This window comes from Pseudomonas sp. B414 (assembly GCF_055408445.1).
In genome coordinates this window covers 1-111,496 of sequence record NZ_JBUZTQ010000011.1, presented here as the reverse complement: position 1 = coordinate 111,496, position 111,496 = coordinate 1, and the positions used below count along the sequence as shown (strand labels likewise).

General features: G+C 58.7%; 108 protein-coding genes, 1 tRNA gene and 3 pseudogenes (1 of these 112 cut by a window edge). 42 read left to right on the top strand and 70 right to left on the bottom strand.

Annotated features, from left to right (window positions below):
• A protein-coding gene (locus ACZRMH_RS12125) for a Rieske 2Fe-2S domain-containing protein (RefSeq protein WP_464013587.1) crosses the window boundary here: on the bottom strand, positions 1–922 show its 5' portion. Its footprint begins 137 nt before the window's first position; the window shows 922 of its 1,059 coding nt (coding positions 1–922); its start codon is at positions 920–922; the stop codon falls past the left edge of the window.
• A gap of 254 nt (positions 923–1,176) precedes the next feature.
• On the opposite strand from ACZRMH_RS12125, the gene ACZRMH_RS12120 reads away from it, so the two are divergent.
• Positions 1,177–2,361, top strand: a complete 1,185-nt coding sequence (locus tag ACZRMH_RS12120) for a sugar transporter (RefSeq protein ID WP_464013586.1) — start codon at positions 1,177–1,179, stop codon at positions 2,359–2,361.
• A 158-nt stretch (positions 2,362–2,519) separates the two neighbouring features.
• Here the strand turns inward: ACZRMH_RS12120 and ACZRMH_RS12115 are convergent, their stop codons facing one another.
• On the bottom strand, positions 2,520–2,954 hold the full coding sequence (locus ACZRMH_RS12115) for a hypothetical protein (protein ID WP_464013585.1): 435 nt from the start codon (positions 2,952–2,954) through the stop codon (positions 2,520–2,522).
• Between the two features lie 273 nt (positions 2,955–3,227).
• Between ACZRMH_RS12115 and ACZRMH_RS12110 the strand changes: the two genes are divergently transcribed.
• Positions 3,228–4,115: a TauD/TfdA dioxygenase family protein gene (locus tag ACZRMH_RS12110; RefSeq protein ID WP_464013616.1), complete on the top strand. Its 888-nt coding sequence runs from the start codon at positions 3,228–3,230 to the stop codon at positions 4,113–4,115.
• A 47-nt stretch (positions 4,116–4,162) separates the two neighbouring features.
• Here the strand turns inward: ACZRMH_RS12110 and ACZRMH_RS12105 are convergent, their stop codons facing one another.
• From ACZRMH_RS12105 to ACZRMH_RS12065, 9 genes are all read right to left on the bottom strand, one after another.
• Entirely contained in the window at positions 4,163–4,783 is a 621-nt protein-coding gene (locus ACZRMH_RS12105; protein WP_464013584.1) for a TetR family transcriptional regulator C-terminal domain-containing protein, read from the bottom strand.
• A 51-nt stretch (positions 4,784–4,834) separates the two neighbouring features.
• The gene (locus ACZRMH_RS12100; protein WP_464013583.1) at positions 4,835–5,923 is read right to left on the bottom strand and encodes an endonuclease/exonuclease/phosphatase family protein; all 1,089 of its coding nucleotides are present in this window, start codon (positions 5,921–5,923) and stop codon (positions 4,835–4,837) included.
• A 160-nt stretch (positions 5,924–6,083) separates the two neighbouring features.
• Positions 6,084–7,343 carry a NupC/NupG family nucleoside CNT transporter gene (locus tag ACZRMH_RS12095; protein ID WP_464013582.1) on the bottom strand — a complete coding sequence of 420 codons (1,260 nt, stop codon included), beginning with the start codon at positions 7,341–7,343 and terminating at the stop codon, positions 6,084–6,086.
• 29 nt (positions 7,344–7,372) lie between these two features.
• Complete coding sequence (gene cdd, locus ACZRMH_RS12090) at positions 7,373–7,789, bottom strand: cytidine deaminase (protein WP_464013581.1); 417 nt, start codon at positions 7,787–7,789, stop codon at positions 7,373–7,375.
• The gene (locus ACZRMH_RS12085) at positions 7,786–9,513 is read right to left on the bottom strand and encodes a bifunctional metallophosphatase/5'-nucleotidase (protein ID WP_464013580.1); all 1,728 of its coding nucleotides are present in this window, start codon (positions 9,511–9,513) and stop codon (positions 7,786–7,788) included. Before ACZRMH_RS12085 ends, cdd begins: the two co-directional genes overlap by 4 nt.
• Before the next feature lie 19 nt (positions 9,514–9,532).
• A complete protein-coding gene (locus ACZRMH_RS12080) occupies positions 9,533–10,180 on the bottom strand; it encodes a MotA/TolQ/ExbB proton channel family protein (RefSeq protein WP_464013579.1) in 648 nt (215 codons plus the stop codon).
• A 65-nt stretch (positions 10,181–10,245) separates the two neighbouring features.
• Entirely contained in the window at positions 10,246–12,486 is a 2,241-nt protein-coding gene (locus ACZRMH_RS12075; protein WP_464013578.1) for a TonB-dependent receptor family protein, read from the bottom strand.
• A 45-nt stretch (positions 12,487–12,531) separates the two neighbouring features.
• On the bottom strand, positions 12,532–13,296 hold the full coding sequence (locus ACZRMH_RS12070; RefSeq protein ID WP_464013577.1) for an energy transducer TonB family protein: 765 nt from the start codon (positions 13,294–13,296) through the stop codon (positions 12,532–12,534).
• A 3-nt stretch (positions 13,297–13,299) separates the two neighbouring features.
• Entirely contained in the window at positions 13,300–13,707 is a 408-nt protein-coding gene (locus ACZRMH_RS12065; protein WP_464013576.1) for an ExbD/TolR family protein, read from the bottom strand.
• A 587-nt stretch (positions 13,708–14,294) separates the two neighbouring features.
• On the opposite strand from ACZRMH_RS12065, the gene ACZRMH_RS12060 reads away from it, so the two are divergent.
• Positions 14,295–15,281, top strand: coding sequence for a hypothetical protein (locus ACZRMH_RS12060; RefSeq protein WP_464013575.1), 987 nt, complete (start codon positions 14,295–14,297; stop codon positions 15,279–15,281).
• Positions 15,282–15,300: 19 nt separating this feature from the next.
• Here the strand turns inward: ACZRMH_RS12060 and ACZRMH_RS12055 are convergent, their stop codons facing one another.
• Positions 15,301–15,738 carry a YqaA family protein gene (locus ACZRMH_RS12055; RefSeq protein WP_464013574.1) on the bottom strand — a complete coding sequence of 146 codons (438 nt, stop codon included), beginning with the start codon at positions 15,736–15,738 and terminating at the stop codon, positions 15,301–15,303.
• Positions 15,739–15,921: 183 nt separating this feature from the next.
• Between ACZRMH_RS12055 and ACZRMH_RS12050 the strand changes: the two genes are divergently transcribed.
• Positions 15,922–17,133: a M24 family metallopeptidase gene (locus ACZRMH_RS12050; protein WP_464013573.1), complete on the top strand. Its 1,212-nt coding sequence runs from the start codon at positions 15,922–15,924 to the stop codon at positions 17,131–17,133.
• A 408-nt stretch (positions 17,134–17,541) separates the two neighbouring features.
• A complete protein-coding gene (locus ACZRMH_RS12045) occupies positions 17,542–18,783 on the top strand; it encodes an MFS transporter (RefSeq protein WP_464013615.1) in 1,242 nt (413 codons plus the stop codon).
• Positions 18,784–18,846: 63 nt separating this feature from the next.
• Here ACZRMH_RS12045 and alr read toward each other — a convergent pair whose 3' ends face one another.
• Entirely contained in the window at positions 18,847–20,076 is a 1,230-nt protein-coding gene (gene alr / locus ACZRMH_RS12040; RefSeq protein WP_464013572.1) for an alanine racemase, read from the bottom strand.
• A gap of 260 nt (positions 20,077–20,336) precedes the next feature.
• On the opposite strand from alr, the gene ACZRMH_RS12035 reads away from it, so the two are divergent.
• A complete protein-coding gene (locus ACZRMH_RS12035) occupies positions 20,337–20,819 on the top strand; it encodes a cupin domain-containing protein (protein ID WP_464013571.1) in 483 nt (160 codons plus the stop codon).
• Positions 20,820–20,976: 157 nt separating this feature from the next.
• Here ACZRMH_RS12035 and ACZRMH_RS12030 read toward each other — a convergent pair whose 3' ends face one another.
• Positions 20,977–21,771 (bottom strand): hypothetical protein, encoded by a 795-nt coding sequence (locus ACZRMH_RS12030; protein ID WP_464013570.1) that lies wholly within the window; start codon positions 21,769–21,771, stop codon positions 20,977–20,979.
• 287 nt (positions 21,772–22,058) lie between these two features.
• Between ACZRMH_RS12030 and ACZRMH_RS12025 the strand changes: the two genes are divergently transcribed.
• A complete protein-coding gene (locus tag ACZRMH_RS12025) occupies positions 22,059–22,589 on the top strand; it encodes a glyoxalase superfamily protein (protein WP_464013569.1) in 531 nt (176 codons plus the stop codon).
• 7 nt (positions 22,590–22,596) lie between these two features.
• On the opposite strand, the gene ACZRMH_RS12020 is transcribed toward ACZRMH_RS12025, so the two are convergent.
• Positions 22,597–23,403: a helix-turn-helix domain-containing protein gene (locus tag ACZRMH_RS12020; RefSeq protein WP_464013568.1), complete on the bottom strand. Its 807-nt coding sequence runs from the start codon at positions 23,401–23,403 to the stop codon at positions 22,597–22,599.
• Positions 23,404–23,523: 120 nt separating this feature from the next.
• Here ACZRMH_RS12020 and ACZRMH_RS12015 point away from each other — a divergent pair, with 120 nt between their 5' ends.
• Positions 23,524–23,859 carry a DUF2834 domain-containing protein gene (locus tag ACZRMH_RS12015; protein ID WP_464013567.1) on the top strand — a complete coding sequence of 112 codons (336 nt, stop codon included), beginning with the start codon at positions 23,524–23,526 and terminating at the stop codon, positions 23,857–23,859.
• Here ACZRMH_RS12015 and chrA read toward each other — a convergent pair.
• Positions 23,816–25,009, bottom strand: coding sequence for a chromate efflux transporter (gene chrA / locus ACZRMH_RS12010; RefSeq protein WP_464013566.1), 1,194 nt, complete (start codon positions 25,007–25,009; stop codon positions 23,816–23,818). The two genes, ACZRMH_RS12015 and chrA, sit on opposite strands and share 44 nt — an antisense overlap.
• Positions 25,010–25,124: 115 nt before the next feature.
• On the opposite strand from chrA, the gene ACZRMH_RS12005 reads away from it, so the two are divergent.
• On the top strand, positions 25,125–25,835 hold the full coding sequence (locus ACZRMH_RS12005) for an AzlC family ABC transporter permease (RefSeq protein WP_464013565.1): 711 nt from the start codon (positions 25,125–25,127) through the stop codon (positions 25,833–25,835).
• Positions 25,832–26,140, top strand: a complete 309-nt coding sequence (locus tag ACZRMH_RS12000; RefSeq protein ID WP_464013564.1) for an AzlD family protein — start codon at positions 25,832–25,834, stop codon at positions 26,138–26,140. Before ACZRMH_RS12005 ends, ACZRMH_RS12000 begins: the two co-directional genes overlap by 4 nt.
• A 245-nt stretch (positions 26,141–26,385) precedes the next feature.
• On the opposite strand, the gene ACZRMH_RS11995 is transcribed toward ACZRMH_RS12000, so the two are convergent.
• The 3 genes from ACZRMH_RS11995 to ACZRMH_RS11985 form a co-directional block, all read right to left on the bottom strand.
• Positions 26,386–26,658, bottom strand: coding sequence for a DUF3077 domain-containing protein (locus ACZRMH_RS11995; protein WP_464013563.1), 273 nt, complete (start codon positions 26,656–26,658; stop codon positions 26,386–26,388).
• 368 nt (positions 26,659–27,026) lie between these two features.
• On the bottom strand, positions 27,027–28,310 hold the full coding sequence (locus ACZRMH_RS11990; RefSeq protein WP_464013562.1) for an arsenic transporter: 1,284 nt from the start codon (positions 28,308–28,310) through the stop codon (positions 27,027–27,029).
• A 23-nt stretch (positions 28,311–28,333) separates the two neighbouring features.
• Positions 28,334–28,681, bottom strand: a complete 348-nt coding sequence (locus ACZRMH_RS11985) for a metalloregulator ArsR/SmtB family transcription factor (protein ID WP_464013561.1) — start codon at positions 28,679–28,681, stop codon at positions 28,334–28,336.
• A 176-nt stretch (positions 28,682–28,857) separates the two neighbouring features.
• Here ACZRMH_RS11985 and ACZRMH_RS11980 point away from each other — a divergent pair, with 176 nt between their 5' ends.
• A complete protein-coding gene (locus ACZRMH_RS11980; protein WP_464013560.1) occupies positions 28,858–29,553 on the top strand; it encodes a tRNA (adenine(22)-N(1))-methyltransferase in 696 nt (231 codons plus the stop codon).
• 44 nt (positions 29,554–29,597) lie between these two features.
• Here ACZRMH_RS11980 and ACZRMH_RS11975 read toward each other — a convergent pair whose 3' ends face one another.
• A complete protein-coding gene (locus ACZRMH_RS11975) occupies positions 29,598–30,509 on the bottom strand; it encodes a LysR family transcriptional regulator (RefSeq protein WP_464013559.1) in 912 nt (303 codons plus the stop codon).
• Between the two features lie 176 nt (positions 30,510–30,685).
• Between ACZRMH_RS11975 and ACZRMH_RS11970 the strand changes: the two genes are divergently transcribed.
• Both ACZRMH_RS11970 and ACZRMH_RS11965 read left to right on the top strand, forming a co-directional pair.
• Positions 30,686–31,531 carry an SDR family NAD(P)-dependent oxidoreductase gene (locus tag ACZRMH_RS11970; RefSeq protein ID WP_464013558.1) on the top strand — a complete coding sequence of 282 codons (846 nt, stop codon included), beginning with the start codon at positions 30,686–30,688 and terminating at the stop codon, positions 31,529–31,531.
• A 104-nt stretch (positions 31,532–31,635) separates the two neighbouring features.
• The gene (locus ACZRMH_RS11965) at positions 31,636–32,439 is read left to right on the top strand and encodes an alpha/beta fold hydrolase (RefSeq protein ID WP_464013557.1); all 804 of its coding nucleotides are present in this window, start codon (positions 31,636–31,638) and stop codon (positions 32,437–32,439) included.
• Between the two features lie 200 nt (positions 32,440–32,639).
• Here the strand turns inward: ACZRMH_RS11965 and ACZRMH_RS11960 are convergent, their stop codons facing one another.
• Positions 32,640–33,530 (bottom strand): LysR substrate-binding domain-containing protein, encoded by an 891-nt coding sequence (locus ACZRMH_RS11960; protein WP_464013556.1) that lies wholly within the window; start codon positions 33,528–33,530, stop codon positions 32,640–32,642.
• A 129-nt stretch (positions 33,531–33,659) separates the two neighbouring features.
• Between ACZRMH_RS11960 and ACZRMH_RS11955 the strand changes: the two genes are divergently transcribed.
• The gene (locus tag ACZRMH_RS11955; protein WP_464013555.1) at positions 33,660–34,283 is read left to right on the top strand and encodes a glutathione S-transferase family protein; all 624 of its coding nucleotides are present in this window, start codon (positions 33,660–33,662) and stop codon (positions 34,281–34,283) included.
• A 99-nt stretch (positions 34,284–34,382) separates the two neighbouring features.
• On the opposite strand, the gene ACZRMH_RS11950 is transcribed toward ACZRMH_RS11955, so the two are convergent.
• The 4 genes from ACZRMH_RS11950 to ACZRMH_RS11935 form a co-directional block, all read right to left on the bottom strand.
• Positions 34,383–36,992, bottom strand: a complete 2,610-nt coding sequence (locus tag ACZRMH_RS11950) for an autotransporter family protein (RefSeq protein WP_464013554.1) — start codon at positions 36,990–36,992, stop codon at positions 34,383–34,385.
• A gap of 325 nt (positions 36,993–37,317) precedes the next feature.
• Complete coding sequence (locus tag ACZRMH_RS11945; RefSeq protein WP_464013553.1) at positions 37,318–38,646, bottom strand: MFS transporter; 1,329 nt, start codon at positions 38,644–38,646, stop codon at positions 37,318–37,320.
• Between the two features lie 39 nt (positions 38,647–38,685).
• Positions 38,686–39,624, bottom strand: coding sequence for a LysR family transcriptional regulator (locus tag ACZRMH_RS11940; protein WP_464013552.1), 939 nt, complete (start codon positions 39,622–39,624; stop codon positions 38,686–38,688).
• 53 nt (positions 39,625–39,677) lie between these two features.
• Positions 39,678–41,096, bottom strand: coding sequence for an FAD-binding oxidoreductase (locus tag ACZRMH_RS11935; RefSeq protein ID WP_464013551.1), 1,419 nt, complete (start codon positions 41,094–41,096; stop codon positions 39,678–39,680).
• 337 nt (positions 41,097–41,433) lie between these two features.
• On the opposite strand from ACZRMH_RS11935, the gene ACZRMH_RS11930 reads away from it, so the two are divergent.
• From ACZRMH_RS11930 to umuC, 8 genes are all read left to right on the top strand, one after another.
• Positions 41,434–42,711 carry a hypothetical protein gene (locus ACZRMH_RS11930; protein ID WP_464013550.1) on the top strand — a complete coding sequence of 426 codons (1,278 nt, stop codon included), beginning with the start codon at positions 41,434–41,436 and terminating at the stop codon, positions 42,709–42,711.
• Positions 42,712–42,772: 61 nt separating this feature from the next.
• Positions 42,773–43,168, top strand: coding sequence for a GFA family protein (locus ACZRMH_RS11925; protein WP_464013549.1), 396 nt, complete (start codon positions 42,773–42,775; stop codon positions 43,166–43,168).
• Positions 43,169–43,213: 45 nt separating this feature from the next.
• Entirely contained in the window at positions 43,214–43,699 is a 486-nt protein-coding gene (locus ACZRMH_RS11920; protein ID WP_464013548.1) for a DUF2867 domain-containing protein, read from the top strand.
• A gap of 4 nt (positions 43,700–43,703) precedes the next feature.
• On the top strand, positions 43,704–44,141 hold the full coding sequence (locus tag ACZRMH_RS11915) for an N-acetyltransferase family protein (protein WP_464013547.1): 438 nt from the start codon (positions 43,704–43,706) through the stop codon (positions 44,139–44,141).
• Between the two features lie 11 nt (positions 44,142–44,152).
• Positions 44,153–44,638, top strand: coding sequence for a GNAT family N-acetyltransferase (locus tag ACZRMH_RS11910; RefSeq protein ID WP_464013546.1), 486 nt, complete (start codon positions 44,153–44,155; stop codon positions 44,636–44,638).
• A 133-nt stretch (positions 44,639–44,771) separates the two neighbouring features.
• A complete protein-coding gene (locus ACZRMH_RS11905) occupies positions 44,772–47,675 on the top strand; it encodes an RHS repeat domain-containing protein (protein WP_464013545.1) in 2,904 nt (967 codons plus the stop codon).
• A gap of 104 nt (positions 47,676–47,779) precedes the next feature.
• Complete coding sequence (locus tag ACZRMH_RS11900; protein WP_464013544.1) at positions 47,780–48,208, top strand: LexA family protein; 429 nt, start codon at positions 47,780–47,782, stop codon at positions 48,206–48,208.
• The gene (gene umuC, locus ACZRMH_RS11895; protein ID WP_464013543.1) at positions 48,198–49,478 is read left to right on the top strand and encodes a translesion error-prone DNA polymerase V subunit UmuC; all 1,281 of its coding nucleotides are present in this window, start codon (positions 48,198–48,200) and stop codon (positions 49,476–49,478) included. Before ACZRMH_RS11900 ends, umuC begins: the two co-directional genes overlap by 11 nt.
• Positions 49,479–49,608: 130 nt before the next feature.
• Here the strand turns inward: umuC and ACZRMH_RS11890 are convergent, their stop codons facing one another.
• The 4 genes from ACZRMH_RS11890 to ACZRMH_RS11875 are packed head-to-tail and all read right to left on the bottom strand — an operon-like array spanning position 49,609 to position 52,773.
• The gene (locus ACZRMH_RS11890; RefSeq protein ID WP_464013542.1) at positions 49,609–50,823 is read right to left on the bottom strand and encodes a pyridoxal phosphate-dependent aminotransferase; all 1,215 of its coding nucleotides are present in this window, start codon (positions 50,821–50,823) and stop codon (positions 49,609–49,611) included.
• On the bottom strand, positions 50,820–51,440 hold the full coding sequence (locus ACZRMH_RS11885) for an RraA family protein (protein WP_464013541.1): 621 nt from the start codon (positions 51,438–51,440) through the stop codon (positions 50,820–50,822). The genes ACZRMH_RS11890 and ACZRMH_RS11885 overlap by 4 nt, the downstream gene beginning before the upstream one ends.
• Positions 51,440–52,102, bottom strand: coding sequence for an RraA family protein (locus tag ACZRMH_RS11880; protein WP_464013540.1), 663 nt, complete (start codon positions 52,100–52,102; stop codon positions 51,440–51,442). Before ACZRMH_RS11880 ends, ACZRMH_RS11885 begins: the two co-directional genes overlap by 1 nt.
• Positions 52,102–52,773: an RraA family protein gene (locus ACZRMH_RS11875; RefSeq protein WP_464013539.1), complete on the bottom strand. Its 672-nt coding sequence runs from the start codon at positions 52,771–52,773 to the stop codon at positions 52,102–52,104. The genes ACZRMH_RS11880 and ACZRMH_RS11875 overlap by 1 nt, the downstream gene beginning before the upstream one ends.
• 105 nt (positions 52,774–52,878) lie before the next feature.
• On the opposite strand from ACZRMH_RS11875, the gene ACZRMH_RS11870 reads away from it, so the two are divergent.
• The 3 genes and pseudogenes from ACZRMH_RS11870 to ACZRMH_RS11860 form a co-directional block, all read left to right on the top strand.
• Positions 52,879–53,772 carry a LysR family transcriptional regulator gene (locus ACZRMH_RS11870; RefSeq protein ID WP_464013538.1) on the top strand — a complete coding sequence of 298 codons (894 nt, stop codon included), beginning with the start codon at positions 52,879–52,881 and terminating at the stop codon, positions 53,770–53,772.
• 120 nt (positions 53,773–53,892) lie between these two features.
• Entirely contained in the window at positions 53,893–54,063 is a 171-nt protein-coding gene (locus ACZRMH_RS11865; protein ID WP_464013537.1) for a YhfG family protein, read from the top strand.
• Positions 54,063–54,259: pseudogene (locus tag ACZRMH_RS11860) on the top strand (cell filamentation protein Fic); the annotation flags it as partial. The gene ACZRMH_RS11865 and the pseudogene ACZRMH_RS11860, both read left to right, overlap by 1 nt.
• A 69-nt stretch (positions 54,260–54,328) precedes the next feature.
• Here ACZRMH_RS11860 and glcF read toward each other — a convergent pair.
• The 10 genes from glcF to ACZRMH_RS11810 form a co-directional block, all read right to left on the bottom strand.
• Positions 54,329–55,570, bottom strand: coding sequence for a glycolate oxidase subunit GlcF (glcF, locus tag ACZRMH_RS11855; protein WP_464013536.1), 1,242 nt, complete (start codon positions 55,568–55,570; stop codon positions 54,329–54,331).
• 3 nt (positions 55,571–55,573) lie between these two features.
• Entirely contained in the window at positions 55,574–56,629 is a 1,056-nt protein-coding gene (gene glcE, locus ACZRMH_RS11850) for a glycolate oxidase subunit GlcE (RefSeq protein ID WP_464013535.1), read from the bottom strand.
• Positions 56,629–58,128 (bottom strand): glycolate oxidase subunit GlcD, encoded by a 1,500-nt coding sequence (gene glcD / locus ACZRMH_RS11845; protein ID WP_464013534.1) that lies wholly within the window; start codon positions 58,126–58,128, stop codon positions 56,629–56,631. Before glcD ends, glcE begins: the two co-directional genes overlap by 1 nt.
• 79 nt (positions 58,129–58,207) lie before the next feature.
• Positions 58,208–58,729: an N-acetyltransferase family protein gene (locus tag ACZRMH_RS11840; RefSeq protein WP_464013533.1), complete on the bottom strand. Its 522-nt coding sequence runs from the start codon at positions 58,727–58,729 to the stop codon at positions 58,208–58,210.
• Positions 58,730–58,771: 42 nt separating this feature from the next.
• A complete protein-coding gene (locus ACZRMH_RS11835) occupies positions 58,772–59,317 on the bottom strand; it encodes a hypothetical protein (protein ID WP_464013532.1) in 546 nt (181 codons plus the stop codon).
• A gap of 105 nt (positions 59,318–59,422) precedes the next feature.
• Entirely contained in the window at positions 59,423–59,632 is a 210-nt protein-coding gene (locus ACZRMH_RS11830) for a hypothetical protein (RefSeq protein ID WP_464013531.1), read from the bottom strand.
• Positions 59,633–59,795: 163 nt separating this feature from the next.
• The gene (locus ACZRMH_RS11825) at positions 59,796–60,068 is read right to left on the bottom strand and encodes a hypothetical protein (protein ID WP_464013530.1); all 273 of its coding nucleotides are present in this window, start codon (positions 60,066–60,068) and stop codon (positions 59,796–59,798) included.
• A 305-nt stretch (positions 60,069–60,373) separates the two neighbouring features.
• Entirely contained in the window at positions 60,374–60,790 is a 417-nt protein-coding gene (locus ACZRMH_RS11820; RefSeq protein ID WP_464013529.1) for a glycine zipper domain-containing protein, read from the bottom strand.
• A 99-nt stretch (positions 60,791–60,889) separates the two neighbouring features.
• Entirely contained in the window at positions 60,890–61,057 is a 168-nt protein-coding gene (locus ACZRMH_RS11815; RefSeq protein ID WP_464013528.1) for a hypothetical protein, read from the bottom strand.
• Positions 61,058–61,156: 99 nt separating this feature from the next.
• Entirely contained in the window at positions 61,157–61,801 is a 645-nt protein-coding gene (locus tag ACZRMH_RS11810; protein ID WP_464013527.1) for a TetR/AcrR family transcriptional regulator, read from the bottom strand.
• A 177-nt stretch (positions 61,802–61,978) separates the two neighbouring features.
• On the opposite strand from ACZRMH_RS11810, the pseudogene ACZRMH_RS11805 reads away from it, so the two are divergent.
• From ACZRMH_RS11805 to ACZRMH_RS11790, 4 genes and pseudogenes are all read left to right on the top strand, one after another.
• Positions 61,979–63,148 (top strand): annotated as a pseudogene (locus ACZRMH_RS11805) (ABC transporter transmembrane domain-containing protein); the annotation flags it as partial.
• Between the two features lie 2 nt (positions 63,149–63,150).
• Complete coding sequence (locus ACZRMH_RS11800; protein WP_464013526.1) at positions 63,151–63,294, top strand: hypothetical protein; 144 nt, start codon at positions 63,151–63,153, stop codon at positions 63,292–63,294.
• A 127-nt stretch (positions 63,295–63,421) separates the two neighbouring features.
• Entirely contained in the window at positions 63,422–63,739 is a 318-nt protein-coding gene (locus ACZRMH_RS11795) for a helix-turn-helix domain-containing protein (protein WP_464013525.1), read from the top strand.
• A complete protein-coding gene (locus ACZRMH_RS11790) occupies positions 63,732–65,009 on the top strand; it encodes a type II toxin-antitoxin system HipA family toxin (protein ID WP_464013524.1) in 1,278 nt (425 codons plus the stop codon). Before ACZRMH_RS11795 ends, ACZRMH_RS11790 begins: the two co-directional genes overlap by 8 nt.
• Positions 65,010–65,042: 33 nt before the next feature.
• Here the strand turns inward: ACZRMH_RS11790 and paaZ are convergent, their stop codons facing one another.
• The 14 genes from paaZ to paaF form a co-directional block, all read right to left on the bottom strand.
• Positions 65,043–67,097, bottom strand: a complete 2,055-nt coding sequence (gene paaZ / locus ACZRMH_RS11785; RefSeq protein ID WP_464013523.1) for a phenylacetic acid degradation bifunctional protein PaaZ — start codon at positions 67,095–67,097, stop codon at positions 65,043–65,045.
• Positions 67,098–67,121: 24 nt separating this feature from the next.
• The gene (locus ACZRMH_RS11780; RefSeq protein ID WP_464013614.1) at positions 67,122–68,786 is read right to left on the bottom strand and encodes a cation acetate symporter; all 1,665 of its coding nucleotides are present in this window, start codon (positions 68,784–68,786) and stop codon (positions 67,122–67,124) included.
• Entirely contained in the window at positions 68,681–68,989 is a 309-nt protein-coding gene (locus ACZRMH_RS11775) for a DUF485 domain-containing protein (protein ID WP_464013522.1), read from the bottom strand. Before ACZRMH_RS11775 ends, ACZRMH_RS11780 begins: the two co-directional genes overlap by 106 nt.
• A gap of 84 nt (positions 68,990–69,073) precedes the next feature.
• Positions 69,074–70,150, bottom strand: a complete 1,077-nt coding sequence (paaE, locus tag ACZRMH_RS11770) for a 1,2-phenylacetyl-CoA epoxidase subunit PaaE (RefSeq protein WP_464013521.1) — start codon at positions 70,148–70,150, stop codon at positions 69,074–69,076.
• A gap of 33 nt (positions 70,151–70,183) precedes the next feature.
• On the bottom strand, positions 70,184–70,717 hold the full coding sequence (paaD, locus tag ACZRMH_RS11765) for a 1,2-phenylacetyl-CoA epoxidase subunit PaaD (protein ID WP_464013520.1): 534 nt from the start codon (positions 70,715–70,717) through the stop codon (positions 70,184–70,186).
• Entirely contained in the window at positions 70,704–71,471 is a 768-nt protein-coding gene (gene paaC, locus ACZRMH_RS11760) for a 1,2-phenylacetyl-CoA epoxidase subunit PaaC (protein WP_464013519.1), read from the bottom strand. The genes paaD and paaC overlap by 14 nt, the downstream gene beginning before the upstream one ends.
• Positions 71,472–71,479: 8 nt before the next feature.
• Positions 71,480–71,761: a 1,2-phenylacetyl-CoA epoxidase subunit PaaB gene (gene paaB / locus ACZRMH_RS11755; protein ID WP_464013518.1), complete on the bottom strand. Its 282-nt coding sequence runs from the start codon at positions 71,759–71,761 to the stop codon at positions 71,480–71,482.
• Positions 71,762–71,788: 27 nt separating this feature from the next.
• Positions 71,789–72,778: a 1,2-phenylacetyl-CoA epoxidase subunit PaaA gene (gene paaA / locus ACZRMH_RS11750; protein ID WP_464013517.1), complete on the bottom strand. Its 990-nt coding sequence runs from the start codon at positions 72,776–72,778 to the stop codon at positions 71,789–71,791.
• A 270-nt stretch (positions 72,779–73,048) separates the two neighbouring features.
• Positions 73,049–74,374, bottom strand: coding sequence for a phenylacetate--CoA ligase PaaK (paaK, locus tag ACZRMH_RS11745; protein WP_464013516.1), 1,326 nt, complete (start codon positions 74,372–74,374; stop codon positions 73,049–73,051).
• Positions 74,375–74,473: 99 nt separating this feature from the next.
• Positions 74,474–75,685, bottom strand: a complete 1,212-nt coding sequence (gene pcaF, locus ACZRMH_RS11740) for a 3-oxoadipyl-CoA thiolase (protein WP_464013515.1) — start codon at positions 75,683–75,685, stop codon at positions 74,474–74,476.
• Complete coding sequence (paaI, locus tag ACZRMH_RS11735; RefSeq protein ID WP_464013514.1) at positions 75,678–76,127, bottom strand: hydroxyphenylacetyl-CoA thioesterase PaaI; 450 nt, start codon at positions 76,125–76,127, stop codon at positions 75,678–75,680. Before paaI ends, pcaF begins: the two co-directional genes overlap by 8 nt.
• Complete coding sequence (gene paaH / locus ACZRMH_RS11730; protein ID WP_464013513.1) at positions 76,120–77,637, bottom strand: 3-hydroxyacyl-CoA dehydrogenase PaaH; 1,518 nt, start codon at positions 77,635–77,637, stop codon at positions 76,120–76,122. The genes paaI and paaH overlap by 8 nt, the downstream gene beginning before the upstream one ends.
• Before the next feature lie 3 nt (positions 77,638–77,640).
• Complete coding sequence (paaG, locus tag ACZRMH_RS11725) at positions 77,641–78,432, bottom strand: 2-(1,2-epoxy-1,2-dihydrophenyl)acetyl-CoA isomerase PaaG (protein WP_464013512.1); 792 nt, start codon at positions 78,430–78,432, stop codon at positions 77,641–77,643.
• A gap of 51 nt (positions 78,433–78,483) precedes the next feature.
• Positions 78,484–79,257 carry a 2,3-dehydroadipyl-CoA hydratase PaaF gene (paaF, locus tag ACZRMH_RS11720; RefSeq protein ID WP_464013511.1) on the bottom strand — a complete coding sequence of 258 codons (774 nt, stop codon included), beginning with the start codon at positions 79,255–79,257 and terminating at the stop codon, positions 78,484–78,486.
• A 360-nt stretch (positions 79,258–79,617) separates the two neighbouring features.
• Between paaF and paaY the strand changes: the two genes are divergently transcribed.
• Together paaY and paaX are read left to right on the top strand one after the other, a co-directional pair.
• Positions 79,618–80,214: a phenylacetic acid degradation protein PaaY gene (gene paaY, locus ACZRMH_RS11715; protein ID WP_464013510.1), complete on the top strand. Its 597-nt coding sequence runs from the start codon at positions 79,618–79,620 to the stop codon at positions 80,212–80,214.
• Between the two features lie 67 nt (positions 80,215–80,281).
• Complete coding sequence (gene paaX, locus ACZRMH_RS11710; RefSeq protein WP_464013509.1) at positions 80,282–81,205, top strand: phenylacetic acid degradation operon negative regulatory protein PaaX; 924 nt, start codon at positions 80,282–80,284, stop codon at positions 81,203–81,205.
• A gap of 59 nt (positions 81,206–81,264) precedes the next feature.
• On the opposite strand, the gene ACZRMH_RS11705 is transcribed toward paaX, so the two are convergent.
• The 5 genes and pseudogenes from ACZRMH_RS11705 to ACZRMH_RS11685 form a co-directional block, all read right to left on the bottom strand.
• Positions 81,265–82,605, bottom strand: a complete 1,341-nt coding sequence (locus ACZRMH_RS11705; protein ID WP_464013508.1) for an OprD family outer membrane porin — start codon at positions 82,603–82,605, stop codon at positions 81,265–81,267.
• Positions 82,606–82,773: 168 nt separating this feature from the next.
• The gene (locus ACZRMH_RS11700; RefSeq protein WP_464013507.1) at positions 82,774–85,218 is read right to left on the bottom strand and encodes a penicillin acylase family protein; all 2,445 of its coding nucleotides are present in this window, start codon (positions 85,216–85,218) and stop codon (positions 82,774–82,776) included.
• A gap of 736 nt (positions 85,219–85,954) precedes the next feature.
• On the bottom strand, positions 85,955–86,335 hold the full coding sequence (locus ACZRMH_RS11695; RefSeq protein ID WP_464013506.1) for a type 1 fimbrial protein: 381 nt from the start codon (positions 86,333–86,335) through the stop codon (positions 85,955–85,957).
• A 379-nt stretch (positions 86,336–86,714) separates the two neighbouring features.
• Positions 86,715–86,846, bottom strand: a pseudogene (locus tag ACZRMH_RS11690) (nitroreductase family protein); the annotation flags it as partial.
• Positions 86,847–87,020: 174 nt separating this feature from the next.
• A tRNA-Leu gene (locus ACZRMH_RS11685) sits at positions 87,021–87,107 on the bottom strand.
• 292 nt (positions 87,108–87,399) lie between these two features.
• On the opposite strand from ACZRMH_RS11685, the gene ACZRMH_RS11680 reads away from it, so the two are divergent.
• Together ACZRMH_RS11680 and ACZRMH_RS11675 are read left to right on the top strand one after the other, a co-directional pair.
• A complete protein-coding gene (locus ACZRMH_RS11680; RefSeq protein ID WP_464013505.1) occupies positions 87,400–88,446 on the top strand; it encodes a DMT family transporter in 1,047 nt (348 codons plus the stop codon).
• A gap of 46 nt (positions 88,447–88,492) precedes the next feature.
• A complete protein-coding gene (locus ACZRMH_RS11675) occupies positions 88,493–89,077 on the top strand; it encodes a DedA family protein (RefSeq protein WP_464013504.1) in 585 nt (194 codons plus the stop codon).
• On the opposite strand, the gene ACZRMH_RS11670 is transcribed toward ACZRMH_RS11675, so the two are convergent.
• The 3 genes from ACZRMH_RS11670 to ACZRMH_RS11660 are packed head-to-tail and all read right to left on the bottom strand — an operon-like array spanning position 89,064 to position 90,966.
• Positions 89,064–89,786, bottom strand: coding sequence for an anti-sigma factor (locus ACZRMH_RS11670; RefSeq protein ID WP_464013503.1), 723 nt, complete (start codon positions 89,784–89,786; stop codon positions 89,064–89,066). The two genes, ACZRMH_RS11675 and ACZRMH_RS11670, sit on opposite strands and share 14 nt — an antisense overlap.
• Positions 89,783–90,376, bottom strand: coding sequence for a sigma-70 family RNA polymerase sigma factor (locus ACZRMH_RS11665; protein ID WP_464013502.1), 594 nt, complete (start codon positions 90,374–90,376; stop codon positions 89,783–89,785). Before ACZRMH_RS11665 ends, ACZRMH_RS11670 begins: the two co-directional genes overlap by 4 nt.
• 50 nt (positions 90,377–90,426) lie before the next feature.
• Positions 90,427–90,966 (bottom strand): DUF3455 domain-containing protein, encoded by a 540-nt coding sequence (locus ACZRMH_RS11660; RefSeq protein ID WP_464013501.1) that lies wholly within the window; start codon positions 90,964–90,966, stop codon positions 90,427–90,429.
• A 226-nt stretch (positions 90,967–91,192) separates the two neighbouring features.
• Here ACZRMH_RS11660 and ACZRMH_RS11655 point away from each other — a divergent pair, with 226 nt between their 5' ends.
• The gene (locus ACZRMH_RS11655) at positions 91,193–91,729 is read left to right on the top strand and encodes a DUF4174 domain-containing protein (protein WP_464013500.1); all 537 of its coding nucleotides are present in this window, start codon (positions 91,193–91,195) and stop codon (positions 91,727–91,729) included.
• Positions 91,730–91,955: 226 nt separating this feature from the next.
• Positions 91,956–92,567, top strand: coding sequence for a LysE family translocator (locus ACZRMH_RS11650; protein WP_464013499.1), 612 nt, complete (start codon positions 91,956–91,958; stop codon positions 92,565–92,567).
• On the opposite strand, the gene punR is transcribed toward ACZRMH_RS11650, so the two are convergent.
• Positions 92,503–93,462, bottom strand: coding sequence for a DNA-binding transcriptional activator PunR (punR, locus tag ACZRMH_RS11645; protein ID WP_464013498.1), 960 nt, complete (start codon positions 93,460–93,462; stop codon positions 92,503–92,505). The genes ACZRMH_RS11650 and punR overlap by 65 nt on opposite strands.
• 119 nt (positions 93,463–93,581) lie before the next feature.
• On the opposite strand from punR, the gene punC reads away from it, so the two are divergent.
• A complete protein-coding gene (gene punC, locus ACZRMH_RS11640) occupies positions 93,582–94,763 on the top strand; it encodes a purine nucleoside transporter PunC (protein ID WP_464013497.1) in 1,182 nt (393 codons plus the stop codon).
• Between the two features lie 50 nt (positions 94,764–94,813).
• Here the strand turns inward: punC and ACZRMH_RS11635 are convergent, their stop codons facing one another.
• Complete coding sequence (locus tag ACZRMH_RS11635; protein WP_464013496.1) at positions 94,814–95,161, bottom strand: DUF6124 family protein; 348 nt, start codon at positions 95,159–95,161, stop codon at positions 94,814–94,816.
• A gap of 816 nt (positions 95,162–95,977) precedes the next feature.
• Positions 95,978–96,673, bottom strand: a complete 696-nt coding sequence (locus ACZRMH_RS11630) for a pirin family protein (protein ID WP_464013495.1) — start codon at positions 96,671–96,673, stop codon at positions 95,978–95,980.
• 257 nt (positions 96,674–96,930) lie between these two features.
• Between ACZRMH_RS11630 and ACZRMH_RS11625 the strand changes: the two genes are divergently transcribed.
• Complete coding sequence (locus tag ACZRMH_RS11625) at positions 96,931–99,402, top strand: UvrD-helicase domain-containing protein (RefSeq protein WP_464013494.1); 2,472 nt, start codon at positions 96,931–96,933, stop codon at positions 99,400–99,402.
• Between the two features lie 72 nt (positions 99,403–99,474).
• Entirely contained in the window at positions 99,475–101,250 is a 1,776-nt protein-coding gene (ggt, locus tag ACZRMH_RS11620; protein WP_464013613.1) for a gamma-glutamyltransferase, read from the top strand.
• Positions 101,251–101,651: 401 nt separating this feature from the next.
• Here the strand turns inward: ggt and ACZRMH_RS11615 are convergent, their stop codons facing one another.
• Complete coding sequence (locus ACZRMH_RS11615; protein ID WP_464013493.1) at positions 101,652–101,930, bottom strand: DUF1652 domain-containing protein; 279 nt, start codon at positions 101,928–101,930, stop codon at positions 101,652–101,654.
• A 240-nt stretch (positions 101,931–102,170) separates the two neighbouring features.
• Here ACZRMH_RS11615 and ACZRMH_RS11610 point away from each other — a divergent pair, with 240 nt between their 5' ends.
• The 4 genes from ACZRMH_RS11610 to ACZRMH_RS11595 are packed head-to-tail and all read left to right on the top strand — an operon-like array spanning position 102,171 to position 105,951.
• The gene (locus ACZRMH_RS11610; RefSeq protein ID WP_464013492.1) at positions 102,171–102,989 is read left to right on the top strand and encodes a helix-turn-helix domain-containing protein; all 819 of its coding nucleotides are present in this window, start codon (positions 102,171–102,173) and stop codon (positions 102,987–102,989) included.
• A 48-nt stretch (positions 102,990–103,037) separates the two neighbouring features.
• Complete coding sequence (locus ACZRMH_RS11605; protein ID WP_464013491.1) at positions 103,038–104,444, top strand: NAD(P)/FAD-dependent oxidoreductase; 1,407 nt, start codon at positions 103,038–103,040, stop codon at positions 104,442–104,444.
• Between the two features lie 31 nt (positions 104,445–104,475).
• Positions 104,476–104,817, top strand: coding sequence for a cupin domain-containing protein (locus ACZRMH_RS11600; protein ID WP_464013490.1), 342 nt, complete (start codon positions 104,476–104,478; stop codon positions 104,815–104,817).
• Positions 104,818–104,871: 54 nt separating this feature from the next.
• Complete coding sequence (locus ACZRMH_RS11595; protein ID WP_464013489.1) at positions 104,872–105,951, top strand: polyamine ABC transporter substrate-binding protein; 1,080 nt, start codon at positions 104,872–104,874, stop codon at positions 105,949–105,951.
• Between the two features lie 3 nt (positions 105,952–105,954).
• Here the strand turns inward: ACZRMH_RS11595 and ACZRMH_RS11590 are convergent, their stop codons facing one another.
• From ACZRMH_RS11590 to ACZRMH_RS11570, 5 genes are all read right to left on the bottom strand, one after another.
• The gene (locus tag ACZRMH_RS11590; protein ID WP_464013488.1) at positions 105,955–106,929 is read right to left on the bottom strand and encodes a 2-hydroxyacid dehydrogenase; all 975 of its coding nucleotides are present in this window, start codon (positions 106,927–106,929) and stop codon (positions 105,955–105,957) included.
• A gap of 20 nt (positions 106,930–106,949) precedes the next feature.
• Positions 106,950–108,245, bottom strand: a complete 1,296-nt coding sequence (locus ACZRMH_RS11585; RefSeq protein ID WP_464013487.1) for an MFS transporter — start codon at positions 108,243–108,245, stop codon at positions 106,950–106,952.
• A 48-nt stretch (positions 108,246–108,293) separates the two neighbouring features.
• Positions 108,294–109,265 carry a sugar kinase gene (locus ACZRMH_RS11580; protein WP_464013486.1) on the bottom strand — a complete coding sequence of 324 codons (972 nt, stop codon included), beginning with the start codon at positions 109,263–109,265 and terminating at the stop codon, positions 108,294–108,296.
• Entirely contained in the window at positions 109,258–110,040 is a 783-nt protein-coding gene (locus tag ACZRMH_RS11575) for a sugar phosphate isomerase/epimerase family protein (protein WP_464013485.1), read from the bottom strand. The genes ACZRMH_RS11580 and ACZRMH_RS11575 overlap by 8 nt, the downstream gene beginning before the upstream one ends.
• An 83-nt stretch (positions 110,041–110,123) precedes the next feature.
• On the bottom strand, positions 110,124–111,152 hold the full coding sequence (locus ACZRMH_RS11570) for a LacI family DNA-binding transcriptional regulator (protein ID WP_464013484.1): 1,029 nt from the start codon (positions 111,150–111,152) through the stop codon (positions 110,124–110,126).
• Between the last annotated feature and the right edge of the window lie 344 nt (positions 111,153–111,496).

Here is a 111,496-nt window from a genome sequence, read left to right as displayed (position 1 = left end):
TTTGCTGCTGGCACTCAAGCATTTCCAGGTCTTCGCTGAAAATCTTGCCCTGGCCCTCACGAATGGTGGCCGTCAGCTCCTGATCCTGGGGGTTGAAGTTGCGCGCCATGCCCCAGAAATACCAGATCGAGGTGTCGGTTTCGGGGGTGATAAAGTCGACCACGATACTCGCTGCCTTGAACTCCGGTGCCGCGTGATAGCCGCCTTTGCCCGCGTGGGCCACGCCGACTTCGATCAATACATGGCTGGGCGGGGTGAAGCGGCAAATCTGCCAGCGATCCACCGGCACATCATCGGCCAGGTTGTTGCCGCGCAACGCCATGCGCCAGAACGGCGGGGCCATGATGTTTTCCATATGCCGGGCAGTCACTACTTCGTTGCCTTCAACGGTAGTGGTGGGGGCTACTTCGTCGATTTCTTTCTGGCCAATGCTGGACGCGTGAACGTAGGTCTCGTGGGTCAGGTCCATCAGGTTGTCGATCATCAGACGATAATCGCAGCCGATATGAAACAGGCCGCCGCCGTACGCCCATTCATCGCTGACAGCCCACTCCAGGTGGGGGATCAATGCCGGGTCGGCCTTGTCCTGCTCGCCGGGCCATACCCAAATAAAGCCGTAGCGCTCAACCACGGCCCAAGTTTTGTTGCAGGGAAAACCGCGTACCCGCTGCCCTGGCATGTCGACGGTTTTGCCGTCGCAACCCATGACCAGCCCGTGGTAGCCACACACCAGATTACCGTTTTCGACATAGCCCAGCGACAGTGGCGCGCCACGGTGCGGGCAGAAATTCTCGACAGCGGCGACTTTGTTTTCATGGCCACGGTAGAAAACCATTTTTTCGCCGCAAATCTGCCGGCCCAGAGGCTTGTTGGTGAGTTCATCGGGGGTGCACGCGACATACCAGGTGTTTTTTGGGTACATGACCAATCTCCAAATCAGGTGTTATTGCTTTTATGGATCCATTAGGCGGTATGTGGAAGGCTGTAGTCAATTTCGTATGGCGATAATCGAACGCTTAATTGTATTAGTGGATCCATTAAATAATTTCTAACGTATGCCTGATGTTCATCAACAGCCCCGCGAGAAGGCTATAAACTACAAGCCCATGTGGTTCTGGCTCGCAAGCCCCGGTCATGAACCTGTCAGATTACCGACGTGAGTAGTGCATCCCTTAAATGACCAACCCCACTTCTACCTCCCAAACCAACTGGCAGCCGGTTATCGCGCTGGCGCTGGCCGCGTTTGTGTTCAACACCACAGAGTTCGTCCCTGTGGGGCTGTTGAGCGCGATTGGTGCCAGCTTTGACATGACCACGGCCAATGTCGGGCTGATGCTCACCATCTATGCGTGGGTGGTTTCGCTGGCTTCGCTGCCGATCATGCTGGTGACGCGCAACGTCGAACGGCGCAAGTTGCTGTTGGTGTTGTTCGGGCTGTTTATCGTCAGCCATGTGTTATCAAGCCTGGCGAACAGCTTCGCCATCCTGTTATTGAGCCGGATCGGGGTAGCGTTGTCCCATGCCCTGTTCTGGTCGATTACCGCCTCGCTGGCCGTGCGGCTGGCGCCGGAGGGCAAACAGGTGCAGGCGCTTGGTCTGCTGGCCACTGGTACGTCACTGGCGATGGTGATGGGGGTGCCCCTGGGGCGTTTGCTCGGGGAGGCGATGGGCTGGCGTACCACCTTTCTGGTGATTGGCGGGCTTGCGGTGCTGCTGGTGCTTTGGCTGGTGCGCACTTTGCCATTACTGCCGAGCCAGAACTCCGGTTCTCTTAGAAGCCTGCCGGTGCTGTTCAAGCGTCCGGCGCTGGTGGCGGTTTATGTACTGACCGCGCTGGTGATCACCGCGCAATTCACCGCTTACAGCTATATCGAACCCTTTGTGCAAAACGTGGCGGGGATGAGCGGCAGTACCGTTACCCTGATTCTGCTGTTGTTCGGTGGTGCAGGGATTATCGGTTCATTGTGCTTTAGCTGGTTCCACAAGTACGGTCCGCTGGGTTTCCTGCTGACAGCGGTAGGGCTGCTTGCTCTGTGCCTGTTGCTGTTGCTGCCGGCCAGTAGCTGGATCGCAACCCTGGGGGCGCTGAGCATTGTCTGGGGGATTGCGATCATGGCGTTCGGGCTGGCAATGCAGTCCCGGGTGCTGACGTTGGCGCCGGATGCAACTGATGTGGCGATGGCGATGTTTTCCGGTATTTACAATATCGGCATCGGCGGTGGTGCGCTGCTGGGCAGTACCGTTGGCAGCCACCTGGGCTTTGCCTGGATCGGCCTGGTGGGTGGTTCGCTGGCGGGGCTGGCCCTGGCCGGATTTGCCTGGACCATGTACCGGCTCAACCGCAGCGGCTCGCCGGCTTGAAAAAACAGGGGGTTCTGGCGCAAGGCCGGAACCCCCGGCAGTGTCATGCTGCGCTCAGGTGTCCCTCACTCCGGCCTCCCACAGAGCGAGTAAATCAAAAGCTCTCCGGTATGCAGTGATTTTTACCCTTACGCCAACATACCAGCAGCTGGGTGTTATCAGGCCGAGGTGCTGACCATCGACCCCGAACCGCTGCTGCCCTGAGCCGTCAGGGCCTGCAGCAGTGCTGCCGTGGCTTCCTGCAGAGCCCCGACGGTCGCGGCAATCTGAGCCTGGGCGCCGGCTACGGCGGCCATCTTGGCCTCGGCGCTCATAGTGCTGGCCTGGATCTTTTGCAATTCCTGCATCTGTTGTTGCAGCTGTTTCTGCAGTTCGGCGATGTGCTTTTTCAACTGCTTCACCATGTCCGAGCTGTCATCGCTCTCGGCCGCAGGCGGTGCTGCAGCCCCTCTGGCTGCCCGCGGTTTGACCTCTGCGTTGGCCGTTGCGCTGGCGTCATGCACCGCCGTGCTGTCCGTGGCGGTAGTGGCTGTGGTGCTGGCGGTGCTCTGAATATTCAGGCTGGATGCCAGAGGGTTGATGCTGCCGAGCATGTCGATTCGTCCTGTTGACCTGATGTCATTCAAGGGCATCGGCAGGTCGCGCCAGTGCTTTAGCCGAAAAGGCGAAAACCCCGAAAATCACTCATATGCATATGCTTTAAAAATATTTAAATTTAATTTCTTATATCTATAAAGTCATGCCTCTGCGTACAGGTCGACCAATCGACGCGCCGCACGAAATGAGCCGGCACGGGACTTCCGTGGGTTTCTGATCGATTGGCGCGTCATTGGGCGCGCCCTGCGTGGGAGTAATTTATGTCTGTACTGTCTGCCTCTGCGATTGCCCGCAACATCGCCCCTCAAGCTTTTGACATTCGCCCCTTGAGCGGCACCGTGGGGGCCGAGATCATTGGTCTGGACCTGGCGTTGCCGGTCAATGACCAGGATTTCGCCCGTATACACCGCGCCCATCTGCAGCATCACGTCGTGGTGTTTCGTGAGCAGCGCATTACCCCGCAGCAGCAGATTGATTTCAGTCGTCGCTTCGGTGTGTTGCAGATCCATGTGCTCAAGCAGTTTCTGCTTGCCGGCCACCCGGAAATCCTGATTGTTTCCAATATCATCGACAACGGCCAATCCATCGGCCTTGGCGATGCAGGCAAGTTCTGGCATTCGGACCTGTCTTATAAGGAGCTACCAAGCCTGGGGTCGATGCTGCATGCCCAGGAGCTGCCAGGCGAAGGCGGCGATACCCTGTTCGCCGACATGCACCAGGCCTGGGACGGCCTGCCGCACGCCTTGCGTAATGCGGTTCAAGGGCGCTCTGCTGCGCACTCCTATACGGCGCGCTATAGCGAAAGCAAATTCGAAGGCAACTGGCGCCCGACCCTGACCCCGGAGCAATTGGCCCAAGTCAGCGAAGTGGTGCATCCAGTGGTGCGTACCCATCCGGAAAACGGGCGCGAGGCGCTATTTGTCAGCGAAGGCTTTACCACCCGCATTATCGGTTTGCCTGAAGACGAAAGCCGTCAACTGCTGGCTGAGTTGTACGCCCACAGTGTGCTAGCGCAGAACATCTATCGCCATCAATGGCAGCCCCACGATCTGGTGTTCTGGGACAACCGCTCGCTGATCCACTTGGCGGCTGGCTGCCCGAGCCATCTGCGCCGCAAGCTTTATCGCACCACCATCCAGGGCAGTGCGCCGTACTGATGGACCCCAGGGGCTTGGGAGCAGAGCTTGTTTGACTGAGTGCAGCCCTACGGCTCCAGCCCGACCCCGCGCAAAATTACGGCGGTGATGGTCTGGATTGCCTGATGGAATTGCGCGTCACTCAGCGGCTGGTGGCCGTTGAGTGCGCAGACCTGATAGTCGAAGTCGGCATAGTGCTGGGTCGAGGCCCAGATCATGTAGAGCAGCGCCGAGGGTTCGACGGCGGTGATACGTTTCTCTTCCACCCACTGGCGTATTTTCTGTTCCTTGAATCTGGCCCCCCTGGCCATATGCTCGTCGAGCATGTCCTGAAACAGCGGCGCCCCGCGCATGATTTCGTTGGCCCACAGCTTGGAGCCGTGGGGGCGGGTGCGCGAGTGGTTCATTTTTTCCATGATGTAGCTGGTGAGTACCACTCGCGGGTCGTCGAAGTGCTCGAAACAGGCGCCTTCCAGTTCCCAGGTTTCCAGCAGGTTGATCAGCACCTCGCGGTACAGCTCGTCCTTGGTGGAAAAGTAGTAGTGCAGGTTGGAGCGCGGCAGTTCGGCGTGCAGGGCGATATCGGCCATCTTGGTTCCGGCATAGCCCTGTTCGGCGAAAACCTTCTCTGCCGCGAACAGGATCTTTTCTACGTTCTTGCGGCGGATCTTTACTTTGGGGTTGGTCATCGAGTTCCAGGCTTATGACGATAAAGGTACGGGGCAGTCAGTGAGCATAGATCAATTGCCGCTGCGAAAGATCTCGGCGTAGACGGGCCAGTGATCGGATACGCCTTGGGCATGGCGGGCACCATCGAAGCGGGCCGGAGTGCCCCAGCGGTTGAGCTGATAGGGGCTCTGGTGCACCAGGCGTATGCTTTTCGGATCGACCTGCCAGCTATTGAAACCGTGAGCAGTGGTCATTTGCGGCGGGAACAGGAGCATGTCGAAGAACGACCACTCGCGCTTGGCGTGGTAGTAGTAACTGCCTTTGCAGCCGCCGCAGCCAATCAGTTGCGAGACCGCCCAGGTGCTGGCCAGGTCGTTGGCGATATAGCCGTGCCGCTGTTCTTCACCAGCGTTGATATTGAAATCGCCGCCGACAATCGGCAGCACGTCGGCGGGCAGTTCGCGCTTGAGTTGGGCCAGGTAGCTCACCGCCTGCTGGCGCAGATAACCCGGCGCGCCACCGGATGGCAGGTGCAGGGCGAAAATGGCGGCCTTTTGGCCGCCGGGCAGCAGCAAACGCACTTCGAGAATGCCGCGAGTGTTGCTGACCCGGGCCGGATCGTCATTGCCCAGCGCTTTGTAGGGCACGGCGTGCAGGCGCGGGGTGTCCCATTGCGGCAGGCGGCTGAGCACGGCGGTGTCGATGCCGCGTGCGTCCCAACCTTCGAGCAGCACACGGGTCTGGTAGGCGGACTTGTCCAGGCGGGCGTTGAGCTGTTCGATCACCTGGCTGTTCTCGACTTCTTCGAGCAGCAGGATGTCCGGACCTCGGCCCTTATCAATCTGCTGGATCACGGCGCTCAGGCGCTTGAGCTTTTCGTCGAGCAGGGCTGGGGTCCAGTCGTTTTCTGCGCATTCCCTGCGCCATGCCGCTACCTCGATTGTTGCGCAGTTGGCCAGGTATTCCGGGTGTGCACGCTTGACGCTCAGGGGCAGGTAGGCGAAGTCTTCCTTGCCTGGGTCGTGTTCGGTGTCGAAGAGGTTTTCGACGTTCCAGGTCATCACTGAGACCCGGGTTGATTCAGGTTCGCCATGGCTGGAGCAGGCGACCAGCAGCAGGGCACTGACAACAAACAGTAAATGGTTGCGCAGAGGTTTCATTGGCAGTCGATCCAGGCATAAATGTTTGTATGGGGCATGCATGCTCTTATTGGTGGGAGCGGGCTTGCTCGCGATGCAGGCGGCACGATTTGTCTGGCGCACCGCAACGATGCAATCGCGAGCAAGCCCGCTCCCACAGAAAGCAGAGTTCATTGTTGCTTCACAGGGCAATAAACACTCCGGCCAGCGCTGCGCTCATCAGGTTGGACAGGGTTCCGGCGAGCACTGCGCGCAGGCCCAGGCGGGCGATATCCTGACGCCGCGAGGGCGCCATGACGCCCAGGCTGCCGAGCAAAATGCCGATCGATGACAGGTTGGCAAAGCCGCACAGGGCAAAGGTGACGATTACCTGGGTGTGCCCCGAGAGCACTTCAATGCCTTTGGCGGCGGCTTGTGCCGGGTCCAGGTAGGCAGCGAAATGCACATAGGCAACAAATTCGTTAAGCACCAGTTTTTCGCCGATAAAACTGCCTGCTGTCATGGCCTCGTTCCACGGCACGCCGAGGATAAAGGCCAGTGGCGCAAATACATGGCCCAGGATCAGTTGCAGGCTCAAGTGGGCAAAGCCGAACCAGTTGCCCACCCAGCCAAGGATGCCATTGAGCATCGCAATCAGGGCGATAAAGGCCAGCAGCATGGCGCCGACATTGAGGGCCAGTTGCAGGCCGTTACTGACCCCCAGTGCGGCGGCGTCGATAACATTGGCCGGTTTGTCGTCGGGGTAAACCTCGATATCGCTGAAGCTGTCGCGGGGTTCACGGGTTTGCGGCTCCATCAGCTTGGCCATCAGCAATCCGCCGGGGGCGGCCATAAAGCTGGCGGCAATCAGGTATTTGAGTTCCACACCCAGGCTGGCGTAACCGATCAGCACCGAGCCTGCCACCGAAGCCATGCCGCCGACCATCACTGCGAACAGTTCGGAGCGGGTCATGCCGGCCAGAAACGGTCGCACCACAATCGGCGCTTCGGACTGGCTGACAAAGATATTGGCGGTGGCCGACATCGACTCGGTGCGGCTGGTGCCCAGCACCCGCTGCAAGCCGCCGCCGATCACGCGGATAATGACGCTCATGATGCCCAGGTAGTAGAGGATGGCGATAAAACTGCTGAAAAACACAATCAGCGGCAACACCTTGATCGCAAACACAAAGCCCTGATTGCCAAACACTTCGGACATCTTGCTGCCGGCCAGGGGGCCGAACACAAAGCTGATGCCTTCGTTACCATAGTCTTGCAGCATGGCGACTGAATTGCTGATTGCGGCAAGGGTTGCCTGCCCCCACGGTACATAGAGGGCAAAGGCCCCCAACCCCGCCTGCAAGACAAAAGCGCCAACCACGGTTTGTAATTTGATTGCCCGACGGTTGCTGGAGAGCAGCACCGCCAGAAGAATCAAAACCGCTACTCCAATGAAACTCATTGACTACATTCCCCTATTCGCGCTGTGCGTCAAAAACCAAAGGCGCCGGGCAGCAGTTGCTCGATGGTCCAGTCGCGGCTGGCTGACTCGTCGTGCCCGACGCAATACACCGGGCAGTCAGCACTCATCAGTTCATGCATGACCTGGCGACAGGCGCCGCACGGGGAGATCAGTGCCACTTTCGGCGCATACACCAGCATCGCCTTGAAGCTGGCAGGTGCATGGCCCTGGGCAATGGCACTGAACAGGGCGCTGCGCTCGGCACAGTTGGTCAGGCCGTAGGAGGCATTTTCGACGTTACAGCCGCGGATGACCCGGTCATTGGCGGTGAGCAACGCCGCGCCGACCGGGAAGTCCGAGTGCGGGCACCATGCTGCTGCGCAAGCAGCGATAGCTTCAGGCAGCAAAAGGTCGAACTGGGCCTGCGCTGCGCAGTGGCGGCTCATGGCTGCGTGCTCGTGTCGGCCAGGGTTTCACCCACTTTTTGAATGCGCTGTTGGGGCAGGTTTGCTCCCGCAGGTTGACCGGCGCGGTCCTGGGCTTGCAGATAGTTGATCAGCGCTTCGAGATCGTTCAGGCCAGTATCCACCCGCTTGCCGGCCTGATTGAGCACGCTGAAATTATCACCGCCGCCCGCCATAAATGAACTCACGGTAACCTTGTAGGTTTGCTCGGGCAGCACCGGTTTGCCGTCGATTTGCAGGCTGTCGGTGATGATCCTCTGGCCCAGGGGCTGGCTGGCATCCCAGCGGTAAGTCAGCGAAGCCGAAGGCTGCAAGGGATAGAAACCGAAGCCTTTGGGTTGCCATTGCTGCTCTAGCAGCTGTTTAAGCTGGGCGCCGGTGAGGCTGAGGATTTTCAGCGTGTTATTGAACGGCTGCGCTGAAGCCACCTGGCCGTAGGTCAGTTGCTGCTGGCCTGGCTCCAGGATCAGATCGGTGCGGATGCCGCCCAGATTGGTAAAAGCCACGTCGGCGCCGAGGGCGCGGGTGGCGTGCAATTGCGCATCGGCAATCAGATCGCCCATGGCCGACTCGCCAGCGTCGTTGAGGGTGCGTTTGATTTCGTGGGTGGCGATACGGGCAATGGGCTTGTTCAGATGCTCGTTGCTGCGCGCTTCGATATCGGCCTGCAATGCGGCAATTTCCGGCAGCGGCGGGTAGCGGGCCGGGTCGACTACGATGTTCTGTGCTTTGGCATCGAGTAGTTGGTGTTTGACCGGGTCCACGGTGAGGGTGATATGGGTCAGCAGGCGGCCGAACGAGCTGCCCTGGGTGATCAGTTTGTCGCCCAGGCGACACAGGTAACCCTGATGGGTATGGGCGGTGACCACCACTTTGATCTGCGGGTCCAGACGCTTGGCCACATCGACGATATCGCCCTTCAACTGGCTACAGTCGGCCTGGTCGAACCGTTCTGCGGTTTCACCGCCCTGATGGATCACCGCGACCACGGCATCCACCCCTTGCTTGCGCAGTTCCGGCAGTTGCGCATTGATCGCTTCGGCTTCATCGATGGTGTAGAGACCGTCCATGCTTTGCTGGCTGACATAGGCCGAGACATCACGCAGCACCGCGCCGACAAAGGCGATTTTGGCGCCGTTGGCCTGCTCGATGCGGTAGGCGGGCAGCAGCGGCTTGCCGGTTTGTGCGTCCATCAGGTTGGCCGCCACATAGGGGAAGCGGGTGCCGCTGTAGTTGTTGTCGAACTGGCAGGCCTTGTCCGGCCGGGACGAGACGCAGCCGCCATTGATCTGGCGTTGCAACTCCAGCTTGCCCTGGTCCAGTTCATGGTTGCCCACGGCGCTGAGTTTCAGCCCCAGTTCGCCGAGCGCTTGCAGAGTGGGTTCATCGGCCCACATTGAAGACATCGGCGGGCTGCCGCCGATCATGTCGCCAGCGCCAATCAGCAGCAGTTGCGGGTCGCTTTTGCGCAGCTCGCCGACCAGCCCGCTGAGGGCATTGATACCACCGGCCTTGAGCGACACCTTGGCGCCCGGTGCCGTTGCATCGGTGTAAGTGAAAGGGGTGGCAGCCAGATTGCCATGAAAATCGTTGATCGCGGCAATATTGATATCTACCGGCTTGGCCTGCTGCTGGCAGGCGCCCAGCAGCAGTGCCAGCGAGATGACCAGGCTGGTACAGCGCAGGCGCGAGAATGCATTCGACATGGGGGCTCCTTGGCGCGCGTCAGGCGGTACGTGGCTGGCCAACAGTTGCGGCGACGGGCACCGTAGCGGCAACGTATTGAGTGCCCAGGCCAGCACGCAACAGCAGCATCTTGAGGTTGTCGTTGATCAGTTCAAGGCGGTCTTGCAGATGGCTGTTGAAAACCATGCCAACCAGGGCAATGGCGATACCCAGGGCGGTGGCGTACAGCGCCGTGCCGATACCGCGGGACACTTCACCCGGGTCGGACACCCCGGCTTCGGCGAGTGCCTTGAAGGTGTCGATAATGCCCATGATGGTACCGAGCAAACCCAGCAGCGGCGCACCGGCCACCACGGCTTCGAGGATCCACAGGCTGTGGGACAGGCGCCCGCGCATGGAGATGTAGATGGCCTGCGCGAGGTCTTCGAGTTCCTGGTGCGAGTGCAGGTGGCGGCGCCCTTCGTAGATCTGCGAGACCAGTTGTAGGGGCAGGCTGTCGCGCCCGGTCAATTCCGTTGGCAAGTCATCGACACTGCGCACCTTGGCGTTGATGGCTGGCAGCAATTGACGGGCCTTGCGTAGCGAATAACTGAAAAAGATGCAGCGTTCCACCACCACAAAAGCAGCCAGGGCCGCAGCGCCGTACATAACGTAGAAGGTGATGTCGTGGAGCAGATTCATGTTCATCCGGGTAGTCCTCTTGATGCGGTCACAGCCCGGGCCTGCCGTGCTGGCAGGCTCGGGAACAGGGGTTAGAAGTTAGCTTCGAAAGAAACCATGGCGGTGCGTTCTTCGCCGACGTTGTAATACGGCGTGGCGGCGTTCACGCCGTTCACCGGCGCGGCGTTAAGCACCACGGTGCGGGCTGACGACAGGTATTGCTTGTCGAAGACGTTAAGCATCGAGACGCGAATGGCCGCCGACTTGAGGATCTTCTTGTCCACCGGCAAGCGCACCCCGGCATTGATATCGAAAGTGGTACGCCCGGAGATTTCCTGGTCGTTGGTCAGGTCGCCGTAGTAGCTACCTACATATTTGGCGGCCACGTTGCCGTAATAACGCTTGTTGTCGTAGCCAAGGCTGGCGTTGATCATGTTTTTCGGTACGTTGGCCAGTTGCTTGCCGGAGGTGGGCAGTGCCTTGTTGCGTGAGATTACGTCGTCCTGCTGCTCGGCACTGGTATAGGTATAGGAGGTGTAGTAGTTGAAGTTGTAGGGCAGCAGGCCGCTCCATTCCAACTCCAGGCCTTTGTTGACGACGCTGCCGACGTTGAGCATTTCGTAGTCACCGTCAGCATTGGTGGTCGATAGCTGACGATCCTTGTACGAGATATGGAACAGGGTGGCGCTGAGCAGCATGTCGTCCTGGGAGAAGCGCCAGCCCAGTTCCTGGTTCCAGCTCAGCTCCGGGGCCAGGCTGATGGAGTCGCCAGCGTTGTACAGCACATAGTTGGGCGGGGTACGCATATTACGGGTGACGTTGTAGAACGCCTGGTGCTGGTCATTGACCTGATAGCGCGCACTGAAGCTCGGCAGAAACTCGTGGTACCTGGCGTCACGCTTTTCGGGGGCGCTGTACAGGCTGCCGAGGTTGTTGCCGTCACGCTCGACGTACTGGTAGGCCAGGCCGCCGGTGAGGGTCAGGTCGGGGGTGACCGTCCACATGTCCTGAACCCAGATTTTTTGCGCCGGGGTCACGGTGTACTGATGGCGGCCCTGTACGGTGGCGCCATTGTTGTCCTTGAGCTGGTTGCCGCTGTTGTAGTCGCCCCAGATATCTTCCGGTGTACCGTTTTCCGTGATGCTGATAAAAGGTTGGGTCTGGCGCTGGCGGGCGCGTTCGTACCAGTAGCCGACGTCGATGCTGTGGGCTTCATTAAAGTCCCATTTCAGTTTGGTGGTCACGCCAGGCCGCCAGCTCTCGGTCCATGAAGGGCGGTAGTAGGTGTCGTAGGCCAGCCCGCTGAGGTCGAAGTTGCCGGCCTTGTCGCTGGTCGAGGACAGGCCGGTGGCCGACTGGCCGCTGAAACTGCCGCCATTGGACCAGAAGTAGTAGGGTGCGATGGTCAGTGCCAGGTCGTCACGCAACTGAAAGCGCTGGGTCAGCGAGGCTGATGCGTTCTCAAACGGGTTGCGGTTGATCTTGTAGTACTGGGTCAACTTGCCGCTGCTGTTGTAGATCGGTACTTCGGCATAATCCAGGCCACGACCGGACTTCTGGAACTGTGCCTTGCTCAGGGTGTTGTAGTTATAGTTTTCCTGGGTGCTGTATTTGAAAATGGCATTGGTCGAGTTGCCATTGCCATCTTCAAACAATGTATTCCATTCCACCCGGTCGGCACGCACAGTGCCTTTGCCACGCCACTTTTCACCTTCTGTGTGGGAGGCCGAAACAAAGGTTTTAAAACCATTCAGATCACCGGTATTAATCCGCGCGAATGACTTGTTCAAACTGTTGGAGCCGACTGACTGTTTGACAAAGACGCCAAAATCCTTGGTCGGGCGCAGGGTCACCAGGCCGATATTGCCGCCGCTGGAACCGATATGCGGGCCGTCGATTTCCGAAGAACCCTGGGTGACAAATACTTCGCCGAGGTTTTCCGGATCACCGAGCAGGTTGGCATACACCGCGTAGTCCCCGGAATCGTTGATCGGGATACCGTCCGAGGAAACACCGACCTGGTCGGAGTTCATCCCGCGCATGGTGAAGCTGGTGCCGCTCACGCCCGAGGCATCGGTGCTGGATACGTTGATGCCGGGGGTGTATTTGAGCTTGTCGATGGCGTTGGCGGTGGGCGCCATTTCGTCCATCGCTTCCTTGGTGACAGTGGAGCGACCCTTGGCGCTGTTTTCTTCGACCATTAGGCCGTTACCCAGACTTTGCCCGGTTACATTAACGTTGCCTATATCAACTGTATCTTCTGCCAGCGTCGACAAAGTCCAGCCGCCGACCCCAACGGCCAGCAACGTTGCAAATAAGGTATTCAGTTTCAAAACGATTTCCCCAGATAGAAGTGTCAGAGCTGAAATGGCGTTTAGTTATGACTCTGTGCTGTATACAAGCGTGGCGCTGAAACGGTATTTATCCTTTCCCGAGAAACTCTCTTCGGGGAAGGGCACAACTTTTTCGAGGCGTTGCAAGCTGGTTTGTGCGGCGCGATTGAGCAGCATATTGGTCGCCTTCTTTTCAATGCCCGAGTCGAGCACCTTGCCGCTACGGTCAACCAGCAACCACACCACCACATTGCCTTGCGGGCGTTGCAGTGAGGCTTCGCGACCTCGCGGGTATTGCTTGTATTTCTCCAGTTCCGCGAGCAGACGGGCGATGTAACGGCTCTCCAGATCTGCCGGGTTGACCCGTGGGGCCTGGGCAACCGGCTTGACCGGTGCCGCCGGGGCGGGCACAGCGGCTGCAGGCGCGGGCGCTTGCACCACAGGCTGTGGTTTGGGCGGTGTCGGCGCGGTCTTGACCACCTGCGGTCTGGGTTTGGGTGGAGGCGGTTTGGGAACCGGGGGTTTGGGTTTGGGCGGTGGTGGTGGCGCGATTTCCACGGCTTGGACCACTTCCTCCTCCGGTGGTGGCAACTCGGCAATCTGCTCGGGTTCCGGTTCCGGTTCCGGTTCTGGCTCGGGAGGGGGGGGCTGCAGTTCATCCAGATCGATCAAGGCCACTTCGACAGCGCTGTCGTCGTACTTGGGCGTGATTTTCAGGTCCGTGTCCATGGCGCTATGGACAGCCACTGCCAGCAGGCAGATGGCCGGCAAGCAGGCGATGGCTTTGCGTGATTTGAAAAAAACCGACATGGCCTACAGCTTCCGGGTCGCAATGGAGACAGAGGAGAAACCGCTGCCCTTAAGTACATCCATCACGCTGACCAGACGTGCCACTTCAACACCTGCGTCGCTGTTGAGGATGATCACCATCTTCTCGTCAGGGTTTTCCATGGCCTTGAGCTGCACGACCAGATCACTCTGGTTCAGGTCCTTGCCATCCAGTTGCAGGCGCTCATCCAGGCCCAGAGTGATGACCGCCTTGTTTTGCGGCTTGAGCTGTTGCGCATGAGCGGCACCCGGCAACTGGGTCTTGATACCCAGCGCGGGAATGACGTTGAGACTGATCAATACAAAAAACACCAGCAGGAACATCATCACATCGATCATCGGGATGATTTCGATATGCAGGCGTTTTTTCTTGGGTTCTTCCCAGCTTCGCATTGTGTGTACTCCAGTCCACAGAGGGGATCAAAAAGATGATCGTCCGTTCAGGTTTTCACTTGCGATTTGCCAGGGCACAGAAGAAATGCGCAGAACCTGTCTCAAGTGACAGGTTGCAAAGGTAGAGGGGAGGTGTTGCATTTTGATTTCAGAAAAAATTCATTCTCGCGTTTTTTGTTTTTTAAGAGTTATTCGTGTTTTTCAGGATTTAGTGCTGTTTATTGAGGCTTTTAAGCGATTTTATTGATTCTTATTTCAAGATGATTATTTTTTCATGAACATAAAAAAGCTGACACTGGTGCCAGCTTGTCGGTTTTTTAAGAATCCTTTCGCGCTGTGAATGCGCCGGTTTACACAGGTTTACGCTGCATAGATAGCAAAGTGCTACTAACCTGTTGTTGTTCTTTGAATGGGTTGGCATGATGCCTTCCATCCAAAGTGTTTGCTGCTGAGATCAAGGATGAACTGGCGCAGTTTTGCGCACACCTCATCATCAGTCTCGCTGAAGGTTCTGGCGAGCTTGGGCCTCGTCCGCTACGTTTAACTCAGTGATTTGGCATCACGACCTCTTTAACGGAGCGAACGCCATGCAGTTATTCAAAAAGTTGTTGAATATTTTTGGGCAGGCTGAGCACAGCCGTGCACACGTGGACAATCCTTTTCGGGTGCCACTTGAGTTTGAAAGCCTCAAGCGTGAACTCAATATCGTCGAGCAGGCCCGCCGCCATGGCGAGCAGGGCTACCCACCCGTGGAAGCCACACGGTTGACGGCTATTGAAGAGCAGATCCGTACCACCCTTGAGGCAGAACGGCACAAGGTGCTGGCATGGGCCGAGGCGCGCATTGCCCTGGTGCAAACCCGCCTGAGCGCGCTGGATATTGTCGGTACGGTAAAGCGCTGTGCTGACTTTGATCAGGCGTTCGAGCTTGCTGCACAGAGCCTGCTGAACGATTACGCCGTACGCCTGCAGCGTCTGGAGTACCGTGCGCGGGAGCGCGAGGCTGAGTTGTGTGCTTTGCGCGCGCAAAATCATTCCGGATATGGCAAGCAGCAAAAGCGTCGCAATGAAGCGCTGGGCGTGTATCAGGACGAAATTGCAGACGTGCGTAACGAGCTTATGGCACTCAAGCACAAGTTTCTTGAACAGCTTGAGTCCGATGTATTGGCATGCAACGAGCAACTGGTCAGGTATCAGTCGGTTCTGGACGAAAAGCGCAATGTCAAACCGCGCCTGGCCAGTGGCCTGAACAAGGCAGAAATGGTCTTGGCAGGGCTTGTGCAATGCTATCGCGCCGAGAACCAACTGCATCGCAACGGTCGGCGCGTACCGGCCTACTTCAGTGACAGTATTGCGCTACAGGCGATCACACTGCCTGACAGCAATACGGCCGAGGATGAAGTGAATCTGGCTTCGCAACAGCAGGCACTGGCGCAGCTGATTGAGCAGCTTGAACAGATTCGCGGGCGGATCCAGGCTTCGTTCTATCAAAAGTACAATCAGCTGATGCCGCTGTCCTGGTTGCCTGAATACCCACCGGTAACAGAAAACCGCATCGCGGCAGAGCCGGTTTGACGGACCGGAGGCGGGGCATCTAGGACCAGCCCAGGGTTGCCGCTGTCAACAGCAGATAGCGGGCGCCCTTGGCCAGGGTCACGATCAGCACGAAACTCCACAGCGGTTCACGCATGACCCCGGCAATCATGGTGAGCGGGTCGCCAATAATCGGCACCCAGCTCAGCAGCAGTGACCAGCGACCATAACGCAGGTAGAACTGCTGGGCCTTGTCGAGCTTTTGCTCACTGACCGGGAACCAGCGCTTGTGCCGAAAGCGTTCGACCGAACGGCCCAAAACCCAATTCAATACCGAACCGAGCACGTTGCCCAGGGTGGCGACCGTGAGCAATGTCAGCGCGACGTATTGGCCGGACAGCAGCATGCCGACCAGCACGGCTTCCGACTGCATGGGTAGCAGCGATGCGGCGCCGAAGGCGGCGAGGAACAGGCCCAGATAGCTGGTTAATTCAAACACTCAAATGTCCATTGATGGTGGCGCCAATACTCGTAGCACCTGCTCCTGCACTTTACACAGCGGATCTGATCAACTACAGGTCGGATTCGCACAAAAAAACCGTCTTTGTATCTGTTCGAATGATCCTCAACGACCCGCCTGCCGGCGGCTTCTGAGACTCGACAACAGACAGGGACACATGCCATGCACATGCCGAAAACCATTCAAATCAAAAACGGCGAAAAGGTTACTCCGACGTTCTCGGCCCAGGAGTACGCCAACCGCCAGAGCAAGCTGCGCGCCTATATGGCGCAGAACAATATCGATGCGGCGGTGTTTACCTCGTACCACAACCTCAACTACTACAGCGATTTCCTGTATTGCTCATTTGGCCGCAACTACGCGCTGGTGGTGACCCAGGACAGCGCCGTGACCATCAGCGCCAATATCGATGGTGGCCAGCCATGGCGCCGGACCATGGGCACCGACAATATCGTGTATACCGACTGGCAGCGTGACAACTACTTTGTCGCGATCCAGCAGGCGCTGCCCAAGGCCGGGCGCATCGGTATCGAATTCGACCATATGAACCTGCTCAATCGCGACAAGCTCGCCAGCCGCTACCCGCAGGCCGAGCTGGTGGACATTGCAGCGCCGTGCATGCGTATGCGCATGATCAAATCGGCTGAAGAACACGCGATCATCCGCCATGGCGCCCGTATTGCCGATATTGGCGGTGCGGCCATTGTTGAAGCCTTGCGCGATCAGGTGCCGGAATATGAAGTGGCGCTGCATGCGACCCAGGCCATGGTGCGGGAAATTGCCCGCACGTTCCCGGACTCGGAGTTGATGGACACCTGGACCTGGTTCCAGTCGGGGATCAATACCGATGGCGCACACAACCCGGTGACCAGCCGCAAGGTGAACAAGGGCGATATCCTCAGCCTCAACTGCTTCCCGATGATTGCCGGTTACTACACCGCACTGGAGCGCACCCTGTTTCTGGACCATTGCTCGGACGAGCACCTGCGCCTGTGGGAGGTCAACGTCAAGGTTCACGAGGCTGGTCTGAAATTGATCAAGCCCGGCATGCGCTGCTCGGATATTGCCCTGCAACTCAATGAAATCTTCCTGGAACACGACCTGCTGCAATACCGTACCTTCGGCTACGGCCACTCGTTCGGAACCCTCAGCCATTATTATGGCCGCGAAGCCGGGCTGGAGTTGCGTGAAGATATCGACACGGTGCTGGAGCCGGGCATGGTGGTGTCCATCGAGCCGATGATCATGATCCCCGAAGGCCGCCCGGGTGCGGGGGGGTATCGCGAACACGATATCCTTATCGTCAATGAACAGGGCGGGGAGAACATCACCCATTTCCCGTATGGCCCACAGCACAACATCATCAAGAAATAACCCGGTGCTGGTTATGTAGGGGGCGGTTGTGGGAGCGGGCCTGCTCGCGATGGCATCAACGCGTGGTAACTGATATACCGCGTCGCCGGAATCGCAGGCAAGCCTGCTCCCACAGAACAGCAGCCTGGCCAGCACCTGCATAACGGCATTGCAAATACCAACGCATGCGCACACAGACTGTGCAGCGTTTTCTGACCTGTTTACCCCTGCCAAAAAGAACACAATGAGGGTATCTGTCATGTCCCACGTCCCGACTTTGCTTGTGCTTCTCCAATCCCGCCTCTCTTTCCCTGGAGGTGCTCAATGAGTATCCCGAGCGCAAGTATCGCTTTGCCCCTGACCCCCGAGCAGCAAGTCGAGCGCCTCACTGAGCGCAAGGCTTTGCGCCGTGCGGCCACAGCCAGTTTCATGGGCAATTTTGTCGAGTGGTTCGACTATGCGGCCTATGGTTACCTGGCCACGGTTATCGCCCTGACATTCTTCCCGCAAACCGACACCACTACCGGGCTTCTGGCTACTTTTGCGGTGTTTGCCCTATCGTTTATCGTGCGCCCGTTTGGTGGTCTGGTCTGGGGGCATTTTGGCGACAAGTACGGGCGGCGCAGCGCCTTGTCCTGGTCGATCCTGATCATGACCGTGGCGACGTTTTGCATCGGTATTCTGCCCACCTACAACCAGATTGGCCTCTGGGCGCCGGCATTGCTGTTGTTGATTCGTCTGGTGCAGGGCTTTTCGGCCTCCGGTGAATATGCCGGAGCTTCGGCGTTTTTGGCCGAGTATGCCCCTGCGGGCAAGCGCGGTTTCTATACCAGCATCGTACCGGCGAGCACGGCGGCGGGCCTGTTGTTTGGCGCGATGTTTGTGGCTGGCATGCATGCCTTGATGACGGTGGAAAACCTCCACGACTGGGGCTGGCGCCTGCCGTTTTTACTGGCGGCACCCTTTGGTCTGGTGGGGCGCTATATCCGCGTGCATTTGCAGGATTCACCCAAGTTCCTGGAGATGGAAAAACGCCTGGAAGCCAAGGAGTGCGCGACCCATGCCCCGGTTCGCGAGTTACTGACGGTGCATCGTCGGCCGGTGATTATCGGTATAGGCGTGACCTGCCTGAATGCCGTGGCTTTCTACCTGTTGCTCAGCTATATGCCGACCTACCTGTCGACGGAAATGGGCATGAGCGAGAGCGATTCATTTATCGCCTCCACGGTGTCACTGGCAACCTATATCGGCCTGATCTTCTTGATGGGCAAACTGTCTGACCGCTATGGCCGCAAGACCATGCTGGTCAGTGCTTCGGTGATGTTCCTGCTGCTGACCTTGCCGCTGTTCGGCATGCTGGGCAATCCGTCGCTGCTGGTGATCCTGATGATCCAGATTGCCTTTGGCGCGATTCTGGCGATGAACGACGGCACCTTGCCGTGCTTTCTGGCCGAGATCTTTCCGACCCGGGTGCGCTTCAGCGGCTTTGCCTTCAGCTTTAACGTGGCCAATGCGGTGTTCGGCGGGACTGCGCCGTTTATTGCCACCTGGCTGATTCATATGACCGGCAACAAGATGGCGCCGGCCTGGTACTTGCTGGCGGCAGCGGCGGTGGCACTGGTCGCGATGCTGGCCAGTCGGGAGACGGCGCACAAGGCGTTGCAGGACTGACACCGGCCATGACGGGGCAGCATTGCCCCGTCATGGTTTCCCCGTCAGCAGGCAGAGGCCGGTTTAACGATCAACCAGGACTTTCGGGTTGGAGTTGCCCCACACCGTGTACAGGTCGGCCAGCAATGCGCCGTTGATGTCCTCGACTTCGGCCTGGGATATCTGGGCCTTGCCCTGTTGCCCGAACAACACCACTTCATCGCCGCTCTTCACATCCGGGGCGTCGGTGACGTCGACCATCAGGGTGTTCATCGACACCTTGCCCACCACCGGCACGCGGTGGCCGTTGATCAGTACGATGCCCTTGTTGGTGAATGCGCGGCGGTAGCCATCGGAGTAGCCGACGGTGATGTTGGCCAATTTCGAGTCACGGTTCAGGGTCCAGGTGCGGTCATAACCGACCGTATTGCCCTTGGGGTAGCTGTTGACCGAGGCTACATGGGATTTGAATTGCATCACACGCTTGTAGTCGGTGTGGGACGGCACGGTATCACCGAACAATGCGCCGCCAGGGCGAACCATATCGAGGTGGGATTCGGGTACTTCCAGGGTGGCGAACGAGTTGGCCGCGTGCAGGGTGAGTTTGCTGCGATCGAGCTGTGCGGTGTTGATCAGCCATTGGGCCTGCTCATTGAATGCCTTGAGCCCGGCGCGCACGTCGGCGGCGTCTTCGACGGCGAAGTGGGTCATGATTGCACGCACTTCCAGGTTCGGTACCTTGGTAATCGCGACGGCGTCACGGCGGCCTTCGGCCGTGGTCATTTCCACACCGTTGCGACTCATGCCGCTGGAGTTCAGTCCCAGGTGAACGACCAGCGGGCGCCCGTATTTTTCGGCGATCAGGCTGGCCTTGACGGCGAAGTCGAGATTACCCACCAACTCTTCCATGTTGTAGGGCAAGGCCGCTTCCAGCTCGCTCAGGGCGGCGGTGCGCACGCGGATCAGCTGGCCCTTGAAGCCGCTTTCACGTACCACGCGAGCTTCTTCGTTGCTGGCAACACCGACACAGGGCACGCCGGTGGCGATGATCGAAGGCATCAGCAGGCCGATACCGTGACCATAGGCATCAGCCTTGAGCACCGCGCAGATTTTCGACTTATCGGCGAGGGTGGCTTGGAGCACGCGGATATTGTCTTCGAAGGCGCTCTTGTTGATCTCGACCCAGGCATTGCTGTCTTGAGTGTTGACCTGTGCAACGCCGTCGACCATCGACAGGGGCGGTGCAGCGAAAGCCGGGTTTTGCAGGAGAGCCATGCCCAAAGAGAGGGCAAGAAGGGTACGGGTGAAGGGCATTGTCTGGGTATCCATACGTTATTTTTTTAGGGAGGCGGGAGAAGCGCGGCAATACTAGGATCGGCCTGTAGGAAATGTCACTCCCCCGGCCGCGGATCTGTCTGAAAGTGTCGTGGTGTCGTATTCGGCTATCAGCACTGTTCTCAACGGTTATATCCGCGAACAGGCATTCGGCTACCGTCAATATAGAGAGTGTGTTTTGACGCCTTGTTTGCCTCTGCAGTGATACACCCTCAGTCCCCAGACACGAGGAAATCATGATGAGAGCTTACAAAGCTGTTGCTGTTTCTCTGGTGTTGCTCGGCACTGCCTTTTTGGCACCTGCCGCCAGGGCCGAGGGAGCCGGCCTGATTACCAGTACCCCCGCCGAACTCAAATGGATGCCTGCGCCGTCGATTGGGCCTGGCGCCATGGTTGCGGTGATCGAGGGTGATCTGAAAGCGCCCGAGCCTTTTATCCTGCGGCTGAAACTGGCGCCCAATACCAAAATCGCCGTACATACCCATCCTGTGACAGAACGCGTCACCATTATTTCCGGCACCTTCTACTTTGCTACTGGCGACAAGTTCAACCCGATCATGGCCAAGGCCTATCACCCGGGTGACGTTCTGATCATTCCGGTCGGCATGCCGATGTACGGTGCCAGCCGCGATCAGGAAACCGTGTTTCAGCTGCATGGCGTCGGGCCCTGGGGGATTACCTACCTCAATCCGGCTGACGACCCCAGGAACAAGAAGATGTAACGAGGCGTACCTGGCCCCCGGTTGCGGGCGCCGCATTGCGTTCGTGTTACTTGCGCCACGCAAGTAACACGACGCCCACGGTGATCAGGCTGATGATTGTTCACGGGAGCGACCAGCGATGCCTGACCCAATTGCAGGGCGCGGATTCATATCTGCATTATCTTTGAGATGAAGGGAGCAAAGCAGTTGAATCGATAGCCTCTTTATTTTTTACTTCGCCATAAGGCATTTTGCTCAAAGTGTTGTTCACCGGGCAAATTGCTTGTGCCTGACTGATAAATACCCACACTCCGGTCCTGTTGTCGTGGTGCATAAAATTAAACGCTAGCGGCATCAAGCACTGTTGAGTGTGTTGAAAGTAATCGGTTACTTCGAATGAGCCTATCTTCGCGCCTGATAGCGTGTTGATATAGTCTTTTTGCGTTTGCCTGGTCGGGTGCTGGTTATGGAACACGCGAAAGTAGTCACTGTTTTGCGGGTGCTCCCTTAGTTCCAGCGAACAGCCGTTCATGCCTGGTGTGAAGACATAAACGGCAGTGTCTGCCTGTGCTGCACTGAGCGGATACTTGGGGATATCTGTATAGCCTGGTGCCACATCACCGCTGCAATAAGGTATCCAGTGAGCATAAATGACATTTTTTTCGTCTTGGCTGTTTGCCACGTTCACATACATCAGCTTGACGTTCTCACTGTGGTTGTCAGGGACAAGTGCAAAGTAGCCTTTTTTAATGATTTCATTGAGTAACTGACACTTACCTGTCTTGTCATTTGTGCCGATAACCTGTGATGTGTCGATGATGTGATGCTTGAGGTAATCGATAGGGTTGTTTTTAAACAGGGCGGTATGTCGAATGGCATCGGTGGATAACGATGATGCAGGTGTAATGGTTGAAAAGTGGGGCGTTAGCGTTCGATGGTTGTTATGAGGCAAGAGTTTAGTGCGGTTAAACATACTCGTTTTTTATCGGCGATAATCATGCTCGTAAGTGGCATGGTTGAGTCTTCGGTTCCATCGTCCAGGCAGGAACAACGGGTGCCATACCAGGTTGTTGTGAGTGTGATGAGCTGAAGGCTGTGACTCGCAGCAGCGCTTGTGTAGTATCGGCACTGGCCGATGCTGCCCGCCGCTCGCTCCCCATGGGAAGGTGAAAGCATGTTCTCTCAGACCCTGTCACCTCTCTCTTGACGGTCGAGGTTTGGCAACGCGAGCACCAAAGGCCTTCGACCCCGGGAGTAATCATGTTGTCTATCGAGCAAGCCAAACAGATGGCCAGGAGTTTGCGTGCCTCGCTGCAGGCGCGTAATCAGGAAGTCACCCACGCCATTGCCCTTGAACTGGTCGCCCGGCAATTGGGCTACAAAGACTGGAACACTGCCAGCGCACGGCTGCCTGATGAGAGTGCTGCGCCAGCGGTTACCTTTGACAGGCCGATTCCCATCCTGCGGATGTTTGACGAGGCCAAGGCGCGGGAGTTCTATCTCGACTTTCTGGGCTTTAGCGTCGAATTCGAACACCGCTTCGAAGCCGGATTGCCATTGTATCTGGGGATCAGTCGCAGTGGCTTGCAGCTGCATCTGTCCGAGCATCATGGTGATGCCAGCCCCGGTTCCACGGTGTTTGTACCCATGCACAATATCGAATTGCTGCGCGACGAGTTATTGGCAAAGCGCTATGGCTACGGTCGCCCCGAGATCGTCCAGCAGGGCTGGGGCCAGGTGCTTGAGGTGCATGACCCGTTCGGCAACCGCATCCGTTTTTGCCAGGACTGAACGGTTGTCAGCCCAGTGAGCGCTCATAAGCTGCGGTCATGATTTGCCAGGTTTGTGCATCCGCCGGGATCAGGTGCTCGATGCGCAATGACGTTACGGTGATATCGAGCGGCATGCCGAAAGTGGTGAAGGTGGACATAAAGTTCAGCTCGCCCTGGCGGCTGGCTATGCGAGTCAAGACCAGCGGCGGCAGTTCCCGGGGCAGGGCAGCGGCAGTGTCCGGTATCGGCAGGGTTTGCAGCAGGCTGGCCAGAGTCGGGTTATCCAGGGCCTCGCGGGTTGCCCGTTGCCAGGCAAGGCTGCGTATTTCCTCGGGATTGATCAGGTAGTCACCCAGCCCGCCGGGTTGCAGCAGAGTGCTCAGCAGATTCAAACCTTGGGCCGCGTCTGCGGGCAACCCCACCAGGTCAAACAGCACGGCAGTGCTGGCATTGGCAGCCAGCACCTCCCAGTGGCTGCCCAGCACAATCGCCGGGGCGGGATTGTTGGCGTGCAGCACATGGCTAATCGCGTCACGCACAGCGTCCATCGTCGGCGAGGAGAGCGGGGTCGTCTCGTAGCGTGGCGCATAACCCGAGGCCAGGAACAGGCTGTTGCACTGTTCCAGCGGCACTTCAAGGGCCATCAGCAGGTTATGCAGGGTACCGGGGCCGGGTTTGGCGCGCCCGGTCTCGATACAGCTCAAATGGCGCTGGGAGATGCCCGTGATCAAAGCCAGCTCCAGCTGGCTGAGGCGGGCCTGACGGCGCAGCAAGCGCAACTGCGGGCCAGCGCTTGTCGGGGCGGTGATGCGGGGGAAGGTCTGGCTGTTCATCCATAAACTCTGGCAGGGGCGAAGGGCTGCGTCCATGACCTGTGAGGTCATTGCTGATGGGGCAAAAGTACCACTAACTTGGCGGCACCCATCATCAGCTTCAGTCATTTGGAAAAACCAATGAACAAACCCTGGCTCGCACTGGCCGCCTTACTGGGCTTTTCGGCGTACACGGTCTGGACCCTGTTGCAGGCGGATCAGTCACTTATTGCATTCGGCATCAGCTTGATGTCTAGCCCGGACACGGCCCAGGTGGTCATTGATCTCTATCTGCTCGGGGCCATGGCCTGTGTGTGGATGTACCGGGATGCACGGGCCAAAGGCCGGTCCCTGGCATCGCTGTTGCCTTATCTGCTGGTGACAGCCATTTTCGTCTCCATAGGCCCGCTGTTGTATATCGTGATCAACGGCTTCAGCCGAGCCACTGCAACATCCCGCCAGCCATCGCGCCACTAGCCACCACCAGCCATGGCGGCAGCTTCCAGAACATCAGGGCCAGCAGCGCAATCAGCGCCAGGGCGAAGTCTTGCGCTCGAAAAATCGCGCTGGTCCACACTGGTTGGTAGAGAGCGGCGAGCAGCAGGCCGACCACTGCCGCATTGATCCCCGCCAATGCCGCCTGAGTCCGGGGACTGCGGCGCAACAGCTCCCAGAATGGCAGCGCGCCCATCACCAGCAGGAAAGCCGGGGCGAAGATCGCCAGCAGACAGATCAGGCCGTTAAGCCAACTGCTGCTGATGGATGCACCCAGAAACGCCGCAAAGCTGAACAGGGGGCCGGGCACGGCTTGCGCTGCGCCGTAGCCCGCGAGGAAAGATTGATTGCTGACCCAGCCCGCAGGCACAACCTCGGCCTGCAGCAACGGCAACACCACATGGCCGCCGCCAAAGACCAATGATCCGGCACGGTAGAACGCATCCACCAGTGCGAGGGTCTGGCTGGCAAACAAGTTGTTCAGCAGCGGTAGCCCTGCCAGCAGAACAAGGAAAAGCGTCAGCCAGAACAGGCCGGCACGGTGACTGATGGTCATCGGCAGCGGTTCGTGGACCGGACACTGCCCGGGCTTGAACAGCAACAGGCCAACAAGTGCTGCGCTAAAGAGGACGGCAACCTGTGCCCAGGCAGACGCAACTACAAGCACAAAGCACGTGGCCGCTGCCATAACGGCAATGCGCGGCGCATCCGTGCACAGTGTGCGCGCCATGCCCCAGACGGCCTGGGGCAGACGGTAGCGTGAAGCCTGCAAACCGTGCAACACTCCGGCCGGGATGGCTTGCCCATAGCGGGTAATGCCCAAGGCAAACAGAATCAGGGCAAGGGCAGACGGTAGCGTGAAGCCTGCCCATGCCGCCACAGCCCCGGTATAACCCGCACGGCTCAGGCCCAGGGCGATACCGACCTGACTGCTGGCTGGCCCTGGCAGAAACTGGCAGAGGGCAATCAGATCCGCATAGCTGCGCTCGCTCAACCACTGGCGGCGGGTCACGAACTCGGTGCGAAAGTAGCCCAGATGCGCGATCGGACCGCCGAATGAGGTGAGGCCAAGGCGCAGAAAAATCAAAAACACGGCCCAGGGGCTGCGGTCAGTTGCAGCAGAACGGGTCATGGTCACCCCTTGATCGGTGTCAGGCTTTTCACACTTATGCGCTTTTCTGGATTAAATTCACAGCCGCAGATGCTGGCACAAAAGCAGCACGCCATGACACGGATGAGGTGACATTTTGTTGAGCAGTGAGAAAAGCGCGGTCGAGCTGAACTGGGGCGAGGTTTGGGACGGCTTTAAACAGCTTTTGCCCATTTCCATGTTTGTCGTGGTGTTTGGTGTGGCCTTCGGCCTTGCTGCCGCGCAGACCGGTTTGGATAACAGCGCGAGTTTACTGATGAGCGCTCTGGTTTTTGCTGGGGCGTCGCAGTTTGGCGCACTTGATCTGTGGGGTGCACAGGTACCGGTTGTGCCCTTGATCGTCACAGTGTTTGCGATCAATGCCCGTCATCTGCTGATGGGGGCGACCTTGTACCCCTGGCTGCGTGAGCTGCCCACGGCCAAGCGCTATGGGGTGATGATGGTGATATCGGACGCCAACTGGGCGATGTCAATGCAGGCCTTCAACAGCGGCGAATCGGGTGTTGGCCTGATATTGGGCGGCGGCATCGCCCTGTGGGCAGCCTGGGTGCTGGGCAGTTGGTTGGGGGTGTACTTTGGCAGTGAAATCAAGGACCCGGTCAGTCTGGGCCTGGACATGGTCATGGGCTGCTTTCTGCTGGCGATGGTGGTCGGCGGGCAAAAGAACCTGCGCATGCTGATTATCTGGTGTGTGGCGGGTGTCTCGTCACTGCTGGCGTACCGCTACTTACCGGAAAACAGCCATGTGGTGGTCGGGGCATTGGCGGGTGGTGTGTTGGGCGCGGTGTGGATGGAGAAGAAGAAATGAGCATCGATAGCGCCGGTTATGGCACCTTCATCATTGTCCTGATCATGGCCGTGGTCACCTTGATCACGCGCTTGGGGGGTGTTTTTGTGATGTCCTTTGTGCCGATCAATTATCGGGTGCAGCAATTTATCAGCGCCATGTCGGGTTCGGTGCTGGTCGCCTTGCTCGCGCCCCTGGCCCTTAACGGCGATAACGGTGCACGGTTGGCCTTGCTGACTACGGCGGCGGTCATGCTGCTGCTCAAAAAGCCGCTGCCGGCGATTGCCGCAGGGGTTGTCGCGGCGGGGGTGTTCAGGCATTTGTGATAGGGGAGGTCAGAGCTGCGGCTACAGACCAGCGGTAAGGGCTGAACCCAATGGGCCGGTTAAAACAGCCCTTGTGGGCCCATCATATGCAATGTCTGGTCACTTATCACTGTGGGAGCGGGCTTGCTCGCGATGCAGGCGACGCGGTGTGCCAGGCAAGTCGCGGTGATGCCATCGCAGGCAAGCCAGCTCCCACAGGTTTTGCGGCGCATACAAAATCTGCAGCGATGGTGTCAATGCGCCGGTCAGTTGGATCGGGTTGCATCTGCCAATAATGAATCAACCACGCCGCGCGCCAGCTCAACGCCGTGAATCACATTCCATAACCGCTCGGCTTCAAAACCGCTGAGGTGGGGGCGGATATCGTCGGCGCCGGTTTCTGCGCCTTTGAGCAGCAGTGAAACTTGTTGCAGGGCGGCGTGGGCATTGATACCGGGGTTGATGCTGAACAGGGATGAGCCCTCATGGGCGCAGGTTTTTAGAGTGCCGAGGGGTGGGTCGGGGACTATTTTGCTCATGATTTATCCTGTGCTTTTAAAAGGACTGCCACTGACCGCTGTCAGGCGGATAGGGTGGCAGCTACGTGCGGGCTGACAGGCCGAGGAAGCACACAAACTCGGTGCACTCGAAAGTGCCCCGCACGCAGCCGCCATGACACAGGAAAATGTGTAAGGCGCTGAATTAGTGTGTTTAGCGGTCTGTCAGGACCGGTCACTGAAATCAGTGACCGGCCGAGACTAACCACGCTTTTTCAGCGCCGCAAGGCAGTGGGGATTCTCTCGGAAACTTCCCGCGAGGGAAAGCGACGAAGCAGGTGCAGACGTTGCAAGTTATGTGGGAAACACCGCAGATCCCATGTGGGAGCAGGCTTGCCTCACCGGCAGCATTAAACGCTCAGGCGCAAAGCCAGGGCGGCCAGGGTGACAATCAGGATCGGCAAGGTCAGGATCACGCCCACCTTGAAGTAGTAGCCCCAGGTGATGCGGATGCCCTTGCGCGCCAGCACATGCAGCCAGAGCAGGGTGGCCAGGCTGCCGATGGGGGTGATCTTGGGGCCCAGGTCAGAACCGATGACATTGGCGTAGATCATGGCTTCGCGGATCACCCCGCTGGCATCGCTGGCCTGGATCGACAGCGCCCCGAGCAATACCCCGGGCATGTTGTTCATCACTGAAGACAGTAGCGCGGCGAGCAGGCCGGTGCCCAGGGTGGCGGCCCAGAGTCCGGACTCGGCCAGATGGTTGAGGGCCAGCGTGAGGTAGTGGGTCAGCCCGGCATTTTTCATCCCGTATACCACCAGGTACATGCCCAGCGAAAAGGTCACCACCTGCCAGGGCGCTTCACGCAGCACCCGGCGGGTGGAAATCACATGGCCACGGGCGGCGACAGCGAACAGCAGGGCGGCGCATACCGCGGCAATCGCACTGACCGGGATGCCCATCGGCTCCAGTGCGAACAGCCCTGTGAGCAGCAAGATCAGAACTCCCCAGCCGACTGTAAATGTCAGAGGGTCACGTATGGCTGTTCGCGGCTCGGGCAGGTCATTCAGGGAATAGTGGCGTGGAATGTCACGGCGGAAAAACCCGTACAGCACCAGCAGCGTAGCCGTTACGGCAACCACGTTGACCGGCACCATGACCGCGGCATACTCGCTGAAACCCAGGTCGAAGTAGTCGGCCGAGACGATATTGACCAGGTTCGACACCACCAGCGGCAAGCTGGCGGTATCAGCAATAAAGCCTGCGGCCATGACAAATGCCAGGGTCGAGGCCGGAGAAAAGCGCAGGGCGAGCAGTATCGAGATCACGATGGGGGTCAGGATCAGGGCCGCGCCGTCATTGGCAAACAGTGCCGAGACAGCGGCGCCCAGTAGCACGGTAAAGACGAACAGGCGCCGGCCATCACCCTTGGCCCAGCGCGCTACATGCAAGGCTGCCCACTGGAAAAAACCTGCCTCGTCGAGCAACAGGCTAATAATGATCACGGCAATAAAAGTGGCCGTAGCATTCCACACAATGGCCCAGACCAGGGCGATATCATTGAACGTCACCGCGCCGGCTAACAGTGCCAGAACTGCACCCAGGGAGGCACTCCAGCCGACCCCCAGGCCCTTGGGTTGCCAGATGACCAATACCAGAGTGAACAGGAAAATCGCGAAGGCAGTCAGCATAAAGAATCTCGACAGTTAACTGGTCAGCAGCAGGCGCTGGTGTTAAGCGGGCGGTCGCCCATGGCATTGAGCCGGGCGCTGTCCTGCTCAAGCCATTCGGCGTTGGCCAGCAGGGTGGTTGCAAGGACGCTGCGCACCCAGTCCGGCAGCGCTGGGTTGAGCCGGTAATACACCCACTGCCCCTGTCGACGGTCGAGCAGTAGCCCGCAGCTACGCAGTTGCGCCAGATGACGGGAGATTTTCGGCTGGCTGTCGTCCAGGGCACAGACCAGTTCACAAACGCATAGCTCACCCTCCCGGGCGATCAGCAGGGTGGCCCGTGCCCGGGTTTCATCGGACAGGCATTTGAACAGTGTGACGGGGTTGAGCATGGGCTATCTCGATATATATGGTATTCCGAATATACGGATATCCATATATTGAGTGCAAGTCCGAATGTCACCAGTACAGGATGACTGTACCGCGCAAGGGTTTACCCGGACGGGCTCACCCCGCATCATGTGCCGCCCCCACGCTGGCGGGGATCAGTGGTGAAAAGGAACTGCAGTTGAACGAACATACATTGTCCATGCGCCTGGAGCGCGTGGCGGCACATATGCCCGCCGGTGCGCGCCTGGCCGATATCGGCTCGGACCATGCCTATCTGCCGGTAGCATTGCTGCGTCGGGGCGCCATTACCGCAGCGGTGGCGGGTGAGGTGGCGCTGACGCCCTTTCACGCAGCTCAACGCACCGTGCGTGAAAACGGCCTTGAGCGGCACATCACCGTGCGCCATGCCAATGGCCTGGCAGCGATCAACCCGCAGGACGACATTACCGCGATCAGCATCTGCGGCATGGGCGGCGAGACCATCCGCGACATTCTTGAAAGCGGCAAGGCGCACCTGAACGGCCGGGAGCGCCTGGTTCTGCAACCCAATGGTGGCGAGCAACCACTGCGTCAATGGCTGATGGACAACCACTACCGTATCCTCTGCGAGGAGCTGCTGCGGGAAAACGGTTTTTACTATGAAATCATCGTCGCTGAGCGCGTCGGGCCGGTGACCTACACGGCCGAGCAACTGTACTTCGGCCCGCTGCAGATGCAGGCCCGCAGCCCGCTGTTTCTGGGCAAGTGGCAGCGCATGCTGGGCGAGAAACAGAAGGTTCTGGGCAATCTGGCGCAGGCGCGACAAGCCGTGCCCGAGGCCAAAGTGCAGGAAATTGCGCAGCAGGCCCGGTGGATTACCGAGTTGCTGGCCTGAGAAAATTTCCGCGCAAACGCGACTATCGGTGTGCCTGTCAGGTCCTAGCCGGCCTGTACGTTGCTGATGTTGAACAGGCTAACAAAGCTGCTGACCAGCGGTGATGGATTGTGCGCATGCCAGCTCATATACAGGCCGATGCCAGGGTTGGCAGACTCTGCCAGCGGGCGTATCGGGCGAAACACCACCTTGTCACCCAGAGCCGAACCGGCGATGGATTCCGGCACCAGGGCCACGCCAAAACCGCAACTGACCAGGCCGACCAGGGTATGCAGTTGCGCGGCTTCCTGCACCACCCTGGGGTAAAACCCGGCAGCTGCGCACAAGCTGATCAACTGGCTGTGATAGCCACTGCCCAGGGCCTGCGGAGTGAAGACAAAGTCTTCGTCGGCGAAGTCGCGCAGCTCGATTGGCCCTGACTGTGCCTTGGGATGATCCCGGGGCAGGGCCATGATGATCGCTTCATCGAGCAACAGGCGCGATTCAATATTCTGCGCAGCAAAGGGCAGTTTGCGCATAAAGGCGATATCGGCCTCTGCGCCAAGCAGCGCCTTGGCCTGGCTGGAGGAGGGCATTTCCTTGATCACCAGCTGGACCCTGGGGAAGGTTTCACGAAACTGCCTGAGGCTGTTGAGCAACGGCTCGTAGTAGGCGATGGACACTGCCGTGATCGTGAGCACGCCGGCAATTCCTTGCGATACCTGACGGGCGTATTCCACCCCCTGTTCCAGCTCCTTGAGCGTGCGATAGGCCGCCTGCAAAAAGGCAGTGCCGGCAGCCGTCAGTTTGACCTCGCGCTTGTTACGGCTGAACAGGCTGAAGCCCAGCTTGTCTTCCAGGCGGTTAATGGCCTGGCTCAAGGGCGGCTGGGCCATGTTCAGGCGCAGTGCCGCGCGATGAAAGTGCAGCTCTTCAGCCACCGCAATGAACTGCCTGAGCAGCCGGGTTTCGATCATTTTCAGTATTCCTTTAATTGAATTGATCTGTGTTGCCAGCGAATGACAGGTTTATCAAACCGCAACAGGTATTAAACGACTGTGATATCTGCCGCGTCTCAAATTCGCCTTTTATTGGTATTAAACAACTGTCCTGTTGATTGTTAAGGTGAAATGGCAATCAAGAGGAAGCTGCGATGAACTTTATCGGTAAAACCGCCATTGTAACGGGCGCAGGCCGTGGCCTGGGTTTGAGCTATGCGCAGGAGCTGGCAAGACTGGGCGCGAATGTCGTGATCAGTGACAGTGGCGCGGACAGGGTGGGTGCGGGTACGGACACATCCATTGCCCTGGATGCCGCACGCGTGCTTCAGGCCCAGGGGTATAGCGTTATGGGGCATCACGGTGATCTGGCCAGTGAGCAGGGTTGCCAGCAATTGGTGGAGGCTGCCATTGAGGCGTTCGGTCAGCTTGATATTTTGATCCACAATGCCGGTTGGGTCGGTTATCAAGCGATTGAAGAGGTGCAGTTGTCTTTTATTGAACGGGCGCTGGATATCAATATCCATTGCCCGATCTGGTTATGTAAACACGCCTGGAAGCATCTCCGGCAATCGTCGTCAGCACGGGTGGTGCTGACATCTTCGGACCGGGCGATGTACCAGCAATATGCCCAGACGGGGCTGACCGCCTATGCCGCAGGCAAGATGGCGCAACTGGGCATCATGAATGCCCTGAGCATGGAAGGTGCGCCGGACGGGATTCTGGTCAATGCCGTCTCCCCGGTGGCCAAAACCAGAATGTGGGGCGTGAGCGGCGAGCCGGACAACCTCAAACCCCAGTGGGTGACGCCTGGGGTGATTTTTCTGGCCTCGGATCAATGCCAGGACAGCGGCTACATACTGCGCGCCAGTAACGGCCAGTTCACCGCCACCCGGTTTGTCGAGAACCCGGGTGTCGACTATCCCCTCGACCTGGCTCGGGTCAAGGCTTCCAGCGCCGGGCAGGTTGCCCGCCTGTGGGAGCGGATCAAGGAGATTTGAGGCGCTTAAGCTCTCGTGCATTGAACAGATTACTGCCAGGCGTTTCTGCTGCTTGCGCCCGGCTGTTATTCTGCTTTTTCCGTGAACGCTCAGCCGGGGTCTGCATGCCATTGTCCATCAGTACCGAAACGCTCTGGATCGATACGCCTCAAGGGCGCTTGTTCTGTTGTCGCTGGTTTCCTGAAGGCAGCTTGGAGCAAACATCAAAGCCGCCGATCATTCTTTTTCATGATTCGCTGGGCTGCATTGAACTGTGGCGGGATTTCCCCCGGCAACTGAGCCAGGCCACCGGGCGTGAAGTGATTGCCTATGACCGGCTCGGTTTTGGCCAGTCCGATGCTTACCCGGGGTTATTGCCGCTGCATTTTATCGGCGACGAAGCCGGGTATTTTGTTGCATATCTTAAGTCTGAATTGCAGGTCGAGGACTTTGTTGCCCTCGGCCACAGCGTTGGCGGGGCGATGGCAGTGGCCTGTGCGTCCCTGTATCCGGGCAGTTGCAAGGGACTGATCACCCTCGCGGCGCAGGTATTTGTCGAAGATCGCACGTTGCAAGGAATACGGGAGGCGCAGATACAGTTCGAGCAGCCGCAGCAGATGGCGCGATTGGAGAAATACCATGGTGATAAAGCCCCCTGGGTGCTGGCGGCCTGGACCGGGACATGGCTCGGGGAGGCGTTTGCCGACTGGACGCTTGAGCGGGAGATTGAGGCAATCGTGTGCCCGACGCTTGCCCTGCACGGCGAGCATGACGAGTATGGTTCAGTGCTGCACCCGCAGCGTATCGCCAGGCTTTCAAAGGTATCCGGCGAGTGCCTGATCCTGGAGGGATGTCGGCATGTTCCGCATCGAGAAGCGCCTGATATTGTGTTGCAGGCGGTTGGCCGATTTCTGGTTCAAGCCCTGTAGTCGCTGCCGAGGAACGAAGGCTGCGATGGGCGTGATACGGCACTTTGGCGCAGTCTTGGTAAACACGGTCAGCGCGATGTATCTGAAACACCCAGGCTGAATGATTTTACGACTGCTGCGCAGCCGAACGTAGCCTCGCGTAGCTCGTCAACGGCTACAGGATTTAGCGCCGAAAAGGCTCCACGGCAGCGACATTATAATTATGTCGTGCTGTTCGCCTCTTCCATGATCCACTCCACAAACGCTCTGACTTCATCACGCTGCATGGCGTCCGGGCGGGTCACTACGTAGTAGGCAAAGCGTGCCGGCCAGGGCTTGTCCATCACTTGCACCAGTCGACCCGCCGCGATTTCTTCTGTCGCGTACTCCTGGGGCACCAATGCCAGCCCCTGACCGGCCCCGGCTGCGCGGATCAGCAAAAAATCATCTTCAAGCGCCGTCCCGCGTTCGGCGCGCGGGTCTTTGCCAACGCCGTGGGCGTTGAGCCACAGCGGCCAGTCGGCACGCTCAGAATCATGCAGCAGCGGGAAGTCGAGGCAGTCCTGCGGCTCGCTGAGATTCGAGTTCGCAGACAGCAGGGCAGGGCTGGCCACCGGTACCAGTACGGGGGCCATCAGGCGGGTCACCTGTAAGCCGGGATAGACCCCCAGCCCGTGCCGCAACGCCACATCGACGCGATCGCGCCGCATGTCCACCAGTGCCGAGGTGGCCTCCACCCGCACTTCAATATGTGGGTATCGCTGGTTGAAGCGCCCCAGGCGCGGCACCAGCCACGAAGCGGCGAATGTCGCGACGGTACTCACCGTGAGGGTCTGGCGGGAGCTGATCTGTTGCAGTGATTGCAAAGCCGTTTCTATCTGCTCGAAGGCCTGGAGCAACCCAGGGTGAACGCCGGCCCCGGCCTCGGTCAGGCGCAAGCCGCTGCGCTCGCGGGTAAACAGCGCCATCCCGACCCGATCCTCCAGCAAGCGGATCTGCTGGCTGACTGCACCCGAGGTGACGTTCAGCGATTGTGCCGCGGCCTTGATGCTGCCCTGTTGGCCAACTTCGACAAAGGCGCGTAGTGCAAGGAGGGGTAAAGAGGTCGCCATGGGCTTTAGTTTTCCTGAACTCTATAAGCAGAAATGATCGTTTCCGCTTACTGAGCATGAACGGGATGATGTGCAAAGTTTAGAAAAACTACACGCTTTTAGTAAAACTATATTGTTCAGGATGCCTGCATGATCACGCTTTATACCGACAGTTCGCCCAACGGTTTCAAGATCACCATTGCCCTGGAAGAACTGGGCATGGCTTACCGGCTCCAGCACGTAAAAATTGATGAGGGTGAGAACCGACACCCCGAGTTCCTGCGCCTTAACCCCCACGGGCGCATCCCGGTGCTGGTGGACGAGAGCAGTGGCATCACCCTGTTCGAATCTGCGGCCATCCTGCTCTATCTGGCAGATATGACGGGACGCCTCCTGCCAATCGCGCCCAAGGTACGTTGGGAGGCCCTTCAGTGGCTGATGTTTCACTCCTCCAGCGTGGGGCCGGTCATGGGCCAGCGGGTTCACTTCGAGTTGTTTGCCGAAGACAAAAACCCCGATGCCATCGCGCGTTACCGGCGCCTGATGGACGAGGCTTTTGCCACGCTGGACAGCCGTCTGGCCGGGCATCCCTATCTGGCTGGCGACGAGTACTCCATCGCCGATATCGCCCAATTCGGCTGGACCCATATCGCCCGGGTCATCGATTTTGATTTCAGTGCCCATCAACACCTGAGCGGCTGGTACCAGCGCGTAGCTGCAAGGCCCGCCGTACAGCGCGGCATTGCACTGCCAAGTGCCGCGACCGGCGCTTGAACGAGGGGATGACAATAAAGGCTCGTACCCCCTGGCAGGGCGGGTATGTGCTGTGCACCGGTGCAATGGCCTGATTGACCTGTTGGGCGAATGACCCGATTACCATTCGACTCTGAGCCCCACGTTGCCGCTGATGCCATGCAGTGCATTGGCGTCCAGGCTGGTGCTGTAGTCGGCGCCCATATACAGGCTGACGGTCGGGGAAATATTAACCACTACACCTGCGCCCAGGTCTGCAGAAGAGGACTTGTGACTGGTTTTGATCGGGTCGAGATTATTGTAGGTCACCGTGTCACTGCCACTGAAGGTTCTCCAGGTATTGAACTGCACGTAAGGTTCGACGGAGCTGTTTCGCACCATGTAACGACCCTTCAGGCGTGCACCCAGGCGACCAGTCCAGTAATCCTGCGAGTCAAATGAGACTTTGGAAATACCGTCGTTCTGGCTGTTCATGTCAATTTTCTGGTTGATCAACTGGATCTGCGGTTCCACTACCCAGTGCTCTGAGATCGTTATCGGATAACCCGCCTCTGCAGACAACGCCAATGCCTGCCCCCTGCTGTTCATTTTTACGTCGCGCCTGGATGCGTTATCCCCTTCCAGGCGGGTGCCCATGGCCACCAGGTCCAGGTACCCGCCCTGGGGGTCGGTCAGCGTCCAGTAGATGCCAAGGTGATCGCCGCCCAGTTGCACTTGACCCGACTTGCGCTCCTGGAAGCCCTCGGCAAAGCCTTTGGTATCACCCCGCAAGCGACTTTGACCCACAAACACGCCGATACGTTGAACCTGCCCGTTGCCGGTTTGTGAGGCGTAGAGGTCATGGCCCAATTGATAGCCTTTGAGCGAGCCGTCGAAGCTCGGCGCCACCGTACCAGCCCAGCTTTTGTTCAAGTCACTGCCGTAGATGCGTGCCCAGCCTGCAGCATGGGCTCTGCTCTCACCGGGAACGGCTTGTTCGCCCTGGCGTTCATGGAAGGTGCCAATGGCTTCGAGTGTCAGCAGTTGTGCCGCCGGGACGATAACTGAATACACAGGTACTTCAAGGCGATACAGCGCAATGGGCTCAGCCCCTGCGATCGCTTCAGGCAGTACCGGGTTGCTGGCGGCCGATATTGGCGAGTTGCTTGCTGGAACCAGGCTGGGTGTCGCCGCCGGTGGCTCGATCGATGCTACAGGTTGAGAGGTTGGCGGCTCCACAACAGGCTCATCAGGAGCTGTTACAGGCGGCACAGGCGCTATGGGCGGGACCGGGATGATCACACGCGGCGCCGGCGGATCCGGGGGCAGTGCAGGCGGTTGCACAGCCACTACGGAAGAGCGCAGGTACCAGTTGTTTTCCGTGCCAGCCGTTACCCCGCCCTTGAACAGGTAGTACTGGTAGGCTCCGGCAGAAACCGAGTCTTGCAGGGCAAAAGCATCGTTGCTGCTGAGGGTGCTGTTGAGTGCCTGTACGACTTCAATTCCGCTGTTTATTGTGAGGCCGCCAAGGCCACCGAGATTGGTCACCGCCAATTGGGTGTTGCCGTTGATGGAACCGTCCGAGACTACCAGCTTGTCGCTGGCTGAACTGTCGTCCCCAAGCACGCTCTGCAGCCACAATTGACCACTGTTACCGATATAGTTGCCATGCACGGTTAATGAGTCGGCGGCACTGCTGCTGGCGGTGGTCATATCGATAGTGCCAGCGTTGTTGAGAGTAACCAAACTGCCAGCGGTGTAGGCGCGGATGCTGCCTTGGGTCACGCCCAGCACACTGCTGGTGTCGATGGAAAGCGTGCCGGTAGCACTGATGCTGTCACCCAGGAACAAATCCCCCGTCAGATCCAGGCGCGAGTACTTGTCGAGATTGAGCGTTTCCCAGCCGATATAGCGGGAGGCGGTGCTGGAGGTGCTGGTATCGAAGGTCAATTTATCACTGCCCAGACCGCCATCGATGGTCGGGGTAGAGGCCAGCAGATTTTCGCTTAAGCCACGGAGTACGCTTGTATCGTCGCCATCCCCCATCAGTATCGCCGACTTGATCTGACCGCCATTGAGCCAGTTCAGTGTGTCGTTGCCGGTGCTGGCGCGGACTTCACCGGAGATGACTCCGCCGCTGACGGTGATGCGGTCAGCGCCCCCACTGGTACTGATATTGCCGCCTATGGTGCCGCCCGAAACGTTAATGGTATCGGTGCCAAAGCCCGTCACCAGGTTGCCGAGAATTGTGCCACCTGACATGTCATAGATATTGTTATCCAGCTTCATGTCGACCCGGCCGATAGTACCGCCAGTCTGTTTTGCCACATCCCCGTCTTCGAAGGCACCCACGATAGTGCCGTTGCTCATTAGGAATGTGTCGTGCCCATCACCTTGAGCAAGGGACTGGATCTGTCCGCCGCTCATTACAAAATCATCGATGCCGCCGCCCTGCGAGACTGCTCCTGTAACGGTGCCAGCACTGATTTGAAAGCGGTCAGCTCCGTCCCCCAAGGTCACGCTGCCGACAATGCGGCCAGAGTTCATGTCGATCAGGTCGTTACCGGGCCCGAAGGTAATATTGCCGTTTACGACACCACTGCCCCCTGCCGGAAATACAAGGCTGTTATTGCCAAGCAGGTCGCTAAGTCCCGCGCTGCTGGCGCTCTCACAAAGGTATGCAGTATCACCTGGCGCGCTGATCAGGCTGCAAGCTGCTTGAGCCTGCTCCAGGGGCAGGCTCAAGAACATTAATGTTCCATGATAAAGGATCCATTTATTCTTTAAAGGCAACTTAAGGAACATAAGATCACGCTGATTGATCAGTTACTTTGCGACTAGATGAAATGTTTTATTTGTCTATTTAAATATAGCTCCAGACGATGAATTAAAAAGCGCAAAACACGTTGTTATTTACCTCTAGCGCTGCGGTCCATCAAGGCCAGTACCCCTGCGTTGCGCGCGATCCGAACGTGGAGATTGACCTGCGGATAAACAGCGACAAATCGCCTGAGGGTATCGCCAGGAAAGTCCCTGGCAAACGCGTCCTCAATCACTCGCCGGCGGTGGGAGCTGATCAGGGCGCCGTTTTCATCTCCACAAGCGGATCACTTTGCCTGCGTGACACGCTTAACCCCAGTAGCCCGCCGAGCACCAGGGCGCCGGCCATAAAATACATCGCCGCTTGGGTATTGCCGGTCAGTTGGGTCAGCCAGCCGACCACGATGGTGCTGAAAAATCCGGCGACATTGCCCAGGGAGTTGATCAGTGCAATCCCCGCTGCGGCTGCCGCACCGCCTACCACTGCAGTGGGCATGCCCCAGAATACCGGCAGGCTGCTGATCATTGCCGCCGTGCCCACCGTAAGGCCGATCATCGACAGCCACAGGCTGGCGCCGAACAGGGTGCCGAAGATCACCCCGCCTGCGCCGATAAAGGCACAGATCGCCAGGTGCCAACGGTATTCGCGGCAACGGTCACTGCTGCGCCCCACCAGCACCATGCTCACGGTTGCCACTGAGTAGGGGATTGCGCTCAGCACGCCGATGGCCCAGGGTTCGGCCACGCCACTGTTGCGGATAATGGTCGGCATCCAGAAGCTGATCACGTACTGGCCCAGCACCAGGCAAAAATACACGGCACCCAGCAGCCAGATTTTCGGGTTGAGCAAGCCGTCGCGTACGGAATGATGGGCCTTGGCCCTGGCCTCGCGATCCAGTGCGGCCTGCATGCCGCGCTTTTCTTCCGGGCTGAGCCAGCGCGCATCGGCAATACGGTCGCGCAGCAGAAAGAACACGGCAGCGGCCAATGCCACTGCCGGCAAGCCTTCGATCACAAACAGCCATTGCCAGCCAGCGTAGCCGGCCACGCCATCGAGTGTTTGCATGATCAGGCCGGAGATCAGCGAACCCAGCATGCTCGAAATTGGCAGGGCGGCGATAAACAGGGAAATCATTACGCCCCGGCGATGGCTCGGAAACCAGGTGGTGAGGTAGAAAATGATCCCGGGAAAAAAGCCCGCTTCGGCGATGCCGATCAGAAAGCGCAGCACGTAGAAACTTATGGGCGTTTCGACAAACATCATGGCGGCCGACAGCAGGCCCCAGGTCATCATGATCCGCGCGATCCAGCGTCTGGCGCCAAACTTGTGCAGCGCGATATTACTGGGGATCTCGAACATCAGGTAACCGACAAAAAACACCCCGGCACCGAGCCCGTAAACCGCTTCGCTGAACTTCAGGTCATCGAGCATCTGCAACTTGGCAAAGCCCACATTGACCCGGTCCAGATAGGCAACCAGATAGCAGACCATCAGCAGCGGTATGACCCGCCATGCGGTTTTGCGGTAAGCCGAATGCAGGGCATGGTCCGGCATGTCACCGGGGAGCGGCGGTAAACTGTTCATCTGGAGCCTCTTTCTTGTTGTTGTAGGGGCGGTCAAGGATCAGAGCGCACGGCCTCCCGGCCAGTCACCGCACGCGCACATATCGCGCACGACTTCGCGGATCAATTCGCTGATCAGGGTTTTCAGGTGGCTGGCGGGCATCGAGACACAGCTGCAAATGCCCAGGGTACGGGACAGGCCGTCTGCCGCAATACGGTGGGCAATCAGCCTGCCGTCTTCGATTTCACGAACGGCCAGGTTCAACGGCATGATGGTGTGACCGATACCGGCCTCGACCGCACTTTTGAGAATATGCACGGAGTTGACCTCCATGACGATTTTACCCACGCCCAGCCCGTGCTGTTTTACCGCGTGTTCGACCAGCGTGCGGGTGCAGTGGCCGTGGGCCTGGCTGGGAAACACCAGCGGTCGGGCCAGCGCCTGCTCCAGGGAAACCTCACCGGCAGCGGGGGCATCGGCGGCATCGGCCCGGTGGATCAGGTAAAAGTCTTCCTCGACCAATGCACTGAACAGCACTTGTTGGGGCAGGTCGATAGCGCTGAACAGGGCCAGATCAATGCGCCCGTGCAGCAATTGGTCCATGACGTTGCCGGTCAGCTCTTCGTTGAGATGAAATGCCACCTGCGGGTAACGGGCAGCCACGGCGCGCATCAGCGGCATGGCCAGGATCGTGGCGACACTCTGCGGCAACGCCACGATAATCGAACCGCTGACCGAGTCTGGGCTGCTGCTGACGGCGGCGCGGGCATCGCTCAGGTGCTTGAGCATGCCCTGGGCGTATTCGTAGAAAACCTTGCCGGCTTCGCTGGCAAGCACGCCGTTGTGGCTGCGATGGAACAGCTGCACCCCCAGCTCGTCTTCCAGCGCGGACATCTGCTTGCTCAATGCCGATTGCGCCACATGCACCTGGCGGGCGGCGCTGGACAGGCTGCCGCAATCGATCACGGCGACAAAATATCTGATCTGGCGGATTTCCATGGCGGTGCTTCCTGCAGGGCGCGAATGTGCGCAGCCGTTAATGGTACCGCGCGTCAGCCTGCCGAGTGCCTGCGGGGGAAAATCTTGCCAGGGTTCATCAGTTGTTTCGGGTCGAGTGCCGCCTTGATCGCCTGCATCACGTCCACGGCGTTTGTGCCGTGTTCAACCGGCATAAAGTGCTGTTTGGTCAAGCCGATGCCGTGTTCACCGGTGCAACTGCCTTGCATGGCAATTGCCCGCTCGGCCAAGCGGTGGGCCACAGCCTCGGCGCGCTCGACTTCGTCGGCATCGTTCGGGTCGACCAGGATCAGCGCATGGAAATTGCCATCGCCCACATGGCCGAAAATCGGCGCGAGCAAGCCATTCTCGGCAAGGTCGGCAGCGGTTGCTTCAATGCACTCGGCCAGTCGCGATATCGGCACCACGGCATCAGTGGTCAGGGAACGGCAACCGGGACGCAGGGCGAGGGCGGCGAAATAGCCGTCATGCCGGGCCTGCCACAGGCGGCTGCGATCCTCCGGATGCACCGCCCACTCGAAGTCCATGCCCTGATGCTCATCAGCGACCATGCGCACGGTCTCGATCTGTTCCTTCACACTGGCTTCTGAGCCATGCAATTCGAAGAGCAGCGAGGGTGCTTCGCGCAGTTGCGTGCTGCTGTAGGCGTTGAGTGCGCGCATGGTCAAGGCATCGAGCAGCTCGATACGGGCAATGGGCACGCCGAGCTGGATGGTCTGGATCACGGCGCGTACGGCAAGGTCGACACTGGGAAAGCGGCATACCGCTGCCGAAATGGCTTCGGGAATCGGGTGCAGTTTGACGGTCAGCTCAGCGATGGTCGCCAGCGTACCGCCGGAGCCCACCAGCAAATGGGTCAGGTCATAACCCGCGGAGGACTTGCGCGCCCGGCCACCGGTGTTGATCACGCGACCATCAGCCAGGACCGCGGTCATGGCCAGCACGTTTTCGCGCATGGTGCCGTAGCGCACCGCATTGGTACCGGAAGCGCGGGTCGCTGCCATACCGCCCAGGGATGCATCGGCACCGGGGTCGATGGGGAAAAACAGCCCGGTGCCATGCAGGGCCGCATTCAACTGCTTGCGGGTTACCCCCGGTTGCACGGTGGCGTCCATATCGTCAACGCGAATGGCGAGCACCTGGTTCATCCCCGACACATCAATGCTCACGCCGCCGTGGGCCGCCTGTAACCAGCCTTCCAGAGAGGTGCCGCTGCCATAGGCGATCATCGGTGTGTCGTGGCGATAACAGGCGCTGCTGATAGTCACGATATCCTCAAGGCTGTTGGCATAGGCGACGGCATCCGGCGGCATGGGGTCGAGAGCTGAGATATCGCTGCCATGGTGCTCGCGTACGCTGGCCGAGGTGGAGAACCGGGTGCCGAGCAACTGGCTCAATTCATCGCACAGGGCCTGGGCAAGGGGCGGGTGTTCACAGGCAGCAGAAAGGCTCATCGGGCAATCTCCGTGTTTTTGTGCGCCGTGTGCGGCAGGCGGTATTTGTGGGGAGTTATGGCTTATCTTAGGCAGCCTTTGGTACACACTCGTAGTGCTGATTTCAGATGGAGCCATCTGTTTGCGAGATAGGGTATGACAGACGTGATTATCAAGAAGGAGCTTGAGTTGAGTAACTGGGAAGCCTATTGGCAGGTAAGTGAGCAGCGCGGGCAATCGCCCTTGCTGACTGCCTGCAAATCGCCAACCCTGGTTCAAACGATGGTAAGCAGTTGAACGTGGTGAACAGGTCTGATAACTGGCGGGTAGTACAGCTTCAAAATAAGGACGGCAAAATATGGATATCAAATCTTTTTTTAATCTGGACCGCTTTTGCAGGGCAAATTCAAGGCTCTCGAAATGGGAGGGGGACCCGTTTGATCGTTATTATGATAAACACGCACAAGTGTTTTGCCTCGGGAATATTCCAGTGCAAATCAAACAGGAGGCGTGCTCGATTATTGAAGGGAAATTTGGACGTGGCGCTCGATTCAATAGGGAGTATGTAGATTCACTTGGTTTGTCTGCGAGCAGCCGGAAAATATTTGACGATGCTTTCTCACAACTCTTGTTTTGGGTGTCGAAACTGGTGGTTTTTAAACCTCGGAAAAAAGGCCAGCTGCTCTACCCATGGCAATATGCAGTGATCATCGTTCCTTCTTTGAATTTTAATGCTTGGGTCAGACTGTCTTTCGATGAAAAAGAAAATACAGCATTGATTTTCCTAAATATTGGCGTGCTGTTTGAGAATCTCGACAGGCTGCACGGGAGTTTTTCGACACCTGGATTTCTTGCCAGCCTTTTGCGTGGTGAAAACCCCGGGGAAGAGGTGTTTGTGCCAAAGCAGGGGCGGCTATGCAATTTATCGGAAAATGCAGATTTTCGTGCGATTGCAACGGACATGAGCATTAAGGCATCAATGATGGTGGTTTTTCATGAGTTTGCGCACTTTTTTCGTGGCCATGTCTGTTATTTAAGAGGCAAGCCAGAACACTCTGGGGAGGTCCATGAAGCTCCAGTTCCGGATGCCGAGGCGGCGCTGGATGATACTCTTAGACGGATAATCGAGTTTGATGCTGACCAATTGGCAGGCGTGCTTGCCTCGCAATTTTGGCGTCTGTTCGACCATCCTGTTGTATCGCCTGAAGAGGACCGCAATGAAGCCTTTTTAACGGCCATCGTGGCGGCGGTCATTTCTAATAATTTAATACTTGGGCAGTATGGTTTTACGGACAGGTATTACAGCCCTGCGTGGCGTGTTCAACACACGCTAGAGATGTTTTACAGTGACTATTTTGGTGTTGGAAAAAAACTTTTTCCTATGGTGAACCAAGCGCGGCGCCAAAAAGTCAGCGCACAGTTGCATGACTTTCAACTGGCGTGGATAGCGGAGTTTGAACGCGCGTATCGAATGCTGGGGTTGGGCGGGGGGCTTTCGTATCAGAGGGTTGGGGTGGAAAATATCACTTTGTTGGGCAGCGATTGTTTGGAGCATAAGAGACTGCAGCTTGAGTTTAAGAAGTATATGCCAGCACACTTTCATTACCCGCGGCCCATTGGGCAGGCGCAGTATTAGTCTTGTTGGACGCTTGCTTGGCAACAGCTATTCTGAGCAGGCTTATAAAAAGGAATCTGTTATGAAAGGAAGCTGCGCCTGCGGTGCCGTTGGCTATGAAATTGACCGTATCGACATGCCTGTCAGCCATTGTCATTGCCAGTCGTGTCGCAAAACCCATGCTGCTGCATTTGTCACCACGGCCGGTGTATTGCGTGAGCACTTCCATTGGACAAGGGGGCAGGAAAAGCTGAGCAACTACGAGTCTTCCCCCGGCAAGCTGCGGCGCTTTTGCTCGCTATGTGGTTGCCACCTTGTGGCTGAACGTGACGGAGCCGCGGTTGTGATTGTTCGTGTTGCGACCCTGGACGAGGACCCGGGCGATCGCCCGCAATACCATATTTGGGCTGAGCAGGATGCCCCGTGGCTTGAACATGAGGGCCTTGCGGTATACCCGCAATGGCAGCCGGGGCGCTAAGGCTTCAGTTGCATTATTTAACTTTTATCAGGGAGATAACCGTTAGTGGCCACAGCACCTGTCCATACCCTGCGCCCGCTGCCCGAGCTTGATTACCATGACAGCAGATCGATCCTGCTGCCTGTGCAGATCACGGCTTTGCAAGCCTGGAACCTGATGACCGCCGAGCAGGGGCCGCTGATGCGCCTGGCTTTTCGAACCCGAGACGGGATTTCTGCGTTATTTGGCGTAAAGCGCATCGGTGGCTTCTCCGGTACCCGGCGTGAGGCCGTGCAGGCGGGCGACTATCTGGATTTCTTTCGGGTGGAGTACAGCGCCCCCGAGGTACTGGTGCTGACCGAGCGTGACCGGCATCTGGATGTCATGACCTGCGTTTCGCTGGTTGATCGCGAGCTGACGATCACTTCCTCGGTCGTCACCCATAACACCTTTGGTCGCCTCTATATGCTACCGGTCGGGCCAGCGCACAAACTTATCGTCAATAGCTATCTCAAGCGCCTGCAGCGCAAGCTGCAAGGGATGGAGCCCTGAACTCATGAAAAAAACCATAAGACTCGCCGAGCAGGCGGATATCCCGGCAATTTTTGCTATCCGCACCAGCGTCAGGGAGAACCATCTTTCCTGCGAGCAGTTAACTGAAATGGGCATTACCCCCGACGCCATACGCCAGGCGATGGAAGCGGCGCCCTGCATCTGGGTGGCTGAGGTCGAAGGTATTGCGGCGGGGTTTGCCATGGCGGATGCCGAGGATGGCTGTGTGTTTGCCGCTTTTGTCCTGCCCGAATTCGAGGGGCTCGGACTGGGCCGCAGCCTGATGGCCAGGGCCGAGGATTTTCTGTTTCAGCATCACCCTTCGATTTGGCTGGAAACCGCTGAAAACAGCCGTGCCAGTGGTTTTTATCGAAATCTTGGCTGGCAGGCGGTGGCGAATTTGCCTGAGGGTGATATCCGCTTTGAAAAATCACGGACGTAGCAGGGAAGGGTATGGATATTCGATTGACCCAAACCAGTGACTGGGTGTTGTTAAAGCAGGTTCGCCTTGCCGCACTTCAGGATGCACCGACGGCATTTGGCGTGAGTTATCAAACGGCGGCCAGCTACACCGACGAGCAGTGGCAAGAGCGTGCCGACTCAAGGACGGGGACGCAATTCTGGCTGGCCATCACGGGCGGCAAGGCGGTGGGCATGATCGGCGCCGGGTTGAGCGAAAACCGGCGCTACAACCTGATCGGCATGTGGATCGAGCCCGGTTTGCGCGGCGCTGGCGTGGCCGCCGGGCTGGTGGGCGCAGTCAAGGCCCGGGCGTTGCAGGGCGGGCATAAGCAGGTTTATCTCGACGTATCCCCGGACAATGCAAGAGCTGCCAGCTTCTATCTGAAGCAAGGCTTCAGTTTTATGGATGAATGGGAGCCGTTGGCAAGCCACCCTCATATCAGGGTGCAGACGATGTGTTGGGGGGTACGGGATTGAAAGGTTCTTCAATCGAGAAAGTATAAGAGGGCAAAAGGCAGTCACTATACTTCGTGGAACAGCACCATAACTTTAACGATACGCTGCTCCGAAAATCTGATTATTACAGACCTTAGGTTCTGCTATTTGCCGGATGACGATCGGCTTTGTCAAAGAAAGTCATGGAGAACAATGGGCACTTGGCACGGGAGAGTATTTCATGAGCCCAGGTATTTATTGTCACACCCCAACCCTTGCCGTCATCGACCCCCGACGTTTGCCTGTGAGAACCATTGCCTACCATCGCGCCCTGACAGATGACATTACGCAGGCGCGAGTCAGCCGACAGGTCCATGATGCTGCCGGCCATTTGATTGCCCGATGGGATCCCCGGCTATGGTTCCTGGCGCAGACTCAGGTAGCGTTGCCTGCCAATCAGACGTCGGTGTACAACTTGTCGGGGCAGGTGCTGGCCAACAGCAATGTTGACGCTGGGTGGAGGGTCAACCTGCCTATGTTGTCAGGCCATGTCTTGCAACGCTGGGACAGTCGTGGAAGTACTTCACGCCTGGAATATGACCTCCTATTGCGTCCCGTGGCGATATTTGAACGGGCTCGCAGCCAAGATGAGTGCTGCGTGGAGCACTTGCGTTATGCCGACGCCAGCCCAGAAGCCGCGACGCATAATCTATGCTGCCGGTTGATCCGTCACGACGATCCTGCGGGCAGTCAAGTGCTGCATGAGGCTAGTCTGTCTGGCGATATCATGCAGCACTCCCGCCGTTTCCTGATCCAGGAGACTGCCCCGGACTGGCCATTGGCAGAGCCTTTGTGCGATGCATTGCTCGAACCGGGTGCAGGGGCACTCACAAGCTTGACATATAGCGCGTTGGGAGAGTCGCTGGTACACACTGATGCCATGGGCCATCGCCAGCGTTCGACCCACAACGTGACCGGACAATTAAGCAGTATTTGGCTGCAATTGGCTGGTCAGGCCGAGCAGAGACTACTGTCGCAGATCAGTTACAACGCCTTTGGCCAGATCGATAGCGAAACGGCTGGTAACGGGGTGATCACCATCGCCCGCTATTCGCCCGTCGATGCTCGACTGCAGCAACTGCTCTCCCGGAAGGATGATGGCACACTGCTGCAGGACTTGAATTATGGCTATGATCCGGTGGGCAATATTCTGAGTATTCGTGATGATGCCCAATCGGTGCAACACTTCAATAATCAACGAATTGCGCCAGTCAGTACCTATCACTACGACAGCCTGTACCAGTTGGTTGAAACCACCGGTCGAGAGTCTGCCCCATCGGCGCGAGGTCCTGATCTGCCAGGGTTGCAACTGACGCCGGTCGATTCTGCTCAGTTGGCCAACTACACCCGGCACTATAGCTACGATGCCAGCGGTAATCTGACTGTCCTGCGGCATGTCGGTGCCCAGTCCTATACCCGTGAAATGCTGGTGGCGGCATACAGCAACCGCAGCGTGGTCAAGGATGAGGGCGACCTTGCCACAGCCTTCGACGGTAACGGCAACCTGCAGCAACTTCAACCCGGACAAGACTTGAACTGGGACCTGCGCAATCAACTGCATCAGGTGACGCCGGTGGAGCGAGCCGAGTCGAGCAGTGATAATGAAGTGTATATCTACGATAGCGGCAGCCATCGCGTGCGCAAAATTCGTCACAGCAAGGCCCACAGTGTGGAGCACAAGGCCGAGGTGCGCTATTTGCCAAGTTTGGAGTTGCGCACCAATACGGCCACTGGTGAAACCCTGCAAGTGCTCAATGTTGTCGCCGGGCGCAGCGGCGTTCGGGTTTTGCACTGGGAAGCTGGGCAACCCGACGGGTTGGCCAATGATCAACTGCGCTACAACCTTGGCGATCACTTGGGCAGCAGCAGTATAGAGTTGGATCAACAGGCGCGGTTGATCAGTCAGGAAGGGTATTACCCGTACGGCGGCAGTGCCTGGTGGGTGGGGCGCAACGCCATCGAGGCCAATTACAAGACCATCCGCTATTCGGGGCGCGAGCGCGATGCGACGGGGTTGTATTACTACGGCTTGCGCTACTACGCGCCCTGGCTACAGCGCTGGACCAGCCCTGATCCGGCAGGAGTGGCAGACGGTTTGAACTTATACGGTTTTGTTGCCAACAACCCTCTCAAGAACAAGGATCACCTGGGCCTCATGAAGTACGAGGTCGATCCGTACAGTACTGTCCCCCGCACTCCGGCTCCCCAGTCCACACGCACAGCGGTGGGGCATAACACATCCAGCCAGGTCCTGAATACGGCTGATGTCGACAGTTACCGACTGGCTTATGACACGATCTGGACTACACGAGCACTACTGTATATGGGGGCAGGCAATCAGATCGGTTCTATATCCAATAGCCAAGAGCTCTCTATGACGCTGACCTCCATGATGCGTTCCAGCCCCGGTGCTCAGCTGACGACCCAGACCAGTGCTGCACACGCCGTTGCCGCAGGTACCGGAAACTGCGACGAATACGCCGCTGTCAGTTCCAGTTTGGTCGCATCGTCTTCACGCAACGCAGGGTTGACCCCTGTTCATATTGCCCAAATTCCCGGGCACACATTCGCGCTACTGGGCGACCCACACCTCGATCCGCTGGTCATCGACCCTTGGGTGACTTACCCGGTGCCGCATAGACTTTCGGAGAGTCTGTATCCAGCTTTATCTGGAGTTTTTGACCGCACCCCCCGTATGCCGCAGGATCCTCAGTTCGAGATTACTTACAATGCCGTCAATGCTCTTGTACCGCTTTATCAGAACCCGTATGTGCCACCATCGACGTTGTTCAATAACGTATTTACTGACTACTTCAACACCCCAAACATGAGCAGCACCTGGATTTTCCATCAACTGACATCACAGCAGCACCCCACCGATATTGAGTTCATCGACAACGGTAATTTCATTAATTTGGCTGAAGTACCCCAGAGCCATTTCGCTCAGATTGAAAGTGAAACCCTGTTCGCCCATGACTACAGCTCACAGTTCCCGACAAACCCGTTCCGGAGGCTATAAACCACCCACCCACGCCTCTCGTCGAAATTTCTGTCAGAAAAATTGACCAGAATGCTCCTACACAGTTAACTGTACATTCATACAGTTAACCTAAGGCGTGCGTCATGAGCTTCACTTCCCTCGGTCCCATTGCTGAAGATGGCGTTCGCCTGCCACTTTGCTCTTTCAAAGTCCCCGCCGGGTTTCCGTCACCGGCGGCGGATCATATCGAGAAGGAGATATCCCTCGATGAGCTGCTCGGTATCCGTGCGCCCCATGTGTATCTGGTGCGCATCGACGGCGACAGCATGCAGGGCGTGGGGATTTTCTCCGGGGACCTGGCGGTGGTGGACCGTGCCATTGAGCCTGGGCACGGGCATGTGGTGGTAGCGCTGCTCAATAACGACCCGATCTGCAAACGCCTGTGTTTGCGTGGCAAAAGCGTTGTCCTGCAATCAGAAAACCCCAAGTACCCGGATCGTTATGTACTGGAAGGCGATGAGCTTTCAGTCTGGGGCGTAATCACCTACACAGTTCGCAGCCATGGCCACTAAGCCTGACCCGGTTTTCGCCCTGATTGATTGCAACAGCTTTTACGCCAGCTGCGAGCGTGTGTTCAGGCCCGACCTGGCCAAGGTGCCCATTGTGGTGCTGAGCAACAATGACGGCTGCGTGATTGCCCGCAGTTATGACGCCAAACCCCATGTAAAAATGGGCGAGCCGTATTTTCAGATCAAGCAGCGGCTGGAACAGTTGGGGATTGTCGCGTTCTCGTCCAACTATGCGTTGTATGGCGATATGAGCGAGCGGGTGATGAGCCTGATCGAGTCGATGGTGCCTGCGGTGGAGGTGTACAGCATCGACGAGTCATTTGCCGACCTGAGCGGTATCGCCGATGTCACCGCCATGGGTCGACAGTTGCGCAGCCGCATCCTGCAATGCACGGGGATTCCGGTGGGGGTCGGTATCGCGCATACCAAGACCCTGGCCAAGCTGGCCAATCACACCGCCAAGCGCTTGCAGGCCCATACCGGCGGAGTGGTGAACCTGTGTGGCGACCATGAGCGCGACTGGGTGTTGCGCAATACCGCAGTGTCGGAAGTCTGGGGGGTAGGGCGGCGCATGACGGCACACCTTGAAGGCATGGGTATTCGCAGCGCGATGGACCTGGCCAAAGCCGATCCGTGGTCGCTGCGCAAGAAATTCAGTGTGGTGATCGAAAAGACCGCCCGTGAGCTGTCCGGCACCTCATGCCTGGCCCTGGACGAGCCCGACCCGCCCAGGCAGGAGATCTGCTGCAGCCGTATGTTTGGCAAACGCCTGACCGAACTGGCGCCGATCAAGGAGGCCGTGGCCACCTATATGATGCGCGCTTCGGAAAAACTGCGGGGCCAAAAGTCGTACTGCCAGAAGGTCCGGGTCAGCATTCGCACGGGCATGTTCAACCCGGACGAAGCGAAATATGCCAAGGGCGTGGTGGTGACCTTGCCATACCCGACCGATGATGTACGGCTGCTGACCAAGGCGGCGGTGGATGCGCTGGAGCATGTGTTCCAGCCCGGTTTCAGATACAGCAAGGCCGAGGTCATGCTGCTGGACCTGCGCCAGCCGGGCGAGTTTTCCGATGACCTGTTTGCCGTGAACCAACCGGCAGAGGCTTCGAGGGTGATGGCGGTACTGGATGCCATCAATGGCCGCTGGGGCAGGGGCACGCTGCGGGCGGCCAGCGTACCGGGCAACCCGGACTGGGGAATGAAAAGGGAATTGATGAGCCACAGCTATACCACCCGGGTGGATCAGCTTTGGCAGGTTTCGTGTCATTAAAGGTGTGGCTTACAAGGTCATCGTCGAACCTGTGGGAGCCGGGCTTGCCCGCGATGGTATCGACTCGGTATGACTGGCATACCGCGTTGTTTGCATCGCGAGCAGGCTCGCTCCCACAGCAGGCTACGAGTCAACGCAAGGAATGACAGAACTGTCCGATCGCTTCGCAAGCCTTGCGCAAAGAGGCATCATCCAGCGCATAGGCAATACGGATATACGGCCCCAGCCCAAAGGCGCTGCCATGTACCACGGCCACATCCGCTTCGTCGAGCAGGGCGTGGGCGACGTCTTCGTCGGTGTGCAGTACCCGACCTGCCGCAGTGGTGCGACCGATCAAACCGGCACAACAGGCGAACGCGTAAAAGGCGCCTGCGGGACTTGCGCACTCCAGCCCCGGGATATCGTTGAGCAGCTTGACCATCAGGTCGCGACGGCTCTGGAATGCAGCGCGGCTGGCATGAATAAAGTCTTTTGGCCCCTCCAGTGCCGCGAGTGCAGCCTGTTGCGAGATCGAGCAGGCTCCCGAGGTCTGCTGGCCTTGCAGGTTTTCCATGGCCTGCAGCAGCCAGCGCGGGCCGGTGGCAAAGCCGATACGCCAACCGGTCATGGCATAGGCCTTGGACACGCCGTTCATGGTCAGGGTGCGTGCCGCCAGCCGTGGCTCTACCTGGGCCAGGGTGTGGAACGGCTGGTCGTCGAAGATCAGGTGTTCATAGATATCATCAGCCAGAATCAGCACATGGGGATGGGCCAGCAATACCTCGGCCAGGGCTTGCAGCTCTTCGTGGCTGTATACGGCTCCGGTGGGGTTGGACGGTGAGTTGAGGATCAGCCAGCGGGTTTGTGCCGTGATAGCCGCAGCCAGCGCCGCAGGTGTCAGCTTGAAGCCGGTCGCGGCATCACAGCTCACAATGCGGGTTTCACCACCGCACAACTGCACCATCTCGGGGTAGCTGACCCAGTACGGCGCCGGAACTATGACCTGATCACCTTCGTTGAGGGTCGCAGCCAGGGCGTTGTAGATCACCTGCTTGCCGCCGTTGCAGACCAGGGTGTCCTGCCAACTGATATCCAGGCCGTTTTCGCGACGGAATTTGGCCGCCACTGCTTCTCGCAGTGAGCGCACACCGGCAACCTGGGTGTAGCGGGTATGGCCGTACTCAATCGCCTGGATAGCAGCGCCCCGCACATGCTCGGGAGTGTCAAAGTCCGGCTCGCCAGCGCACAGGGAAATAATCTGCGCGCCTTGTGCCCGACGTTCTGCTACCCGATCCATGATCCGGTAGGTCGCCGAAGGCTGCGCGCTGGCCAGGCGCAGGTTGAGCTGTTGAATATCGGCACTCATGCCCGTGTTCTCCATTCGCTGAGGTTCATCAGTTCCACCGTTGTGTGGCCTTCAGCCAGTGCCTGCATCATCTGGGCCTCCTTGTCCGCACGGGCTTCGCCTTCGGCCAGGGTGCGCGCCGCATCTGCCTGGGGAATGATGATCACACCATCGTCGTCAGCCACTACCCAGTCGCCCGGCGCCACAGGGGCACCGGCGAAATTGAAGGCTTGCCCCACTGAAGGTGCGCAAGTCTTGAGCGTGCCCTTGACCGAAATACCGCGGGCAAATACCGGAAACTGATGTTTTTTCAGCGCTGCGATATCGCGAACGCCACCATCGATAACCAGGCCGACCACCCCGGCCGCTTGCGCCGCAACGGTGAGTACCTCACCCCAGTAGCCAGCAATAAAGTTGCCGGTGCCTACCACCAGCACGCTGCCACGGGGTACGCGCTCCAGGGCCAGATGCAGGGCCAGGTTGTCACCTGGCGCACACTGCAACGGGTAAGCCGGGGCGGCGATAAAGGCACCCTCCCAGATCGGCCGGATTTCACTGTCTACGGCGCAAGGCAGATGAGAAGCCTCATACAGCGTCGAGCTGCCCAGGGCTTTGGCCCGTTGGTAAAAGTGGTTCATCAGGCTTTCCTCTGCAGGTTGTGATAACCCAGGGCAGCGCGGGCACTTTCAAGGGTTTGACCTTGGGCGATCAGGGCGCGGATATCGGCTTCGACCAACTCGATCTGACGCGCACAGGCGGCCACTTCAGCTGCCCGGGCACGGGGCACGATAACCACGCCATTGGCATCGGCAACCACGATATCGCGGGCGCAGACCCGGGCGGTACCAATGGAGACGGGCTGGTTGAGCGACTGCACTTGCACGCGGTCCTTGCCGGTGCGCATAAAGCGGCCCTTGCTGAAGACCGGATAACCGTCGCCCAAGGCCTTGTTGACGTCACGGCACACACCATCGATCACCGTAGCGGCGATGTTCCGGCTACCGGCGTACTGGGTCATGATATCGCCCCACACAGTGCAGTCGGTGCGTCCGGCATTGTCGATCACCACCACATCACCGGGCAGCACCGCGTCGATAAAATCACCCACGGTGCCGGCAGGCACGCTGGCCGAAACGTACTGCACGGTAAACGCCGGGCCGACAACAACCTGGCTGTAGTTGCCCAGTGGCGCGATGCCCAGGCACTGGCCGGGCAGGCCGAGTTTGTCCAGTGCATCGGAGACGCCTGGCGTGTCCAGGCCGTCAAACAGGGCGACCAGTGCTTTATCTTCAAGATTCATCAGGCGTGCTCCGGGGCAATGGCGTCGAAATGGTTGTCATGCATGACCTCGGCTACCGAGCTGCCACTGCGTACTGCTTCCAGCATAAGGGCCTGGCGGCGGGTGATCCGCTCGCCAAGCTCGATAACCTGCTCGATATGGCCCTGGGGCACAAACACCGTGCCGCAGTTGTCGGCGATCACATAATCGTCTTCGTTGACGTCTACGCCCGCCACCTTGATCGTACATCCGGCACCGATCTGCGCGGCTCGGTTGCGTGCGCTGATCATGGTTACGCCACGACCATAAACCGGGTAGCCAATCGATGCGCTGCCGTCGATATCACGGCTGAAACCGTCGATAACAGTGCCACGCAGCTGTTTTGCGGTTGCCGCATTGGCGAGAATATCGCCCCAGCAGGAAATGCCCTCGATACCGCCAGCGATCACCAGTACCCGGTCATCGCTGCTGATCTGTTCGACCACAGGAGAGATCAGGTGCACTCCGGGCGTCTTGTCGGATTTGGCGGCCAGCAGCACGGTGCTGGCGCGGCCGACAATCTTCGGGCAGTTCCACAGGGGCCGCAGCCCCACAGTGGCGCCTGTCAGGCCGAGGAAATCCAGGGCATCGGATACCGTGTTGGTATCCAGTGCCGCCAGGCGTTCGAGCAAGGTCTTGCTTGGGTGAGTCATCGCACAGCCCCTCAGGTAGTGAAGATGCCCAGTGTCGGCGAGGCAGATTGATAGGTATATTCCTGTTAACGTAAGCTTTAGATACGTTGAACCTATGGATTAAACATGATCAATTTCCGCCTGATCCGTCATTTGTGGCTGTTTCTGGCCGTTGCCGAAGAGCAGAATTTCGGCCGTGCCGCCAAGCGCCTTGGCATGTCCCAGCCGCCATTGAGCGAGCAGATCCAGGTGCTGGAACAGGCGCTCAAGGTCAAGTTGTTCGAGCGCTCGCGCCGGGGCGCCAAGCTGACCCCGGTGGGCGCGGCAATCCTGCCCGCAGTGCGCAAGTTTGCCGAGCAGCTGGAGCGCCTGGAGCTGGCCGTGGAAGAAGCGCTGACGGGGCAGTCGGGGATGCTGACCATCGGTGCGATCTCAACCGCCATGTTCGATGTGCTGCCGGGGCTGATTGAGCAATTGAAAGAGGATTACCCGCACCTGACCGTCTCCGTGCGGGAAATTGACAGTGTCGAGGCGGTTCCGGCGCTGGAGGCTGGCGATATCGATCTGGCTTTTGCCCGCCTGGACGGTGATCTGGGCGCGTCGATCAAATCATTGCCGCTGCTGGAGGATCGCCTGGTAGTGGCCCTGCCCAGCGATCACCCCCTGGCGGCGCGCACGCGGATCAGCCTGTCGAGCTTGTCCAATGAGCCGCTGGTGATGTTTTCGCGCAAGGTCAGCCCGGTGTACTTCGACAATCTGATCGCTACCTGCCGGGCCAGCGGCTTTTCCCCGCGGGTGCTGCATGAAGTGCGCTCGGTGGCTTCGCAAATTGCCTTTGTCAGCTATGGTCAGGGCATTGCGCTGGTGCCTGCGTCCCTGAAAAAGCTGGCCCCGGCCAATGTGGTGTTTCGCGCGCTGAGCCAGAAGCTCAATGTGGTCACCACCGCCGTGGCCTGGAATGCCGATCGGGCTAACCCACTGATAGACGAGGTGCTTGCCCGGTTGGGGGCAAAGGTATGAGTTCTAACTCCGGGTTTGGCCTATGAAAGCCTTCTTGTCTGATGAATTTGCCCCGGCAGGTCACACATGGGGCAAATGGGCTACAATCTGGCTACGAACAGTTCAACGAGGTTCAGTCCAATGGCAACAATCAGCCTTGAAACCAAAAGGGCCTATGCCGCCAAAACGCGCAACTCTAACTACACGGCCAGTCTGCGTCTGGAAGGGTTCAAAGTGACACTTGCAGACTCGGAACGAAAATTGCCTTCGCGTGAAGACGTATTGAAGTCTTTCTCCAAGACTCGTGGCTGATGTCAGATAAATATGGAGTCGGTCAAGATTCCTATTGCTATCCTGGGTCGACAGTCCTTCGAAATAAGCTCGATATTCAAGACGACTCAATATTGAGCGATGCTGAGCAGCAGCTCTCTGCTGTTGCTGCAGCTACAATTGAGTTCGGCCCCCTCCCTACAATCTGGCTTCTCTTCAGAGTATCCACCGTACCATTGGCCAGCAGGTTCAGGCTTGAATGCTGATGTACTGAATCGTCTGGCTTTTATTGAGCCAAGGTTTTCGTCTACGTGGGTAGCCCAACACTGTTTGAGGGCAACGCCCCCTCAACCAGCTCAATCCAGTGCCGCACCGGTGTTCTTCCTGCGCTGTCGAGGTGAGCCTGGCAGCCTATATTGGCCGTAACAATCACCTCGGGCTGGCAGCTCTCCAGGGCATTGAGTTTGTTGTCGCGCAGTTGCCGCGACAGTTCGGGCTGGGTCAGCGAGTAAGTGCCCGCCGAGCCGCAGCACAGGTGGCTGTCGGGTACGGCGGTCAGCTTGAAGCCCAGTCGGGTGAGAATGCCTTCCACCGCGCCGCCGAGTTTTTGCCCGTGCTGCAAGGTGCAGGGGCAGTGGAATGCCAGGCGTTGATCACTGCGCACGCCGAGCTTTTCCAGCGGCTCATCGCGCAGCACTTGCACTAGATCCCTGGCCAGTGCACTGACTTTTGCGGCCTTTTCGGCATAGGCCGGGTCGCTGCGCAGCAGATGGCCGTAGTCCTTGATAAAAGCGCCGCAACCGCTGGCGGTTTGTACGATGGCTTCGGCCCCGCTTTCAATCCCCGGCCACCAGGCGTCGATATTGCGTCGGGCGCGATCAAGCCCCGTCGTTTGGGCGTCCAGATGATAATCCACGGCACCGCAGCAGCCGGCTTCACGGGCCGGCGTCACGCTGATGCCCAAGCGGTCCAGTACTCGGGCCGCCGCTGCATTGGTATTGGGTGACAGGCTTGGCTGCACGCAGCCTTCGAGCAGCAGCACCTGCCGGGCATGGCGGTTTACCGGGCGTGTTTTTGCCGCAGTCCTGTTACGCGGCAACTTGTCTTGCAGGGGCGCGGGCAGCCATGCGCGCAATACCTGACCGCTGCTGACAAGGCCCCTGAACAGCGCCGCATTCGGCACCACGCTGCGCAAACCTACGCGCAACAAGCGCTGGCCGAGCGGCCTCGGCACCTGCGCATCGACCACCGCCCGGCCGATATCCAGCAGGTTGTGATAGTCGACGCCGGAGGGGCAGGTGGTTTCGCAATTGCGGCACGACAGGCAGCGGTCCAGATTCTGCTGGGTCTTGTAGGTGGCCGGGTTACCCTCCAGCACCTGCTTGATCAGGTAAATCCGCCCTCTGGGGCCATCCAGTTCATCGCCGAGCAACTGATAGGTCGGGCAGGTGGCGTTGCAGAATCCGCAGTGCACACAGGTGCGCAGGATGCTTTCGGCCTCTTCGGCGCGGGGCAGTTGGCGGGCTTGTTCGCTCAGGGTGGTCTGCATGGCTCAAAGCTCCGCGTACAGTCGACCGGGGTTGAAGATGCCCTGCGGGTCGAGTTGTTGTTTGAGGTTGCACTGGTAGCGCAGCAGGGCGGTCGGCAGCGGCTGGAACGGGCTGTCGACCAGGCCGTGGCGGTAACAGGTGGCATGCCCGCCGACTTCGGCGACGGCAGTGCGAATCAAACTCGCCTCCGCATCCGACTTGAGCCAGCGCTGGGCGCCGCCCCAATCAATTAGTTGGCGACCGGGCAGGGCGAGGGCGCGCGTGTTGTTGGGCAGGGACAGGCGCCAAAGGGGCTGGCCTTCGTCGAAGAACGCCAGGCGCTGCTCGTTTAGGTCAGCCCAGAAAGAAGTATCCAGCAGTTCGCCGCCCAGACGCACATGAGCCGCCGCCACCGAGCCTTCGCCGCCTTCAAGACGCAGATGCAGGCGCTCACCGTCGTGGCAGGCGGCGCTGATCGGCAACGGTTGCTGGCCCCACTCGGCCAGGCGCAGCAGGGCAAGATCAGTGTCCATCTGCAGGCTGATGCTCAGGCATTGCCGAGGTTTGGGCAGCACCTTGAGCGATACTTCGGTGATCACCCCAAGCGAGCCGTAACTGCCCGCCATTAGCCGTGACAGATCGTAGCCGGCAACGTTTTTCATCACCTCGCCGCCAAAGCGTAAATGCTTGCCGTGCCCGGTGATGACGCGCGTGCCGAGCACATAGTCCCTGACCGAGCCCGCCCAAGGGCGACGCGGCCCCGACAGCCCGCTGGCAATCATGCCGCCCACCGTGGCGTCGCCGAAGGAGGGGGGCTCGCAGGGCAGCATTTGTTGTGCCTGCTCCAGCGCATGGGCCAACTCTGACAGCGGCGTACCGCAACGCGCCGTGATCACCAACTCGGTCGGGTCATAGCTGACGATGCCGCGATGGCCGCGCGTGTCGAGCACTTCGCCGGCCACGTCGCGCCCCAGGAACATCTTGCTGTTGGCACCCTGGATACGCAGCGGGGTGGCGTATTGCAGGGCTTGATTGACCTGCTCCAGCAGCACGCGGCCGTTATCGAAATCCTCGCCCATCAGAAGCGCTCCAGCTCGGGAAATGGCAACTGCCCCATATGCACATGCAAGGCGCCAAATTCGGCGCAGCGATGCAGGGTCGGGATATTTTTGCCGGGGTTGAGCAGGCCGCCCGGGTCGAAAGCGGCCTTGACGGCATGGAACAGGGTCAACTCATCGCTGTTGAACTGCGCGCACATCTGGTTGATCTTTTCCCTGCCCACACCGTGCTCGCCGGTAATGCTGCCGCCGACCTTTACGCACAGTTCAAGGATCTTGCCGCCCAGGGCTTCGGCGCGATCCAGTTCGCCGGGCTGGTTGGCATCGAACAGAATCAGCGGGTGCATATTGCCGTCACCGGCATGGAACACATTGGCCACCCGCAGGTTGTACTCGGCCGACAAGGCGGCAATGGCTTGCAGCACGCCCGGCAGCTCGCGGCGCGGTATGGTGCCGTCCATGCAGTAGTAATCCGGTGAAAGGCGGCCCACGGCAGGGAAGGCATTTTTGCGCCCGGCCCAGAAACGCACCCGTTCAGCCTCGTCTCTGGCCTGACGCACTTCTGTGGCTCCGGCCTGCTCCAGCACCTGACGCACACGGTTGCAGTCATCGTGGACATCGGCCTCAACACCATCGAGTTCGCACAGCAAGATGGCTTCAGCATCGACAGGGTAGCCTGCGTGGATAAAGTCTTCGGCGGCGCGGATGGCCAGGTTGTCCATCATCTCCAGCCCGCCGGGGATGATGCCGGCGGCGATGATCTCAGCCACGGCCCGGCCTGCTTTCTCGACACTGTCGAATGCGGCCAGCAGCACCTTGGCAGTTTGCGGTTTGGGCAGCAGCTTGACCGTGACCTCGGTGATCACCCCAAGCATGCCTTCGGAGCCGGTAAACAGCGCCAGCAGATCAAAACCGGGGGAGTCGAGGGCGTCGCTGCCCAGGGTCAGCTGTTCGCCGTCGACGGTCAGGACCTCGATCTTGAGCAGGTTGTGCACGGTCAGGCCGTATTTCAGGCAATGCACGCCACCGGCGTTTTCCGCGACATTGCCGCCGATTGAACAGGCGATTTGCGAGGAAGGGTCAGGCGCGTAGTACAGGTCAAAGGCGGCAGCGGCCTGGGAGATCGCCAGATTGCGCACCCCTGGCTGAACCCGTGCTGTGCGGGCGGCAGGGTCGATATGGAGGATCTTGTTGAAGCGCGCCATAACCAGCAGCACGCCCTTTTCCAGCGGCAAGGCACCACCGGACAACCCCGTGCCGGCCCCGCGTGCGACCACCGGCACGCGCAGCTCATGACAGATACGCAGCACGCCTTGCACCTCGTCGAAGTGGCGGGGCAACACCACCAGCAGCGGTGTGGTGCGATAGGCCGAAAGCCCGTCGCACTCGTAGGGCTTGAGTTCTTCGCGTTCATGCAGGACTTCGAGATCCGGCAGGCGTGTGTGCAAGGTGTGCAGTAGCACGACCTTGTCGACGTCAGGCAGCACGCCGTCGACGCGCTCATCGTAGAGAATATTCATGGCGGCTTACGACCCTCGATTATTTTTATTTGAGGTGTGTATCCGGGTGCAGTTGGTATTGGCTCTGGCCTGCGAGTGGCTACGGGCCGAGGTCGCAGCGCATCACAATCATGCCGATATCTGCCTTGTCAGTACTGAACGGTATTTCGCCAAGGGCCCTGAACCCGAAGCCTTCATAGAAGTGCTGCGCACTGGTATTGGTCTTCAGAACATCGAGCCAGATCAGGCTTTGATTGCGTTCTCGGGCTGATTCAAAAATGAAGTGTAGAAGTTGCTTGCCAAAGCCCTTGCCTGCTTGCGACTTGAGGAAGTAGATCTTTTGAAGTTCGGTACCGGGCTGCCCGCAAAGAGGGGTGGGCCTGGACCAGTTGAGCTTGGCAAAACCAACGGCCTGTTCTTGATCGTTGAATGCGATCAGCCAGCTGTGGCTGGCGGGTGAATCAATGGATGCCTGCAGCTTGTCGATCGAGAAGTCCTCGTTCAAAAAGCGTTGCATTGCGTCGACGGACCAGATTTCGGAAAAGTGCTCGCTGTAAGTCGCCATGCCAAGTTCGCGGAGCATGTGCAGGTCTTCAATGCCTGCGTCTCGAATATGGATCACTGTCTGCTCCTTGCGAAGAAGTGTTGACTAGTTATCGGTAGATCAATTGACCTTGGCGTTTTTGATATCACTGATGATTTGTTTGGCTATCGCCTGGACCTGTTCCTCGGTCATGGCCGACATGACGCCTTCCCAGGCCGATGATGAGGTGTCGTAGGTGCGAGTGCCGATCAGTTGGCCTGTCTTCAGGTCCGTAAAGTCGGCACTGGAGTTGATCCAGGCGTTACCGACCATAACCCCGGCACCATAACGGGCGCCCGGAGTGAGGTAGCGGAAATTCGTCACATTGACCTGGATGCCCACGCCGTCTTTACCAACCGGGCCAATTGTCCGGGTTTCTGCAAGGCTGTAGCCTGCGCTGGAAGCTTCGGCGCGCAATGCTTCATGCCAGTCCTGCTTGAGCAGGGGCCAGTCTTCGTTCTGCAAAACTTTGCTGTTGCCCTGGTAGCTGACCTGCAGATTGCGTTTGGCCGCCTCCTGAATGGGCAGGGTTGGGGTGCCGCCGCTTTTGACCGAGGCAGCACAGCCGCTTAGCAGTGAAATGGCAACGGCACAGGTCAAGGCAAACGAGAGTTTGGAAGGAATCATTGAATTTCCATATTCGTAAAAGGAGGTTGAGGTAAGCACTCAATATCTATACCTCAATGCTGCACAACTTTCACGGTCTGGAGGTTCAAAAAAACCGCGGGGTGATCAGTGCAGCGTGGCCGCGCGGCCAATTTCGCCAATGCGGATCCGGTCCAGCGCCCGGTTCAGTGCGTCCAGGGCATCGAGCAGGGCTTTGGCCTCGGCTTCACGACCATCGCCCCAGAGGCGTTCGGCCATTCTGTTCAGGGCCTGGATGGATTTTTCTATCTCTGCTGCAGTGACTGGCGGGGTGTCTGCGGCTTGTTTGCTGGACATGGTCAAAACTTCTGCTGCGCCAGATAACCTGGCATGAGAGAGGGTACTTGCGGGGGTGTTGAGCAGACAGGGTACGGCGAATCTGGCCGGTGATCCAAATCTTTGTTTCAAGGCAGAACCTTCGAGGCCCGCTCAGGGCGCGCCCCGAAGGCTTTATACGCGCTTAGACCCGATGGATCTGGGTGATATGCGGTTTGCCGTTAATCGGCGCGTAGATTTCCACTATCGCCTGCCACGATGTGCCAGGCGAGCCAGGCAGCGTTGCCGTGGACTTATAGCGATAGTTGGTGCCATTGACGACCTGGGTTGAAACCACTTCAGGTGAGTAAGTCACACCCACGAACCCGGCAAGGGCTTCTTTGAAAACTTCCTGATCCTTTGGCGTCAGCTTGTGGTAGATCGTCCATCCGCCAACGAGGTGCTCTTGAGCAGTCATACGTTAAATCTCCATATTTAAGTTCCTACTCGTCTGGCTTTTCGGAGTTCGCCCCGTATATTTAATGGTTTCCGGAATCCATTTCCTGAAGGTTTTTCCGCACGTTCATTGGTTGTCCTGAGCATGAGCGTTTGGAAAAAACTGCCATTAGGTACTGCGTCTATCGAGCGTAGCAGCTGACTCTATGGCTTGTATGGCCAATCGCCAGACGGTAGGAGGCCGCTCATAAGCTCGGTTTAGAGGCGTCAGGGCACAAAAAAGCCCGACATCGGGCCGGGCTCTTGAGCCTTGAACTATCCGGCTCCTCAGTGGTGCTTGTTTTTATGCTTGTGTTTGCCTTTGCCATTGGAGTGATGACGGTCGCCATCGTCGCCCAGATTGTTGCCTATCGCGCCTCCTGCAGCGCCACCAAGGCCAGCGCCGATGGTCGAGCCGGTGGAACCGCCCAGCTGACGGCCTATGACCGAGCCACCCGCTGAACCAAGCCCGCCACCAATGGCCGCCTCGGTTTTACTGCCTTTTTGCGCGCCCACCGCGCTACCAGCGGCCCCGCCGATCCCGGCTCCCACGGCTGCGCCGGTGGAACCACCCAGCTGTTGACCGACAATATTGCCCAGTGCACCGCCAACACCGCCTCCGACAGCGGCAGATCCATCTCCAGCGGCCATTGCTCCCTGCGATATCACGATGCCCAGTACCAGAACGGGTAATGTAATTCGCATGTCATTAACCTCAGTCGATAGTTTGCAATACATTGTTGAAGGAGCCTGATGCTCCTAAACATTTAGATAGGGCATCAGGTTTAAAGTTCGATTGCGCGATTACCGCCGGATACGGTTTTTTTGCCAGCTCAAATCGCTGTGAAAGGTGCCCGTATCCCCTCGCAGTACGTACAGGGTCGCCCTGTAGGCCGAGGTCAGTCGTGTGCATTGCAGGCCGCGAATCTTGCTATAGGCCCATGCCCAGCCGTGGGTCGTTTTGCTATTCATCATCCAACTCCTGCGTTCAACCACATGAACGATATGAATTGGTTTGACCCGCTCTGGCTCAGTAGTTCCATGGCAGTTTAAGGTTGCATTGCCCGGGGGCTATGCAGGTTTCTTGATGGCCGGGGCAACGCTGAAATCGTCTTCTTCGAGCAGCGCCAGGGCACCGACGATAAGGGCGCGCATCCCCTGGGCCAGTTCGGCCTCCATTTCCGCTTCTTCACCCGCACGGTCCGCTTCCAGCAGGGGGTCGCGAGCGGTGACCGAATACACGGTGTCGGCTACGGCAATGCCGTGGAAGGCAATGGTCGCCAGTAACCAGCGGGCGTGTTCCCTGGGTATGGCATAGACCTGCGCGATATGGCGCTGATGTTCTTCGATCTTGGCCAGCATCGGTTGCGTCGCGGCGAGCCTGCGAATCACGTAAGGCGTCAGCCCGGGGTGGGCCTTTACGAACACCCGTACCGAGGTGGCAAATTCGAGCAAGTACGCTTTCAGGTTCCCTGGTTGGTCAGCGTTTGCCCGCGGTATCTGCCAGCGGGTGAAGATCTCCTCGGCGACCATGCTTTTGAGCGCCTCCAGATTGGCAACGTGCTTGTACAGCGCCATATGGCTGACCCCCAAGGCGGCGGCAACGCCGACAAAGGTGATGTTCGGCAAGCCCATTTCGATGCCCGCGTCGACGATACGTTCGCGGGTGATGGTGCGGGGACGTCCTCGGGTGGCAGGTGCTTGTGGCGCTTTCATGACAAATCCTTGAACGGTGAGGGCTGTCTTTTAGCTGGCTTGTCAGCATTTCGCAAATTAGTTTATAGTCATGCAACTAATTAAGATTCTGATTCCCGGGGCGATCCCATGTGATCCAACACCGCTTGAAGCCCCTCCGGCCATTCCTTTTTCTGTATTTGCGGACGCTTGACTTCAATGGACTCTCCTCATACGGCCTCGGCCAACCCCAAGGTGCGCGGCCCGATCAGCCAGCTACTGGCCCCTATCCGTGGGCGCCTGATCGTCGCCGCCATGCTCGCCGCAGTTGGGGCGATGCTGACCCTGGTGCCGCTGGCTGCAATTGCTCATATCGCCACTATCGTGCTGGGTCACGTAGAGGTTGCCTCGGGCGAGTTGTGGTGGGCGGTACTGGTCGCTGTAGCGAGCCTGTGCCTGGGTATGCTGCTGATCACGGCCGCTGAGTTGCTTGCGCATCTGGCCGACAATCGCATCACCCATCACTTGCGTCTGGCCATTGTCCGGCGTCTGAGCCGTGTGCCATTGGGCTGGTTTACCGGCCGGGCATCGGGGGAGGTCAAGCAGGCGATACAGGACGACATCAATACGCTGCACAGCCTGACCGCGCATTTCTATACGACGGTGGGGCGAGCGAGTGGCGCCATTGTGATTTCGCTGGTCTATCTGTTTGCGCTGGACTGGCGCCTGGCAATTGTCTCGATCCTGCCGTTCCCCGGTTTCTTTCTGTTCTTCACCCGGGCGGTCAAGGCCAGCGAGCACAATATGCAGGCGTTTGTCGCCGGCATGGGCCGTATCGACAACGCCGTGGTCGAGTTCGTCAATGGCATGCCGGTGCTCAAGGCATTTGCTGCCGGTGACAAGGTGCACGGCAGTTACCGGGAGGCCGTTGATGGCTTTGCTCGGGCCTTTATCGGCTTTACGCGGCCGCTGGTGGGCTCGATGGCCAATGCTAATGCGATGATCGCACCGGTGGCGGTGCTGGGCGTGGTACTGGTCTTCGGCACCTTGTTTGTGGCGCTGGGCTGGATGACAGCGCTGGATGTGCTGCCGTTTGCCCTGGTCACTCCTGGGCTGTGCGGTCCCTTGCTGTTGCTGCATTACATCACCCATGACCTGAACCACGCCGTCGGCGCCGCCGGGCGCGTGCAGGCTCTGTTGCAAACCCCCGTGCTGGAACAGGGCATGCAGCAGACGCCCAAGGGCAGCGAGATTTGCCTGGAGCATGTTGGCTACGCCTATGACGGCGGGCACCAGGTGCTCGCGGATATCAACCTGACGCTCAAGCCCGGTACTACCACCGCGATTGTCGGCCGTTCCGGTGCCGGCAAGTCGACCCTAGCCGCTATGCCATGCAAGTGGCCAGCCGCCCGGTGACCTTGCGCGCCAGCGTCACCAATGTCACCAACAAGGCCTATTGGGGCGCGCCGCTGCTGTCGAGCCTGGGCCTGGGGGCGCCACGCACTTTTGGGCTGTCGGCGACGGTGGACTTCTAAGCGCATATGAACCTGTGGCTCTGGTGGTGTACGGCCAGAGCCACAGGGGATTATGCGCCTTGAACCAACTATGCATTAATTCTATAATTTTGTGTATTAAGTAGCTCTTGGCTATGGAAGACATATTATGCTGGATTTAAGTTTCAGTAAGCCGAGCGAGATCGTCAAGCGACTCTGTGATCGCTTACGCACTGAGCGGCTGGCTCTGCAGATGACCCAAGCCGAACTGGCTGGTCGTGCGGGTATCGCCGCCAATACCGTGTCCAATCTCGAAGCCGGGCGCAATGTCGGATTTGAGAGTGTGGTCCGTGTGGCCATGGTGCTTGGGCGCACCAAGGAACTCGAAGGACTGTTCTTGCCAAAGCTGGATAGCCTTGAAGACATACGGCGCTACGAAAACAGTCTCAATCGTCATCGCGCCAAGAGGAAGCCCGACAATGCTTGAGCAAGTTGACGTCTATTACAATGGCTGGGGCGAGCATTGGCTGTGGGGCACGCTAGTGTCTACGACCGCTATCACCGGTCGCCCACAGATTGTGTTTGAGTACAGCCATGAGGCGAAGAGTCGCGGCCTGGAGCTGTCCTCTTACACTCTTCCTTTGCAAGGCCATCAGTTACGTCGGGGCTTTGCGCTCCATCAACTGGGCCTGCCAGGTCCGGTCTATGACTCGCTGCCTGACGGATGGGGCATGCTGTTGATGGACCGGTTGTTCAAGCGTCGAGGCTTAAACACCGCACGCATCGGACCGCTGGAGCGACTGGCCTATATTGGTAACAATGCCATGGGGGCAATGTCGTTCGAGCCTTTGGCCCCCGAGTGGCAGGAGCCGCAAGCGCATATCCCCCTTGAACTGCTCGCCGCCGAAATTCAAGAAGTGCTCAAAGGCGATGGCGGGGAATTCCTGCAGAAGTTACTGCTGGTGGGGGGCTCGCCACAAGGCGCACGGCCAAAGGCGCTGGTCTATCGCGATGTTCAAACCGGAGGCTTTACTACCGCAGCCAAACCGGGCTTTGAAGCCTGGCTGATCAAGTTCCCGGCCAAAGAAGAACATCCAGAGGTGTGTGCAATTGAAATGGTCTATGCCGAGTGTTTACGCATGTGCGGCATCCAGACCCCGGACACGCAGCACTTCAATCTTCCCAACGGGCTGGCCGCTTTCGCGAGCAAACGCTTTGATCGAATAAATGGTCAGCGCGTGCCCATGCAAAGCCTTGCAGCCTTTACCGGGGCCGACTATAAGTCGCCGGGTTGTTTGGACTATGTCAACTTCTTGCGTGCGACACAGATGTGTACCAACGATGTGCGAGAGAAAGCCATCGCCTACGAGCGTGCGGTCTTTAATATCGCGTTCAACAACCGGGACGATCACCCCAAGAACTTTGCCTACGTCATGTCACCGTCGGGTACGTGGCAGTTGGCGCCAGCCTATGACGTGACTTTCTGCGAAGGCCCGGGCGGTTACCACCAGATGGATGTGATGGGTGAGGCGCTGGAAATTGATCGCGGCGCAATGTTCAGCCTGGCAGACGAAGCAGAGGTCTCAATGGAGGCCGCAGGTGGCATCATTGATAATATTTGTCGCGTCGCCAGCCAGTTTTCGGTTTTGGCCGAGAACATGTTCCCCCACATGATCACCCAAGACACTCTGGATACGATTCAAGGCCGAATCGACGAAAACATTGGCCTGCTGCGCGACCGCAAAACCGGGCGTTGAGCCTGACACCTCAGGTCAGGCTCTTGAGACCATTTACCCCTCGCGTTTGACCACCAGGGTCAAAATATCGTAACTGGCTACCAGCTCCCCCAGTTGATTGGTGACTTCCACATCCCAGGCCACAACCCCTTGCGGGATGCCTTGCGGGCTGTTCTTGCCCTGATCGATTTTGCGCTTGCAGGTCAGGCGCGCCTGGATGGTGTCGCCGATGCCTACCGGGTTGATAAAGCGCAGGGTATCCAGGCCGTAGTTGGCCAGCACCGGCCCCGGCGCTGGCGAGACAAACAGGCCAGCCGCCGCCGACAGGACGAAATAGCCGTGGGCAATGCGCTTGCCAAACTGCGATTCCTTGGCGGCGATATCGTCAAAGTGCATGTAGAAGTGATCCCCGGACAGGCAGCCGAAGTTCACCAGATCGGCCTCGGTCACGGTGCGTCGATGGGTGAGCAGTGATTCGCCGATCTGCAGGTCCTGGAAGAACCGCCGGAAAGGGTGAACCTCGGTTTCGATCACCTTGGCGCCGCGCACATATTCGCCGGTCACCGCCGCGAGCATGGTGGGTGAGCCTTGTACCGCGGCGCGTTGCAGATAGTGCTTGACCGCTCGCAGGCCGCCGAGCTCCTCGCCACCACCGGCACGACCCGGGCCGCCGTGTTTGAGTTGGGGCAGGGGCGAACCATGGCCGGTGGATTCGGCAGCGGATTCGCGGTCGAGCACCAGCAGGCGGCCGTGCCAGGCCGCCGCAACCGGGATTGCTTTGGCCGCGATGCGCGGATCTTTGGTGATCAGGCTCGCCACCAGGCTGCCTTTACCGCGGGCGGCCAGGGCCAGGGCCTCGTCCAGGTCGTCGTAGGCCATCAGCGTACTGACCGGGCCGAACGCTTCGATATCGTGAGCACCGCCCTCGGCGTGAGGGTCCCGTGAGTGCAGCAGGGTTGGGGCAAAGAACGCCCCTTGGCTGACGTTTTCACCGCGAGGCTCGAAACCGTCACGGGCCCCGAACAGCATATCGCTGCTCTGCAGCAGGCTTTGCAAACGTTCAGCGACGTCCTTTTGCTGGTCGTGGGACGCCAGCGCACCCATGCGCACGCCTTCAACAGAAGGGTCGCCCACCACTACTTTTGCCAGTCGCTCACGCAAGCGGCTGGCGACAGCATCGATATGTTTGGCCGGCACAATGGCGCGGCGAATGGCGGTGCATTTTTGCCCGGCCTTGGTGGTCATTTCCCGGGCGACTTCCTTGATAAACAGCTCGAACTCTTCATCGTCCGGGGTCACGTCCGGGGCCAGAATCGCGCAGTTCAACGAGTCGGCTTCGGCATTGAACGGCACCGAGTTGCGGATCAGGTTGGGGTTCACCCGTAACTTGGCCGCCGTGTCGGCAGAGCCGGTAAAGGTTACTACGTCCTGGCCTTGCAGGCGGTCGAGCAGGTCGCCGGTGCTGCCGATGATCAATTGCAGACTGCCCGCCGGCAGCAAGCCGGACTCATCCATCAGGCGCACCACAGCTTCGGTCAGGTAGCTGGTGGCGCTGGCCGGTTTGACGATGCACGGCATGCCCGCCAGAAAGCTCGGCGCGAACTTTTCCAGCATGCCCCAGATCGGGAAGTTGAAGGCGTTGATATGCACGGCCAGGCCGCCGCGGGGTACCAGGATATGGGTGCCGGCAAAGGTGCCCAGTTTGCTCAGCGGCATGGCCGGGCCTTCGTGGACGATATTGCCCGAAGGCAGTTCCCGGGAGCCGAGGCTGGCGTAGGTGAACAGCGTGCTGTTGCCACCTTCGATATCGATCCAGCTGTCGGCGCGCGTGGCGCCGCTGTGGTGGGAGATGGCGTACAGCTGTTCCTTGCGCTCACTCAGGTACAGGGCCAACGCCTTGAGACGTTGCGCCCGTTGCTGGAAGTCCAGCGCCATCAGCCCGCTGACGCCCTGACGGCGACCGTGCTCGATGGCCTCGGCGAAGTCCGGGCGCTCTTCATGGGTGTACGCCAGTGCATGGCCGTCGATGGCGCTGCGCAAGACTTGGGCGCCGTGCTGGCCGATCCAGCGACCGGCGATAAAACTTTGCAGGGTTGGGGCGTGAGTCATAAAGCTTTCTCCAGATAATTAAAGTCAGTGTTTGCTGGCGCTGCTGGCACCGATACCGGTCATGGAGCGGATGAACTGCTCCAGGTAGCGGCCACGCTCAAGGCTGGCGCGAGGCGAAAGATCGGTGACGGAGAACAGCCAGGCGCTGAAAAAGGCCAGGCTCATGGAGAACAGGGCCGGGTTGGAGTAGGGGAACAGAGCCTTGTCGTAATGCAGCACGTTGACCCACACCGCCGGGCTCAGCACCAGCAGCACGATCGCCGAGATCAGCCCGGCCAGGCTGCCGATCACTGCGCCGCGAGTGGTCAGGCCCTTCCAGTACATGGAAAGGAACAGCACCGGGAAATTCACCGAGGCGGCAATGGCCAGCACCAGGCCGGAGAGGAAGGCAATGTTTTGCGACTCGAACAGCAGGCCGAGAATGACTGCCAGAACGCCAATGCACAGCGTGGCGATACGCGACACGCGCATCTCTTGTTTCTCCGTGGCCTGTCCCTTGCGGATCACGCAGGCATACAGGTCGTGGGACACCGCCGAAGCACCGGACAACGCCAGCCCGGCCACCACCGCCAGAATGGTGGCGAAGGCCACCGCCGAGATAAAGCCGAGGAACAGGTTGCCACCCACCGCCTGGGCCAGGTGCACGGCGATCATGTTGGGGCCGCCGATAATCGCACCGCTGGCATCACGGAATGCACTGTCGGTGCCTACCATCACAATGGCGCCGAAGCCGACGATGATCAGCAGCAGGTAGAAGTAACCGATAAACCCGGTGGCGTAGAACACGCTTTTGCGCGCTTCCTTGGCGTCGCTGACAGTAAAGAAACGCATCAGGATATGCGGCAGCCCGGCGGTGCCGAAAATCATGCCAAGGCCCAGGGAAATGGCATCGATCGGGTTCGACAGCAAGCCACCGGGAGCCATGATTGCAGTGCCCTTGGCATGTACTGCGGTGGCCCCGGCGAACATCGCCTCCACGCTGAAACCGAAATGCTTGAGCACCATAAAGGCCATGAACGAGGTGCCGAACAGCAGCATTACGGCTTTGATGATCTGCACCCAGGTGGTGGCGAGCATGCCGCCGAAGGTCACGTAAAACACCATCAGTACGCCGACCAGCAGCACCGCATAGAGGTAATCGATGCCGAACAGCAACTCGATCAGCTTGCCTGCGCCGACCATTTGCGCCACCAGGTACATCAGGGCCACGGTCAGGGTGCCGAAAGCCGAGGTCAGGCGCACAGGCGTCTGCTCCAGGCGATAGGACACCACATCGGCGAAGGTGTATTTGCCCAGGTTGCGCAGGCGCTCGGCAATCAGGAACAGAATGATCGGCCAGCCGGCCAGCACCCCAAGGGCATAGAGCAAACCGTCATAGCCATTGAGAAACATCATCGCCGAGATGCCCAGAAAGGACGCGGCCGAGATCATGTCACCGGCGATTGCCAGGCCGTTCTGAAACCCGGTCATGCCACCGCCAGCTGTATAGAAATCGCTGGCAGAGCGCGTACGCAATGCGGCCCAGCGAGTGATGCCGAGGGTAAAGAGCACAAACACCAGGAACATGCCGATCGCATCCCAGTTCATTGCTCGCACTCCTTTTTCAGCTTCTCGTTGAGCGGATCGATCACATGGTTGGCGCGAAACACATAAAAGCCAGTCAGCGCAAAGGCCACCAGCACGACCAATACGCCCACCAGCATGCCCACGGATGTCACGCCCCCGTTCAGGGACTGGCCCAGGGTGTTCGGAGAAAAGGCCACCAGCAATACGAAGCCGAAATAAATCACCAGCATGATCAGCGACAGCGGCCAATACAGTTTCTGTTTACGCTGCACCAGCTGGATAAAGTCCGGGTGCTTGCTGATCAGTTCCACGTCTTGAGGCGTCATGATGATTGCTCTCTTATTGTTGTTTTTGTGCTGCATTTTGTAGTCGCTAACTCGCGCAACGAGGCTGCTACGGGATCACGGGCTTTAAAGCTGATCGAAATCCAGCACTACCTTGTCGCTGACCGGGTAGGCCTGGCACGACAGTACATAGCCAGCCGCCACTTCGTAGTCTTCAAGGGCGTGGTTGCTGTCCATGTCCACTTCGCCTTCGATTACCTTGCATTTGCAGGTTGAACACACCCCGGCCTTGCACGAGTAAGGCAATTCGGCGCCCTGGGCATTGCCCGCATCAAGAATGCTCTGGCTGTTGCGCGGCAGGTCAAAAGCCAGGGCGCGGCCATCACTGATCACGGTGATCTGGCTGACCTGGGCATCGACCTGTCGAGCCGCTTCGCGGGCCTCACGCTTTTGCTGGCTGCCTGCGGCGGCGAACAGTTCGAAATGAATGCGCTCGCCCGGCATGCCCTTGGCCTTGAGGCTGTCGCGCACGATTTCGGTCATTTCCTGCGGGCCGCAGATAAACGCCGCATCGAGGGATTTGATATCGAGCCAGCGGGAAAACAGTTGTTCGCATTTCTCGGCATTGATACGACCGTTGTACAGGTCGATATCCTGCTGCTCGCGGCTGAACACAAAGATCAGGTTCAGCCGCTGCAGGTAACGGTTTTTCAGGTCTTCCAGTTGTTCGCGAAACAGCGCCCCGGAACTCGAACGGTTGCCGTAAAGCAGCGTTACGCGGCTGTGTGGCTCGGTCTGCAGGGTGGTCTTGATGATCGACAGAATCGGCGTGATGCCGCTGCCTGCGGCAACGGCCAGGTAGTTGCCCTGGCGGGCCGGGTCGAGTTCTACGCAAAAATGCCCCGCTGGTGGCATCACTTCCAGGCTGTCCCCGGCCTTCAACTGCTCGTTGGCAAAGGCTGAGAAACGCCCGCCGAGTACACGTTTGACGGCAATGCGCAGTTCACCGTCGTTGATCCCGGTGCAGATCGAATACGAGCGGCGCACTTCTTCGCCGTCCAGCAGGGTGCGCATTACCAGGTGCTGGCCCTGGGTGAAGTGAAAGCTGTCTTGCAGGTGCTGTGGAATCTCGAAGGCGATGGACACCGCGTCACGGGTCTCGTTACGCACGTCCTTGATGGTCAGGCGGTGAAATTTGCTCATTATTATTCTCCAACTGGGACGGCCGATTGCCGCTCAGATGCACTTGAAATAGTCGAACGGTTCCAGGCAATCGCGGCAGCGGTGCAGCGCCTTGCAGGCCGTGGAGCCAAACTCGCTGAGCACTTCGGTGTGCGTGCTGGCGCACTGCGGGCAGGCAATCAGCGGGCTTTCACCGAGCAGGCTGCGTTTGCTGGTACTGCCCACCGGCGGGGCGATGCCGTAGGCGCGCAAGCGTTCACGACCACTGTCGCTGATCCAGTCGGTGGTCCAGGCCGGAGTCAATTTGCGCTCCAGTAACGGTGCCTTGAACCCGGCCAGTTCCAGTGCCTGGCGGATATCGCTCTCGATCACTTCAGTGGCGGGGCAGCCGGAGTAGGTCGGTGTGACCACCACATGCAGATGCCCGGCCTGCCAGTCGAGACCGCGTACGATACCCAGGTCGACCACGCTGACCACCGGCACTTCCGGGTCCATGACCTGCGCCAGGGTTGCCCATGCGTTGGCCAGGTCGGCGGGTTGCGCTGGCCGTGCGCCCTGGTCGCTGGTGATCAGCTCACCAGGTTGCATCGGGGTACGCTCGGTGCAGTGATTGCATCTCGGCCAGCAGAATGCCGAGGTGTTCGGAATGCAGGCCGCGGCGCGCATTCAAGTAGAAGTAGCCGGGCGTAGCAGGCACGGGCAGAGTGGCGCTGGTGAAAATCTTGCCGACGGTTGTTTGCCAGTTAGCTGCAACGTGGGCGGTGTCCGGGGTAATGCCGGCTGCGCACAGGCGTTGTTCACTGTCATCGGCACAGATCAGCTCGACGGTGAAGCGCCAGACTTCGGGGATGGCTGCCAGCATGCGGGCATGGCTTTGTTCAGTGCCGTCACCCAGGCGCTCGACCCATTCGCCTGAGCGGCGCAGGTGATAGGTAACTTCTTTGACGGCTTTGGCGGCGATCCCGGCGATGCGCTCGTCGCTGGACTGGCTCAGCCCGTTGAGTACTTGCAAGTGCCAGGCGTCATAGAGGAATTGCTTGAGGATGGTCACCGCGTAATCGCCGTTGGGCTGTTCCACCAGCAGCAGGTTGCGATAGGCCCGTTCATCGCGGCGGAACGCCAGGTGGTCGGCGTCGCGGCCGTCGTCCAGCAGTTCGGCGGCGTAGTCCAGCCAGTTGCGCGCCTGGCCCACCAGGTCCAGGCCAACATTCATCAGTGCCAGTTCTTCTTCCAGTGCCGGTGCCTTGCCACACCACTGACACAGGCGCTGGCCCTGAATCAGGGCGCTGTCGCCGAGGCGCAGCAGGTATTCGATCAGATCGCTGTTGTTATTGTTGTTCATGGTCGACCTCACATATGCCCGACTTCGGCCGGCAACTCGTAGAAGCTGGCGTGGCGATAAACCTTGTCGTCCGCGGGATCGAACAGCGGGTCCTTTTCATCGGGGGACGAGGCGGTGATCAGGGCCGAAGGCACCACCCACAGGCTGACGCCTTCGCTGCGGCGGGTGTACAGGTCCCGGGCGTTTTCGATGGCCATGGCCGTGTCGGCGGCATGCACGCTGCCGACATGCTTGTGGTTGAGGCCGTGCTTGCTGCGCACGAAGACTTCAAAGAGGGTCCATTCAGACATATCAATAACTCCACATCAGGTGGCCGATCAGGCGGCGTTCTTGTTCTGTTTTTTACGGGCGTGGGCGACGGCGGCTTCACGGACCCAGGCACCGTCTTCAATGGCCTTGCGCCGGGTGGCTACGCGTTCGTGGTTGCACGGACCGTTGCCCTTGAGCACTTCGTAGAACTCGTTCCACTGGATTTCGCCGAAATCGTAATGGCCGCGTTCGGCGTTCCACTTCAGGTCCGGGTCGGGGCAGGTGCAACCCAGTAGCTCCAGTTGCGGGATGGTCTGGTCAATAAAGCGCTGGCGCAGTTCGTCGTTGCTCTGGCGCTTGATTTTCCAGGCCATGGACTGGGCACTGTTGGGGGAGTGTTCGTCGCTTGGGCCAAACATCATCAGCGATGGCCACCACAGGCGGTTGATCGCGTCCTGGACCATGTCTTTTTGCGCCTGATTACCATGACGCATCATGGTCAGGAGGATTTCGTAGCCCTGGCGCTGGTGGAAGCTCTCTTCCTTGCAAATCCGCACCATGGCCCGGGAGTAAGGACCATAGGAGGTGCGCTGCAACACCACCTGATTGACGATTGCCGCACCGTCCACCAGCCAGCCCACGGCGCCCATGTCGGCCCAGTTCAGGGTCGGGTAGTTGAAGATGCTCGAGTATTTGGCCTTGCCGCTGTGCAGCTTGGCGACTTCTTCGTCGCGGTCGGCGCCCAGGGTTTCCATGGCGCTGTACAGGTACAGACCATGACCGGCCTCGTCCTGAATCTTGGCCATCAGTTGCAGCTTGCGCTTGAGAGTTGGCGCGCGGGTGACCCAGTTGCCTTCGGGCAGCATGCCGACAATTTCCGAGTGGGCGTGCTGGGATATCTGCCGGATCAGGGTTTGCCGATAGGCATCGGGCATCCAGTTTTTGGCTTCGATCTTGATTTCGGCATCGATTTTTTCCTGAAAGGCGCGCTCCTCTGCGCACATTTCGGACAGGTCCTTGATGCGCTTGACGCCGGTTTCTACAAGCTGTGCGTACATGGGTTTTCTCCCGCCATAAATCTGTTCAAAGGCATGGCAACTTTATAAGCGATACAAAATTTAATATCAAACACAAAATGTCGTGTCATATGTATTTTTGTATCGCTTTGGCTTTTTCGCGGGCAAAAAAAAAGCCCTGCAGGGCAGGGCCATGCAGGGCTTGTAGTCGCTGCCGAGGAACGAAGGCTGCGAACTTTGTATTCGCGTCGCTGCAAGGCAAGGGCTCGCAGCCTTCGTTCCTCGGCAGCGACTACGGTGAATGGAGTGTTTTCAAGCCTTCGGTCGCTTGTCGAACACGTGACAGGCCTTGCCTTCTGAGCGTTTGAGCGAGTGCACTGGCTGCAGGACGATGCGTGAGCTGATGCCGATATGGGTCTTGATATGCCGGCTCAGTTCGTTGCACGCGGCTTTCTGTTGTTCATCACTCAAGTGCTGGTGTTCAGCCTTGAATTCAACGTGAATGTCGACGCTGTCCAAATTGCCATTACGATACAGATGGATCTCATAGCACTCTGCAAAGTGTTTTATTTTAAGAACCTGTTCTTCGACTTGGGACGGGAACACGTTGACGCCGCGAATGATCAGCATGTCATCGCTGCGCCCGGCGATCTTGTCCAGGCGCCGCATCGGCCGCGCAGTACCTGGCAGCAGGCGTGTCAGGTCGCGGGTACGGTAGCGGATCATGGGCAAGGCCTCCTTGCTCAGGGAGGTGAACACCAGTTCGCCCATCTGCCCGTCCGGCAGCACTTCGCCTGTCACCGGATCGATGATTTCCGGGTAGAAGTGGTCTTCCCAAATAGTCAGCCCGTCCTTGGTTTCCGCGCACTCCATGGCCACACCCGGGCCCATGATTTCCGAGAGGCCGTAGATATCCAGGGCGGTGATGCCCATACGGTTTTCGATGGCGCTGCGCAGCTCACCGGTCCAGGGTTCGGCACCGAAGATGCCTAGACGCAAGGCCAGTTTGTGCGGATCAATGCCCTGACGCTCGATTTCATCGGCGATATTGAGCATATAGGACGGCGTGACCATGATGATGTCGGGCTGGAAGTCCTTAATCAGTTGGACCTGTTTTTCGGTCTGCCCGCCGGACATCGGAATCACCGTGCAGCCCAGGCGTTCAGCACCGTAATGGGCGCCCAGGCCGCCGGTGAACAGGCCATAGCCATAGGAAACCTGCACCTTGTCGCCGCGTCTGCCGCCTGCCGCACGGATGGAGCGAGCGACGATATTGGCCCAGGTGTCGATGTCATTCTGGGTGTAGCCGACCACGGTCGGTTTGCCTGTGGTGCCGCTGGAGGCATGCAGGCGCACAACGTCCTGCGACGGCACGGCGAACATGCCGTAGGGGTAGTTGTCGCGCAGGTCGGCCTTGGTGGTGAAAGGCAGTTTCGCCAGGTCGTCCAGCGACTGGATGTCGTCCGGGTGCACGCCCAGTGCATCGAAGCGTTGCCGGTACAACGGCACGTTGGTGTAGGCGTGTTTCAGACTCCAGCGCAGGCGCTCGAGCTGGTGCTGGCGCAGCTCGTCGACGCTGGCGGTTTCAATCGGGTCCAGGGCTGCTTCAAACACGGTTTTGGCAATTGGCATGTTCATGACTTCACTCGAATTGTTTTTATGTTTCAGCCCGGCCGAAGCAGGGCGTTGAGTGCATGCCCCAAGGATACCTCTCGGCTCCCTGGGAATCGCGATTGTTTAGTCGGGCAGGCGTTCAATAATCAACGCAATGCCCTGGCCCACGCCGATGCACATGGTGCACAGGGCATAGCGGCCCTGACGCTCCTCCAGTTCATGCAGGGCGGTGGTCACCAGCCGTGCGCCGCTCATGCCCAGCGGATGACCGAGGGCAATGGCGCCGCCGTTGGGGTTGACCCGTGAGTCGGTATCGCTCAAGCCAAGCTCGCGTAATACCGCCAGGCCCTGGGCGGCAAATGCTTCATTGAGTTCGATTACGTCCATGTCGGCCAGGCTCAGGTTGGCTAGCTCCAGCACCTTGCGGGTGGCCGGTACCGGGCCGATGCCCATGATGCGCGGTTCTACGCCCGCAGTGGCCATGGCCACGACCCGGCCGCGGGCTTTGAGCCCGTAACGCCTGGCAACTTCGCGGCTGGCCAGTAACAGCGCACAAGCGCCGTCATTGACCCCGGATGCATTGCCAGCGGTGATGCTGCCGCCTTCGCGAAACGGCGTGCCCAGTTTCTGCAACTGCTCAAGGGTGGTGTCACCGCGGGGGTGTTCATCGTGCTCGACAATTTTCGCCGGGCCTTTGCGCTGGGGGATCTGTACCGCGACGATTTCCCGGGCCAAACGTCCGTTGGCCTGGGCTGCAGCGGCGCGTTGCTGACTGCGCAGGGCAAAGGCGTCCTGGTCGGCGCGGGAGATATTGAACTGCTCGGCGACGTTCTCGGCAGTCTCGGGCATGGAGTCGATACCGAAGGCTTTTTGCATCAGCGGGTTGATAAAGCGCCAGCCAATGGTGGTGTCGTAAATCTCTGCCTGCCGGGAGAACGCCTGCTCGGCCTTGCCCATCACCAGCGGGGCGCGGGACATCGACTCCACGCCACCCACCAGCATCAGCCCGGCCTCAGCGCAGCGAATCGCCCGGGCGGCGCTGCCGACAGCATCCAGCCCGGAACCGCACAGGCGGTTGAGGGTGGTACCCGGCACGCTGACCGGCAACCCGGCCAGCAGGGCCGACATGCGCGCGACGTTACGGTTGTCTTCACCGGCCTGGTTGGCGCAGCCGTAGATCACATCATCGACGGTACTCCAATCGACCTGCGGGTGGCGGCGCAGCAGTTCACGCAGGGGCACTGCGCCGAGGTCGTCGGCACGAACGCTACTCAGGGCGCCGGCGTAGCGGCCAATCGGGGTGCGCACCGCATCGATGATCAGGGCGTCATTCATTCGGGGTCTCCTGCGTCAGCACTGAGCCGCGCACTTTGTAGGACTTGCCATGGAACAGGGCGATCAACTGGCCCTGGTGGTTTTCAATCCGCACGTCATAGTTACCGGTGCGCCCGGAACGGCTCTGCTCAATGCAGACGGCGCTCAAAGTGTCACCCGCACGTGCCGGGGCGATGTAGTCGATGCTGCAGCCGATGGCCACGGTGGCTTCGTTGTAGCTGTTGCAGGCCAGGGCAAAGGCCGAGTCGGCGAGGGCGAACAGGTAACCGCCGTGGCATGTGCCGTGGCCCTGGATCATGTCGACGCGCACGTTCATCTCGACCCGGGCGCTGCCCGGTCCCGCCGAGAGCAGGCGCATGCCCATGGCCTTGCTGGCGTTGTCGCGTTCGAACATGGCCTCTGCGCAGCGCCTGGCCAGATCAGTGGTGTGAAAATCAGTCATGAAACGTTCTCCCTTCGGCGGCACGGCGGCGCAGCAGCAACGATGGCCGGTAGCGTTCTTCACCGTAACTGGCGTGCAGGTTTTCCAGGGTGGCAAGGATATGACCCAGCCCGATGGCATCGGCCCAGGCCAGCGGGCCCAGGGGGTAATTGACCCCGGCACGCATTGCCAGGTCGATATCGGCGGCTGAGGCCACGCCTTGCAGCAGGGCATCGGCGGCTTCATTGGCGAGCATCGCCACGGTGCGCAGCACAGCCAGGGCCGGGCTGTCGCTGAGCTGGCTGACCTGCAAGCCGGCCTGTTGCAGCAGGGCAACGCCTTGGGCCAGAGCCAGAGGCTCAATACCGGCTGCGTAACTGATGGCGAGCCGGCTGGCGGTACCGTAGTCGCAAGCCAGATCCAGCAGGATCAGATTGCGCAGGCCCTCGTCCCGGGCACGCTGGCAGGCCATACGCCCGTCGCTCAGGGCCAGTACGGCATCACCGACACGCAGCAGGCCGCGGCCATCGCGTTGAATGATTTCAATCTGCTGCTCATGCAGGCGTGCAATCAGGCCCGCGGCGATGCCCAGATCACCTTCCACTACACAGGCAGTGACCCTTTGCTCGCTGATGAGGGTCGCGGCCTGTGGGCGCTCGGCACCCACGGCATAGCTATAAAAGCCCTGGCCGCTTTTGCGCCCCAGGCGTGCGGCGTCCACCAGTTCCTTCTGGATCAACGAGGGCAGGAAGCGGGTATCGCCGTAATAAGCCTCGAACACCGAGCAGGTCACGGCATAGTTGACGTCATGGCCGATCAGGTCGGTCAGCTCGAAAGCGCCCATGGCAAAGCCGCCCGCGTCACGCATCAGCGCATCCAGGGTCGGGCAGTCGGCGCAGCCTTCCTGCAGCAGGCGCAGGCTTTCGGCATAAAACGGGCGGGCAACGCGATTGACGATAAACCCCGGTGTGGAGCGCGTATGTACCGGTTTTTTGCCCCATGCACGCGCGGTGTGGTACAGGCATTCGGCCAAGGCCGGGTCGCTGGCCAGGCCTGAAACGATTTCAACCAGCGCCATGACCGGCGCCGGATTGAAGAAGTGCAGGCCAAGTACGCGTTGCGGGTGATTGAGTTGCGCGGCGATGCTGGTGATCGACAGCGAGGAGGTGTTGCTGGCCAGAATGCACTGCTCGGAGCAGATGCTTTCCAGCAGGCGGAACAGGTCGCGTTTGGCTTGCAGGTTCTCGACAATGGCTTCGATAACCAGCGCGCAATCGGCCAGCGCCTGGATATTTTCCACGGCCTGCAGCCGTGCCACCGTCGAGGAGTGCTCCTGGGCCGAGAGTTTGCCTTTAGCGACACGCTTGCCCAGTTGCCGGTCAATGCCTTCGATGGCTTGAGCTGCAGCCCCAGGGCGGTTGTCCAGCAACAACACGGTATGGCCGGCCTGTGCCGCGACCTGGGCAATCCCGGCACCCATGGCGCCAGCGCCAATCACGGCGATGCGTGCGTTGGTGTTCAGTGCGGTCATGTCTCAGCGCCCCTTGAAACTTGGGCTGCGTTTTTCCATAAAGGCGCTGATGCCCTCACGGTAATCTTCGCTGCGCCCGGCCAGGCGTTGCAGGTCGCGCTCCAGCTCAAGCTGCTGGTCAAAACTGTTGTTCAGGCTGGCATTGAGGCTGCGTTTGATCAGCGCCAGGCCGTAGGTGGGCTGGGTAGCGAGATGGCGGGCCAGGGTCAGGGCTTCATCACGCAGCTCGGCGTCGTCGACGCAGCGGTAGATCAGGCCCCATTGCTCGGCCTGTTCGGCAGACAGGCGATTGCCCAGCAAGGCCAGCGCCTTGGCCCGGGCCATGCCCACCAGCCGTGGCAGGGTCCAGGTGCCGCCGGAATCGGGGATCAGACCAATTTTGCAGAAGGCCTGGATAAAGCTGGCAGAACGCGCGGCCAGGACCAGATCGCAGACCAGGGGAATATTGGCGCCGGCACCAGCGGCTACGCCGTTGACCGCGCAGATGACCGGCATTGGCAGGTCGCGCAGCTGGCGGATCAGCGGGTTGTAGAAGGTCTCGATCGACTCGCCCAGGTCCGGCGCCGTGCTACCCGGCGCGACCGTGCGGTCGCTGAGGTCCTGGCCGGCACAGAAACCGCGACCTTCGCCCGTGAGCAGCAATACCCGCACGGCCGGATTCTGGCGCACCTGTTTTAGCGCTTCCTTGACCTCGCCATGCATCTGCACGTTGAAGCTGTTGAGTTGCTCGGGTCGATTGAGGCTGAGCAGGGCGACGCCTGCGTCGATGGAAAACAGGATATGTTCAAAGTTCATGCTGATGGCGCTCTCTGAAAGGTCGTTCGAATTCGCAGGCTCAAGGCCCGGTTACTGCCCGGTGAAAACCGCCGTGCGTTTTTCCTGAAAGGCCCGTATGCCTTCATCGCGGTCGCGGGTGCCTGCCAGTACGGTGAAGGCGTGACGCTCGAAACGCAGGCCGCTGGCCAGGTCGGTGTCCATCGCCTTGAGCAGCGCTTCCTTGGCCAGGCGCACCGCCAGTGGTGCCTTGGCAGCAATGTTGCGGGCAACCTGCAGGGCGCGTTCGACGGTGAGTTCCGGCTGGGTCACTTCACTGACCAGCCCAGCGCGTTGAGCCTGGCGGGCGTCGATAGGCTCGCCGGTGAGGACCATCTGCATCGCCATGGATTTACCCACAGCGCGCAGCAGACGTTGGGTGCCGCCCGCACCGGGCATGATCCCGAGGTTGATTTCCGGCTGACCGAAGCGTGCGTCTTCGCCGGCAATGATGATGTCGGCGTGCATGGCCAATTCGCAGCCGCCGCCCAGGGCAAAGCCGTTGACGGCAGCGATCAGGGGCTTGCTGAAACGGGTGATGGTTTGCCAGGACGCCTGGCGCGGGTCGTCGAGAATGCCGACCAGGTTGCGTTCGGCCATTTCCTTGATGTCGGCACCGGCTGCAAAGGCTTTGCGGCTACCGGTCAGGACCACCACGCGGGTATCGGGATCGCCTTGTGCGGCGTTGAGTTCATCCGCCAGCTCACTGAGCAATTGCGTGGTCAGGGCATTCAGCGCCTGGGGGCGCTGCAGGGTAATCAGGCGCACGCCAGGTTCAAGGAACTCGACAGCAAGGGTTAGAGGCATGGCAGATGCCCTCACGGTGCACGCTCGGCTGCAAGGCCGGCTTATTATTGGATCGGCCAGATGGGCCGGTTTGGCCTGAGTATACCTACAATGCGATACACAAAAGCAATTCAAAACATAAATTAATGTGTCCTGTTGTTGGTGTATTGATCCGCCCGGGAAGATTCAAGAAGGTTATGATCATTAGCTGAATCCCCGAATTTGTTAGCCTTAAAGGCTTGTATTTGAGTGTTTTCGGGTCTTCATAACGCTAGCTGGCTAAGTGATACGGTTTTTTGCATTTGCTCATAAAAAAGTGATGTGATACAAAAACATGTAAATATCGCATCGCTTTCTGTGTGCTCTTTCAAGGAACCTGCAATGACTTGCTACAGCCTCGATGGTTTGACCCCGGTGGTAGATCCCACAGCCTATGTGCATCCGTCTGCAGTCCTGATCGGCGACGTGATTGTCGGCCCCCGTTGCTACGTCGGGCCGCTGGCCAGTTTGCGTGGGGATTTTGGCCGTATCGTGCTGGAGGAGGGCGCTAACCTGCAGGACACCTGCGTGATGCACGGCTTCCCCGACAGCGACACCGTGGTTGAGCGTAACGGCCATATCGGCCATGGCGCCGTATTGCATGGCTGCCGCATCGGTGCCGATGCGCTGGTCGGCATGAATGCCGTGGTCATGGACCGTGCGCAGATTGGCGCGCGCTCATTTGTTTCGGCGGCGGCTTTCGTCAAGGCAGGTTTCGAGTGTCCGCAGCAGTCCCTGGTGATGGGGGCCCCGGCCAGCGTCAAGCGCGACCTCAGCGATGAAGAGGTGGCGTGGAAGCAGGCAGGTACCCGCGAGTATCAGCAATTGGCCCAGCGTTGCCTTGAGCAAATGCAACTGTGCGAGCCGCTCAGCGAAGTCGAAGTCGATCGCCCACGCATCAGCGATAGCGGTTTGCGGCCCAAGGGCACTGCCCGGTGAACACCAGGCTCGCCCCCACACGGGCACATTCGGTATATTCCTTTTCTTTTTTCAACCCGGTACGCCCATGACGTCCCTTGCACCGTTGAACTCACTGGTCACGCGCTTTCAGGAGCAGACGCCGATCCGCGCCAGCTCGCTGATCATTACCCTGTATGGCGATGCGATCGAGCCCCACGGCGGCACAGTCTGGCTGGGCAGCCTGATCCAGTTGCTCGAGCCTGTTGGCATCAATGAGCGGCTGATCCGCACGTCGATCTTTCGCCTGACCAAAGAGGGCTGGTTGAGTGCCGAGAAAGTCGGCCGGCGCAGTTACTACAGCCTGACCGGGGCTGGACGGCGGCGTTTCGACAAGGCGTTCAAACGGGTTTACAGCTCCAACGTGCCCGCGTGGGACGGGTCATGGTGCCTGGTCATGCTGACGCAGTTGACCCAGGACAAGCGTAAGCAAGTGCGCGAAGAGCTGGAGTGGCAGGGTTTTGGTGCCATCTCGCCTGTCGTGCTGGCTTGCCCGCGCAGCGACCGGTCCGATGTTAATGCGACGCTGCTCGACCTTGGCGTTCTGGAAGAAACCATTGTCTTTGAAACCACTGCCCAGGATGTCCTGAGCTCCAAGGCCCTGCGCCTGCAGGTGCGCGAGAGCTGGAATATTGAAGAACTGGCGACCCATTACAGCGAGTTTATCCAGCTGTTTCGGCCGCTCTGGCAAGCGCTGCGTGAGCAGGAACACCTGCAACCGTGCGAGTGCTTTCTGGCGCGAACCCTGCTGATTCATGAATACCGCAAACTGCTGTTGCGTGACCCGCAATTACCGGACGAGCTATTGCCCGGCGACTGGGAAGGCCGCGCTGCACGCCAGTTGTGCCGCAATATTTATCGATTGATCTACGCCAAGGCCGAGGAATGGCTCAATAGCGCACTGGAAACCGCCGACGGGCCGTTGCCGGACGTTGGCGAAAGCTTTTATCGACGCTTTGGCGGGCTCAAGTAACCCGTCATACCCGTGTGGGGCTTTACCTCACACGGGTTCTTCAGTGACGCCCCACGGGTTTACAGTATCTTGAAGGGCACGTTGATAATCAGCCGGAACTCTTCAATGTTGCCTTCCGCCTGATACTCGCTGGCACGATGCCAGGCATAGCCACTGAACACACTGGCCCCCTTCCAATCACCGGACTGTATGACATAGCTGGCGTAAGCCCCGACCTCATAGTGGCTTTCGTCACTCTGCTTGAGTACGGACGAATAGATGCCATTACTGCCGCCGTCATAGTGAGTGCCATCGATGCCCCAGCCTTTGACATACCAGAGCAGAGTCTTGAACCCCGGCACGCCATAGGCGGTGAAATCGTTGGTGTAGTTGATCTGGAATGAGCGTTCGTTCGGTCCGTTGTAGAACGACAGCTGGGTGTTGGGCAGGTTGATCGCATTGGTTTCGCCGACATAATCGAAATACTCATCGCCCTTGATCTGCTGCAAGCCAAACTTCAGGGTATGGTTTTTGTATTTCGGCGAAAAACTCAGGCCATAGGCTTGCTGGTCGATTTTACCGGCCACTTCGCGCCCGCTCGACCGGGTGTTGTAGAAGTCGAACTGCAGGTCCGCGCTGACCTCGTCCCAACGGTATTGCTGCCCCAGCCCGACATATTCGCGATCCCAGATATCTTCGAAGCGGGAGGCATAGGCACTGGCGCGCCAGCCGCTGGTGGCCAGGTAATCGGCACCGGTGTAAGCCACCCAGTCACTGACAACCCGGCGCGATCCGAAACTGGGAGTCAGGTCCTGGCTGCCGGCACCCGTGCGGGGTGTGGCCTTGTCGAAGTAACCGGACTTGATGACCAGGCCTTGAATATCATGACTTTCAAGTGACACGCCATCGAATGAAGCAGGTAGTGTTCTTGTATCGGAATAGCCCATGACCGGTGTTTTGACCTGCTGTCTGCCAACCTTGAGCAATGTGTCAGAGATTTTGAATTTGAGCGCTGCAATACCGACCTTGCTCCAGTCATCCACCACATCACCATCCTTGTTGACCAGCAGGCGATTGCTCCCGCCAGCGGTGGCCAGTTTGCTGCGTTCAAGTGCAACGGCGCAATACAGGGACAGATCAAGGCCAAAACCGACCGTGCCCTGAGTCAAACCGGAAATATAGTCCAGCTTGAAGCCCTGAACCCACGCGGTGCGGTCACGGACAGCGCGTAGTCCGTCGGATGTATGAGCCTGATAGTAGGTGCCCTTGCGGCCGATTTCGTGTGAGTACCACTGGCGGGTGTTGAGGGTCAGGGAGCTGTCCTCGATAAAACCCGCTTCTGTGGCCACAGCCGGGGGCGGAATCAAAAAAAATACAGCACAAAGCCCTGCGGCCACTGGGGTCGAACGAACGCTATGCATGACTTGCTTCCTTTGTTTTTATTGTTTTTGTGAGGCGCACCCACGCCTTGCGCATGGGGCAAGGCGATAGTGATCAATCAGGAGGGGGTCGACGTTGCTTGCTTACTACCAGTACAACTCAAGTGTGGGAGCAAGCCCGCTCCCACACTTGAGTGAACAGCTTTGCGCTTAGTAGCTAAGGGTTTGTCTGTCGACTGTATGGGCTTCGATATCTTCGGCTGTCAGCCAGGTGCGTTTGTTTTTCAGGTCACCGTAGAGGGCCAATTGGTCGTCGAAGTGTCTGGAGCGGCTACCGTCTGGTGCTATAAAGCCTGATTGCCCGGGTGCGACGACTTCAAAACCTTGCACGCCATCGCCGGTAAACACGGTGAGGTTGTTTTCAGTGCCGCGGTTCATCGCCAGGCGGTTGCTCATTTGTTCCTTTTCACCCGCCTGGGGGATACCCAGGAAGTTCTTCGCGGCGTAAGTGGTGTGGGCAATCCCGGTGCGCCAACTGGCAACCTGCGGCCCTTGCTCCGCACTCAGTTCATCGATACTCAGCTGCAAGGCCTTGAGCATCAGGGCATCGACATCCTTGCCCTGGAACAGGTCGAAACCGTTGGCTTTCTCGGCGGCGGTGGCGATCATCGCCTGATGCATGACCTTGGTGCCGACGTTGATATTCTGGCTGCCTGGCGTGCTGCTGCCCGGTTTGAAGTGCCCGCTGGCGAGAAACAGATCAGCTTGCTCCTTGGGCAACACGTCACCCAGCGACAGCGTCAGCATATGCTTGAGCCAGGCGCGGAAAATGGGGGTGGCGGCCGAGTCATAGCGCCCGTCAGCGTCGCTATCGAGTTCCTGGTAATCCCATTTGGCAAGGATGGCAGCCGCTTCCCGCACTTTTGGCTGGTCGCTTTGCCCGGCGGCCTTGACCAGGCGCGGTACAAAGAACCGTGCATTCGGGTCTTCAAAACCGGCCTCCATCATCAGGTTCCAGGCCTGGTCAGGGGTGAAGGCGGGGCGGCTGTCGAGACGGGTGAACAGCGTCTGGATACGGTCAGCGTTGTTCCAGGAATACCACCATTGATCCGGGCTTGGAAAACCTTCGGCAGGGCGGTTGTTCCAGTTGGCGATGTAACCCGTTTTCGGGTTGTAGACTTGCGGGTTGGTGGCAAACGGCATAAAGCCCTGCCACTCGAAGTCACCGTTGCCCGACACCGGCAAACGGCTGTCGTGACCTTGCACACGCACCGGATAGCGCCCGCCGAGGGCGTAGCCGATATTGCCCTGATTGTCGGCGTAGTACCAATTGACGTTGATGGCCGAATGCTGGACCTGATTGCCCCATTGCTCGTGGTTTTTCGCTTTGCTGACCTTGTTCCAGCTCATCAGGGTCGCGACTTCCTCGCCTTCCCAGCCGCGACGTTTGGCATAAGCAACGCCAGCTTCTGGCTGGTACTCGACAACGGCGCCCTGAACGCTGCGGTATACCGTGATCTGCTGGCTTTTTTCACCCTTGATATCGACGCTTTCGACGCGTTTCTCAAAGGGGCGATAGCGCCCTTGGTAGAGATATTGTTCAGGGTTTTTCGGATTCAGTTCGAGGCGATACAGGTCGACGTTGTCGCCTGCGCCCCAGGTACTGCCCCAGGTAATGTCCTTGTTATAGCCGAACTCGACCATCGGGTAGCCGAACGGGCTATTGCCTACGGCGTCATAACCGGCACCGTGCAAGCCGATCGAGTAGGTGTAGGCGGGCTGGAAGAAGCCGAACTGCGGGCCATTGATAAGGATCGCCCTGGCATCCCTGGACTTTTGCCCGCCGAGCACGATGATATTGCTGAAGGCCCGCTCCCTGGGGGCTCCCCAGGGCGCAGGCGGCTCGTTGAGCGCGAGTAATTGCAACGGTTTGAGCGGTTGCTGCGCGGCAACCGGGGTTTTCGCCGGTACATAGGCCCCATCGCGCAGAGACGGTTGCCACTCGCCCTTGGGAATCGTGGTGGGGGCGTCCGGGTTATCGACGGCCAGCAGCTTGTCGAAGATGGCTTTGCCATTTGCCTGCCCGTTCAGCTTGATCAACCCTTCCAGCAACTGCTGGTTTTGCAGCTCGGAGTTATAGTCGCCGAAGCGATTGATCATTGAGCCAATAAACACCATCGCCACGTCGAAAGAGGTCCAGCGCTGTGGGCTGAAACCATTGTCGATAAACTGTTTGGGCATCAGCGTACCCGGACTACGGTCGATCTCATCCAGCCATTTATTGATGCCCTGGGCATAGCCTTCGAGAATATCCCTGTCAGCCTTGGGCAACTTAGCCAGCTGAGCCTTGATGTTTTGCGGCGAGTAGTTTTTGCGAATGCCGATATCGAAGCTTACGTAATCCTTGCCTAGGGCCTGCGCCACCTGGCCCTGGGTGCTGCGCCGGGACATTTCCAGCTGATACAGGCGATCTTGCGCGATGGCATAGCCATAGCCGTAGAACACGCCATACACCTCATTGGCGTAGACGTGAGCCGTACCGTACTCATCACGCTTGATCGTGACATCGCCAGCCTGAGCGGGAACAAGGGGAGCCCCCAGAACAAGGACGGCACACAGCGGCATGGCAAGGCGGGGCGACAGGAGAGATCTCATGGAATCCTCTGATTGTTATTATTCGATACGCAAATATATTTTTGCTGGATAAAAAGGTATCACTTGTGCGCGACGGCCGTCAAATGCCCGCCCCACTGGGTGATCTTGGTATGGCGCGCGCGAATGGTCGACGCAGGGCATCAAGGTGGGGGGCGGGGGGGGGGAGGTCGTTTGGAGGATCGCCTGGGAAGGCATGGCTGTGCAGCGGCTTGATCTGTTTGTGGTTGATTGAAAATTTTTCTCAGGACTTGATAGGGCAAGCGTCCCTGGCTGCGTGACCTGTGCGATTCATTATTCTTGTACTGCTCAAGCAGCAATCACTGAATATTCATATGAGCTGAATAAAAAACATTACAAGACAATAGATGGTTTTGCTTTGTTTTCGAGGCGTTGGGTTAGTTGTGCTAAGAGCATTATAACCTGACGCTATAGTATGCCCCGAGGGAGTACCAGAGCGTAGCGTTGCTCCTTGTTGATTGCCGATCGGTGAAGCACTTGCAAGCGCAGGTGCGCCTTCTGCCCCAGGAGACGATTGAATGTCGGTTTTCGAAGTTCAGTATATTGATCACATTGTCCTGCGTGTTAAGGCCATGGAGCGCAGTATCGGTGTCGTTGAAGCCGGGTTTTATGATCGCCGAGGGTTCGTGCAGGGGCCATCTTGTCGAAATCCCGTCTTTGGCGGGGCCAGCAACGAAACTATTTGTAGTTAGAAGGGCGCTTTTATTGATAGTCGAGTCTATCTATTCGTTATTGTAATAACGTAAGAGCCAGACGCTATAGGATGGCCTGATGGGGTAACCAAGGCATAACTTTGCTCGGGCTTTTTCGCCGCTAACGGGTTGGCATCGACCCGCTTCAGGCTGGCTTGCTGATGATTGCTGGCGCCGACGCCTTGAACTGTTGCGACGACCTGACCATAAACATCCCGGTCAGAAACGACTTGTGGGCAATTAGACAGTTTTACAATGTTCAATTGCCTTGAATGCGTGCAAGTCGCCTCGACAATACTACCGCTAAAGTGAATAACGCCTGACACCAGTGGGGGGGCGGCGTAACATGTCCCGATCAAATTGAACAATAAAACGAAATGGCCTGTGGTCAATATTTTCTGGTTCATATTCAAATTCCCACGGTAAATATTGTGTCTTAACCATTGTAGATGGAGCCGGTTTGCTCAAGTGCAAACTGAGATTTTTCGTGATTACTGCGGTAAAACGCTCATCCTGGGGAAAAATAACAAGGGGAGGGTTGGTGTTGGTTGACTTCTGGCTATCTTGGTATTCAATTTATAGTGAATGCCCTTAATAAGTTTTTGTTAAAACAAGACTCTGATTGTGTGTGGGGGAATGTTTTGCATACCCGTGCAGATAACTGATGGTTGAAAACAATGGCTTGGGTTTTTGCCTGATTCGCTTCTGTTTCAGAAACTTGATAAATATTTTGGTATAGGGGGGAGCGGAGCAGGCTCTCAGTCTTTACGAAACGCGCTATAGAGATCAAACAAAAGCCAAGACGTCTTGAACAGCTTTGCAAGGTTTTTGTGGCCAGTTTGCAGTGCCAAGGTAACCAACGGTCAGCAGCATCACCGGAATTTGCCCCGAGTCGAACAGGAACGCGTCTGCAACGGCTGTAGTGACTTTTTCAGTGACATTGTTAGTCTGCGGTTGGGTGTCTTGAATTTTCGGTGCGTTGGCAGGACGCCAGGGCAGGGGTTAAAACAGAATTGCGGAGCGGTCTGAATTTTTGCGGTGCAAAAAACTAAGGGCCTGCACGAAGAATCTCATGCAAGCCCTTGATTTGTTTGGTGCCCGAAGCCGGAATCGAACCGGCACGTCCTTACGAACGGGGGATTTTAAGTCCCATGCGTCTACCAATTTCGCCATTCGGGCGGTAGCGCTGTAAAGCGGGTCACGAAGGAAGGTGCTTTCAGGAGCAAAGTACTCAAGTGCCTGCGTGACAGGTGGACGAATATATAGAGCCTGCGCCTCTGAGGCAAGTTCGATAACGTCCATTTTGGTACATTTTTTTACCTGCTGGCTGTGTAAAACCGTCGAGAAATCATAGATATATGTAGCCGCCCGGGTTTCTGGCCGCTTTATGCAGGGGCATTTTCAGCGCTGCTGCGGCGCGTATTCCGGCGTAGGCTAGGCTGCTTGCACAGCTGAGACATGAGTGGGTGTGATGAATACGAGTGTGATTTACGCTTTGGCCGCCGCCGCGCTATTCGGGGCCAGCACGCCATTGGCCAAGATGCTGGGCACTGAAGTCTCGCCGGTGATGCTGGCCGGGTTGTTGTATCTGGGCAGCGGTGTAGGGCTGTTGCTGGTGCGTTGTTTTCGCGATCGCGGCTGGAAGCGCTCGGGCCTGAGTGCAAGTGAGTGGCCCTGGCTGCTCGGCGCCATTGTGTTTGGCGGGATCCTGGGGCCGGTGGCCTTGATGTACGGTTTAACCCTCACCAGTGGCGCAACCGCTTCGCTGATGTTGAATCTCGAACCCGTACTGACTGCGCTGCTGGCGTGGGTGGTGTTCAAGGAAAACGCAGACCGGCGGATTGTGCTGGGGATGCTGGCAATTATTGCTGGCGGGGTTGTGTTGTCCTGGCCTTCAGCAGCACCAGCGCAGGTGTCGCTGTCCTGGCTGGGGCCGTTGGCGGTGGCGTTTGCCTGTTTTTGTTGGGCTGTCGACAACAATCTGACCCGTAAGGTGTCCGCTTCTGATGCGCTGTATATCGCAGGCGCCAAAGGTCTGTTCGCGGGGCTGGTGAACTGCGCGATTGCACTGGCGTTGGGGGCGAGGGTCCCGGCACTTGGGGTGCTGAGCCCGACCCTGTTGATCGGCTTTTTAGGCTACGGCGTGAGCCTGGTACTTTTTGTGCTGGCGTTGCGCGGCCTGGGTGCTGCGCGCACCGGGGCGTACTTTTCGACCGCACCTTTTCTGGGCGCGGCGATTGCCATCGTGGTGCTGGGCGAGTCGGTATCGTTGCTGTTCTGGCTGGCAGCGGCCTTTATGCTTTTCGGGGTCTGGCTGCACCTTACCGAGCGCCATGAGCATGAGCATTTGCATCAGCCGCTGGAGCACGTCCATCGTCATACCCACGATGAACATCACCAGCATGAACATGATGAGGATGTGCCAGCGGGCAAGGCTCATAGCCATGCGCATCAGCATGCGGTGATCAGCCATAACCACCCGCATTTCCCGGATATCCATCATCGCCACCGGCACTGAGTCACTGCGTTGTACAACCTGAATTGAATGGAGCTATGGATCGCGCATGTTTGAACACATCGATTTCAATTACCTTTTGGCAACCTATGGTTATCTGGCCATTTTTATCGGCTGTTTGCTCGAAGGTGAAACCATCCTGATTCTGGGGGGGATGGCGGCGCACCAACATGTGCTCAAGCTGTTGCCGGTGATTGGCTATGCCAGCCTGGCGGGGATGCTGGGTGATCAGTTGCTGTTTTGGCTGGGGCGTTATTTTGGTGCTCGCCTGTTGCCCCGCCTGCACAGGCAGCAGGCCGCCATCGATCGAGTGACGCAGCTTATTAATCAACATCCGACGGTGTCGATTTTCTCGGTGCGGTTCTTGTACGGCATGCGATTGATCGGGCCTATGGTGATCGGTGCCAGCAAGGTTTCACCGCTGAAGTTTCTCTGTATCAATGCCCTGGGCGCAGTTGTTTGGGCAACGCTGTTTGCCAGTGGCGGGTTTTGGGCCGGGGAGTTTCTGGAAGGCGTGCTGGGCGACCTTAAACCGTATCGTTTGCCGATCGCCCTGGGGGTGGTTGCATTGATGCTGGTCGTGGCAGTAGCCCGTCATTACAGGGCCAAGAGCAAAACCGTCAAATCACTTTGACGGCGCGGCCGATAAACTGGATCGGTCCTGTCGGTTTGCCAGTTGCCGAGCCGTTGGGGCCTTCCAGGGTCAGCTCAAAGAGTTGATTCGACTCAAGTGGTGGCAGGCGATCCAGTGGCAGCGACAGCACTTGCCCCGGCTTGACCAGCCCCAATGACACTGGCCCGGCCCAGTCATCGCCCTTGGTCCAGAACTCCAGGGCCTTGTCGCTCGGCACTTGCGCGATGCCCAGTGGAATCAGCTGGATCTGCTCGCGGCTGCTGGCCTGGATAACCCAGCCAGGCGCCTGATTTTGTGGGGCTACCAGTACCACCACGTAGGCGGGTGGCGCTATGGCTGGCGTCGCAGTCAACAGTACAGAACCCAGGGCCAGTGTTGCCGCCAGGCCTGCTGCGGTCAGGCCACGCCACAACGGCAACAGGTTCCACCAGGAGGTGCTGGCTTGAGGCTGCGGGGCAGGGGTACTCAATGCGTTCAGGCTGCGCTCGATTCTCGGCCACAGTCGCGCAGAAGGTGCTTGTGTTGGGGCAAGGTCATTAAGGGGCAGCAGTCGCGCTTCCCAGCGATCGACCGCCGCCTGCAGGTCGGGTTCTCGGGGCAGGCGTTGCTCAAGCTCGCGTCGCTGTTGCGCATCAAGAGTGCCCAGCACGTATTCGCCCGCCACTGCATCAAGATCGTCCGGGCCGTTGTCGTCAGGTTTGAAAGTCATCCCATGCACTCGCGCAAGGCGCTCAGGCTGCGTTTGATCCAGGCTTTTACGGTGCCCAGGGGGGTATCTAGTTTTCTGGCGATTTCGGCGTGGGTATAGCCGTCAACATAGGCATGCACAATGCAGGATCGCCGTGCCGTGTCGAGTTGCTCAAGGCAGCCATAAATGCGCTCGGAGCCATTTCGCCATTCCAGTGCATCTTGCGCCTGGTGGCGACCATCGAGTGAGGCCAGCGGCTGCAATGCCTGCTCGCTGTCTTCGCTGACTTGAATTTCCAGGCGACTGTCGCGCATAAAGTTCAGCGCCAGATGCCGGGTCAGGCTGAAAATCCAGCCCCGTGCAGAGCCGCGCTGAGGGTCGAAGCTGGCGGCGCGTAGCCAGATCTTGATAAAGGCGTCATGCACGATATCTTCGGCCAGTGCGTTGTCGCGGGCAATGCGTTTGGCGACGCCGAGCAAGCGTGCGCTTTCCTGCGCATACAGGGCCACCAGCGCCTGCTGCTCGCCGCGGGCGCAGGCAAGCAGGCAGGCTTCATAGTCAAATATTGGCTCAGGTAGCGTCACTGTGTTCCGCCGTTGCAGATGGGACATCTCCGGTCATTGCCCGGGCTCCATCGAAGCAGCGTAGACGATGCAGCGCATTAGCGGCTGGCCCAGAAAATATAATCGGCCTGGTACGGTACTACTTGGCGCTGGCCCTTGTTGGTGGCAGTGCAGTCGCTGGCAGGTGCCACACCACCCTTGAGTGCCACACGCTGAATGTAACTGACCCCGTTCATGGCACCTTTACCCTCTGCCGGGTTTGCCTTGACCAATTGATAGGGCAGGTTGCCAGCCCCGGCCGGAGCCACGGCGAGTTGGGTGCCGGTGACTTTGGAACCGTCCAGGGCTTGCCAGGTCGCAGGTGGGCCAAAGTAGGTACCTACTTGTTTACCATTTGTGTCGTTGAGTTGGGCTTTTGGACCTACAAAAAACCACTCCATTTCCCCTGGTGCATTGGCTTTTTCTTTGCATTCATAAGTGATTTCGCCTACACCAACTGTCGTCATCGCCATCTTGTGGCCATCGGGAACTCTAATGTTTTCGGGCAAATTCGACTGCGCCCAGGCGCCCGGGGCTGCCATCAGCATCGCGGCGGCAAGTGTCAGGCTGGCATGGCTGATCAAGCGTTTTGCGTTCATGTTGCTTTCTCCTGATGGGATAACAGCGCGCTGCTGTTACGGGTACTACCCACAGACGAAGGATTTGGATGCAGTTGCAAAAAATAAACATGAAAGGCAAAGTCCGGGAACCCGGTTGCGCGACTGATCCCTTGGCCTACGCTTTGAAATACAGGCTCAACGCCAAGGGTTTCAAGGCATTGGCGACTCGCTCGCGAAGCCGGTCCGATAATAAAAGGAGATCTGGATGTTTATCCGTTTATTGATCCTTGCCACTGTGCTGGTTACTGGCACAGTGCAGGCCGTCGAAGTTCCCAACCCACTTGAACAGGATCGCGGCAAGTTTCGCCCGCTGGTTATCGTCGCCCGTGCAGACGCCGACCCAACGCTGCTCAATCTCAAGAAAGCGCTTGAGGATCCAGCCAACAAGCAGGCTTTTGAACAGCGCAATATGGTGCTCTATACGATTGTCGGTATTACCGGCAAACGTGATGGCAAGGACCTGGAACCCCAGAGCACGATGTCGCTGATTCGCGGGCTCAAGCCGGGGATGATTATCGACAAGGCCAAAGTGATCCTGATCGGCAAGGATGGTGAAAAGAAAGTCGAGACAGTCGGTGATGTTGACTTGGCCGAGCTGTTTAAAACCGTTGACGCTTTGCCCGCGGCCGAAAAGCAAACCCAGGCACCGGTTGCTGTGGAGGCAGCGGCCAAGGGCGCAGCTGCCGGCAAATCGGCCAAGCCAGGCAAACCGGCAAAAGCGGTTCAGGCCCTGGATGACTGAATAGCGGTCAAAAAAAGGCCCGCTTGGGGGAGCGGGCCTAAATGGGATTCACTAAAGGAGTGAGTCCAATCTAGGCGCAATGATGTGAACGTGCCGTGAAAACCTTGTCGTCAAAACGCAAACCCGCGCCAATGTGTGTGGTGAAAATAGTGCCCATCTGTAGCGTAATGCCGGCACGGTAATCCGATAGGGTGGAGCTACTGCTCTCTGACTGCCGGATAACCTTATGCCGTTCTCCCTTGAACTGATCTCTGCCTTCGCGCTCTTTGCGTTTGTTTCATCCATCACCCCCGGCCCCAATAACACCATGCTGCTGGCATCGGGAGTCAATTTCGGCTTCAGGCGCACCATCCCCCATGCTCTGGGTATCAGCTTTGGCTTTATGTTCCTGGTACTGGCGGTTGGATTGGGGCTGGGGGGTGTATTCAAGGCCGTGCCCATGGCCTATACCGTGCTGCGATATCTGGGGGCGGCGTACTTGCTGTATCTGGCCTGGAAGGTTGCCACCTCCGGGCCGGTTTCCGAGTCGGATGCGGCCCAGGGCAAGCCTTTGGGTTTTTGGGGCGCAGCGGCGTTTCAATGGGTCAACCCCAAGGCATGGGTGATGGCCATTGGTGCAATCACCACTTACACGCCGTCTCAGGGTTATATCGCCAACGTTTTTATCATTGCCCTGGTCTTCGCCATCATCAACTTGCCCAGCGTATGCGTGTGGGCAGGTTGCGGCAGTGCGTTGCGCAGTGTGCTGACCAAGCCCAAGTGGCTGCTGGCATTCAACCTGACCATGGCGATTCTGCTGGTGCTGTCGTTGTATCCGATTCTGTTTGATGCTCATTGAGCCATTCCTGGCTCAGGGTTGGCGTGTCGCCCAGGTACTCCAATAGCCAGCTCATGGCCGGGGAATGATTTTTCTGCGCCCAGGCAATGCACGAAGGGCTGGCCGGGAAGGGTCGCTGCAGGTTTAGCGCCAGCAGTTGGCCCTGGTCGATCAACGGCTGGGCCAGATGGGCGGGCACCATGCCGACACACAGGCCGTCGCTCAAACAGGCCAGCCCGGACGCCCAGTCGGGCACCATCATGCGGCGCTGGTTATCCAGGGTCCAGGTGTCCCTTTTGGGCAGGCTGCGCGAGGTGTCATCCATACACAGCGCGGGGTAGGGGCGCAGATGCTCATCACCGAGCAACCCGCCAATGGCTGCCAGAGGATGCTGCGGGCTGGCCACGCACAACCAGTGCAGAAAACCCATATCGCGAAAGGCAAAGCTGCCGGCCACCGGTACCGCACGAGTAGCGCCGATAACCAGATCGGTGCGTCCGTCGACCAGTGCATCCCATACACCGTTGTACACCTCGTACTGAACAATCAGCTCCACATCGGGGAAATGCCGGTAAAAGTCGATGACCATTTGCTGGCAGCGCGGCTTTTTGATGATCGAGTCCACGGCCACGCGCAACTGGCCGCTCCAGCCATTGGCCACCTGCTGACAGAGGCGGCGGGTGCCGAGCATTTTTTTCATCACATCGCGGGCTTCTTTGACAAACATCTGCCCGGCGGGCGTCAGTTCCACATCCCGGTGACGGCGTACGAACAGCGGTACTGCCAGCCACTGCTCCAGTTGGCGCACGGTATAGCTGACGGCCGAGGGTACGCGGTGCAGTTCCTGGGCGGCACCACTGAAACTGCCGTGGCGGGCGACTGCATCAATTACATCCAGGGAGTATTCAGACCACATGGGCTTGCCTTCAAAAAATTCGATGCCAGTTGGCAATTATTATCGCTTCACAAGCAAATCCTCAGCTGGATAATGCGCGTCAGTCAACAAATTGTTTGATGGCAAGTTTTTGGGTGCACATGAAAAACTCTTTTGGTTTTACCTGTTATCTCGCCGGGCTGAGCATGCTCGGCTATCTGGCGATGGATATGTACCTGCCGGCATTCGGCACATTGCGCAGTGAACTGGGGCTTTCGGCCGGTGCCGTGGGTGCCAGCCTGAGCATCTTCCTGGCCGGCTTCGCCCTGGGCCAGTTGCTCTGGGGGCCGCTGTCGGACCGCCTGGGGCGCAAGCCGGTGTTACTGGCGGGGCTGTCGCTGTTTGCCCTGGGTTGTGCGGGGATGTTCTGGGTCGATAGCACCGTACTGCTGTTGAGCTTGCGCTTTGTCCAGGCCATCGGTATCTGCGCGGCGGCTGTTACGTGGCAGGCGCTGGTGATCGATCGCTACCCGGCCGACAAGGCCAACCGCGTGTTTGCCGGGATCATGCCGCTGATGGGGCTGTCACCGGCGCTGGCCCCGTTGCTGGGTGCTGTGGTGCTGAGTCACCTGGGGTGGCAGGCGATTTTTGCCGTGTTGCTGGGCCTGGCGGTACTGTTGATCGTGCCTACGCTGCTGCTCAAGGAACCCCCGCGTGTAGCGGCCAAGACCGTTAAACCCGGGGTCAGCTACTGGCAACTGCTGTGCACGGCAAAATTCAGTGGCAACGTGATGATCTTCGCCGCATGTTCGGCCAGTTTCTTCGCCTGGTTGACGGCTTCGCCCTTTATTCTGGGCGATATGGGTTACAGCCCAAGCGATATTGGCTTGAGCTACGCATTGCCGACACTGGCGTTTTTGGTCGGTGGCTACAGCTGTCGCAGCGCGCTGCAACGGATCAGTGGCCGGGCGTTGTTGCCCTGGTTGCTGGTGGCTTACTGCGCGAGCATGGTCGGGTTGTATCTGGTCGCTACACAAACCGAGCCGATGCTGATTACGTTGCTGATTCCGTTTTGCCTGATGGCGCTGGTTAACGGTGCGAGTTATCCGATTGTGGTGGCGAATGCACTGCTGCCGTTTTCGGAAAATTCCGGCAAGGCGGCAGGTTTGCAGAATACCTTGCAGCTTGGGTTGTGCTTTTTGGGCAGCCTGCTGGTGTCGACTTATATCAGCGAGCCTCTGCAAATCACCGTGGAGGTGATGCTGGTTACCGCGCCGTTGGCGGTGCTGGGCTATTTGATTCAGCGGCGCAAGGTGAATGCCGAGGTATTGGCGGCATCTTGAATCAAGAAACAGCTAATGACGCGCCTGTCGCCAATCAGGCGCGTGCTGCTTTAGTGCGTTACCAGCGTGTCCAGCGACTTGTCGACATAACCCTTGGCCAGCTCCACCAAGTGCATGACCGACAACACCAAGTCGCGCGCAGGCCCGCTCAAGCCATTCCCCGCCTCATTCGCGCAGGCACCCGCACAGCGCAACAAGTCTGACGCCTGGGCCAGGGCCGCTTCTGAATTGACGCTGTCCGGGATGGCAAACATGGCCGTGCCCAACGGGCGAAAAGGCTTATGGCCTTGCAGGTAGTAATTGAGCGCACGCTCAGCGGCGACACGGTCCAGCAACGGGTCGTTACTGTCAGCAGCATCGAAGGGAAAAGCAGGTGGATCGGGGGTGATCTTTTTCAAGGTTTAACTCCGGACACAAACAATGGGAGCTAACACCTGTCGCGACTAAACGAGTAGGTGGTAGCCGTACGCAGGTTAGTCGACCGGTGCATCCGGAACCCGGCGCGCCACAAGGGCGCCCTGCGCACGGCCACCATAAAACGCAGGCCGAAAAAAAGCGCCTTGCGGAGGTGGCGCCTTGCGCCGGATTACAAACAGGGCGACTAAACCCGACCGCTGATTTTGCAGCGATGGGCCGAGACTATTCCCTGATTTTAAGCGGCGCAAGCGAATGGAATTTTCTAGGATGTTTCACGGGAATGAAAGCGAAACGTCGTACGAAATACCTGATATTAAAGGCCAAATGTCTCTCACAGCCCACGCCGCTTTTGTTCTTCGTCAGCGGCTACAGGAGATTACACAGCACACCCCCGCCAAACAGGCCGGCCGGTCGGCCGCCTCGGCGGGTTTTGATTTTGATCTGCCCCGCCCTCCGGGAGGCCGAATGGAGGTTCTGCGTAGTGGGTCGACCGGCATGGATGCCGGGAGAGCCGTGATGGGCCAAGGATGGCCCGTGACGGCGTGCCCACGGAGCAGGGCCGGAGTGAGGGACACCTGAGCGAAGCGAGGGCCGTACGATGGGGCAAGGCCTTTTTGGGTACTTTTGTGGCTGTTTGACAAAAGTGCCTCGCCGTAAGGGCGAAACCTTAATTCCAGTTAGGCGCGAATGCTGGATATGTACTCGGTATTCCAGTTAGAACCACCGAGTACATACCCATTCTCTGCGCCACCCCCAGCTGCATATGCTGCTGCTTCAGCTGCAAAAGACCGGTTGGCTCAGGCCACATCCACCAGCACAATCTCACTGTCTTCAATCGCCGTAACCCGCAGCACGCTCTCATCGACAACAGCCACACCATCCCGTGCCTCGGCTCGCAGGCCGTTGACCTCGATCACCCCGCTGGCAGGCACCAGATAGGCGCGACGGCCGCTGTCCAGGCGGTACTCGGCGGTTTCCCCGGCCTTGAGATTGGCCGCCACCAGCCGGGCATCAGCGCGGATGCGCAGGCTTTCATGGTCGCCATCCTTGCCGCTGGCCAGGGTCACAAAACCTTCACGCTGACCTTTGGGGAAGGGCTTGGCGCCCCACGCCGGAGCATCACCTTGCTGATTCGGAATGATCCAGATCTGGAAGATTTTGGTCGGCGTCGGCTCCAGATTGTATTCGCTGTGCGCAATCCCGGTACCCGCGCTCATGACCTGAACATCACCCGCTTCGGTACGGCCCTTGTTACCCAGGTTATCCTCGTGGCTGATGGCGCCTTCACGAACATAGGTGATGATTTCCATATCGCGGTGCGGATGCTTCGGGAAACCGGTGCCGGGAGCGATCACGTCGTCATTCCATACCCGCAGGTTGCCCCAGTTCATGCGCTGCGGGTCATGGTATTCGGCAAACGAAAAGTGGTGATGGGCGTCCAGCCAGCCGTGGTTGGCGCCGCCCAATGTATTGAAGGGTCTGAGTTCAAGCATGATGCTGCTCCTGAGTAGGGTGCCAAGGGTTACCCGGTTGGCGATAGGATGATTCTCCATCAGCGACATATCGAAAAAAAGCTGAAAAAATGCGTCAAACCAATCTACTTAATAGATGTATTTGCGGGCCAGTAAATCGCCATTTACCTTCAAAGCAGGCTCTAAACAGCTGATGCCCAAGCAATTAGCTAGAAATCAGCGCGCAATGGGGCGACCATAGCCGCTCCGCCCGGACAGCCTCACACCCTGGAGTCAGCGTGCCGCAACACAATCCCGAACTGCCTGAAGAACTTGCTCCCATTACTCAATTGCCATTGCTCAAGCGCCTGGCTGCACGATTGTTTGGCAATGGCTTGAGTCGCTTGCGCGCACAGCATGCGGCGTCCTGGCTGCAGGGCCAGGCGGACGGGTTCCGCAGCGGGCACAGCGCCGGGGTGGATTACGGCTATCAGGAAGGCCACACCGAGGGGCTGGAAGAGGGTCGCCAGGTCCTGTTTATCAGCGATACACGCCCGCAGGAACTACGCGCTCCCGGTATCGACAACGACTTGTTCGATGACTGGCGCCTGCCGCTGGGCCCCGAGCTGAAAAAACAGATCAAGGCTGACGTGGCCGCAATCCTGCCCGAACATGCCCAGCCCAGCGCGGCACAGTGGAAGATGATCTTCAGCGATACACCGTCTACTTCGGTGGTTGCAGGGGCCGGCGCTGGCAAGTCGACCTCGCTGGTGTTGCGGATTCTGCTGCTGACCCATTACCTGGGCTTTGAACTCGATTCGATGACTGTGGTGACCTTCACCCGCGAGTCACGCAAGGACTTTATCAAGAAGCTGCAGGAAGTCTTCGCCTTGTGGGGTCGTACCCTGTCACTCAAGGAAGCCCGGGATGTGGTGCGCACCTTTCACTCGCGGATTTTGCCTATGGTGCGCAGCTTGCCCGGCTACAGCCAGTTGCAGGCGTTCGAGACCCTGAGTACGCGCAGCCTGCTCAACGACGACGATACCGACAGCAACCCGTTTGACCTGCGTATCAACGACGCCCAGCGCCAGCAACTGAATGCCTGTTACCACGGGCTCTATACCCGTGATGAGCGCTTCCGCCAGACCCTGGCACCGCTGCGCCTGCATGCCTTGCAGCTCAAGGAGCTGGAGCGTGACCACCCCGATGTGCAAAAGCGCATGGCCGTTACCGAGTTGGCCGCCAGGCGTGACGAAGAACTCTGCGACACCCTGGAAGATCTGTGGTTTGCCGCCGGGGCCTGGCCGATCAAGGGCATCGAGCCCAATCGCGAAACGGTCGAGATCAACGGTTCAAAGTTCCATTGCCACGGTTATATTGCCGAGCTGGATGCCTGGGTGGTGCTGGGCTTCGATCCACGCGAGAACCCGCAAATCTGCCGTCCCGGGGCTAAACTCAGTGTGCGCGCCGAGTGGGCAGTCAAGCGCACGCTGTTTCAAGCTTTCTGCAACAAGCCATTGATATGGCTTGAAAATTACGATGCTGCCAAGCGTATTGTCAGCTCCTTGGCAGGTGATGCCAGCGCAGGCCCGGGGTTTGATTACAGGCTCAAGGGCGAGTTGGGCTCGGCGCCTTTGCTCGACAGTTTCGTCGCCGCTGCCAGTTTTATCGAAAACCTGGGGCTGGACGTGGCCGCCGCAGTGGGCGAAATGCGCTTTGCCAAGGATGACCCGGACCGCTTCTTTTTTGAGGCGTTGAGCCTGTTCTGGCGGGCGCTGGAAGACCACTTGCTGGCCCAGACCCCGCCCGTCATGACCTATAACCGCATGTTCTCGCTGTTTGGCGAGAACACCCCGCAGAACTTCAAGCTGCTCAACCATGAGCAACTGCGGCCGCTGTCGCACTTGATGATCGATGAGTTTCAGGATGTCTCGCCGCAGATCGTGTCCTGGCTGCGCGCCAGCTTGCGCGAGATCCGCAGCCGTGGCCCGGCGATGCATGTCGGTCGCGGGGCCCAGCGCTCGTCGTTGCTCTGCGTGGGAGATGACTGGCAATCGATCTACGGTTGGCGGGGCAGTTCACCCAAATACTTTATGGAGTTCAACAAGGAGTTCCCGTCGCCTGCCACCACCCGGGTGATGCTCAGCGACAACTTTCGCAGCCATCAACACATCATCGATGCCGCCGAGCATATCGTGCGCGCTGCGCCGTCCATTGCTGGCAAGCGGGCCAAGGCCAGCGGTGAGCCCAAAACGCCAGTGCCGGTCAATGTACTGCATCGCGATGATCAGGCTTTGGCCGCGCAGTTGATCGAGCATTACAACGCAGGCGACAGTATCTTGATGTTGTTTCGAAAAAGCAGCGATAAGTTGCTGATAGAAAAGGATATACAGTCAGTAGTTAATGTTGATTCTAGGTTGGCGCCAGAAGATCGCAGGCTCAAGCAACTGACCTATCACAGCTCCAAGGGCCTGCAGGCGGACGCTGTTTTCCTGCTGGGGGATTGTCAGCATCTGACATCGTCGCCTTACAAAAACCAGGTTTACCGCATGGCCGGCCTGGGCAAGGAGGGTGACCCCGAGCCGTATGACACTGCACAGAAAGACGAAATCCTGCGACTGGCTTATGTCGGTATCACCCGGGCGGTCAAGCACTGCTACTGGTATGTGGAAAGCCAGGAGGCCCAAGGGCCGAATATCCCCAAGGCCTCGGACCGCGTGCCCCAGGGCAAAGCGTTTTTTGAAGATTTACGGCTCAATAACAACAATTAGTAGAAGGAACTCCTTTTGATTGATTCTGTGTTTGCTAAAAATAGCAGCGTCCGAGTTTTCGCCTTGTCAGCTCTGGCCCTGTGGACGGCCGGATGCAGCACCGTGCAGCCAGGGCTTGAGAAAACCTCCGAGTTGCCGCCTGCGCCCGAAATAGCCTCGGGTTTGCGCACCGATATGGCCCCGGTCTATGCGGCCCGGCATATGGCTGCGGCGGCCAACCCGCTGGCCACTGAGGCCGGGCAGCAGATGCTGCGCAAAGGCGGCTCGGCCATTGATGCGGCGATCGCCATGCAAGCGGTTCTGACACTGGTCGAGCCACAGTCCAGCGGCATCGGCGGTGGCGCTTTCATTATGTATTGGGACGGCAAGCGGGTGCAGGCCTTCGATGGTCGTGAAACCGCTCCGGCAGGTGCCACCCCGACCATGTTTATGGGGGCGGATGGCCAGCCGATACCTTTCTCGGACGCCCAGATAGGTGGGCGTTCGGTCGGCGTGCCCGGGGTGCTCAGGGCGCTGGAAATGGCCCATCAGCAACATGGCAAACTGCCTTGGAGTGACCTGTTCCAGCCAGCAATCAAACTGGCCAGCGAAGGTTTTCCTGTCTCCCAACGCTTGCATACGCAAATAGCCGCCGACAAGTTTATTGCTGGCTCCCCGGAAATGGCCAAGTACTTTCTGACCCCTCAAGGGCAAGCCTTGCCGGTTGGCACCTTACTGAAAAACCCGGAACTTGCACGCACCCTGCAGGCCATTGCGAGTCGCGGTGCCGATGCGTTTTATCAGGGGGCAGTTGCACAGGCGATGGTCGACAAGGTTCGCTCCCACCCGAGTGCCGGCACCCTGTCACTGGCTGATATCAGCAGTTACCGGGCGAAAGAGCGCTCGCCGGTGTGTGGTGACTACAAGCAGTGGCAAGTCTGTGGCATGCCACCGCCGTCTTCGGGCGGTGTTGCCGTCATCCAGACCCTGGGGATTCTTGAGGCCCTGCAAAACAAATCACCAGCCCTCGATCTGGCCACCATGCCCCCCGTGCTGAGCAGCACCGGGGCAGGCTTTGAGCCTTCGCCTTCTGCGGTGCACCTGATCGCCGAAGCAGAGCGCCTGGCTTACGCTGACAGGGCACAGTACCTGGCGGACAGCGACTTTGTACCGGTCAATGTGAAAGGGCTGATCGACAATGGCTACTTCAAGACCCGGGCTGCGTTGATCGGCGACAAGAGCATGGGCCGTGCCGAGGCTGGGGTTCCTGCGGGCATTAACCTTGCCCTGGCCCCTGATCGATCGCCACTGCGGATTTCCACCTCGCAAATTGTCGCCATCGACGATCAGGGCGGTGCCATATCCATGACCACCTCGGTTGAAGCCGCGTTTGGTTCGCACGTGATGACCCATGGCTTTCTTTTGAACAACCAGCTCACCGATTTCTCGTTTGTACCCGAGGAAAACGGCAAACCGGTGGCCAACCGTATCGAGCCGGGCAAGCGCCCGCGTTCTTCAATGGCGCCGACCCTGGTGTTCGATCGTAAAAGCGGCGACCTGGTTGCAACCGTTGGTTCACCGGGCGGTTCTCAGATCATCGAATACGTCAACAAGTCTGTGGTTGGCCTGCTGGACTGGAAGCTGAACCCGCAGGACGCAATCAGTCTGCCCAATTTCGGCAGCCGCAATGTGGACACCGAGCTGGAGACCGGCCGGGTCAGCCCTGCACTGGTGCAGCAGTTGCAGGACCGTGGGCACAAGGTATCGCTGATCGAAATGACCAGCGGCACGCAGATTATTGTGCGGGATAAAGACGGTTTGTCTGCCGGTGCCGATCCACGTCGTGAAGGCACAGCGCTGGGGGATTGAAGGTAGAAAACCTTTATCGGTGAGGGCTTTGTGGGGCCATTGTGGGAGCGGGCTTGCTCGCGATGCAGGCGACGAGGACTGTCAGGCAAACCGGGTGATGCCATCGCAGGCAAGCCAGCTCCCACAGGTTTTGCGCTGCTCACAAAATTCGGACCTTGCCGGGATCATTATGTGGGAGCGAGCCTGCTCGCGCTGGCATCACCGCGGTTCGCCTGACAGACCGCAACGTCTGCATCGCAGGCAAGTCCACAGGGTTTGCGCTGCTCACAAAATTCGGACTTTGCCGGGATCATTATGTGGGAGCGGGCTTGCTCGCGATGGCATCACTGCGGTTCGCCAGACAGGCCGCAGCGCCTGCATCGCAGGCAAGCCCACAGGGTTTGCGCCTGGGGCAAAAGAACTCAAGCCTGCGCCTGCCACGCCATCGGCGGCACAAAGCTTTCGAGTTCGTCTTCTACCGATTGAATGATGCGGCCCACCTGGCCGGGGGTCATGACTGCCGAGCAGGGGATACCGGCCACGGCAATCACGGTTTCACCACTGGCACGGTCAAACAACCGGGCCACCATGCTGTTGGGCGCATCCATGGTCGCCTCAAAGCCCATCGGGTGAAAATGCCAGCGCATCAGTTGGCAGGCGTTGGGGAAGGTGACTTTGTTGATGTTGTCCATTGGGTACATAGAGCAATTCCTTTAGCTCAAGGTGTCGGGCGGTTGGTTCTGACCGCGTGTGTTTGCGATTATTTCGTGTTCAAACCTAGCATCCAAAAGTGATTGGGCTAAGCCTTTTTTCCCCCACCAGCCGGTTGTTTACCCGGACTTTGATGTGAATCATGCACTTAGGCGATTTATCTCCTGCATGTAGGCATTGAAGACCATGGGCAAACTCGGCACTCTGTGTTTTTTGCCTTCGAGCCTCCCATGTCACTCCCAGACGATGGCCCCGAAAACACTCTCGCCACCGGCGAAACCGTGATGCGTTATCACCTGTGCTGGAAGCATCGTGATCTGGACGGGGTGATGGCGCTGTATCATCCCGAGGTGACCTACAACGACTTCTTCCAGAATCGGGTCATGGGCCTCGATGAGCTGCGCGAGTATGTAAAGTCGTCGATGCCCAGAGATCCGGATGAAGCCCTTGAGCACGGCGATCGCATTCGTCTGGATGGTAATACCGCCTTTATTCAATACCGCATGACCTTGCGCGGCAGCCAGGGGTTGGTGTCATTCCGTGCCAGTGAAGCCATTACCGTGCGCGACGGCTTGATCTGGCGGGTTAACGAATACGCCTCACTGGTTCACGAAGCGCCCGCCAACCCGGCAAGCCAGGGCTCAACCAGGCCTGCCGTCAGCCGCCTGGGGCTATCCGCCAGGCAACTGAGTTTTATGGCTCAGGACCTGCAAACCTATTTCGAACGCCAACAGCCCTGGCTCGACCCCGAGCTGGACTTGCAGCAAGTGGCCAAGGCCTGTGGCTATACGCGCAATCAGCTGTCGTATCTGTTCAATCAGGTGCTGGGACAAAGCTTCTACCGCTATGTGAATCAGGCGCGGCTGCGCCATGTACTGGCGGCGATGGATGCTGCCGAGGTGCCAGTCAAAGTCGATGAGATGGCCTTTTCGGCGGGCTTCAACTCGATCTCGGCGTTTTACAGCTGTTTTCGCCAGCACACCGGGCAATCGCCGAAGGCCTACGCCAAACAAATTTCTTTGCGGGCACGCACGCAAGACGCGCCCTGATGCCAGCGACTAGGATCGAGCCATTCTTGGATCGGTGTGGAGTCGGCAATGCCAGCATGGCGCTCAATCAGTTTATGGATGGACCAGCTTGGGGAGGAACTCGCGCCCCGGCCGTCCCTTGAGCACGATCTGGATATCGATGTGCTTATTATCGGCGCCGGTTACACCGGGCTATGGACTGCGTATTACCTCAAGCGTCATGCGCCAGAACTGAATATCGCCATTGTCGAGGCCCAAACTGCAGGCTTTGGTGCGTCGGGGCGCAACGGTGGCTGGCTGATGGGCAACTTGCTGGGCGAGGACCGCCTGCTTGCAGGGTTGTCCGTAGAGCAGCGCCGCGAATCCTTCGACTTGCTGCACGGCATTCCCGATGAAGTGAAAAATGTTATCGATCGTGAAGGCATCGACTGCGATTACCGCAAAGGTGGTGCCTTGTATTGCGCGGCGCGCTACCCGGAGCAGGAAGCCAGTTTGCGCAGCTATCTGGCCAGCCTCTACGCCGAAGGTCTGAACGAGTCCGACTACCGCTGGCTCACCCCGACCGAGCTGGCCCAACAGATCCGCGTCGCCAAGCCCTATGGCGGGATCTTCACCCCGCATATCGCCACCCTGCACCCAGCCAAACTGGTTCGCGGGCTGGCCCATGCTGTCGAGCGCATGGGGGTAAAAATCTTCGAGCAAAGCCCGGTGACCGAATGGCGTTCAGGTTTTGCCCGCACCGCCAAGGCACAGATCCGCAGCCGTTGGGTGGTGCCTGCCGTTGAAGGCTATGCCAATACCCTGGCGCCTTTGGGCCGTTATCAATTGCCGGTGCAGAGCCTGATCGTGGCTACAGAGCCATTGCCGCAAACCACCTGGGATGAAATTGGCCTGTCCCAGGGGCAAGCCTTTAGTGAAAGCAGCCGGCAAGTCACCTACGGCCAGCGCACGGCCGACAACCGCCTGGTGTTCGGTGCCCGCGGTGGTTATCAGTTTGGCGGTCGTCTGCGTGAGAACTTCGACCTCAGTACTGACGAAATCGAACTGCGCCGCTATCTGTTCAGCGAACTATTTCCGCAACTGAAAAACGTCGAAATCAGCCATGCATGGGGCGGCAATCTGGGCATGTCGCGACGTTTCCAGCCGCACATGCTGTGTGATCGCCAGCAAGGTATCGCCCTGGCCGGTGGTTATGGTGGCGAAGGCGTGGGCGCCAGCCATCTGGGCGGGCGTACCCTGGCCGACCTGATCCTGCAGCGCGACACCCTTGAAGTCCGCCAGCCCTGGGTTCTGACCGAAGGCGGCCTTGGCGCACTGAAAGCCTGGGAACCAGAGCCGTGCCGCTGGTTGGGCTACAACGCGATCATTCGCAGTTTTGTGTACGAAGACAAAACCCTGGCCAATCCCAACAGTCCGCCTTGGCGTCGGCAATTTGCCAGCCGCCTGGCCGGGGTGATGGAAGGTTTTATGAAGTAACCCGACATTTGCGTTTAACAGGAAGCACGCCATGAGTATTACCCAGTTTAAAAACACCGCCCAGGTGACATTGCAGGAATCTTTCCCGGTGGCCGTTCCGCTTGGCACGCCGGTGGCGGTGACCTCGGTGACTTGCGTGGAGCGTAACGACGGTGTCGAAACCGGCATCTGGGAATGCACCCCGGGCCGCTGGCGTCGGCAGATCATGGAGCAGGAGTTCTGCCACTTTATTCAAGGACGCTGCACCTTCACCCCGGACAACGGTGAAACCCTGACCATAGAAGCGGGCGATGCACTGATGTTGCCTGCCAACAGCACCGGTATCTGGGATATCCAGGAAACCGTGCGCAAGACGTATGTATTGATCCTTTGATCGCCGAAACCTGCCTATAAAAACAGCTGCGCAAAACATGCAAGGAATCGAATCATGCTCCGTATGACCCTGTTGCCCCTGATGTTGGCCGGTACGTTATGCCAGGCCGCCGAAACCGTGAAGGTCTATAACTGGTCGGACTACATTGCCCCCGACACGATGAAGAACTTTCAGCGTGATAGCGGCATTGCCTTCAGCTATGACGTGTTTGACAGCAACGAGACGCTGGATGGCAAGTTGATGACCGGCTCATCCGGTTATGACGTGGTGTTCCCGTCTAACCACTTTATGGCGCGGCAGATTCAGGGCAAGGCGCTGAAAAAGCTCGATAAGAGCCAGCTGCCGAACTGGAAGAATCTCAACCCGGTGCTGCTCAAGGCGCTGCAGGTCAACGATCCGGGCAACGAGCATGGTTTTCCTTACCTGTGGGGCAGCACCGGGATTGGCTACAACATTGCCAAGGTCAAAGCCGTACTGGGCGATGACGCACCGGTGGACTCCTGGGATCTGATCTTCAAGCCGGAAAACATGCAGAAGCTGAAATCCTGTGGGGTAGCGATTCTGGACAATGGCCCGGAAATCTTGCCGGCGGCGCTCAACTATCTGGGCTTGCCCCATCACAGCAAAAACCCGGCGGACTACAAGAAAGCCGAAGAGCTGCTGCTCAAGGTCCGACCTTATATCAGCTACTTTCACTCCTCGAAGTACACCAGTGACCTGGCCAACGGCAATATTTGCGTGGCAGTAGGCTTCTCAGGCGATATTTTGCAGGCCGAAACCCGGGCCAAAGAGGCCAAGAATGGCGTCGAGATCGGTTACTCGATCCCCAAGGAAGGTGCCGCCATCTGGTTTGACATGGTTGCCATGCCTGCCGATGCGCCGGACGAAAAAGCCGCTTACAGCTTTATGAACTACCTGCTGCGCCCGGATGTAATGGCCGGGATCACCAACTACGTGCATTACGCCAATGGCAATGAGCAGGCGGATGCCTTGGTCAGCCCTGAGATCAAGGCTGACACCAAGGTCTATCCAACCCCCGCAATGATGGACAAGCTGTTTGCCCTGGAGGCCATGCCGCTGAATATTGACCGGGTACGCACGCGCGTCTGGACCAATATCAAAAGCGGCAAGTGACCGTTAGCGCAATGCTTGCGGGTTGACCAGATTGGCCGGGCGCTCACCGGCCAATGCCGCCAGCAGGTTTTCCACGGCGCAACGGGCCATGGCTTCACGGGTTTCGAAGGTGGCCGAGCCGATATGCGGCGTGGCCACCACGTTATCCAGCTGCAGCAAGGGCGAGGTCAGTTCCAACGGCTCGCGCTCGAACACATCCAGCCCGGCAGCGCGGATCTGGCCTTGTTGCAGGGCGTTGATCAGCGCCGCTTCGTCCACTACCTTGCCGCGAGAGATATTGATAAAGATGCTCTCGCGGCGCATCAGGGCAAATTGCTCTGCACCGATCAAACCTTCGGTTTGCGCGGTCAGGGGCAGGGTCAGGCAGATAAAGTCAGCCTCTTGCAACAGTTGATCAAGGCTGCGGTACTGCGCGTTGAAGCGCGTTTCTACGGCTGGCTTGGGCGAGTTGCTGTGGTAGATCACCGGCATGCCGAAGCCAAAATGCCCACGTTGGGCCAGGGCTTCGCCGATGCGACCCATGCCGATGATGCCCAGGGTCTTGCCATGTACGTCGGTGCCGAAATGCTCGGGGCCGACGTTTTTCTGCCATTTCCCGTCGCGCACCATATTGGCCAGTTCCACCACCCGGCGGGCGCTGGCCAGAACCAGAGCAAAACCGGTGTCGGCGGTGGTTTCGGTCAGTACGTCGGGGGTGTTGGTGAGCTGGATCTTGCGCTCGGTCATATAGTCGATGTCGTAGTTGTCGACACCCACCGACACGCTGGCCACCGCTTCAAGGTTCGGCGCCAGGTCCAGCAGTTGCGCATCCAGCTTCAGGCTTGCGCCCAGAATACCCTGGGCCTGGGGCAGGGCAGCACGCAGTTGGTCCATGCCCGCAGCATCAAGCTTCTCGATCAGCGTCACATTGGCCTGGGCTTGCAGGCGCTGCATCAGTTCCGGGGACAGTTCTTTGTAGAGCACGACATTCTTTTTCAAGGTATTCACCGACGTTGAATTCAAGAGTGGGCCAGACGTTGCGCAGTGCTGTGTTGCGGCGCAGCAGGGTCTTTGGCAGCGGGTTTTAGCATCAGGGTCAGCAGTACCGAAATCATCAGTGCGCCGCTCATCAACAGGAAGGACGCGCCCGTTGAGCCGGTGGAGCTGTTCAGGTAACCCACCAGATACGAACCGGCAAACGAACCCAGCGCCCCCATGCTGTTGATCAGCGCCATGGCACCACCGGCCACGTTGGAGGGCAGGATTTCCGGGATAATGGCGAAAAACGGGCCATACGGTGCGTACATGCAGCCACCGGCAACCACCAGCAGTGCGTAGGACCACCAGAAGTGCTCGGCGCCCAGCATGTAGGAGGCGTAGAACGCGATAGAGGCGATCAGCAGTGGCGGCCAGACAAAGCGTTTGCGCTTTTGCATTTTGTCCGAGCCCCAGGACACCACCAGCATCGCAATCACGGCCGCCAGATACGGCAGGGCCGACAGCCAGCCGGCTTCGATCATGTCCATTTGCGCGCCTTGCTTGAGAATCGACGGCAACCACAGCACAAAGCCATAGACGCCGATGCTCCAGCAGAAGAACTGCAAGGCCAGCAGGATAACGGCAGGGGTACGGAACGCCGCAGCGTAGTTCTTCACCGGCTTGAGGCCCACTTGCTCGGCATCCAGTGCGCTTTGCAGGTCTTGCTTCTCCTGATTGCTCAGCCATTTGGCTTGGCTTGGCCGGTCATCGGCCAGGCGCCACCAGATAAAGGCCCAGAGCACGGCAGGCAGGCCTTCGACGATAAACATCCAGCGCCAGCTGTAATGCTGCACCAGATAGCCCGACACCACCGACATCCACAGCATGGTTACCGGGTTGCCAAGGATCAGGAAGGTATTGGCGCGCGAGCGTTCTGCACGGGTGAACCAGTGGCACAGATACACCAGCATGGCTGGCATCACGGCGGCCTCAACCACCCCGAGGGTGAAACGGATCACGATCAGCCAGTAGGCGCTGGACACCACCCCGGTCAAGGTGGCCAGGCTGCCCCAGAGGATCAGGCTGACAAATATCAGTTTTTTGACGCTGTTTCTCTGGGCGTAGATCGCTCCCGGTACCTGGAAGAAGAAATAGCCGAGAAAGAACAGCGCGCCCAGCAACGACGACAGGCCGGGGGTGATATTGAGGTCTTCGGCCATCCCGGAGGCAGCCGCGAAGCCGTAGTTGGCACGGTCAAGGTACGCCAGGCTATAGGTGATAAACACGATCGGCATGATGTACCACCAACGACGGGCGGCGAGTTTTAGCGATTGCATAGAGGGTGCTCCTGAGCTTGTTTTTGTTTTTTCGCAGCAGGTGACAGGTCAAGCAGGTAATTGGGTTTCAAGGGGCGCGGGCAGCGCGTTGTAGTGGTTCAGTTCGGCGCGGGTGGGCAGGCCTTCCATATCGCCCCGGCTCTGTACGGCGCGGCTGCCGATCCAGTTGCCGCGCTGCACGGCCTGGGCAAAGCCGAGGTTTTCCAGCAAGGCACTGACCACCCCGACGGCAAAGCCATCACCGGCACCCACGGTGTCGATCACGTTGGTAACCGGTACAGCCGGGACAAACTGCTCAACCTGGGCGGTGCGGTAATACGCGCCTTTGGCACCCAGTTTGATAACCACAGCTTCGGCACCCTGGTCGAGGTAGAAGGCGGCGATATCGGACGGATCGTCGAAGCCTGTCAGTAACCGGCCTTCACTCAAGCCCGGCAGTACCCAGTCGGCGTGGGCAGCGAGGGCGTTGATGTCACGAATCATCTGTTGTTCGCTGGACCATAGCGACGGGCGCAGGTTCGGATCGAACGACACGCTGTTGCCTGCTGCGCGCATCGACTTCATCAGTTCAAAGGACAGCTCATTGCAGCTCGTCGAGAGTGCAGGTGGAATGCCGGTGGCGTGCAAGTGCCGGGCGCTGAGCAGTTGCGGATTGAGCGCAGAACGGCTCAGGTGGCTGGCCGCCGAACCGCGGCGGAAGTACTCCACCTGCGGGTCGCTGCCATCGTCTACACGAGACTTGAGCTGGAAACCGGTGGGGTTATGCGAATCGACTTCGACATACTGGCAGTCCAGGCCTTCGGCCTGCAGCGTGTTGAGCACAAAGCGGCCCAGGGAATCAGCCCCTACGCGGCTCAACCAGGCCACATTGAAGCCCAGCCGGGACAGACCAATGGCGACATTGCTGTCAGCCCCGGCGATACGTTTGTGAAACTGCTCGACCCGAGCCAGGTCTCCCGTTTGCTCGGCGACCAGCATGGCCATGGTTTCGCCAAACGACAGCACATCGACTTTAGACATGGCTCAGCTCCTGTTGCTGTTGGCTCAAGCGCGCCAGTACGTCAGCGTGCTCCCGGGTCAGCAGGTCCAGATCGGTGCCTTGCAGGGGATACTCGATGGCCCGGGTCAGGCCGTGAGGCATATGGGTCATCAGGTGTTGCCACTGCTGCAGGTCGGTATCGGTCGGCGGCGTGGCGATCAGCTTGCCATCGGGGCGACGGCTCACGCCTTTGCAATGCAAGTAGGTGACATGGCGACCGAGGAGGCGGGCGGCGGTGCTGGCCGACTGGTCCTGCCAGTGCCAGTTGCCGATATCGAAGGTCATGCTGATCGGTGCTTGCTGCTGCTCGACCTGATCGAAAAAGCGCTGCATGGGCTCGATGCGCCCGCCGTAGGAAGTCTGGTCGTTTTCCACCAGCAGGCGGACCGGTTGCTGGTTGAGCAGGGCCGCGAGGTTTTGCAGGTCACAGTGTTCGGTGAAATAGCCCAGCGACACTTTCAGCCATTGAGCGCCGAAGGCGTGGGCGCGCTGCAAGGTGGCCAGCAATTGGGTGTTGGGCCGTGATTGCCCGGCTTCCCACAGTTCCAGCGGTGACGAGAACACGCACTCCAGGCCCTGTTGTTGCACGGACTGGCTAAAGGTGATCGGGTCTTCTGTGGTCAGCAGTTCTTCACGCAGTTCGATACGGGCCACACCGGCGTTGGCCAGCAATTGGATAAAACTGCCCTGGCCGCGTTGGCGAACCAGATCGGCGCCGTAACTCGACAGGCTGATGGAAACGGGGAATGTAGTCATTGTGATTATTCTCTGAAACCGGTTTCATTTTGTTGTGCATCAAACGGATGGCAACCGGGTCAAGGGTGTCAGCCGATAAAGTATCAGGCCGTCAGGGGTGGTCGGGTTGAGCCGCGAACAATCAACTGCGGGGCAAAATCCAGCGCCAGGGGCGCGGATTTGTCGCCGCTCAGACGCTTAAGCAGGCAGTCAAAGGCACTGGCACCAATCTGTTGCGTGGGCTGGGCCAGGGCGGTGATACCGTTGCCCACCAGCGGAAACCACTCGAGGTCATCCAGGGCAATCAGCCCGACGTCTTCAAACAAACGGCAATTCAAATCACGCAGCACCTGGGTACAGGCCAGCGCGGCCAGGCCGTTGGCGCAAAAAATGGCTTTGCGGCCGTTACCGGGGGCTTGCAGGAAGGTCTGGATAGCGGCGCGAAGGCCCGCACCGGTTGTAATCACGGCGCCGCGCAGGGCAGGGTAGGCTATAAGCTGGCTAGTAAAACTGTTGATACGTTCGATACGCGAGCTGGTGCCATCGACCGGTTCGCTGACCATCAGCAAATCGCGATAGCCCTGTTGTTCTAGATGCTCCAGGGCCATGCGTACCGCGTCGGCATTATCGAGGCCGACCAGATCGGTGTGCAGCTGCTCGACTTTACGGTCGATCAACACGATGGGCATTTCCTGATGCAGCTCTTGCAGCGCGTCAGGATGATGACCAAGGGTGTTAAGGATCAGGCCTTCGATATTGTAGGAACGCAGCGCTGCCAGATGCTGACGTTCTTGCTCGTCATTACGGTCGGTATTGCACACTACCAGATTGTAGCCGTGCAGGCGGCAGGCGGTTTCGACGCCGTGCATGACGGCAATGGAATAGGGGTTGCGGATATCGGCCACCAGCATACCGATCAGCCGTGTACGTCCGCGTTTCAGGCCACGGGCCATTTGATTGGGACGATAGCCCAAGTCATTGATGGCGCGCTCGATACGTTCGGCGATGGCTTCGGAGAGCAAGGTGCGGTCTTCGCCAATAAAGCGCGACACGCTGGCCTTGGACACACCAGCCCGCTGGGCAACATCGAGCATAGTCACGCGGGTGCGCTGAGCTGCTGAAAAACTGTTCACGGCCTGAAACCTTTTATTTGAGTTATCGCAGGCGGTTTCGCGTGAGGATGCTGAAACCGGTTTCATGGGAACTCAAACAGGATGGTCTCGTCAAGAGGCTTTGTAGAAATTGGGTGAAGGTTTGTTTAACTGCGTTCACAAAACCTCGTTGCTTCGCCAGCTGCTTGCATGAAGGCTAAAGCACTGCATACCTGAGAGTTTTTGATCTGCTTTTGAACTGCTTTTGAACTGGCTTTTGATTTACTCGCCCTCCGGGAGGCCGAGTGGAGGTTCTGTGGAGTGGGTCGACCGGCATGGATGCCGGGAGAGCCGCGATGGGCCATGGATGGCCCGTGGCGGCGTGC

What these genes read in the sequence shown, in the direction of transcription:
- ACZRMH_RS11705 (WP_464013508.1), bottom strand. Translation starts at nt 82,605, where the DNA reads ATGCATAGCGTTCGTTCGACCCCAGTGGCCGCAGGGCTTTGTGCTGTA.
- ACZRMH_RS11930 (WP_464013550.1), top strand. Translation starts at nt 41,434, where the DNA reads ATGGATATCAAATCTTTTTTTAATCTGGACCGCTTTTGCAGGGCAAAT.
- ACZRMH_RS11815 (WP_464013528.1), bottom strand. Translation starts at nt 61,057, where the DNA reads ATGAATAGCAAAACGACCCACGGCTGGGCATGGGCCTATAGCAAGATT.
- ACZRMH_RS11905 (WP_464013545.1), top strand. Translation starts at nt 44,772, where the DNA reads ATGACGATCGGCTTTGTCAAAGAAAGTCATGGAGAACAATGGGCACTT.
- ACZRMH_RS11680 (WP_464013505.1), top strand. Translation starts at nt 87,400, where the DNA reads ATGAATACGAGTGTGATTTACGCTTTGGCCGCCGCCGCGCTATTCGGG.
- paaK (WP_464013516.1), bottom strand. Translation starts at nt 74,374, where the DNA reads ATGAACATGCCAATTGCCAAAACCGTGTTTGAAGCAGCCCTGGACCCG.
- ACZRMH_RS12035 (WP_464013571.1), top strand. Translation starts at nt 20,337, where the DNA reads ATGAGAGCTTACAAAGCTGTTGCTGTTTCTCTGGTGTTGCTCGGCACT.
- paaH (WP_464013513.1), bottom strand. Translation starts at nt 77,637, where the DNA reads ATGACCGCACTGAACACCAACGCACGCATCGCCGTGATTGGCGCTGGC.
- ACZRMH_RS11935 (WP_464013551.1), bottom strand. Translation starts at nt 41,096, where the DNA reads ATGAGCCTTTCTGCTGCCTGTGAACACCCGCCCCTTGCCCAGGCCCTG.
- ACZRMH_RS11695 (WP_464013506.1), bottom strand. Translation starts at nt 86,335, where the DNA reads ATGAACCAGAAAATATTGACCACAGGCCATTTCGTTTTATTGTTCAAT.
- ACZRMH_RS11990 (WP_464013562.1), bottom strand. Translation starts at nt 28,310, where the DNA reads ATGCTGACTGCCTTCGCGATTTTCCTGTTCACTCTGGTATTGGTCATC.
- ACZRMH_RS11835 (WP_464013532.1), bottom strand. Translation starts at nt 59,317, where the DNA reads ATGATTCCTTCCAAACTCTCGTTTGCCTTGACCTGTGCCGTTGCCATT.
- ACZRMH_RS11940 (WP_464013552.1), bottom strand. Translation starts at nt 39,624, where the DNA reads ATGGAAATCCGCCAGATCAGATATTTTGTCGCCGTGATCGATTGCGGC.
- ACZRMH_RS11655 (WP_464013500.1), top strand. Translation starts at nt 91,193, where the DNA reads ATGTTTATCCGTTTATTGATCCTTGCCACTGTGCTGGTTACTGGCACA.
- ACZRMH_RS12065 (WP_464013576.1), bottom strand. Translation starts at nt 13,707, where the DNA reads ATGCGAAGCTGGGAAGAACCCAAGAAAAAACGCCTGCATATCGAAATC.
- ACZRMH_RS11875 (WP_464013539.1), bottom strand. Translation starts at nt 52,773, where the DNA reads ATGACTCACCCAAGCAAGACCTTGCTCGAACGCCTGGCGGCACTGGAT.
- paaF (WP_464013511.1), bottom strand. Translation starts at nt 79,257, where the DNA reads ATGCCTCTAACCCTTGCTGTCGAGTTCCTTGAACCTGGCGTGCGCCTG.
- alr (WP_464013572.1), bottom strand. Translation starts at nt 20,076, where the DNA reads ATGCCCTTCACCCGTACCCTTCTTGCCCTCTCTTTGGGCATGGCTCTC.
- ACZRMH_RS11600 (WP_464013490.1), top strand. Translation starts at nt 104,476, where the DNA reads ATGAGTATTACCCAGTTTAAAAACACCGCCCAGGTGACATTGCAGGAA.
- ACZRMH_RS11950 (WP_464013554.1), bottom strand. Translation starts at nt 36,992, where the DNA reads ATGTTCTTGAGCCTGCCCCTGGAGCAGGCTCAAGCAGCTTGCAGCCTG.
- ACZRMH_RS11890 (WP_464013542.1), bottom strand. Translation starts at nt 50,823, where the DNA reads ATGAGTGCCGATATTCAACAGCTCAACCTGCGCCTGGCCAGCGCGCAG.
- ACZRMH_RS11975 (WP_464013559.1), bottom strand. Translation starts at nt 30,509, where the DNA reads ATGATCGAAACCCGGCTGCTCAGGCAGTTCATTGCGGTGGCTGAAGAG.
- ACZRMH_RS11915 (WP_464013547.1), top strand. Translation starts at nt 43,704, where the DNA reads ATGAAAAAAACCATAAGACTCGCCGAGCAGGCGGATATCCCGGCAATT.
- paaA (WP_464013517.1), bottom strand. Translation starts at nt 72,778, where the DNA reads ATGTACGCACAGCTTGTAGAAACCGGCGTCAAGCGCATCAAGGACCTG.
- ACZRMH_RS11605 (WP_464013491.1), top strand. Translation starts at nt 103,038, where the DNA reads ATGCCAGCATGGCGCTCAATCAGTTTATGGATGGACCAGCTTGGGGAG.
- umuC (WP_464013543.1), top strand. Translation starts at nt 48,198, where the DNA reads ATGGCCACTAAGCCTGACCCGGTTTTCGCCCTGATTGATTGCAACAGC.
- glcF (WP_464013536.1), bottom strand. Translation starts at nt 55,570, where the DNA reads ATGCAGACCACCCTGAGCGAACAAGCCCGCCAACTGCCCCGCGCCGAA.
- paaY (WP_464013510.1), top strand. Translation starts at nt 79,618, where the DNA reads ATGACTTGCTACAGCCTCGATGGTTTGACCCCGGTGGTAGATCCCACA.
- ACZRMH_RS12060 (WP_464013575.1), top strand. Translation starts at nt 14,295, where the DNA reads ATGCAGTTATTCAAAAAGTTGTTGAATATTTTTGGGCAGGCTGAGCAC.
- ACZRMH_RS11910 (WP_464013546.1), top strand. Translation starts at nt 44,153, where the DNA reads ATGGATATTCGATTGACCCAAACCAGTGACTGGGTGTTGTTAAAGCAG.
- paaG (WP_464013512.1), bottom strand. Translation starts at nt 78,432, where the DNA reads ATGAACTTTGAACATATCCTGTTTTCCATCGACGCAGGCGTCGCCCTG.
- ACZRMH_RS11960 (WP_464013556.1), bottom strand. Translation starts at nt 33,530, where the DNA reads ATGGCGACCTCTTTACCCCTCCTTGCACTACGCGCCTTTGTCGAAGTT.
- ACZRMH_RS12030 (WP_464013570.1), bottom strand. Translation starts at nt 21,771, where the DNA reads ATGTTTAACCGCACTAAACTCTTGCCTCATAACAACCATCGAACGCTA.
- ACZRMH_RS11670 (WP_464013503.1), bottom strand. Translation starts at nt 89,786, where the DNA reads ATGACTTTCAAACCTGACGACAACGGCCCGGACGATCTTGATGCAGTG.
- ACZRMH_RS11995 (WP_464013563.1), bottom strand. Translation starts at nt 26,658, where the DNA reads ATGAGCAAAATAGTCCCCGACCCACCCCTCGGCACTCTAAAAACCTGC.
- ACZRMH_RS12025 (WP_464013569.1), top strand. Translation starts at nt 22,059, where the DNA reads ATGTTGTCTATCGAGCAAGCCAAACAGATGGCCAGGAGTTTGCGTGCC.
- ACZRMH_RS11955 (WP_464013555.1), top strand. Translation starts at nt 33,660, where the DNA reads ATGATCACGCTTTATACCGACAGTTCGCCCAACGGTTTCAAGATCACC.
- ACZRMH_RS11885 (WP_464013541.1), bottom strand. Translation starts at nt 51,440, where the DNA reads ATGAACCACTTTTACCAACGGGCCAAAGCCCTGGGCAGCTCGACGCTG.
- chrA (WP_464013566.1), bottom strand. Translation starts at nt 25,009, where the DNA reads ATGACCCGTTCTGCTGCAACTGACCGCAGCCCCTGGGCCGTGTTTTTG.
- ACZRMH_RS11660 (WP_464013501.1), bottom strand. Translation starts at nt 90,966, where the DNA reads ATGAACGCAAAACGCTTGATCAGCCATGCCAGCCTGACACTTGCCGCC.
- ACZRMH_RS11790 (WP_464013524.1), top strand. Translation starts at nt 63,732, where the DNA reads ATGCTTGAGCAAGTTGACGTCTATTACAATGGCTGGGGCGAGCATTGG.
- ACZRMH_RS12070 (WP_464013577.1), bottom strand. Translation starts at nt 13,296, where the DNA reads ATGTCGGTTTTTTTCAAATCACGCAAAGCCATCGCCTGCTTGCCGGCC.
- ACZRMH_RS11800 (WP_464013526.1), top strand. Translation starts at nt 63,151, where the DNA reads ATGCAAGTGGCCAGCCGCCCGGTGACCTTGCGCGCCAGCGTCACCAAT.
- ACZRMH_RS11830 (WP_464013531.1), bottom strand. Translation starts at nt 59,632, where the DNA reads ATGTCCAGCAAACAAGCCGCAGACACCCCGCCAGTCACTGCAGCAGAG.
- paaC (WP_464013519.1), bottom strand. Translation starts at nt 71,471, where the DNA reads ATGAACAACAATAACAACAGCGATCTGATCGAATACCTGCTGCGCCTC.
- ACZRMH_RS11610 (WP_464013492.1), top strand. Translation starts at nt 102,171, where the DNA reads ATGTCACTCCCAGACGATGGCCCCGAAAACACTCTCGCCACCGGCGAA.
- ACZRMH_RS11580 (WP_464013486.1), bottom strand. Translation starts at nt 109,265, where the DNA reads ATGTCTAAAGTCGATGTGCTGTCGTTTGGCGAAACCATGGCCATGCTG.
- glcE (WP_464013535.1), bottom strand. Translation starts at nt 56,629, where the DNA reads ATGGGCGAGGATTTCGATAACGGCCGCGTGCTGCTGGAGCAGGTCAAT.
- ACZRMH_RS11615 (WP_464013493.1), bottom strand. Translation starts at nt 101,930, where the DNA reads ATGTACCCAATGGACAACATCAACAAAGTCACCTTCCCCAACGCCTGC.
- ACZRMH_RS11945 (WP_464013553.1), bottom strand. Translation starts at nt 38,646, where the DNA reads ATGAACAGTTTACCGCCGCTCCCCGGTGACATGCCGGACCATGCCCTG.
- ACZRMH_RS12000 (WP_464013564.1), top strand. Translation starts at nt 25,832, where the DNA reads ATGAGCATCGATAGCGCCGGTTATGGCACCTTCATCATTGTCCTGATC.
- ACZRMH_RS11820 (WP_464013529.1), bottom strand. Translation starts at nt 60,790, where the DNA reads ATGCGAATTACATTACCCGTTCTGGTACTGGGCATCGTGATATCGCAG.
- ACZRMH_RS12020 (WP_464013568.1), bottom strand. Translation starts at nt 23,403, where the DNA reads ATGAACAGCCAGACCTTCCCCCGCATCACCGCCCCGACAAGCGCTGGC.
- ACZRMH_RS11925 (WP_464013549.1), top strand. Translation starts at nt 42,773, where the DNA reads ATGAAAGGAAGCTGCGCCTGCGGTGCCGTTGGCTATGAAATTGACCGT.
- ACZRMH_RS12115 (WP_464013585.1), bottom strand. Translation starts at nt 2,954, where the DNA reads ATGCTCGGCAGCATCAACCCTCTGGCATCCAGCCTGAATATTCAGAGC.
- glcD (WP_464013534.1), bottom strand. Translation starts at nt 58,128, where the DNA reads ATGAATATTCTCTACGATGAGCGCGTCGACGGCGTGCTGCCTGACGTC.
- ACZRMH_RS11795 (WP_464013525.1), top strand. Translation starts at nt 63,422, where the DNA reads ATGCTGGATTTAAGTTTCAGTAAGCCGAGCGAGATCGTCAAGCGACTC.
- ACZRMH_RS11700 (WP_464013507.1), bottom strand. Translation starts at nt 85,218, where the DNA reads ATGAGATCTCTCCTGTCGCCCCGCCTTGCCATGCCGCTGTGTGCCGTC.
- punR (WP_464013498.1), bottom strand. Translation starts at nt 93,462, where the DNA reads ATGTGGTCTGAATACTCCCTGGATGTAATTGATGCAGTCGCCCGCCAC.
- punC (WP_464013497.1), top strand. Translation starts at nt 93,582, where the DNA reads ATGAAAAACTCTTTTGGTTTTACCTGTTATCTCGCCGGGCTGAGCATG.
- ACZRMH_RS11775 (WP_464013522.1), bottom strand. Translation starts at nt 68,989, where the DNA reads ATGACGCCTCAAGACGTGGAACTGATCAGCAAGCACCCGGACTTTATC.
- paaX (WP_464013509.1), top strand. Translation starts at nt 80,282, where the DNA reads ATGACGTCCCTTGCACCGTTGAACTCACTGGTCACGCGCTTTCAGGAG.
- ACZRMH_RS11650 (WP_464013499.1), top strand. Translation starts at nt 91,956, where the DNA reads ATGCCGTTCTCCCTTGAACTGATCTCTGCCTTCGCGCTCTTTGCGTTT.
- ACZRMH_RS12085 (WP_464013580.1), bottom strand. Translation starts at nt 9,513, where the DNA reads ATGTCGAATGCATTCTCGCGCCTGCGCTGTACCAGCCTGGTCATCTCG.
- ACZRMH_RS11870 (WP_464013538.1), top strand. Translation starts at nt 52,879, where the DNA reads ATGATCAATTTCCGCCTGATCCGTCATTTGTGGCTGTTTCTGGCCGTT.
- ACZRMH_RS12100 (WP_464013583.1), bottom strand. Translation starts at nt 5,923, where the DNA reads ATGAAACCTCTGCGCAACCATTTACTGTTTGTTGTCAGTGCCCTGCTG.
- ACZRMH_RS12015 (WP_464013567.1), top strand. Translation starts at nt 23,524, where the DNA reads ATGAACAAACCCTGGCTCGCACTGGCCGCCTTACTGGGCTTTTCGGCG.
- ACZRMH_RS12045 (WP_464013615.1), top strand. Translation starts at nt 17,542, where the DNA reads ATGGGCAATTTTGTCGAGTGGTTCGACTATGCGGCCTATGGTTACCTG.
- ACZRMH_RS11630 (WP_464013495.1), bottom strand. Translation starts at nt 96,673, where the DNA reads ATGCTTGAACTCAGACCCTTCAATACATTGGGCGGCGCCAACCACGGC.
- ACZRMH_RS11865 (WP_464013537.1), top strand. Translation starts at nt 53,893, where the DNA reads ATGGCAACAATCAGCCTTGAAACCAAAAGGGCCTATGCCGCCAAAACG.
- paaB (WP_464013518.1), bottom strand. Translation starts at nt 71,761, where the DNA reads ATGTCTGAATGGACCCTCTTTGAAGTCTTCGTGCGCAGCAAGCACGGC.
- ACZRMH_RS11985 (WP_464013561.1), bottom strand. Translation starts at nt 28,681, where the DNA reads ATGCTCAACCCCGTCACACTGTTCAAATGCCTGTCCGATGAAACCCGG.
- paaD (WP_464013520.1), bottom strand. Translation starts at nt 70,717, where the DNA reads ATGCAACCTGGTGAGCTGATCACCAGCGACCAGGGCGCACGGCCAGCG.
- paaZ (WP_464013523.1), bottom strand. Translation starts at nt 67,097, where the DNA reads ATGACTCACGCCCCAACCCTGCAAAGTTTTATCGCCGGTCGCTGGATC.
- ACZRMH_RS12095 (WP_464013582.1), bottom strand. Translation starts at nt 7,343, where the DNA reads ATGAGTTTCATTGGAGTAGCGGTTTTGATTCTTCTGGCGGTGCTGCTC.
- ACZRMH_RS11675 (WP_464013504.1), top strand. Translation starts at nt 88,493, where the DNA reads ATGTTTGAACACATCGATTTCAATTACCTTTTGGCAACCTATGGTTAT.
- ACZRMH_RS12080 (WP_464013579.1), bottom strand. Translation starts at nt 10,180, where the DNA reads ATGAACATGAATCTGCTCCACGACATCACCTTCTACGTTATGTACGGC.
- ACZRMH_RS12120 (WP_464013586.1), top strand. Translation starts at nt 1,177, where the DNA reads ATGACCAACCCCACTTCTACCTCCCAAACCAACTGGCAGCCGGTTATC.
- ACZRMH_RS11880 (WP_464013540.1), bottom strand. Translation starts at nt 52,102, where the DNA reads ATGAATCTTGAAGATAAAGCACTGGTCGCCCTGTTTGACGGCCTGGAC.
- paaE (WP_464013521.1), bottom strand. Translation starts at nt 70,150, where the DNA reads ATGAGCAAATTTCACCGCCTGACCATCAAGGACGTGCGTAACGAGACC.
- ACZRMH_RS11965 (WP_464013557.1), top strand. Translation starts at nt 31,636, where the DNA reads ATGCCATTGTCCATCAGTACCGAAACGCTCTGGATCGATACGCCTCAA.
- ACZRMH_RS11825 (WP_464013530.1), bottom strand. Translation starts at nt 60,068, where the DNA reads ATGACTGCTCAAGAGCACCTCGTTGGCGGATGGACGATCTACCACAAG.
- cdd (WP_464013581.1), bottom strand. Translation starts at nt 7,789, where the DNA reads ATGAGCCGCCACTGCGCAGCGCAGGCCCAGTTCGACCTTTTGCTGCCT.
- ACZRMH_RS11810 (WP_464013527.1), bottom strand. Translation starts at nt 61,801, where the DNA reads ATGAAAGCGCCACAAGCACCTGCCACCCGAGGACGTCCCCGCACCATC.
- ACZRMH_RS11585 (WP_464013487.1), bottom strand. Translation starts at nt 108,245, where the DNA reads ATGCAATCGCTAAAACTCGCCGCCCGTCGTTGGTGGTACATCATGCCG.
- ACZRMH_RS12050 (WP_464013573.1), top strand. Translation starts at nt 15,922, where the DNA reads ATGCACATGCCGAAAACCATTCAAATCAAAAACGGCGAAAAGGTTACT.
- ACZRMH_RS11970 (WP_464013558.1), top strand. Translation starts at nt 30,686, where the DNA reads ATGAACTTTATCGGTAAAACCGCCATTGTAACGGGCGCAGGCCGTGGC.
- ACZRMH_RS11665 (WP_464013502.1), bottom strand. Translation starts at nt 90,376, where the DNA reads ATGTCCCATCTGCAACGGCGGAACACAGTGACGCTACCTGAGCCAATA.
- ACZRMH_RS12105 (WP_464013584.1), bottom strand. Translation starts at nt 4,783, where the DNA reads ATGACCAACCCCAAAGTAAAGATCCGCCGCAAGAACGTAGAAAAGATC.
- ACZRMH_RS11595 (WP_464013489.1), top strand. Translation starts at nt 104,872, where the DNA reads ATGCTCCGTATGACCCTGTTGCCCCTGATGTTGGCCGGTACGTTATGC.
- paaI (WP_464013514.1), bottom strand. Translation starts at nt 76,127, where the DNA reads ATGACTGATTTTCACACCACTGATCTGGCCAGGCGCTGCGCAGAGGCC.
- ACZRMH_RS11900 (WP_464013544.1), top strand. Translation starts at nt 47,780, where the DNA reads ATGAGCTTCACTTCCCTCGGTCCCATTGCTGAAGATGGCGTTCGCCTG.
- pcaF (WP_464013515.1), bottom strand. Translation starts at nt 75,685, where the DNA reads ATGAATGACGCCCTGATCATCGATGCGGTGCGCACCCCGATTGGCCGC.
- ACZRMH_RS11575 (WP_464013485.1), bottom strand. Translation starts at nt 110,040, where the DNA reads ATGACTACATTCCCCGTTTCCATCAGCCTGTCGAGTTACGGCGCCGAT.